90 protein-coding genes and 3 pseudogenes (1 of these 93 only partly in view) are annotated in these 100,106 nt (G+C 40.7%); 49 read left to right on the top strand and 44 right to left on the bottom strand.

Annotated elements, in window-relative coordinates; genetic code table 11:
* The first annotated feature begins 165 nt into the window (after positions 1 to 165).
* The 10 genes from RS893_RS30160 (at position 166) to dhaK (ending at position 11,986) form a co-directional block, all read left to right on the top strand.
* Positions 166 to 1,569: an HhoA/HhoB/HtrA family serine endopeptidase gene (locus tag RS893_RS30160; RefSeq protein WP_315789217.1), complete on the top strand. Its 1,404-nt coding sequence runs from the start codon at positions 166 to 168 to the stop codon at positions 1,567 to 1,569.
* A 166-nt stretch (positions 1,570 to 1,735) separates the two neighbouring features.
* Positions 1,736 to 2,266, top strand: coding sequence for a peptide deformylase (gene def / locus RS893_RS30155; RefSeq protein ID WP_315789216.1), 531 nt, complete (start codon positions 1,736 to 1,738; stop codon positions 2,264 to 2,266).
* 95 nt (positions 2,267 to 2,361) lie between these two features.
* Entirely contained in the window at positions 2,362 to 3,537 is a 1,176-nt protein-coding gene (locus tag RS893_RS30150) for an HMA2 domain-containing protein (RefSeq protein ID WP_315789215.1), read from the top strand.
* Between the two features lie 15 nt (positions 3,538 to 3,552).
* Positions 3,553 to 4,806, top strand: coding sequence for a hypothetical protein (locus tag RS893_RS30145; RefSeq protein WP_315789214.1), 1,254 nt, complete (start codon positions 3,553 to 3,555; stop codon positions 4,804 to 4,806).
* A 357-nt stretch (positions 4,807 to 5,163) separates the two neighbouring features.
* Complete coding sequence (locus RS893_RS30140; RefSeq protein ID WP_315789213.1) at positions 5,164 to 7,395, top strand: heavy metal translocating P-type ATPase; 2,232 nt, start codon at positions 5,164 to 5,166, stop codon at positions 7,393 to 7,395.
* Positions 7,396 to 7,596: 201 nt separating this feature from the next.
* Positions 7,597 to 7,893 carry a DUF5132 domain-containing protein gene (locus RS893_RS30135; RefSeq protein ID WP_026086132.1) on the top strand — a complete coding sequence of 99 codons (297 nt, stop codon included), beginning with the start codon at positions 7,597 to 7,599 and terminating at the stop codon, positions 7,891 to 7,893.
* 569 nt (positions 7,894 to 8,462) lie between these two features.
* A complete protein-coding gene (locus RS893_RS30130) occupies positions 8,463 to 9,047 on the top strand; it encodes an HMA2 domain-containing protein (protein ID WP_396336399.1) in 585 nt (194 codons plus the stop codon).
* A 673-nt stretch (positions 9,048 to 9,720) separates the two neighbouring features.
* Positions 9,721 to 9,930: a hypothetical protein gene (locus tag RS893_RS30125; RefSeq protein ID WP_315789211.1), complete on the top strand. Its 210-nt coding sequence runs from the start codon at positions 9,721 to 9,723 to the stop codon at positions 9,928 to 9,930.
* Positions 9,931 to 9,984: 54 nt separating this feature from the next.
* On the top strand, positions 9,985 to 10,758 hold the full coding sequence (locus tag RS893_RS30120) for a hypothetical protein (protein ID WP_315789210.1): 774 nt from the start codon (positions 9,985 to 9,987) through the stop codon (positions 10,756 to 10,758).
* A gap of 154 nt (positions 10,759 to 10,912) precedes the next feature.
* A complete protein-coding gene (dhaK, locus tag RS893_RS30115) occupies positions 10,913 to 11,986 on the top strand; it encodes a dihydroxyacetone kinase subunit DhaK (protein ID WP_315789209.1) in 1,074 nt (357 codons plus the stop codon).
* Between the two features lie 222 nt (positions 11,987 to 12,208).
* Here the strand turns inward: dhaK and RS893_RS30110 are convergent, their stop codons facing one another.
* Positions 12,209 to 14,230, bottom strand: coding sequence for a glycosyl hydrolase family 28-related protein (locus RS893_RS30110; RefSeq protein ID WP_315789208.1), 2,022 nt, complete (start codon positions 14,228 to 14,230; stop codon positions 12,209 to 12,211).
* 89 nt (positions 14,231 to 14,319) lie between these two features.
* On the opposite strand from RS893_RS30110, the gene dhaL reads away from it, so the two are divergent.
* The 6 genes from dhaL to RS893_RS30080 all read left to right on the top strand — a co-directional run bounded on the left by dhaL (position 14,320) and on the right by RS893_RS30080 (position 19,299).
* The gene (dhaL, locus tag RS893_RS30105) at positions 14,320 to 14,949 is read left to right on the top strand and encodes a dihydroxyacetone kinase subunit DhaL (RefSeq protein ID WP_315789207.1); all 630 of its coding nucleotides are present in this window, start codon (positions 14,320 to 14,322) and stop codon (positions 14,947 to 14,949) included.
* Positions 14,950 to 15,166: 217 nt separating this feature from the next.
* Positions 15,167 to 16,324, top strand: coding sequence for a sulfate ABC transporter substrate-binding protein (locus RS893_RS30100; protein WP_315789206.1), 1,158 nt, complete (start codon positions 15,167 to 15,169; stop codon positions 16,322 to 16,324).
* A gap of 79 nt (positions 16,325 to 16,403) precedes the next feature.
* On the top strand, positions 16,404 to 17,285 hold the full coding sequence (gene cysT, locus RS893_RS30095; RefSeq protein WP_315789205.1) for a sulfate ABC transporter permease subunit CysT: 882 nt from the start codon (positions 16,404 to 16,406) through the stop codon (positions 17,283 to 17,285).
* Positions 17,272 to 18,171 (top strand): sulfate ABC transporter permease subunit CysW, encoded by a 900-nt coding sequence (gene cysW, locus RS893_RS30090; protein WP_315789204.1) that lies wholly within the window; start codon positions 17,272 to 17,274, stop codon positions 18,169 to 18,171. The genes cysT and cysW overlap by 14 nt, the downstream gene beginning before the upstream one ends.
* Positions 18,172 to 18,302: 131 nt before the next feature.
* Entirely contained in the window at positions 18,303 to 18,569 is a 267-nt protein-coding gene (locus tag RS893_RS30085; RefSeq protein ID WP_315789203.1) for an NIL domain-containing protein, read from the top strand.
* Between the two features lie 121 nt (positions 18,570 to 18,690).
* Entirely contained in the window at positions 18,691 to 19,299 is a 609-nt protein-coding gene (locus RS893_RS30080; RefSeq protein ID WP_315789202.1) for an NIL domain-containing protein, read from the top strand.
* A 26-nt stretch (positions 19,300 to 19,325) separates the two neighbouring features.
* Here RS893_RS30080 and RS893_RS30075 read toward each other — a convergent pair whose 3' ends face one another.
* The 4 genes from RS893_RS30075 to RS893_RS30060 form a co-directional block, all read right to left on the bottom strand.
* Entirely contained in the window at positions 19,326 to 19,976 is a 651-nt protein-coding gene (locus RS893_RS30075; RefSeq protein ID WP_315789201.1) for a DUF924 family protein, read from the bottom strand.
* Positions 19,977 to 20,031: 55 nt separating this feature from the next.
* A complete protein-coding gene (locus tag RS893_RS30070; RefSeq protein ID WP_315789200.1) occupies positions 20,032 to 20,622 on the bottom strand; it encodes a Crp/Fnr family transcriptional regulator in 591 nt (196 codons plus the stop codon).
* Positions 20,623 to 20,709: 87 nt separating this feature from the next.
* Positions 20,710 to 21,408 (bottom strand): Eco57I restriction-modification methylase domain-containing protein, encoded by a 699-nt coding sequence (locus RS893_RS30065; protein WP_315789199.1) that lies wholly within the window; start codon positions 21,406 to 21,408, stop codon positions 20,710 to 20,712.
* 195 nt (positions 21,409 to 21,603) lie between these two features.
* On the bottom strand, positions 21,604 to 22,332 hold the full coding sequence (locus RS893_RS30060; RefSeq protein WP_315789198.1) for a Bax inhibitor-1 family protein: 729 nt from the start codon (positions 22,330 to 22,332) through the stop codon (positions 21,604 to 21,606).
* A 373-nt stretch (positions 22,333 to 22,705) separates the two neighbouring features.
* Between RS893_RS30060 and RS893_RS30055 the strand changes: the two genes are divergently transcribed.
* On the top strand, positions 22,706 to 23,488 hold the full coding sequence (locus RS893_RS30055; RefSeq protein ID WP_016869078.1) for an RNA polymerase sigma factor SigF: 783 nt from the start codon (positions 22,706 to 22,708) through the stop codon (positions 23,486 to 23,488).
* Here the strand turns inward: RS893_RS30055 and dusA are convergent.
* Both dusA and RS893_RS30045 read right to left on the bottom strand, forming a co-directional pair.
* On the bottom strand, positions 23,477 to 24,517 hold the full coding sequence (gene dusA / locus RS893_RS30050) for a tRNA dihydrouridine(20/20a) synthase DusA (protein ID WP_315789197.1): 1,041 nt from the start codon (positions 24,515 to 24,517) through the stop codon (positions 23,477 to 23,479). The genes RS893_RS30055 and dusA overlap by 12 nt on opposite strands.
* A 23-nt stretch (positions 24,518 to 24,540) precedes the next feature.
* Positions 24,541 to 25,752 (bottom strand): AAA family ATPase, encoded by a 1,212-nt coding sequence (locus RS893_RS30045; protein WP_315789196.1) that lies wholly within the window; start codon positions 25,750 to 25,752, stop codon positions 24,541 to 24,543.
* Between the two features lie 655 nt (positions 25,753 to 26,407).
* On the opposite strand from RS893_RS30045, the gene menB reads away from it, so the two are divergent.
* Positions 26,408 to 27,241, top strand: a complete 834-nt coding sequence (gene menB, locus RS893_RS30040) for a 1,4-dihydroxy-2-naphthoyl-CoA synthase (protein ID WP_315789195.1) — start codon at positions 26,408 to 26,410, stop codon at positions 27,239 to 27,241.
* Positions 27,242 to 27,302: 61 nt separating this feature from the next.
* Here the strand turns inward: menB and RS893_RS30035 are convergent, their stop codons facing one another.
* Entirely contained in the window at positions 27,303 to 29,393 is a 2,091-nt protein-coding gene (locus RS893_RS30035) for an ATP-binding protein (protein WP_315789194.1), read from the bottom strand.
* A 555-nt stretch (positions 29,394 to 29,948) separates the two neighbouring features.
* Here RS893_RS30035 and RS893_RS30030 point away from each other — a divergent pair.
* The 6 genes from RS893_RS30030 (at position 29,949) to bluB (ending at position 34,942) form a co-directional block, all read left to right on the top strand.
* Entirely contained in the window at positions 29,949 to 30,158 is a 210-nt protein-coding gene (locus tag RS893_RS30030; RefSeq protein WP_315789193.1) for a hypothetical protein, read from the top strand.
* A gap of 198 nt (positions 30,159 to 30,356) precedes the next feature.
* Positions 30,357 to 31,619, top strand: a complete 1,263-nt coding sequence (locus RS893_RS30025) for a GNAT family N-acetyltransferase (protein ID WP_315789192.1) — start codon at positions 30,357 to 30,359, stop codon at positions 31,617 to 31,619.
* Positions 31,600 to 32,166, top strand: coding sequence for a Holliday junction resolvase RuvX (ruvX, locus tag RS893_RS30020; RefSeq protein ID WP_315789191.1), 567 nt, complete (start codon positions 31,600 to 31,602; stop codon positions 32,164 to 32,166). The genes RS893_RS30025 and ruvX overlap by 20 nt, the downstream gene beginning before the upstream one ends.
* A gap of 222 nt (positions 32,167 to 32,388) precedes the next feature.
* Positions 32,389 to 32,958 (top strand): DUF3727 domain-containing protein, encoded by a 570-nt coding sequence (locus tag RS893_RS30015; protein ID WP_315789190.1) that lies wholly within the window; start codon positions 32,389 to 32,391, stop codon positions 32,956 to 32,958.
* A gap of 265 nt (positions 32,959 to 33,223) precedes the next feature.
* Positions 33,224 to 33,769 (top strand): YqeG family HAD IIIA-type phosphatase, encoded by a 546-nt coding sequence (locus RS893_RS30010; protein ID WP_315792141.1) that lies wholly within the window; start codon positions 33,224 to 33,226, stop codon positions 33,767 to 33,769.
* Between the two features lie 564 nt (positions 33,770 to 34,333).
* Positions 34,334 to 34,942: a 5,6-dimethylbenzimidazole synthase gene (gene bluB, locus RS893_RS30005; protein ID WP_315789189.1), complete on the top strand. Its 609-nt coding sequence runs from the start codon at positions 34,334 to 34,336 to the stop codon at positions 34,940 to 34,942.
* A gap of 207 nt (positions 34,943 to 35,149) precedes the next feature.
* Here the strand turns inward: bluB and RS893_RS30000 are convergent, their stop codons facing one another.
* From RS893_RS30000 to topA, 5 genes are all read right to left on the bottom strand, one after another.
* Positions 35,150 to 37,666, bottom strand: a complete 2,517-nt coding sequence (locus tag RS893_RS30000) for an HD family phosphohydrolase (protein WP_315789188.1) — start codon at positions 37,664 to 37,666, stop codon at positions 35,150 to 35,152.
* Between the two features lie 300 nt (positions 37,667 to 37,966).
* Entirely contained in the window at positions 37,967 to 38,893 is a 927-nt protein-coding gene (locus RS893_RS29995) for an ADP-ribosylglycohydrolase family protein (RefSeq protein WP_315789187.1), read from the bottom strand.
* Positions 38,894 to 39,002: 109 nt separating this feature from the next.
* Positions 39,003 to 39,500 carry a type II 3-dehydroquinate dehydratase gene (aroQ, locus tag RS893_RS29990; protein ID WP_396336398.1) on the bottom strand — a complete coding sequence of 166 codons (498 nt, stop codon included), beginning with the start codon at positions 39,498 to 39,500 and terminating at the stop codon, positions 39,003 to 39,005.
* The gene (locus RS893_RS29985; RefSeq protein WP_009459292.1) at positions 39,478 to 39,615 is read right to left on the bottom strand and encodes a hypothetical protein; all 138 of its coding nucleotides are present in this window, start codon (positions 39,613 to 39,615) and stop codon (positions 39,478 to 39,480) included. Before RS893_RS29985 ends, aroQ begins: the two co-directional genes overlap by 23 nt.
* Positions 39,616 to 40,555: 940 nt before the next feature.
* Positions 40,556 to 43,216, bottom strand: a complete 2,661-nt coding sequence (gene topA / locus RS893_RS29980) for a type I DNA topoisomerase (RefSeq protein WP_315789185.1) — start codon at positions 43,214 to 43,216, stop codon at positions 40,556 to 40,558.
* 798 nt (positions 43,217 to 44,014) lie between these two features.
* Between topA and RS893_RS29975 the strand changes: the two genes are divergently transcribed.
* From RS893_RS29975 to RS893_RS29960, 4 genes are all read left to right on the top strand, one after another.
* On the top strand, positions 44,015 to 44,320 hold the full coding sequence (locus tag RS893_RS29975) for a hypothetical protein (RefSeq protein WP_315792140.1): 306 nt from the start codon (positions 44,015 to 44,017) through the stop codon (positions 44,318 to 44,320).
* A gap of 1,001 nt (positions 44,321 to 45,321) precedes the next feature.
* Positions 45,322 to 45,636, top strand: a complete 315-nt coding sequence (locus RS893_RS29970) for an RNA-binding protein (RefSeq protein WP_315789184.1) — start codon at positions 45,322 to 45,324, stop codon at positions 45,634 to 45,636.
* 331 nt (positions 45,637 to 45,967) lie between these two features.
* Positions 45,968 to 47,530: an NAD(P)H-quinone oxidoreductase subunit N gene (locus RS893_RS29965; RefSeq protein ID WP_315789183.1), complete on the top strand. Its 1,563-nt coding sequence runs from the start codon at positions 45,968 to 45,970 to the stop codon at positions 47,528 to 47,530.
* 258 nt (positions 47,531 to 47,788) lie between these two features.
* Complete coding sequence (locus RS893_RS29960; RefSeq protein WP_315789182.1) at positions 47,789 to 48,439, top strand: Uma2 family endonuclease; 651 nt, start codon at positions 47,789 to 47,791, stop codon at positions 48,437 to 48,439.
* A gap of 173 nt (positions 48,440 to 48,612) precedes the next feature.
* Here the strand turns inward: RS893_RS29960 and RS893_RS29955 are convergent, their stop codons facing one another.
* Positions 48,613 to 48,819: a helix-turn-helix transcriptional regulator gene (locus RS893_RS29955; protein WP_315789181.1), complete on the bottom strand. Its 207-nt coding sequence runs from the start codon at positions 48,817 to 48,819 to the stop codon at positions 48,613 to 48,615.
* Between the two features lie 175 nt (positions 48,820 to 48,994).
* On the opposite strand from RS893_RS29955, the gene RS893_RS29950 reads away from it, so the two are divergent.
* Positions 48,995 to 49,228: a hypothetical protein gene (locus RS893_RS29950; RefSeq protein WP_315789180.1), complete on the top strand. Its 234-nt coding sequence runs from the start codon at positions 48,995 to 48,997 to the stop codon at positions 49,226 to 49,228.
* 119 nt (positions 49,229 to 49,347) lie between these two features.
* On the opposite strand, the gene RS893_RS29945 is transcribed toward RS893_RS29950, so the two are convergent.
* The 3 genes from RS893_RS29945 to RS893_RS29935 all read right to left on the bottom strand — a co-directional run bounded on the left by RS893_RS29945 (position 49,348) and on the right by RS893_RS29935 (position 52,053).
* Entirely contained in the window at positions 49,348 to 49,722 is a 375-nt protein-coding gene (locus RS893_RS29945) for a hypothetical protein (protein ID WP_315789179.1), read from the bottom strand.
* Between the two features lie 284 nt (positions 49,723 to 50,006).
* Entirely contained in the window at positions 50,007 to 51,002 is a 996-nt protein-coding gene (locus RS893_RS29940; RefSeq protein ID WP_396336397.1) for an RNA polymerase sigma factor, RpoD/SigA family, read from the bottom strand.
* 373 nt (positions 51,003 to 51,375) lie between these two features.
* Positions 51,376 to 52,053, bottom strand: a complete 678-nt coding sequence (locus RS893_RS29935; RefSeq protein WP_315789178.1) for a sugar transferase — start codon at positions 52,051 to 52,053, stop codon at positions 51,376 to 51,378.
* Positions 52,054 to 52,708: 655 nt separating this feature from the next.
* Between RS893_RS29935 and RS893_RS29930 the strand changes: the two genes are divergently transcribed.
* From RS893_RS29930 to RS893_RS29910, 5 genes are all read left to right on the top strand, one after another.
* Entirely contained in the window at positions 52,709 to 53,011 is a 303-nt protein-coding gene (locus RS893_RS29930; RefSeq protein ID WP_315789177.1) for a hypothetical protein, read from the top strand.
* Between the two features lie 993 nt (positions 53,012 to 54,004).
* The gene (locus RS893_RS29925) at positions 54,005 to 54,310 is read left to right on the top strand and encodes a YkvA family protein (RefSeq protein WP_315789176.1); all 306 of its coding nucleotides are present in this window, start codon (positions 54,005 to 54,007) and stop codon (positions 54,308 to 54,310) included.
* A 442-nt stretch (positions 54,311 to 54,752) separates the two neighbouring features.
* Entirely contained in the window at positions 54,753 to 54,890 is a 138-nt protein-coding gene (locus RS893_RS29920; protein WP_315789175.1) for a hypothetical protein, read from the top strand.
* Between the two features lie 83 nt (positions 54,891 to 54,973).
* Positions 54,974 to 55,438, top strand: a complete 465-nt coding sequence (locus RS893_RS29915) for a hypothetical protein (protein WP_315789174.1) — start codon at positions 54,974 to 54,976, stop codon at positions 55,436 to 55,438.
* Between the two features lie 160 nt (positions 55,439 to 55,598).
* A complete protein-coding gene (locus RS893_RS29910) occupies positions 55,599 to 55,901 on the top strand; it encodes an S-layer protein (protein ID WP_315789173.1) in 303 nt (100 codons plus the stop codon).
* Between the two features lie 690 nt (positions 55,902 to 56,591).
* Here the strand turns inward: RS893_RS29910 and RS893_RS29905 are convergent.
* Complete coding sequence (locus tag RS893_RS29905; protein ID WP_315789172.1) at positions 56,592 to 57,341, bottom strand: ferritin-like domain-containing protein; 750 nt, start codon at positions 57,339 to 57,341, stop codon at positions 56,592 to 56,594.
* A 129-nt stretch (positions 57,342 to 57,470) separates the two neighbouring features.
* On the opposite strand from RS893_RS29905, the gene RS893_RS29900 reads away from it, so the two are divergent.
* Positions 57,471 to 58,058, top strand: a complete 588-nt coding sequence (locus RS893_RS29900; RefSeq protein ID WP_315789171.1) for a thermonuclease family protein — start codon at positions 57,471 to 57,473, stop codon at positions 58,056 to 58,058.
* A gap of 126 nt (positions 58,059 to 58,184) precedes the next feature.
* On the opposite strand, the gene RS893_RS29895 is transcribed toward RS893_RS29900, so the two are convergent.
* Positions 58,185 to 59,690 (bottom strand): ABC transporter permease subunit, encoded by a 1,506-nt coding sequence (locus tag RS893_RS29895; RefSeq protein WP_315789170.1) that lies wholly within the window; start codon positions 59,688 to 59,690, stop codon positions 58,185 to 58,187.
* Between the two features lie 119 nt (positions 59,691 to 59,809).
* On the opposite strand from RS893_RS29895, the gene RS893_RS29890 reads away from it, so the two are divergent.
* Positions 59,810 to 60,574 carry an amino acid ABC transporter ATP-binding protein gene (locus tag RS893_RS29890; protein WP_315789169.1) on the top strand — a complete coding sequence of 255 codons (765 nt, stop codon included), beginning with the start codon at positions 59,810 to 59,812 and terminating at the stop codon, positions 60,572 to 60,574.
* A 159-nt stretch (positions 60,575 to 60,733) separates the two neighbouring features.
* Here the strand turns inward: RS893_RS29890 and RS893_RS29885 are convergent, their stop codons facing one another.
* Both RS893_RS29885 and RS893_RS29880 read right to left on the bottom strand, forming a co-directional pair.
* Positions 60,734 to 60,979: a hypothetical protein gene (locus tag RS893_RS29885; RefSeq protein WP_009453664.1), complete on the bottom strand. Its 246-nt coding sequence runs from the start codon at positions 60,977 to 60,979 to the stop codon at positions 60,734 to 60,736.
* Positions 60,980 to 61,381: 402 nt separating this feature from the next.
* Positions 61,382 to 61,660: a hypothetical protein gene (locus tag RS893_RS29880; RefSeq protein WP_315789168.1), complete on the bottom strand. Its 279-nt coding sequence runs from the start codon at positions 61,658 to 61,660 to the stop codon at positions 61,382 to 61,384.
* Positions 61,661 to 62,157: 497 nt separating this feature from the next.
* On the opposite strand from RS893_RS29880, the gene RS893_RS29875 reads away from it, so the two are divergent.
* Entirely contained in the window at positions 62,158 to 62,628 is a 471-nt protein-coding gene (locus RS893_RS29875) for a CYTH domain-containing protein (RefSeq protein WP_315789167.1), read from the top strand.
* A 102-nt stretch (positions 62,629 to 62,730) separates the two neighbouring features.
* Here RS893_RS29875 and RS893_RS29870 read toward each other — a convergent pair whose 3' ends face one another.
* Together RS893_RS29870 and RS893_RS29865 are read right to left on the bottom strand one after the other, a co-directional pair.
* Positions 62,731 to 64,023: a hypothetical protein gene (locus tag RS893_RS29870; RefSeq protein WP_315789166.1), complete on the bottom strand. Its 1,293-nt coding sequence runs from the start codon at positions 64,021 to 64,023 to the stop codon at positions 62,731 to 62,733.
* 110 nt (positions 64,024 to 64,133) lie between these two features.
* On the bottom strand, positions 64,134 to 64,688 hold the full coding sequence (locus RS893_RS29865) for a DUF2808 domain-containing protein (protein ID WP_315789165.1): 555 nt from the start codon (positions 64,686 to 64,688) through the stop codon (positions 64,134 to 64,136).
* A 417-nt stretch (positions 64,689 to 65,105) separates the two neighbouring features.
* Here RS893_RS29865 and RS893_RS29860 point away from each other — a divergent pair, with 417 nt between their 5' ends.
* On the top strand, positions 65,106 to 65,591 hold the full coding sequence (locus RS893_RS29860; protein ID WP_315789164.1) for a hypothetical protein: 486 nt from the start codon (positions 65,106 to 65,108) through the stop codon (positions 65,589 to 65,591).
* A 33-nt stretch (positions 65,592 to 65,624) separates the two neighbouring features.
* Here the strand turns inward: RS893_RS29860 and RS893_RS29855 are convergent, their stop codons facing one another.
* The 4 genes from RS893_RS29855 to RS893_RS29840 form a co-directional block, all read right to left on the bottom strand.
* On the bottom strand, positions 65,625 to 65,918 hold the full coding sequence (locus tag RS893_RS29855) for a TMEM165/GDT1 family protein (RefSeq protein ID WP_315789163.1): 294 nt from the start codon (positions 65,916 to 65,918) through the stop codon (positions 65,625 to 65,627).
* Positions 65,919 to 66,003: 85 nt separating this feature from the next.
* Positions 66,004 to 66,444 (bottom strand): TMEM165/GDT1 family protein, encoded by a 441-nt coding sequence (locus RS893_RS29850; protein ID WP_315792138.1) that lies wholly within the window; start codon positions 66,442 to 66,444, stop codon positions 66,004 to 66,006.
* A gap of 370 nt (positions 66,445 to 66,814) precedes the next feature.
* Positions 66,815 to 67,012 carry a hypothetical protein gene (locus RS893_RS29845; protein WP_315789162.1) on the bottom strand — a complete coding sequence of 66 codons (198 nt, stop codon included), beginning with the start codon at positions 67,010 to 67,012 and terminating at the stop codon, positions 66,815 to 66,817.
* 19 nt (positions 67,013 to 67,031) lie between these two features.
* The gene (locus RS893_RS29840; protein ID WP_315789161.1) at positions 67,032 to 68,522 is read right to left on the bottom strand and encodes a HAMP domain-containing sensor histidine kinase; all 1,491 of its coding nucleotides are present in this window, start codon (positions 68,520 to 68,522) and stop codon (positions 67,032 to 67,034) included.
* 472 nt (positions 68,523 to 68,994) lie between these two features.
* On the opposite strand from RS893_RS29840, the gene RS893_RS29835 reads away from it, so the two are divergent.
* A complete protein-coding gene (locus RS893_RS29835; protein WP_315789160.1) occupies positions 68,995 to 69,672 on the top strand; it encodes a general stress protein in 678 nt (225 codons plus the stop codon).
* A 130-nt stretch (positions 69,673 to 69,802) separates the two neighbouring features.
* Positions 69,803 to 70,282 carry a BON domain-containing protein gene (locus tag RS893_RS29830; RefSeq protein ID WP_315789159.1) on the top strand — a complete coding sequence of 160 codons (480 nt, stop codon included), beginning with the start codon at positions 69,803 to 69,805 and terminating at the stop codon, positions 70,280 to 70,282.
* Between the two features lie 117 nt (positions 70,283 to 70,399).
* Here RS893_RS29830 and RS893_RS29825 read toward each other — a convergent pair whose 3' ends face one another.
* Both RS893_RS29825 and RS893_RS29820 read right to left on the bottom strand, forming a co-directional pair.
* Positions 70,400 to 70,960, bottom strand: coding sequence for a DUF6174 domain-containing protein (locus RS893_RS29825; RefSeq protein WP_315789158.1), 561 nt, complete (start codon positions 70,958 to 70,960; stop codon positions 70,400 to 70,402).
* Between the two features lie 72 nt (positions 70,961 to 71,032).
* Positions 71,033 to 71,356: a DUF488 domain-containing protein gene (locus RS893_RS29820; protein ID WP_315789157.1), complete on the bottom strand. Its 324-nt coding sequence runs from the start codon at positions 71,354 to 71,356 to the stop codon at positions 71,033 to 71,035.
* Between the two features lie 279 nt (positions 71,357 to 71,635).
* On the opposite strand from RS893_RS29820, the gene RS893_RS29815 reads away from it, so the two are divergent.
* Together RS893_RS29815 and RS893_RS29810 are read left to right on the top strand one after the other, a co-directional pair.
* Positions 71,636 to 72,181 (top strand): hypothetical protein, encoded by a 546-nt coding sequence (locus RS893_RS29815; RefSeq protein ID WP_315789156.1) that lies wholly within the window; start codon positions 71,636 to 71,638, stop codon positions 72,179 to 72,181.
* 15 nt (positions 72,182 to 72,196) lie between these two features.
* On the top strand, positions 72,197 to 72,412 hold the full coding sequence (locus RS893_RS29810; protein WP_315789155.1) for a hypothetical protein: 216 nt from the start codon (positions 72,197 to 72,199) through the stop codon (positions 72,410 to 72,412).
* 132 nt (positions 72,413 to 72,544) lie between these two features.
* Here the strand turns inward: RS893_RS29810 and RS893_RS29805 are convergent, their stop codons facing one another.
* Positions 72,545 to 78,262 carry an alpha-2-macroglobulin gene (locus RS893_RS29805; RefSeq protein ID WP_315789154.1) on the bottom strand — a complete coding sequence of 1,906 codons (5,718 nt, stop codon included), beginning with the start codon at positions 78,260 to 78,262 and terminating at the stop codon, positions 72,545 to 72,547.
* Positions 78,263 to 78,676: 414 nt separating this feature from the next.
* Here RS893_RS29805 and pbpC point away from each other — a divergent pair, with 414 nt between their 5' ends.
* On the top strand, positions 78,677 to 81,001 hold the full coding sequence (gene pbpC / locus RS893_RS29800; RefSeq protein ID WP_315789153.1) for a penicillin-binding protein 1C: 2,325 nt from the start codon (positions 78,677 to 78,679) through the stop codon (positions 80,999 to 81,001).
* Positions 81,002 to 81,306: 305 nt separating this feature from the next.
* On the top strand, positions 81,307 to 81,468 hold the full coding sequence (locus RS893_RS29795; protein ID WP_315789152.1) for a hypothetical protein: 162 nt from the start codon (positions 81,307 to 81,309) through the stop codon (positions 81,466 to 81,468).
* A 358-nt stretch (positions 81,469 to 81,826) separates the two neighbouring features.
* On the opposite strand, the gene RS893_RS29790 is transcribed toward RS893_RS29795, so the two are convergent.
* The 3 genes from RS893_RS29790 to RS893_RS29780 form a co-directional block, all read right to left on the bottom strand.
* Entirely contained in the window at positions 81,827 to 82,384 is a 558-nt protein-coding gene (locus tag RS893_RS29790) for a GNAT family N-acetyltransferase (protein ID WP_425475832.1), read from the bottom strand.
* A 385-nt stretch (positions 82,385 to 82,769) separates the two neighbouring features.
* Positions 82,770 to 83,909, bottom strand: coding sequence for an HMA2 domain-containing protein (locus RS893_RS29785; protein WP_315789150.1), 1,140 nt, complete (start codon positions 83,907 to 83,909; stop codon positions 82,770 to 82,772).
* A 174-nt stretch (positions 83,910 to 84,083) separates the two neighbouring features.
* Entirely contained in the window at positions 84,084 to 85,010 is a 927-nt protein-coding gene (locus RS893_RS29780; protein WP_315789149.1) for an exopolysaccharide biosynthesis protein, read from the bottom strand.
* A gap of 485 nt (positions 85,011 to 85,495) precedes the next feature.
* On the opposite strand from RS893_RS29780, the pseudogene RS893_RS29775 reads away from it, so the two are divergent.
* A pseudogene (locus RS893_RS29775) lies at positions 85,496 to 85,799 on the top strand (transposase); the annotation flags it as partial.
* Here the strand turns inward: RS893_RS29775 and RS893_RS29770 are convergent.
* The 7 genes and pseudogenes from RS893_RS29770 to RS893_RS29750 form a co-directional block, all read right to left on the bottom strand.
* A complete protein-coding gene (locus tag RS893_RS29770) occupies positions 85,763 to 85,987 on the bottom strand; it encodes a hypothetical protein (RefSeq protein WP_315789148.1) in 225 nt (74 codons plus the stop codon). The pseudogene RS893_RS29775 and the gene RS893_RS29770 overlap by 37 nt on opposite strands.
* Positions 85,988 to 86,370: 383 nt before the next feature.
* Positions 86,371 to 86,625: pseudogene (locus RS893_RS29765) on the bottom strand (ankyrin repeat domain-containing protein); the annotation flags it as partial.
* On the bottom strand, positions 86,565 to 86,840 hold the full coding sequence (locus RS893_RS30440; RefSeq protein ID WP_396336395.1) for a hypothetical protein: 276 nt from the start codon (positions 86,838 to 86,840) through the stop codon (positions 86,565 to 86,567). The pseudogene RS893_RS29765 and the gene RS893_RS30440, both read right to left, overlap by 61 nt.
* Positions 86,803 to 86,946, bottom strand: a pseudogene (locus RS893_RS30435) (RHS repeat-associated core domain-containing protein); the annotation flags it as partial. The pseudogene RS893_RS30435 and the gene RS893_RS30440, both read right to left, overlap by 38 nt.
* 348 nt (positions 86,947 to 87,294) lie before the next feature.
* Positions 87,295 to 87,486 carry a hypothetical protein gene (locus RS893_RS29760; protein WP_315789147.1) on the bottom strand — a complete coding sequence of 64 codons (192 nt, stop codon included), beginning with the start codon at positions 87,484 to 87,486 and terminating at the stop codon, positions 87,295 to 87,297.
* A gap of 6 nt (positions 87,487 to 87,492) precedes the next feature.
* Positions 87,493 to 87,903 (bottom strand): hypothetical protein, encoded by a 411-nt coding sequence (locus RS893_RS29755; protein WP_315789146.1) that lies wholly within the window; start codon positions 87,901 to 87,903, stop codon positions 87,493 to 87,495.
* 433 nt (positions 87,904 to 88,336) lie between these two features.
* Entirely contained in the window at positions 88,337 to 89,353 is a 1,017-nt protein-coding gene (locus tag RS893_RS29750; RefSeq protein WP_315789145.1) for an Mrp/NBP35 family ATP-binding protein, read from the bottom strand.
* Between the two features lie 904 nt (positions 89,354 to 90,257).
* Between RS893_RS29750 and RS893_RS29745 the strand changes: the two genes are divergently transcribed.
* The 4 genes from RS893_RS29745 (at position 90,258) to RS893_RS29730 (ending at position 97,707) form a co-directional block, all read left to right on the top strand.
* A complete protein-coding gene (locus tag RS893_RS29745) occupies positions 90,258 to 90,632 on the top strand; it encodes a response regulator transcription factor (RefSeq protein ID WP_315789144.1) in 375 nt (124 codons plus the stop codon).
* 10 nt (positions 90,633 to 90,642) lie between these two features.
* A complete protein-coding gene (locus RS893_RS29740) occupies positions 90,643 to 91,209 on the top strand; it encodes a chemotaxis protein CheW (protein WP_315789143.1) in 567 nt (188 codons plus the stop codon).
* A 307-nt stretch (positions 91,210 to 91,516) separates the two neighbouring features.
* A complete protein-coding gene (locus RS893_RS29735) occupies positions 91,517 to 94,255 on the top strand; it encodes a methyl-accepting chemotaxis protein (protein ID WP_315789142.1) in 2,739 nt (912 codons plus the stop codon).
* Positions 94,256 to 94,446: 191 nt separating this feature from the next.
* Positions 94,447 to 97,707: a hybrid sensor histidine kinase/response regulator gene (locus tag RS893_RS29730; protein WP_315789141.1), complete on the top strand. Its 3,261-nt coding sequence runs from the start codon at positions 94,447 to 94,449 to the stop codon at positions 97,705 to 97,707.
* A 69-nt stretch (positions 97,708 to 97,776) separates the two neighbouring features.
* Here the strand turns inward: RS893_RS29730 and RS893_RS29725 are convergent, their stop codons facing one another.
* The 4 genes from RS893_RS29725 to RS893_RS29710 form a co-directional block, all read right to left on the bottom strand.
* Positions 97,777 to 97,902 (bottom strand): hypothetical protein, encoded by a 126-nt coding sequence (locus RS893_RS29725; RefSeq protein WP_315789140.1) that lies wholly within the window; start codon positions 97,900 to 97,902, stop codon positions 97,777 to 97,779.
* Positions 97,895 to 98,869: a HEAT repeat domain-containing protein gene (locus tag RS893_RS29720; RefSeq protein ID WP_315789139.1), complete on the bottom strand. Its 975-nt coding sequence runs from the start codon at positions 98,867 to 98,869 to the stop codon at positions 97,895 to 97,897. Before RS893_RS29720 ends, RS893_RS29725 begins: the two co-directional genes overlap by 8 nt.
* A 28-nt stretch (positions 98,870 to 98,897) precedes the next feature.
* Complete coding sequence (locus RS893_RS29715; RefSeq protein WP_016868862.1) at positions 98,898 to 99,125, bottom strand: 4Fe-4S dicluster domain-containing protein; 228 nt, start codon at positions 99,123 to 99,125, stop codon at positions 98,898 to 98,900.
* A 109-nt stretch (positions 99,126 to 99,234) separates the two neighbouring features.
* On the bottom strand, positions 99,235 to 100,106 hold the 3' portion of the coding sequence (locus RS893_RS29710; RefSeq protein ID WP_315789138.1) for a fumarate reductase/succinate dehydrogenase flavoprotein subunit. 850 nt of this gene lie beyond the right edge of the window; only the last 872 of its 1,722 coding nucleotides appear in the window; the start codon falls outside the window, past its right edge; its stop codon occupies positions 99,235 to 99,237.

Raw genomic sequence — 100,106 nt, 5'->3', positions numbered from 1 at the left:
TATCTACCACCTTTGCTGGTAATCGTCACAATAATATAAGCAAGCACCAATTTAACATTCAGCTACTCTAGACCAGGAACATGCTTTTAAGTTGTAATCTTTGTTTGGACTCCCTGGTAGGCAATATCCTACCACTGACACATTCACATGGAGAAGTAAGCACAGATGAAGAAACCAGACAATGACTTGCAAACAAGAAATATAAATACCAGTAGCTTAGGAAATGGGGAGATGGGGAGATTGGGAGATGGGGAACTCGGGGCCCCCACTCCCTTGGGGGAGTGGGGATTAGGGGCAATGGGGAGATGGGGAGAAAAAATTTCCCCCACCTCCCGATCACAGAAGCCCCATCACCCCACCACTTCATCACAAAACACTCCATCGCCTCAAAGATCGGCAATCTCAATTTTATCCATGCTACTGAGTAGCGTAGCAATTGTATCCCTTGGGGGCTGTTCCTTACGCGTTAATATGCCACGGAATCAAACACCCAATTCTCAAGCACAAAACCCGACAAGCGCCCCTGCTCCCGCTCCGCCTCCTATTTTGCAATCATCTGGAGATCCCAATTTTGTAGTGAATGTGGTAAAAAAGGTAGGGCCTGCGGTGGTTCGGATTGATTCTGCTAGAACGATCACTTCACCAGTACCAGATGAATTTGGCGATCCATTTTTCCGGCGGTTCTTTGGAGATGAACCACAGCCTAGACAGCGAGTCGAACGGGGTAGTGGTTCTGGTTTTATTATCAATGCCAATGGTCAAATTTTGACCAATTCTCATGTAGTCAACGGTGCTGATACGGTAACGGTAAGATTAAAAGATGGTCGTACTTTTGACGGACGAGTCATAGGGGAAGATCCAGTTACTGATGTAGCGGTGGTGACAATTAATACTAATAATTTGCCGACTATTGCTTTGGGTAATTCTGAAGCTTTACAGCCAGGAGAAGCAGTCATTGCGATTGGTAATCCTTTGGGTTTAGACAATACTGTAACTTCTGGAATTATCAGCGCTACGGGACGTTCTGGGAGTGCGATCGGTGCTAGCGACAAACGTGTTGATTATATTCAAACTGACGCTGCTATTAATCCTGGTAACTCTGGCGGGCCTTTACTAAATATTCGTGGTGAAGTAATTGGCATGAACACTGCGATTATTCGCGGCGCTCAAGGGTTAGGTTTTGCTATTCCCATCAACACGGCGAAAAAAATTGCCCAAGAATTAATTGCTAACGGGAAAGTAGATCATCCCTATTTGGGTATTCAAATGGCGACGCTCACACCCGAAATTAGAGAAAGAATCAGTAAATTAGGCATTAATCTGGCAACAGATAAAGGAGTTTTATTAATTGCTGTTATAGCGCGTTCTCCCGCAGCCAATGCTGGACTAAGAGAAGGTGATGTAATTCAGAGTATCAATAACCAGCCTGTGACTGAGGTTGAACAAGTGCAAAAATTAGTAGAAAACAGTAGAATAGGAATCCCCTTACAAATACAAGTACAACGCGATGGACAAAATTTGCAAGTAGCAGTTAGACCTGCTCCTTTGCCAGTTCAGCGTGAAAGTTAATATGAATTTTGAATGAAAAGATTTAAGAATTCATACATTTTTGATTGTTATGATTAGGAGCTTTAGATCATGGTTAATTACATTAATTTAAAAAATTATTGCGACAGATAGATTTAAAAAAACTATGCCCACATAAGTTATCCCAATCCAAAATCTAAAATCCAAAATGGCATTACTCCCAATAATTCAATTAGGTAATCCCATACTTCGTCAAAAAGCAACTGAAGTTGAAGATATCCAAGATGTAACAGTGCAGAAGCTGATTGACGATTTAATGGCTACAGTTACTGAGGCCAATGGTGTAGGCATTGCTGCTCCTCAAGTTGCCCAATCATATCGTGTGATGATTGTGGCATCACGCCCTAATCCCAGGTATCCCCATGCTCCACATATGGAACCCACTGCTATGATTAATCCCCGCATCGTAGCTCATTCGAGTACGGTGAGCAAAGACTGGGAAGGTTGCTTAAGCATTCCTGGTATCAGGGGTTTAGTACCAAGGTATGAGGCAATAGAAGTTGAATACACTGACAGAAACGGCAAGATCCAAAGGCAATTGTTAACCAATTTTGTCGCTCGTATTTTTCAACACGAATACGATCATTTTGATGGTATAGTCTTTTTAGACCGCTTGGAAAGTAATTTAGATATTGTCACGGATCACGAGTATCAAAAACTAATTGTTAATAATATTTGACAATAAATAATTCTAAAGAGCTATACAGCAGGTGGAAATTTAAGTTAGATTTATTCTGATGTTAACCTTTTGGCTTTGAGGTAGCTATTGGGTAAATGACAAAAACTATTAGTAGTCGCAAGGGGTTAAGTCAACCGCTGCAACAATCTTCTGGCTTAATCTTTGCTCATCAGCAAAGCGATGAAGTTGATAATCATAAGGGTGAAGTATCTGCACGGTTAACGGCACAACAAGGACTGAGTGGTCTGAAAATTATTCATGTCAGCCAAGGCCGCGTGCGAATTCGTGCCACTGACTTTAGTCAGAAATCGATACTGGAAAGTCTATCCCAGGAATTACGGCAGCATGATGGTGTAACACAAGTCACAACTAATCACAAAACTAGTAGTTTAGTGGTTAAATTTGATGAAAGTAGGCTGCCTTTGCCACAGATGTTGGCGACACTTCAAGAGTTTGGCATTCAGCAATATCAAGCCACTTCTGATTCACAAACTAATACCGATCCCTTTGCGGCTTGGAAATCAGCAGAATTTTGGCAAGAGCAAGGACTTTCCTTGATTCCTCTATTTGCAGGATTAGGAGTAACAGGGGCGCTTGGAATCAATGGGTTGGCAGCAATTCCGGTATACATGATTACAGCAGATGCCACTCGGCGTGTGATTGACTATATAGAACCTCAATTATTCGGAACTAAAAAGAATAAAAAATTGAATACAGCTTCTGCAACACAATCGAAAAAAAAACATCAGGTTACATCGCAAACCTCTTTAGCAAAAGTGGAGCAAATAGCACCTGGAAAACAAGAGTTATTCTCAACAGACAGTGGAGATAGTGCAAAGATTACTTGCAACATAGTCCATGTAATTCCGGGGCGTATTCGGCTGAGTGTACCAAAATTAGCTCAAGATCGAGACTATGCAAAACGCTTGGAAAGATTGCTCAAAGCTGATCCCCAAGTTACAAACGTGCGTGTTAATTGTGATGCTGCATCAGTGGCGATCGCATATCAACCAAGCAATATAGAAGCAGATCACTGGGTGGGTTTCATGCAGCTAGCCCAGCAAACAGCACCGCAAGTCATAGCCAAAGACGCTCATACGCACCCAATTGCCAAGCCAGTTACTCAGTTGAGCAAACCAGAAGAATTCCAGACAGCAACAGTGGAACCTACACCAGAAGTAACTGGTTTATGGGCTACATTCAAAGCTCCAGCTTTGTCTTATGCTCTCGCCTTTATGGCGAACTTTCCTATTAATGCAGCCCCGGACTGAGGAGGGAGGAAAGCAATGGTTGGATCAAGGTTAGGATTGGTATCTATCCCAGAAAAAAAAACCCAGGGAAGAGTTACGCAGCAAAGTGATCGCACTGAAGAGCGATCGCCCCGGGAAGTTTACAGCATCACCTATGCAATGCCAGGACAAGTCGGGTTTTGTGTACCCCGTATTTCCAGAGATCAAAGCTACCTGGAACGTCTTGTAAAATTGCTGAAAGCAGAAGCTTTAGTCACAGATGTGCAAGTCAATAGTACCGCCGCTTCTGTGGTAGTAACTTATAAGTCTGGAGAAATGTCAGATAGTGAGATGCGATCGCATCTAATTGATCTGATTCAGTCTGGAATCAAAGAGCCAGCAACGATTCAACCAGTAAATTCCTATCTCAAAACTCAAAAACCAACTGAACTTGGAATGGTAAAAGAAATTTATAGCATTACCTATGCAATGCCAGGACAAGTTGGGTTTTGCGTTCCTCGCATTTCCACAGATGAAAAATATCAAGAACGTCTTGTAAAGTTGTTGAAAGCAGAGGCATTGGTTACGAAGGTGCAAATAAATATCACTGCTGCGTCTATTGTGGTAATGTACAAATCTGGAGTCATATCAGATAGTGAGATGCGATCGCATCTAGTTAATCTGATTCAATCTAGTACAGCAGAGCCAGCAACGATACAACCAACGAATTCATACCCAACAGTCAGCCATATAGAACACAGACAACAACAAGACGAGGAGAAATTACCAGTTCTCCCTGCATCTTCCCCTACTTCAGTTAGCAGACATTTTAATGTCACTGCTGTTAAAAAAATCACAGTTGCAACCATTACAGAACATAAATTTCTACTAAGTAGGAAGTTGCCTAAAGAAATTGAAGAAGGCAGAAGGCTCGATTGGATGGGGATTCAAGTCCTACCAGTGTCTTCGTCTCGCCCGAAGTCCGTCGTACCTCCCCAGAAAACTGAACAGCAAGCAAAGCAGTCAGCTAAAGTAGCTTATAGCATTGCTCACGTCATTCCGGGAAGAATTCGGTTTCATGTGCCTCGGATCGCAAAAGATCCTAAATATGTGCAACACTTAGAGGCTTTATTAAAAGCAGATCCAACGGTCATCGGCGAACGAATTAACCGTGCCGCAGCATCAGTTGTGATCACATACAAATCTGCGGTGAAAGCTAATACCAAAGACCGCGATCGCAGTGTTTTGGAAGCTGCGATATCACATTTAGCAAATCTGTTGCAATGTGCCAGTGATGTGGCAGTTGCCTAACTTTTCTAACCAATCATTAAATCAGTGAACAGTGAACAGTTATCAGTGAACAGGCGTATAGTGGGAGACTTAAACCCAAGCAAAGACGCGCTCTTGACTGACTACTAGACCTTTTGCAAAAGTCTATTTTCAAAAAACGGACACCGATAAAATCCATATGCATCTGTGTGCATCTGTGTTCATCTGTGTTCGTAATTAAGAATCTCCTGATTTTTGCAAGATATCCACTCTTAAATAAAGACTTGAAGATTATTGTTTGTAGTCAGGACTTGAGTCCTCAATAAGCGCTTTATAGCTCACTACAAACAGTGTTCTCGTCACCAATGTTCACCAATATTTTTGTATGAGAGAGAAGCAATGGTACAAGTTAAGGTGGGTCTACCATCCTCCGCAGGTCAATCCCAACTGAATTTGACCCAAAAGAATGGGAAAGCCCATTTTATAGAACACAAGGGATATTCACGCACGCATCTTCCCCAAGTAGATTACAGGGTTATCCATACAATTCCGGGAAGAATAAGATTACGAGTACCTCGCTTGCGTCACAATCCTGACTACGCACAGCGCCTCCAAGTTCTGCTAGAAGCAGATGCGTTAGTTACATCTTTTCGACTCAAGCCTGCTGCTGCATCAGTTGCGGTTACTTATAATCCCGAAACAGTCTCAGAATTTAAGTTACGCCATCATCTAGGCCATGTATTGCAATCCGCAGCAGAAGTTGTGGTTTTGAAACCGACAAAGCACAAAACAACAAAAGCAACGGAAACATCCTGGTCTGGATTACAACTGTCAGGGGCTGCTACTGCTTTAGCCGTGCTAGGTGGGCCTTTGGGATTAGCCATTCCACCAATTTTCATGGTAGGAACCATTTCTCTTGCTACCTTGCCTGTTCTCCAACGCGCTTGGAAAGGAATTACGCTAGAACGAAAACTAAATATAGACTTTTTGGATTTGATCGCGATCGCCATTACTACGATTCAAGGTAGATTTCTCGCCCCAGCATTGATGCTGAGTTTAATTGATATTGGTGAAAAAATTCGCGATCGCACTGCTCGTTGTTCCGCACAGCAAACTTTAGATCTGCTCAGTTCCCTAGGACAATTCGCCTGGGTAGAACGAGATGGTCAAAAGCAACAAATTCCCATTCACGAAGTGCAGCGCGGTGATATCGTCATTGTCTATCCAGGAGAACAAGTCCCTGTAGACGGTAAGATATTGCGGGGAAAAGTGCTGCTGGATGAACAAAAACTGACTGGTGAGTCTGTACCTGTATTCAAAACCAAGGGACAAAACGTCTTTGCTTCTACCTTGGTACGGGAAGGACGCATGTATATTTTGACCGAAAAAGTCGGTCACGATACTCTTGCGGGTAAAAGCTTGCAGTTAATGGAGCAAGCTCCTGTGCATGATACCCGGATGGAAAACTATGCAGCGACAGTAGCACAAAAAACAGTCCTGCCAACTTTGCTACTAGGAGCAGCAGTATTTGCCCTGACTCGTAACCCGGCACGAGCAGCCAGTGTCCTCACCTTAGACTTTGCTACGGGTATTCGTGTATCAGTACCAACTACAGTTTTAGCAGCCCTCACCCATGCAGCCCAACGCGGTGTTCTCATCCGCAGTGGTAGGGCATTAGAGCAGCTGGCACAAGTAGATACGATTGTTTTTGATAAAACTGGTACTTTGACTCAAGGCGAAGCTGCTGTTGTTCGTGTAGAAAGTCTTAATCCTGCCGTCTCTTCTGTGCGGGTACTGCAACTTGCAGCAACTGCGGAACAACGCCTAACTCATCCAGTTGCAGAAGCAGTCATGCGCTATGCCGAAGTTCATAAAGTTGAAATGCTGCCACGTAGCAAGTGGAACTATCAATTAGGCTTAGGAGTGAAAGCAGAGATTGACGGCGAGACAGTTTTTGTGGGTAGTGAACGTTTCCTGAGTCTGCAAGAAGTGGATATGTCCGGTTTGGAGGAACGCCAAAAACCTGCTTCGGCAATTTATGTTGGCAGCAACGGTCAACTTTTAGGTATAATAGAATATAGTGACCTTTTGCGTCCCGAAAGCCGCGAAGTCATTAGCAGACTGTTAACGGTCGAAAATGTGGAAGTACACATGCTAACCGGAGACAACAAGCAGACTGCTAGTGCTGTAGCCGCCCAACTTGGCATTGCCCCAAATCATACCCACGCCGAAGCTTTTCCTGAGCAAAAAGCAACAGTTGTCCGTGAATTACACGAACAAGACAAAATAGTTGCATTTGTTGGTGATGGCATCAACGATTCGCCTGCTTTAGCATATGCTGATGTTTCCGTTTCCTTCGCCAACGGTTCCGATATCGCTCGTGAAACAGCAGACGTGGTTCTGATGCACAATAACTTGCATGGCTTACTAGAAGCGATCGCGATCGCTCGCCAAACCAAGCAATTAATTCAGCAAAATACGGGCATTATTGCCATTCCTAACTTAGCTGCTTTGATGGTAGCTGTTTTCTTTGGTCTAAATCCTTTAGCGGCAACAGTAGTTAATAATGGCTCCACAGTCGTTGCGGGAGTCAACGGTTTACGTCCACTTCTCAAGCCAAAAAATAGTTAGTAGTTAATGGTTAGTAGGAATGGGCAATGGGTAATAGGAATAACCAAAATATCAATTACCAATTACCAACAACTAACTACTATCCACTAACAACTAACCAGTAACAAAATCTCTATCGTCAGCAGGATGAGATATCCATCTCAACTGAATTAAGGTTAGAGGTTTTAATATAAAGTTCAATTCTCGTGAGGTTAATAAGCAATGGCACCAAAAATAACTGACTTTGTAGAAGATGCTGGCGCACCTGGAATTATTGCAGGTATTGGTGCAGTTATCCTAGCACCTGTTGTGATTCCAGTAGTAGCTGGAGTTGGTAAACCAATAGCTAAGTCCTTGATCAAAGGCGGACTGGTTCTTTATGAAAAGAGCAAAGGAGCTTTTGCAGAATTAGGCGAAACCTGGGAAGACATGGTAGCCGAAGCTAGAGCAGAACTCGCTGAATCTAAGCAACTGCCAGCCGTTGAAGCTGCTGATAATATATCTGACAATGGTGCATAACACGATTGGTGGGTAAAAGTTAAAGGGCAAAGGAAAAAGAAAACTTTATTCACCTTAGCCCTTTAGCAATTTTGGATTTTGGATTTTGCGAAAAGTTTGTAGATACGGAGTGGCTTTCCGCTAGGGTGCGGAGGTTTCACGCCACATGACGCCTCTTTCTTTATGCCGGGAGAAGAGTCCACCACACTGGCTCCTTTATGCCGGGAAACCCTTACTTTACAGAAGCCGAGTAAAGCGCGTCTACGGCAATCGCTCATGGGGGACTCACCGGCCCCCACTCCCCCAAGGGAGTGGGGATTGGGGGCTCGGGGTCCCCTTTGGGGTTGGGGGAGGAACCCCCAAGACTGCGTTGCCTCACCACCGCACTGGCTCCTCCGTACTCTACCTTGAAGCAGATGGGTGAGTCTACAAAGAAGCGTTCCGGAGGGAACTTCAAAGCTTTTCAAGACGGATTTTGGATTAATACCAAGTTTGGTATCAAAGCTTTTCCCAGAAGCTGTTCGATTCATTGCAAACTCATGACAGAACTAGTTGAATAAAATTTGTAATTGCTTAAGGAAAGTGGTTACGTGTGGAAAAATAGTAATGGCAGTCTTACTGAGATGCCAAGGTCAATGTCGGATAAAATCATTAAAACGCGGCCCAAGCCTATACTGACAAAAATTATTAGTAACACTCCAGGGCGGCTACGTTTGCGAGTTGCTCATTCCCACCGTCAAAAAGAAGAAATGCAACGTCTTGCCAAAACCTTGGAGGCAAATCCTAGTATTAATGATGTGCGGATGAATGTTCAGCAAGGGAGTATTACCATCCGGCACAATGCTGACGATGAAAGTTTCAAAAACGTTCTTGCTGCACTATATGATTTAGGCATTATTTTCGCTGATATTACAGCTGGAAAAACCGAAGCAGCAGCAGGAGTATCAAATTCTATTGTTGATTTGAACCAGCGAGTCCATGATATAACGAACGGTTTAATTGACTTGCGGATTGTTATGCCTATAGGACTTGCTAGCCTTTCTATTCGGCAATTACTCACCAAAGGTTTGCAATTAGAAACTATTCCTTGGTATGTGTTGGCATGGTATGCATTTGATAGTTTTATTAAGTTGCATGGTAATACAAGCCAACCAAAATCCACAAGTGAAGAATAAGTCACATTATGTCCACTTCAAAACTTACACTATGCATTTAGATCGGTAATGGGTAATTGATAATTGCTAGCTAGGATATTACCTATTATCTATGATCGCAGTGGGAATATAAAGTGATTATTCGGACTTGATGTTAAATAGTTTCATAAGCGGGCATGTTGCCCGCATGACGTAGAACTTATTTTACATGTAGTTACATAATTTATAAAGATATTTAATAATATGTTCGCTCTTATTACTTATACTGTCGCGTAGGCTGGTAATAGGAAAAACCAAGGACCAACAGCCAAGCATAATATCGTAAGCAATTAGCCGAACTTGGTATAAAACCTTCTTCTTTTCTTGGAACTATCGGAAGGCAAAAACCCAGTTAAGATAATAGCTTTTTTATTTATATACAAAATTTTACTTCCTTAATTTAGATGAACTGAACAAATGTGGCTGAGAATGCTCAACTTAAGTACTTTTGCGGTTAACAAGCTCGTAAAATTACACATCTATATATTAAATTCATACTTTTATTGCCAGAAATTTATATTACTTGGATATACTTTTTAGTTAAGTAAAGGTTAATAGAAAATTAGAAACTCGTTAAATACTGCTCATAGCTAGTAATTGGTATTATCTGTGACTTTAACGGGAATTTTGGTATGGAAATAAACAAGGAGGGCTAGTGATCAGCCAAGCCATAATTAAAGAATCTCAGCCAAAGCTGCTAGGAATGTACTTAGTTGAAGCTGAATTAATTACCCTAACTGAGTTAAACATCGCACTTGAAGAACAGAAGGTAAGTGGAAAACTGTTAGGAGAAATTCTAGTGAAGCTTGGTTTTATCAAGCAGACAACCATTGAATATTTCATGGAAAAAGTTGTATTGCCATAACGGCAGAAATTTGACAAAACATCTTCTGATGCAGATAAAAGTAAGAGTAAACACTTGAGTGTAGTTGAGCAAGGCTACCCTACTCTATCCAGAAAATCACATCACTTTGATATATATCTTTCTGCCAAAATTACGGTCAAATGGTTACTGGGTATAGTATTTTGTCTCACCCTCGCCAGTTTGTTCGTGAATTTTACTTACTACTATCTACCTCATTATCCTTTAAGAGACATTTTAAAATGGTTATTCAATGTTGATCAGGAGACAAATATTCCTTCACTTTACTCAGCAGCTTCTTTATTATTTTGTTCGATTCTGCTTGCAACTATCAGCAAAGTTAAGAAAATAGCTAGAAATAGTGATTACCGCTCATGGGCAGGATTATCAATAATCTTTGTTTATTTATCCTTGGACGAATTTATCAGTATTCATGAAATACTAATTTTACCTTTAAGAAATGCATTAAATACCAGAGGTTTTCTTTACTTCTCTTGGGTAATTGTGGGTGCTATTTTTGTACTTTTGTTTTTGCTGCGATTTTGGCGATTTATCTTTACTCTTCCTAAAAAGACACGACACTTATTTTTGATTGCTGGGGCAATCTATGTAGCAGGTGCAATTGGTATTGAAATGGTAGGTGGATACTATGCAAATTACTATACTGAAACCAATATGATTTATGCTTTGATAACTACTGTAGAAGAAGTGCTAGAAATGATAGGTATTGTCGTCTTTATCTATGCGCTCCTATCGTACATAAGTTCCTCTATGAATGGTATAGATGTAGGATTCCATATTATTGATAGCAAGAAGCAACACCTAATTTGAGAAATATTGTAAGAAATGAGCTTTCAGCATCTCAATAAACGGTGGGAAAAACTTCTGGTTATCTTTTGCTCGTTGCTCATAAAACTTTTAGACTAATAGAAAAGACAATTGTTTGAATAAAAATATTTGTCCAGAAATTTTCAGCGAGCAAAAGATGAAAAAACTAATCAACAATCCCCATAATTTTGTGCGTGAAAGTCTAGAAGGTATGGCGATCGCTCACCCGGATCTCATCAAAGTTAATTTTGACCCTAATTTTGTCTATCGAACTGATGCACCCGTAAAAGGTAAAGTAGCAATTATTTCTGGGGGTGGCAGTGGTCACGAGCCGATGCATGCTGGTTTTGTAGGGATGGGAATGTTAGATGCCGCTTGTCCTGGAGAGGTTTTTACTTCGCCTACTCCTGATCAAATGCTAGCAGCAGTAAAGGCTGTAGATGGTGAAGCAGGAATTTTATATATTGTCAAAAATTACTCCGGGGACGTGATGAATTTTGAAATGGCAACGGAGTTAGCTAGAAGTGAAGGTATTCAGGTACTAAACATTTTGATTGATGATGATGTTGCAGTCAAAGATAGTCTTTATACCCAGGGGCGTAGAGGTGTGGGAACTACAGTACTAGCAGAAAAAATTTGTGGTGCAGCAGCCCAGCAGGGATATGATTTACATCAACTAGCTGCTCTATGTAGACGTGTCAACCTGAATGGACGGAGTATGGGTATGGCACTGACTTCTTGTACACTACCCGTCAAAGGTACACCGACATTTGCACTTGATAACCAAGAAATAGAAATGGGTATCGGGATTCACGGTGAACCCGGCAGAGAACGCATGAGTATAAAATCAGCAGATGAGATAGCTGAGATGTTAGCGCTTTCAATTATTGAGGATGTATCCTATACTCGGACACTGCGAGAGTGGGACGAAAAAATGGGCGATTGGCAAGAAATGGAACTGACAGATGCAAATTTTGCCAAAGGCGATCGCTTATTAGCTTTTGTTAATAGTATGGGTGGCACGCCGATTTCTGAGTTGTATATCATCTACCGCAAACTTGCAGAAATTTGTCAAAAGCAGGGACTGCAAATTGTGCGAAATTTAGTAGGTGCTTATATCACTTCCTTGGATATGCAAGGCTGCTCAATCACTCTACTTAAGCTAGATGACGAGATGATTAGTTTATGGGACGCACCTGTGAAAACTCCAAGCTTACGCTGGGGAATTTAACAGTTATCAGTTATCAGTTATCAATTTCATTACTGGGTATAAGTCCCCGATCATATGCCTGATAACTGTACCCTACGGGAAGCCGCTTGCACGTCTACATTATTCACTGATTTAATATAAGTTTTATGTACTCAAACAGAACTAATTACACACCTTTTTTTCCTGTTCTCTGTTAAGAGTTCCCTACCTCCACAAATGAATTTAATTTTGCCCAAATACTTATTAACGCGGTGACTTTTCAAAACCCGTATATAACAGCAGAACCCGGCCGTTACCAGCTATCCTATTAAGAACTTTATCTCTAGTGAGCCTTTTTGTCTTGCTACCACGTGTTTCCTCTACCCATATTTGGTAGGTATCATTATCAAAATAAGCATCAGCAACACCAATGAAAGTAGCAGAACCATTGACTACGCGGAAGAGAGGCTCTTTTGGATCTTGCCTACCAGCAGCATAAATCAGCCCACCCAAAACTTCAGTAAAGCCTCCGTTGCTAGTTTCTATTTTTATCTTACCTTGCTCTGTTTTAAAGCCGAGAATCCAAAGCTTTGCCCCATTATTAACCACATTCGTTTCTGAAGATCCTTCAGGATTTAGCTGCCGTGCCCAGATATGTTGAGCACGATTGACAAATCTGAGTTTATGCGGCACAACAACATCATCAATAAATAAATCTCCAGTACCGTTACTTACCAAATCCAGGTGACTAATACTGCGGTAAACAACAGTTCTGTTGGCAATACTCTTCCATCTCAAGTTAGAACCGAATTCAACAAAGAAGTTTTCAATAATCAGTGTTGGTTTACTACCGTTATCTGCTACTATTTCTCCTTTGCCATTCAGCGCTCCTCCTGTACTAATAAATCTTTCTAATTTGTCTCGTAGTCGCAGAGAACCGTCGATTATAAACGTTCCTTTTCCACCTGGTACTACTACAGTTGTTGCACCAGAATCAATTGCCGCTTGAAAAGCAGCTGTATCATCTTTATTATCATCAGCAATTGCACCAAATTTTTCAACACTCACCCACTTTTGGGGATTATCCCATTTCAACTTGGGAAATTGTTTAATGGGAAGTTGCAGTGACTTTGATGGTGAAGGAAATTGCGAATTCATTGGGTGGGATGTATATTCATCCAAGCTGGAACCTTTAACTATTTTTTTTGCTTCTTTGGTATTGTTTAAGAGAATTTCTTTGTAGCCAGAAGAGGATATATTTCTGGCATAGATAAATCCAGCTGAAGAAATTGCTGGTAATTTTTTAGCGCGATCGCGACCAATCAATTTAGCATTTACTAGAGTTAAAGTACTACCAAAATCAACACCTTCATTAGGATCAAGACCATTGATAATTGCTGATACAGAATTAATGCTATTGAAACCCTCTAGACTCATTGCTTGTCCATTGTTCAAAATACCTGCAAAATTTTGATCGTGGACTGTAATATTCTGCATGGTAATGCTATTGATGTTGTTGTTCGTACGAACACCATAATCAAAGCCAACAATTTCTACATCCTCAATCAAAAGAGGCCCAATTTCACCATGAGTTAGAGCTAAACCAGTAGCTCCCTTTTTGTCTTCAGAGATAATCTTGACGCTTCTTACTGCTCCTTGATTATTAGCAACAAAATTCAATCCTTCTGCACCTGGGTTATTTTTGCCAACTATAATAGTGAGATTTCTTACTGAATTACCAAAACGTTGAGCCACCAAACTCGCTTTAAAATCTTCTGAGTTCGGATCTAAATCTGGATCGAATCCTGTGGAAATAACTGGCCGAGGTTTGCTAGAGTCCTGGAACAAAGGAGATTGATCTTGAAGGCGAATAATCACGCGATCGCGACTTTGACCTTGTAGCGTAGTATACTTATAGTCAGAGCGGTTACGTTCTCCAGCCGGCCAATGTAGACTATTAGAAATATCATATACACCGTTAGGTAAGTAAATAATTCTTCCTTGACCAGGAAACCGACTGAGTGCTTTTTGAATAGCTTCCGTATCATCCTTACCATCATTGGGTATAGCTCCATATTCTGGTGCAGTAACATCTATTACCCCTATATTTTTGGGAAATACAATATTTTCTGCCACGCTTGGGGTAGCTTGGGCAATTTGAATATCAGCATTTTTGGTATAGTCAGCACAAGTAGAAGTGACAAGAGCCACAAAAATCAAGCAGGGAATTTGTTTGTAAATAGAGGCTTTGGCAAAAAACACAAGCTGATGTTCTCTTAGATACATTACTACTCCCTTTTACATTTGTTCAATGCCGAAACCGTAAAAACTCGGATATTTTTCTTTGATATCTGCGTTCAGTAGGAGGTACACAGATGGCGACAAAAGAGCAAATTTTACAGTGGTTGCAAACCTTTGCAACTGTAGTCGAAGAAAACAAAGACTATTTAACAGAATTAGATGCAGCCATAGGCGATGCTGACCACGGTATAAATATGGAACGTGGTTTTAAAAAGGTAGTGACTCAGTTGCCAACTGTTGCAGATAAAGACATCGGTAGTATTCTTAAAATGGTGAGCATGACGCTCATTTCCACAGTTGGCGGTGCAAGCGGTCCGCTTTATGGCACATTGTTTTTACGAGCGAGTACGGTAGTAGCTGATAAACAAGAACTAAATGAGCAAGATATGCTAGCGATGCTGCAAGCAGGGTTAGATGGCGTCGTTGGGCGGGGAAAAGCACAACTGGGCGATAAAACAATGGTGGATGCTTTATCGCCAGCTGTCACAGCTTTTGGACAAGCTGTAGCAGCAGGTGAAAATATATTATCAGCAATGCAAAAAGCTGTAGCAGCAGCAGAGAAGGGAATGCAAGATACAACACCAATGCAGGCTAAAAAAGGCCGTGCCAGTTATTTAGGACAACGAAGTGTAGGACATCAAGATCCAGGGGCAACTTCTGTTTATTTAATGTTGCAGAGTTTGTTAGATGTAGTTAAGAAATAGGAGTGTAGGGGGAATTTGATATATTTTGCCAAGGTAAATAACCTCAGTACTCTATTTTCAGCCACAACTATCAGACTATTCTCACTTTCCCTATCAATGAAGCGTAGATATTCTCTTGATTTTTAAGCAGCACCCATGTAATATAGCTCACAAATAACTATTAAATCCTATAAACCGACCGAGTAATAGTAGTTTTTAAGCAAACGGGGTAAACTGAATGAGTTCGTGGCAGGGTATTATTACAAAATTAAGACAAACCTTATTAAAAATCACTAGTAGGGTAAGAGTTAATTCAATCAAAGGCTTTCTATCGCTTGCTTTAGTTGGAGTTAGCTTGAGTGTAGCGATCGCATCCTGCTCTGGTGGGAATGGCAACGGTAGTGCTGATAATCCTACAGCAAATCCTGTGGCAGCAGGAAACAATAAACAGGATGTCGAAGTAACCCTCGTTTCCTTTGCAGTTACTAAAGCCGCTCACGATGCTATTATTCCTAAGTTTGTCGAGAAGTGGAAACAAGAGCATAACCAAAACGTTACCTTTAGGCAAAGTTATGGGGGATCTGGTTCACAAACTCGTGCAGTCATCGATGGTTTGGAAGCAGATGTAGTTCACCTGGCGCTGGCTTTAGACACTCAAAAAATTGAGAAGGCTGGACTGATTGAACCTGGATGGGAAAAAGAAGTCCCTAATAATGCGATCGTATCGAAGACTGTTGCAGCCCTCATCACTCGTCCTGGAAACCCAAAAAATATCAAAACTTGGGCAGATTTGGAGAAAGGCGATATTAAAGTAATTACTGCTGACCCCAAAACATCAGGTATTGCTCGTTGGAACTTTCTCGCACTGTGGAACTCAGTCATTAAAACAGGGGGAGGAGAAGACAAAGCCCTGGACTTTGTGACCAAAGTTTACAGCAATGTACCAATCTTAACAAAAGATGCCCGTGAAGCCACTGACGCTTTTGCTAAACAGGGTCAGGGAGATGCTTTGATTAACTACGAAAACGAAGTGATTCTGGCACAACAGAAGGGCGAGAAAGTTGATTATGTTGTTCCAGATGTGAATATCTCCATCGACAATCCAATTTCAGTGGTGGATAAGAACGTTGATAAGCACGGTTCTCGTGAAGTAGCAGAAGCTTTTGTTCAATACCTCTTTACTCCAGAAGCACAGCAAGAGTTTGCCAAACTGGGATTTCGACCCCTAGATGAAGCAGTCGCTCAAAATAAAGAACTCAAAGCACTTGCCGATAAATATACGAAGGTCAATAATCTAGGAAACGTTCAAGACTACGGCGGATGGGCGGAAGTGCAAAAGAAATTTTTTGAAGATGGAGCAGTTTTTGACCAAATCCAAGCCAAAATCAGACGTTAGTCAATGGTCATTAGTCATTGGTCATTTGTCCTCCTTGTCCTCTTTATCCCCCTTGTCCCCCTTCCAATCCCTTATCCCCATGACCGTATCCTCTCCTTCATCACCTCAACAAAAAGCTAGAAACAAGACTCCAGACTGGAAGAAGTTTTTGGATCAATTCTTTCATCTTCCTTGGACATGGCGAATTACCTTGGGATATCTAACAGTGATGTTGATTATCCCAATCACTGCCATGTTTTTGAAAGCGGCGACTAAATCCCCGGCTGAGTTTTGGCAAATTGCTACTAGTCCGATCGCATTATCAGCATATAATGTAACTTTTTTAACAGCATTAATAACTGCTTTACTCAATGGTGTTTTTGGTACTTTGATTGCTTGGGTTCTAGTTCGTTATGACTTTCCAGGCAAAAGATTTATTGATGCCACCGTAGATTTACCATTTGCATTGCCAACAGCAGTAGCAGGTTTAACACTAGCCACTGTATACAGTGATAATGGCTGGATTGGTTCGCTGTTTGCCCCCTTGGGTATCAAGATATCTTTTACTAGTTTGGGTGTAGCTGTGGCGATGATTTTTATCTCGCTGCCTTTTGTAGTACGGACAGTGCAACCTGTACTTCAGGAAATGGAAAAAGAAATCGAAGAAGCTGCTTGGTCTTTAGGTGCATCCCAATGGCAGACTTTTTGGAATGTGATTCTACCGCCGTTATTTCCCACAATTTTGACAGGTGTAGCCTTGGGTTTCTCCCGTGCTGTTGGCGAATACGGCTCGACGGTAATTATATCTTCCAACACTCCCTTCAAAGATTTGATTGCACCTGTACTGATTTTCCAACGTCTAGAGCAGTATGACTATTCCGGTGCAACGGTAATTGGCATGGTGCTACTGGTAATTTCTTTGCTGATACTGCTGGCGATTAATTTCTTACAAAGTTGGGCAAGAAGATATGACACCAAATGAAGAAGCCTCTTTTGTGCAACCCCATTTTCATACAACACCAGCAAATCCCAACAAACAAAAACCTACCAAAACAAGGAGTTTCGTTCCTGTAATATTAATTGGGATCGCGTTGGGATATTTAGCGTTAATGCTGTATATCCCTGCTATCAACGTTTTTTACCAAGCATTCAAAAATGGAGCTGGGCCGTTTCTGTCTAACCTAACACGAGAAGATTTTCTGAGTGCAGCCAAGCTGACATTACTACTAGCTTTAATTGCTGTACCAGTAAACACTATATTTGGTTTGTGTGCAGCTTGGGCGATCGCTCGTCACAAATTTCCTGGTCGCACTTTAATTTTGAGTATCATAGACCTACCCTTTTCAATTTCGCCCGTCGTCGCCGGTTTAATGCTTGTGCTAGTCTACGGACGAAATGGATGGTTTGGGGGCTGGTTGCAAGAGCATGGTATCAAAATTATTTTTGCTTTCCCCGGGATGTTACTGGCCACAGCTTTTGTGAGTATGCCCTTTGTTGCCCGTGAAGTCATTCCGGTGTTAGAGGAGTTAGGAAGCGATCAAGAAGAAGCAGCGCAAACTTTGGGTGCAAATAGCTGGCAAACATTTTGGCGTGTGACATTACCAAATATCCGTTGGGGTTTGCTTTACGGCTTAATTTTGACCAATGCCAGAGCAATGGGTGAATTCGGTGCAGTTTCCGTAGTCTCTGGAAACATCGCTGGTAAAACTCAAAGCTTACCTCTATTCGTAGAGGATGCTTACAAACAGTACGAAACAGAGGCAGCCTACTCAGCTGCTGTGATCTTAGCACTGCTTGCAGTCGTAACTTTGGTGTTAAAGGGGATTTTAGAACGGAAAACAGGTATCAAATCAACAAAGGCTCATTAGTCATTAGTCATTAGTCATTTTGATGTTGCTTGTTGTTTGTTGTTTGAAAGTACACTCAACAATCAACTACCAACAAATAACCAATGTGACTAATGACTAATTAATCAAAATTGGAATAGGAGAATTCAAATATGGTTTCTCACAATACCCTTACCAACAAACGAATTCGCGTTAGAATTCCCAAAGATTATCGTCACGAACCAGTTATTTCTCGCTTAGTTTCTGACTATGATCTAACGGTGAATATTTCTGCTGCTATTCTTGGAGCTAATGCCATTGGTGATGGTTGGTTTGACCTAGACTTACAAGGAACGCCTGAGCAAATTAATAGTGGACTGAATTATCTCAAAGAATTGGAACTGGAAATTTGGGAAGACAACAATATAGGTAATTGGTAAATAGTTGTTTGTTGTTTGTTGGTTGTTGTTTAAAACAATCAACAACTAACAATCAATTACTGTAAGGGTGCAAAGCTTCGCGCCCCTACTATTAACATTTATGTTTTCCAGCCTATTTTGTATGACTACCTTTAAATCTAACTCTGCAAAAATACCTCCAGTCCACATCCGGATTCGAGTACCTCAGCACTACCATCGGCAACCTGTAATTTCTCGATTAATATCCCGTTACAATCTTACAGTTAATATTAAGGCAGCTTCTCTAACAGCAGACATTGATAGCTGCGGCTGGTTCGATTTAGAACTTCAGGGTAACCCAGAACAAGTTATCAATAGCCTCTCTTATTTGCAACGAATAGGTGTGGATCTTATGCAAGTAGGTATTGTCGGAAGTATTCAGCCTAGTCAAAACTCTCAGTCTTTTCCAATTTCAGAAAGTAATATAACAGGCAATGAACATACTAGTTTAGTAACTAAATGGGAAAACCAACTCTATCCGCAAATCTCTAGTAATCAAACCAATAGACTACGTTTACAACTGTGTGTATCGAAAAATCATTACCACAAACCAGTAATTTATGAATTAGTTTCTCGCTATGGGGTAACAGTTAATATTACCGGAGCTTTACTAAAGCCTGATGTCCAAAATCATGGCTGGTTTGACTTAGAAATTTGGGGAAGACAAGATCAGCTTTTTTCTAGCTTTAGTTATTTACAAAGTTTTTTATAAATGTGAGAAATCGAGGTTTAACTACCTCAAGTATTGGAGAGAAATTGCGACAGGTGTGGCGGCATTGGGCGCGTATGTACGAGCCTACCAGTCGCGAGATATTCAAGTTCATCAAAGGTTGATTGACGCCCTAGTACCTCATTGCGATGAGGATGACGGCCGAACCGTGCAATCACCTCCCGATGTCCGCGCGCTTGCGCTGCGGAGAACTCTAACAACGGGCGATACTCCTGTGGTGCCTCCTTCACTATTTCATCTGCAAGCTTGACTGCTAAATCTAGGTTCCCTATATCTTCGGAATGCCCCAATGGCAGAAGAAAAAAGGTCTTTTCCCAAGGTGTTTTAAGAGATGCATAGTGACCAACGTCAATCCCTTCAAGCGTCAGCGCGCAAGCCTTTGGGTCTTGTGCAAATGCTTGAGCAGTTAAACGATGGATTGTTCGCGAAAATTGGTCGAGGATTATGATAAGGGCGAGCCGTGACCGTGGCTCACTAGACCAGGCGTCAAGTTCACCTTGTATCGCTTGTTCCAGCAGTGGTGAAAAATGCTCGATTATATCAGCATCAGCACCCCCGCGAAACCACCATTCCCACTGACGAACCATCGCCCTTTGATCATTGCTTGGTTGCTTAGGAAACCAAAACTGAAGAACGTCTTCAGATCGTTCAGTTTTCAAGGTAAACCTTCCTTTGCTCTCCTACCTAACTTAACAAAACAGAAAAAAGCATCGTTTATATTTCATAGTGCCATATCTGCTCTTCTTTCAGCACAATTTTATGCAAAGGCAGACGATGAATCAATCCTTTTTCCTCTAAATTAGTGAGAACTCTAGTAATCGTCACGCGAGTTGAGTTTAACAGTTCTGCAATATCTTGATGAGTTAAACGTAAATCAATTAACTGACCAGTTTCTACTGCACGACCAAATTTTTTAGCTAACCAACTCAAGAGTTTAATCAGCATAATTTCAACTGTTTTATAGCTACGAATCATCATTAATGCTTCTGCTTGTTCGATCTGTGTTAGTAGTATCTCTGTGAGTTGATATGATTCATTTACAGGAAAAATAGTAACCTCTACTTTGGTCAAACATTCTATTTCATATGGTTCTATTTTTGATAAACTTCTGCCAACAACATCTCCTGGCCCCCAAACTCCCAAAGTGACGAGTGTACCGTCTTCATGCCAAGTTAAATTTCGTACTACTCCTTTTTCTATTTTCCAGAGTATATCCTGTGGAAGTGGGATAAAAGAGCGCCGTTTAAAATACCGAATGATAGTTCTATCAGAATGATTTATAACGGGGAAAAAGGGAGATATCACGGTTAACTCCTCATTAGCGATAGATAAACCGTATTTTTAAAATATCTCAATTTCGGATTAATTAATATAGATCAACTTGAGATTTTCTTAGAAAGTAGGGAAATGGAGAAGAAAAGTCACTAGCCAAAAAGATCCAGTCATGCTTTCCAGGAAAGCTTTACGAAAAGGACGAAAATAAGAACCATTACAGAAACTTCTAGGCGTAATTGCAACTATTTCTCCACCCTCGGCAAGCTGTAATATAGTAAGCCAAACAAATGCACTATATAGATTTACAGTTTCAATTCCAATCTGGGAAAGGATCTTCTTTTCGACGGATTGGCTGTGAATCTTTTTATAAGGTGGATTCAGAATCGCATGAGTAAAATTGATAGATGATGTAGTAAAAAGCGGCAAATTTATTTCGGGAAAAGCCTCTATAAAGCTTTCTTCACGTAAACAATAATGTGCTTGAATTCCTTGGCTCTTTAAAGCTGCACAACACTCTATAAGGCATTGTCTCAAAGAGGATAGGAAGGCTGATTCAACTTCATATGCTGTTATGAAGCAACTCTTAACCTCGTTAGGATTTGCCAATAACCGCTCTACAAAGGCAGCAGTTAATGACCCAACTCCGGCTCCAGGATCTAAAAGACTGATGTGACCCGATAAACTACTAAATTGTCCCGCCATAAAACGGGCAACCGGGGCAGGGGTCAAAAACTGACCCAACTCACTACGCTGCTTCAGATTCAACCTTGAAGAGAAATAAATCCTGGTAATGTCAGCGGAATCTGTAAGAAACATGTCATGCTGTCAATTAAATGTCGGATATAAAGAAATACCACAGATTTATCTCGTAGTACACCTAACTGTTTAATATAAAGTGAAACAGAAGGCGAGAAAGGACTTTCCTCAGCATGTAAGCCACAAAAAACCGTAGTTATCAAAAAGATAACCACGGCATAAAGTTTAAAACATTGGTTTTTCTACTAGATATACTTAGTCACGACCATTTAGGGCTATCAACAGCCTCAAAATGAAGATGAAAAGGTTGATGTAAGTTAAGTACATCGACAAAGCCGCAGGTAGGTATTGGTCATTGCGGTAGGTGCGTGGCAGGATGTAAAAATCGACTACAGATGCTCCAGCAAATAGGAAGACCCCTAAAGCAGAAATGCCTATTTCCAACCACCCTGGAGTATAGACGCCAAACAAAGCAAAGACAAATTGCAAGCCGACAACCACGACCAAGGCGATAATACCCAAATTGATGGTTTTTGTCAGAGCCATACCGTCAGTGTCAGAAAGATTTGAACCTATCTGACGAGCAGCGATGAAGGTGATTCCACAACTAAGGGCGGCTAAACCAACTCCTTGAATACCTACACCTTTTTGTGACAGCGCTACAAATACCAAGCCGCTAAGAGTGTAGCCAGACAGTAGGCTATAGGTGGCTAACAGAGGCAGTGCAACGCTATTTTTGCCCTTTTCAGCAACATTCTGGGCGACAAAGAACAAAATTAATTCCACAATCACTGCACCAATGAAAGTGGGAAAGAACAATCCGGGGTTAGCACGGATAACTCCCAAACCGCCATAGGTTCCCAATGCTGTTAAGATTAGACCGCCTCCGAGATAAGGCAGAGCATTGGCTATGACATTTGGTCCGACTAGGGCTTGAGTTCTGGCTTCACGGATAGCGTCACGGAAGTTGCTAGTATTGCTCATATTTTACATTTGAGAATTTTACTGACTAATTCCATTCTTACCTAGATTTTTAGCTCATAATTAGAGAAATGAATCCGTAGACATTGTGTTTGCAAGCGCTGGGCATATTTATCAAGGTCTTTGATGACCTCGCACTGCACAAGGGTTACATGCTCGCTAAAACTTAGCATCAACAAAAACATCTCTGTATCGAACGGATATGGGTACAAAAATTATGCGTGTAAATACTGACCTACGGAGTGAGAGTCTACATAAGTTCAGTGAAACAACGAATGGTTTCTCCAACCGTTCCTAAGGAAAATAATTACAGCTTAAGTGAAGTTTTACGCAACTCCGTTTTTTAGGGAATAGGAGTTACCAAAAAGGAATTTCTATGGAAACAAGTCAGTCCTCTATGCGGTCTGATGGTATGGAGTTATTGCAGTTATACCATCAGAATCCTTCTATTGAACTTCGTAATCAGCTTGTTAAATTACATACTGGCTTAGTACGGAAAATGGCTCATAAATTTAGCCATCAATGTAATGAGCCTTATGAAGACTTAGAGCAAATCGGTTACTTTGGTTTAATCAGAGCCATTGAGCGTTTTGATCCCAGTCAAGGATATGCTTTTAGTTCCTTTGCTGTCCCATATATTCGGGGTGAGATGCTGCACTTTTTGCGCGATCGCAGCACTCTGTTAAAAATTCCCCGGCGTTGGCAAGAACTCTACAATGAGGGGCAAAAAGTTCGTAAGGAATTGGCGGAAATTTTAGGTCGTCCTCCCAAAGATGCAGAAATTGCTAAACAACTCAAGGTATCTGTGCAAGAGTGGCAAGAAACCAAGTTAGCTGCTCAAAATCGTATGCCTTTGAGTTTAGACGCTACGGTAGTTAACTACATTGATTGTCAAATTACCTTGGGTGAGGCGCTTCCTTGTCCCCGTTCTGGCGCCCAACAGCTACAACACGAAGAACGGCAACAACTACAAGGGGCAATTAGCATGTTAGAAGAAAAGCCTCGTATGGCAGTAGAACTAGTATTCTTGAAAGAACTTTCTCGCAAAGATGCCGCAAAGAAAATTGGCACTAGTCCAATGACAGTCACACGGTATCTACAAAAGGGAATTCAGGATTTGATGTCGATGCTGCAAACACAAGCGTTATCAACAGGCTGAAAGCACATTTCCCAGGAATGGCGAGTCGGGAACTTGTGCTAACGCCTCTTGTACCACAGCCGAACCTGCTCCCAGACGGCAAGAGTTTTCCGTCAGATGACGCTTCCAAACTCGACTACCCGGTTGTCCAGCAAATAGTTGCAGCATGTGGCGGGTAATTTTGTTGAGTTTCAGACCTTTTGCCACCCAGTAATCAATATAAGCAAACATCGCTTCAGCAACTTCATGGCGAGACAGAGGTTGCATCGCCTCGCCGTAGATTTCACTGTCTGCTGTGGCAAATAAATAGGGATGATCGTAAGCTGCACGCCCAATCATCACCGCATCTACCGATTGTAAATGCTCTTTTACCTGCTCCATGTTAATAATTCCACCATTGATTTCGATGAATAGGTGGGGGAATTCCTGTTTCAGACGATAGACATCAGCATAACGCAGGGGTGGTATATCTCGGTTTTCTTTCGGGCTTAAACCCTGTAACCAAGCTTTGCGGGCATGGACAGTAAAACGTTGGCAGCCTGCTTGTGAGACAATGCGAACAAAATTTACCATATCTTCGTAGTGATCGCGATCGTCAATACCAATGCGGTGCTTTACACTAACTGGGATAGAAGTCGCATTGATCATCTGTACTACACAGTCTGCCACTTTTTCAGGCTGTGCCATTAAACAAGCCCCAAAATTCCCATCTTGGACACGACTACTCGGACAACCGACATTGAGATTGATTTCATCGTAGCCTATATCCTCAGCAATCCGGCTACATTGGGCTAATTCCTTGGGATTATCGCCCCCAACCTGCAAAACTAGGGGCTTTTCTTCTGGGGAAAAGCCGAGTAGGTGTTCTTTGTCACCATGCAAAATCGCGGCAGTTGTCACCATTTCGGTATAAAGCAAAGTACGGCGTGTAATCTGCCGCATAAAATACCGAAAGTGGCGGTCTGTACGATCCATCATCGGTGCAACACTGAGAGGATAAGCACCGTGAATCATGAATGGGGGCAAAGTAGCTGAATTTAAACAAGTCATGATTACGAGTGTATCCCAAAGCTTTACGAAAAAGCTTCTCCTGCTCCCAAAATGCTGTGAGTTAGTTCGCCTCCTAACTCCACAAGTTCGTATAGTGCTTCATCAAGATGGCGATCGCAAATCAATATCTCCTGACCTTCATCGGCGGCAAACAGGGCCGCTTTTCGCATTAACTCACGAATAAAAGCAGCACTCACCCCTTGCGTACGTGCAATAAAACTATCTAAATTTTCCAACGACAGCTGCAAACCTTTGCTATAAAGTTCAAACAGTCTGCGCCGACAAGATGCATCAGGTAAAGGAATTTCAATCGCAGTATCGACCCTTCCTGGTCGTGCTGCCAAAGCTGGTTCCAGGATTTCGGGTCGGTTGGTTGTCAACACAAATAGAACATCTGCATCCTCATTCAACCCGTCCATCTGATTTAGCAATTCAAATAACACTACATTACTACAACCTTTGTCGCTGCTTCTTTCTTCAGCAATTAAATCTACATCTTCCAAAATCAGAGTTGCAGGTTGTAGCAAACGTGCCATCTCACAAGACTTTTCAATTAAACCCATACCCCGACCCGTAATCAGAATGATTGTCCGGTCTGGCATTTGGGAAGCAAGATACATTGCTGTTAATGTTTTCCCGGTTCCTGGCGGGCCGTATAAAAGTATGCCTCGTTTCAGATGCCGTCCTGCCGCTTGTAGTTTGTCAGCTACTTGGGAAAAACCTATAGATTGTCGCTCGATTCTTTGTAGCAAGCCGTCTGGTAAGATAATTTGCTTACGATTTAACGATGGTAAACTATGAAAAATAACGTTTAAGCTCCTCCTATCCTCACTTTGTACTAGAGAAATTATGCGTCCTCGATAGATATTACGCCTGCGGATTGCGGTTCGCAACTGGGCGAGAAAGGCTTCGGCGCTGGAGCGATCGCTTGCCATTACCTCTACTGTAATTCCCGCACGAAAACTGTAATCACTAGCACCACGCACCATGACAGCCAAACGCAAATCGCCATTGCTAATCAGATAAAGTCCTGATTGCACGCAGGCCAAAAGTTGATCATTACTGAGGGGAAGATTGACGTACTGCACAGGGCCAGGAGTCGGTTGTACTGAACTCATAAATCCTCCATTGGTATCGATGACCAATTGAGATAAACTGACTCCCAGGTGTTCATGAGGCGTAATTACACCCAACAATTGAGCAGAACACCCCACTTGTGCTAAATATTCATCCATCGCTAGTTGCAGGTTGGGGTGGTCGATTTTTCAAATTGTTGACAGACAACAGGAAGAGTTCGGGGATCTTCTGAAAAATGAGTGTGTAACTGACTCTTAAAAAAAGGTTCCTCGGTGGGAGCAGAAGTAGTTACTTGCTCAAGAAACTTTTTAAAGGAAGCACCAAAGTCATTAACTGACAAGGACGACATATCATCGCTCATAGTTGAAAACTCCTTTGGGCTTTTATAGTTTTGGTTAAACCAAGCTAAGCATTTAGAGGAGATACAACAGGCTTTTGATTCATTCCGGAAATTTTCATGGCGACTGGCCAGAGGGGCATAGAAATATCGAACACAGATGAACACAGATAAACACAGATACATACAGATACATACAGATATGTTACGCGTATGCTGCTGAGTATAATATTTTATTAATTCATAGCGAATTCTCTATAAAAAGACTCTGCTACCTGGTGCGCTGACTCCGCGCTCCCACCGAAGCTTTGATCGCCCCAAGCCCTAGCTCAAACTTCTCTGTGCGTTTAAGTTCGCTACGATTTTACGTAAAGCTGTACTAAGTTAACTCCCTGTTTTCCCTTTTTCAAACTAATTGATAGTGTGTTACCTAGCCTGAGCTACAATTTTCAACTTGAAGTCGCATTCCACCACTCATGCAAATTAACTGGCAAAGCGTCAAAACCTACGAAGACATTCTTTATCACAAAGCCGATGGCATTGCCAAAATTACCATCAATCGCCCCCACAAGCGCAATGCTTTCCGTCCGAAAACTATTTTTGAACTATATGACGCCTTTTGTGATGCCCGTGAAGATACTACTATAGGAGTTGTATTATTTACTGGTTATGGGCCACACACTGATGGCAAATATGCCTTTTGTGCTGGCGGAGATCAAAGTGTGCGCGGACACGCGGGTTATGTAGATGATAGTGGGATTCCCCGCTTAAATGTGTTGGATTTGCAACGCCTAATCCGGTCAATGCCAAAAGTAGTAATTGCTTTGGTAGCTGGGTATGCGATCGGGGGCGGACACGTCTTACATTTAATATGTGACCTGACTATCGCCGCCGACAATGCTATTTTTGGACAGACGGGACCAAAGGTCGGTAGCTTTGACGGTGGTTTTGGTGCTAGCTATCTGGCGCGGATTGTGGGACAAAAAAAGGCGCGAGAGATTTGGTTTCTCTGTCGCCAGTACAATGCTCAACAAGCGCTGGAAATGGGCTTAGTAAATTGTGTTGTACCAGTGGAACAATTAGAAGCAGAAGGTATCCAGTGGGCTAAGGAAGTTTTAGAAAAAAGTCCCATTGCTATTCGTTGTCTCAAGGCAGCATTTAATGCTGATTGCGATGGACAAGCAGGTTTACAGGAACTCGCCGGTAATGCAACTTTACTTTACTACATGACAGAAGAAGGAGCCGAGGGTAAACAGGCGTTTTTAGAGAAACGTCCGCCTAATTTCCGACAATATCCTTGGCTACCGTGAGGGGAAGGTGGTGCGATCGCTCAATCATAGAGAATCTAAAGGCGCGATCGCACTGATACACTTATGATTTTTGTACAAGCGGGAGTGTTACCGTAACAGTAGTTCCTTCACCAAGTAAAGAATTAACTTCAATCTTACCCTGATGTTTTTGGATAATCTGATAGCAAATCCACAATCCTAATCCAGTACCTTTACCCACTTCTTTAGTTGTAAAGAAAGGGTCAAAAATCTGATCTTGGTTTTTTGGTTCAATTCCGCAACCATTATCTGTAATTCGTACGTAAATGCGATTACCTGCTGCTTTGTTTGTATGGATTAATATTTGGGGATTGACTTTATTATCTTCCGATGAAAATTTACTAAAAAATGACTCTTCCACAGCATCAATTGCATTACTTAGAAGATTCAAAAATACTTGATTTAGTTGTGCTGGATAACACTCAATTAATGGTAATGTTCCTTCATATTCTTTTATTACTTGAATTCCTTCTTTTAAGCGATGATTGAGAATCAATAAAGTACTGTCAATTCCCTCGTGAATATTCACAGCTTTCTTTTCAGACTCATCTAATCGCGAGAAATTTCGTAAAGACAAAACAATTTCCCGAATTCGCTGCGCTCCCATTTTCATTGATGATAAAATTTTGGGCAAATCTTCGCTAATATAATCTAGTTCCATCTTTTCTAGACAAGTTTGAATCGCAGCAGTTGGTTGAGGATATTCTTTTCTATATAAATGAAGTAATTCTAATAGTTGTTCGATATATTCCTTGGCATAGCTAATATTGCCATAGATAAAACTTATGGGATTATTTATTTCATGAGCGACCCCCGCTACCATATTACCCAATGAAGACATTTTTTCAGTTTGAATCAACTGTGCTTGAGTTTGTTGGAGTTCTTGAATTGCATAACTAAGTTGATCGTAAGCTAGATTTAATTCCTGATTTTTTTGTAAAAGTTGGTGAGTGCGTTCTTCAACTCGCTTTTCTAAAGTTGTCCGAGCTTGTTCTAATTCTTGAGTGTATTCTGCAACTCGCCGAATTAAGCTATTAAGAGAAGTAGCTAAAATTCCGACTTCATCATTTCTTGTTACAGGAGCTTGCAAATCAAAATTACCTTCCTGAGTAGCTTTTTGAGCAACTCTTGCTACAGTCAATAAAGGCCCAGAAATATTTAGCGCTATATTCTTACCCACCAAGGTACAAATCAAACCCCCCAGTAGGAAAAAACCCCACAATCTTAGCCATAAGTACTGTACTGTATGGTTGAGATCAGCAAGCGATTTTAGCAATACCACTGTCAGAGAAGTATTACTCAATCCTGGCAGAAAAATACTTTTGGCAATATAGTGCTTATTTGTAAGTAAGATGCGTATTGGTGGGACAGAGGTCAGTGGTAACTGCCAATTTCTATTAGTGACTGCTGTTAAGGTAGAAACAACAACTGTTTTATCTTTGTTGAATACAATCAAGTACTCATCTTTGGCTGCTATTAGACTTTTGAGGAATTCGTTATTGATGAGAATACCAATTTCAACTGCGCCAATCACTTCTTCTTCGTTAGACTTAATCGGAGCTGTACCCACCATAACTAACTGTGTTTGTCCTCGTTGTTTTGCAAGATTGACTACATCTAAAGGGTACATCCCTCCAAGTGCTTGAGAAATACTTGTTCTATCTTCTAAGTATGATTCATTTAATTTTGGCTCTCTGAGATCTAGCACTACTCCACCGTTTTGATTGACAACCTTGATCAGGTCTAATTCCAAATTAGTCTTATGTGACACTAATATTTTCAGTAGTGCTTGAGTATCTTTCTCTTGCAGTGCGCTACGCACATCATTTCGTTCTGCTATTAGCTGCACCCAAGAACCCAAGTCTTGTTTTTCTGTTTGCAACTCCTGCAAAATAACTGCTGCACCTGATGCAACAGAATTTTTTATCTGGTATTCCATTCGGCTGGTAAACCAGAAAGCAAAGCTAATTACAGCTACCACCATAATGCTAAAGAATACCAGCATAAACGGCATGATAATTCTTTGGCTTAAAGGTAGTTTTGAGTAACTAGCTTGCAACCTCACACCCCGTCCCACTATTTGCGGGTTAGATTGTTGCTCAGTATTTTGATTGAAAAAGCTGAAGAGTGGCATTTGATTATTAGTATAATTCAGCACCAGCTAAATCGGTAGCTAGAAGTTATAGAGCCGCAACTCCAACTCCCTAAATTGTTACTTGTTTATCACCTGATTGTTGCTACTGTTGTTGTACAACAAGGGTTTAATTGTAGGCTTTAGCATTTTATTTTAAGTAAATAAATTTTTGATTCCAAAATTAATTTTTATACTTAAATCAATTAAGTTTTAAATAATATTGTAAAAATGTATTTGGTGTCAAACTTACGTTTAAAAAAGTAAGTTTTCATACTTTTTAATCAACAAGTGTTGGAGGGGGAGTGGGGATTAGGGGCAATGGGGAGATGGGGGGTGTGAGGAGTGTAAGGAGTAGTGAACAGCCACTACCAATCAACAATCAACAACCAACAACCAACCACTAACTCATTTACTAAAATTTACATTTCTCCATAATCTTTGTAAAAACCGTTAAACTTCATTGCAAACCTAAGAAGCTAGGTAAAACGACATGATAAGTTTTGATAATGTGAATCAATAACTAGGGATTAACAAACAAAGGAGAATACAGTGGCAATGGAATCACAGTTCCTCAAGGGTACAAATGTAGTTGTTGAAGAAGACTTTAGTGAATATGTTGCCCACCTCCAAATGCACATGGCTCTGCAAGCTCGTAATCTGGTTCCATCCCTGAAGCAGACCCAGGAAGATAGTCGAGAGCAATTACTCCATCAAACCCAAGCAAATTTTGAAAAACTAATTTCTCGTTCTCGCCGAGCTATCTAGCTCACAATATATACAAATCTTCAATAAAATTTAAATAAAATTAAAGCAGAACTTGTTGAGCTCAGGCTAATGTAGTCATCAACTAGTCTGCTTTTTAATATTGAGTTGTGAAAATCACTCTTTTGGAGCAATAGATAAGGGGTGGAAAGCCGTTAATATTAATGCAGCAGTACCTCTGTTTCTGTTATTTAAGGCGCAATGGCGGCTCGAATGAAAATGAATTCATTACTTCAGAAAAATCTTAGCGTTGTGATCCGACCAATCCAATATCGAGATTTGGATAGTATTGGACGTCTAGCTCTAGATTCATTCGCAGCTAAAACCAGAAAAGGAGCCGATTTTGCTATGCGGCAAATGCAATGGCTGCGCCGTTGGTATGGATTGTTGAAATTTTTAAGTTGGTTTCCTAACCCGTTACAATATATTTTCTGTGGTTATGTAGCAGAACAGGGGCGATCGCTTTTAGGAATGATCCAAGTCTCGCCATTTAATCGTACCCGTAGCACTTGGCGCGTAGACCGTGTAATCCTAGAGCGTGCTGCTGATAAACAAGGAATTGGATCGCAGCTTTTGCGCTACTGCTTTGAGTCAATTTTAGAGGCTCGGACTTGGATATTAGAAGTAAACATTAACGATACAGAAGCATTGGCACTGTATCGGCAAAACGGTTTTCAGCGTCTGGCTGAAATGACCTATTGGGAAATTAAACCAGAACTGCTAGCTGAATTGGCGCAAGTTAACCCAGACTTGCCTAATTTGCTGCCTATAAGTAACGCTGATGCTCAGCTGTTATATCAACTAGATACAGCATCAATGCCGCCTTTGGTGCGGCAGGTATTTGACCGCCAAACCGATGACTTTAAAACTAACTTATTTAGTGCCTTAGTTGATGCTGTCAAACAGTGGGTGACTAAAACAGAAGTAGTAAGCGGTTACGTATTTGAACCCCAACGTAAAGCAGCGATCGGTTATTTTCAGATTATGCTAGACCGCAAAGGTGAAGAACCACATTGGGCAACGCTAACAGTCCACCCAGCATATACTTGGCTGTATCCAGAGTTGTTGACTCAACTTGCTCGTATTGCCCAGGATTTCCCCCAGCAACCATTGCAACTAGCTTCGGCAGACTATCAACCAGAAGGGGAAGAGTATTTAGAACAAATTGGAGCAGGTCGTATAGAACATACTCTAATTATGTCTCGCTCGGTGTGGCATAAAGTACGAGAATCTAAATTTGTCTCTTTGGAAGGAATTCAGTTACCTGAAGTATTACAAGGTCTACAACCAGCACGTAAACCCATACCAGGGGGAATGTCATGGTTGCCCCCACATCAGCAAACTTCTCCAGACAGGCAAACACAATCTAATCCATCAAAAGAAACTATTTCCTTTTCTTGCAAAAATTCTCACTTAGAACCATTTTGTCAGCCAGACTCAGCTGATGGACAACAGCAGGAGTAGTTGTGTGGATATTAAACAAGGACAAGGGGGACAAGGAGGACAAGGAAGTAATGTTTCTCCCCTGTCTTCCCCCTCTTGTGTGTCTTACCTTACTTCTAAATATGTTTCTGCTTTAGGATTAGATGTCGGTCGTAAACGTATTGGTGTGGCGGGGTGTGATCGCCTGGGGTTAATAGCCACTGGCATTACTACTGTAGAACGTACATCTTTTGGGCAAGATGTGGAACAAATACAAAAACTGGTCAATGAAAGAGAAGTACAAGTTTTAGTCGTCGGTTTACCCTATTCAATGGACGGTTCTTTAGGGTTTCAAGCTAAACAAGTACAAAAGTTTGCCACACGACTAGGCAAAGTTCTGAAGCTGCCTGTGGAGTATGTAGATGAGCGATTAACTTCTTTTCAAGCAGAGCAGTTGCTCATTGCTGAAAATCGCTCTCCATCACGCCATAAAGCTTTAATTGACCGTAAGGCAGCAGCTTTAATTTTGCAGCAATGGTTAGATACACGGCGAACTGGCTTACAAGCTACAGAATTATCTGCTGAGTAAGCACACCTTGTCGCATGATATTCTGAAATCTGTTAGCCAGCAAAGGTAGGAAAGAATTGAAGGTTAAAGAAAAACAGGGAACGGGAAACAGGGAACGGAGAAAGGGTAATTAGGATATCGATCATTTTTTCAATCCCCAATCCCTAATTCCTAATTCCTTATCCCTCACCCCCTTTCCCCCTCTATCAAGTAGCTGGTAGTCATACAGTTTATATCTCGGCTATGTCTTTTTCTTATTTTTCGGACGAACATGATCGCGGATCAGCTGGCACCATCACTCTGAGCGATGACAAAGGGCGATCGCTCGAATGTTACATTGAACATTCACTGGAAGTAGATGGGCAAGGATACTTTTTGCTTCTTCCTGTTGACTCACCTGTAGAAATCTTTGCTTGGCAAGGTGAGGAAGAAGAAGAGGCTGTTCTCGTAGAAGATGATGCCACTATCGAGCAAATTTTTAGCACTGCCCAAGCTGTACTATCGGAACAAAATCTAGTCCTCAAGAATACAGCTTATGCTTTAACTGTTGCAGGTGAATTACCACCAGTTGAAGAATCAGAATTGTTCACTTTAGAAATCGAAGACGAACAGTCAGATTTGGAACCAGAGCAATTACAATTGCTAGCTAGCTTTTACTATGAAGAGCAGGAGTATGCAATTTATACCCCTCTTGATCCACTACTGTTTTTTGCACGAATCTCTAAAACTGGTAAACCTGAATTACTTTCGCCAGAAGAATTCCGTCAAGTGCAACCGCTTTTAGAAGAGCATTTGTTTAATGGAGTTGAATAAAATTAAAAATTCCAAACAAAAAACGGCAATATTTAATCTCTACATGAGGAAGTTTTAATTATTATTAACTATGGGCATAAGCATTTGGCAGTCTTTTTGCCAAATGTTTTAGCTATTGCATAGATTTCTGAGAAATATGTCTATAGTCCAGTGTCCATAGTCAAGAGTCCATAGTCAAGAGTATAGAGAATCTCAAATTGACAATCGACCATTGACTATTGACCATTGACCATTGACCATTGACCATTGACTTTTGACTAAAACTATGCGCTGGAACAACCTCCTACAGCCTGATTTAATTTTGGAAGGTTCAGTGTTGAATCTTACACCTGGTATGATCCAACAATATGGGCTGAAGGGGCTGGTGTTGGATGTCGATGAAACATTAGTACCTATTAGAGTAGTATCGGCTTCAGCAGAACTACAAAAGTGGGTTCAGGAAATCCGTCAGGTAGCAACTCTGTATCTTGTAAGCAATAATTTAAGTGAAGTCCGCATAGGAAATATTGCTCAGTCTTTGGATTTACCTTACTACTTAGGCGCTGCTAAACCCTCGCGACGTAAGATCAGAGCAGCACTCAATGCCATGAATTTGCCCGCAGAACAAGTGGCAATGGTGGGCGATCGCTTATTTACCGATGTGTTAGCTGGTAATCGGTTGGGAATGTTTACGATTTTGGTTGAACCAATAGTTCATCCTGATGTTGCTTTGCGTTCCCACCCAGTCCGTAACTTTGAAGTCTGGGTATCTGAAGTTATGGGAGCCTCCATCAACCCGGCCAAACGCCGTTTTACAAAGCTTCACAAATAGTCAGGAAAGTAAATCTAAAGAAAAAATTAAAAAATCTTTGTTTACTACAAAAATAGGGGATCATTTTAAGTATAGATAACATTGGGGTCAGCAAAATAAAGACCCTAAATATAACCAAAGAAGTAACAAACTAATAAAGTGTCAGCCCCTGTTTATATGGGTTGGCACTTTATGTTATTTAGTAGTGATTAATAGATTTCTAAACATAACAATAAACGCTATTTGAGAGGGAGATCCCAAATGTTCAAAAAACTCACCTGCGATGTAAATCGCAGTCTCATAGCTTAAATCTGCTTAAGCAAACTGTTTGATTTATTTGACTCGTCTTCAGACAACTTTGGCTATGAAGCTCAGGGTTAAAACCCTTAGCAGCATATTGAAAAAATTGGGATACTCCCGTTTGAGATTCGTTGCATATCTTGAGCATGATTACAAGATTTACCGGATGATTATTTGGCTATATGCTTAGTAATATGCTCAGGTTGTTAGATTTGTAAAAGTGCAACTAGACAACTGACTCGGCTAAGCTATTGTTGATGAGTGTTTAAGGGAAAGTACAGCTTTATGGAGTTGGAACAGTGTTTGAGGCTGAGGCGTGATACACGACATTTCTTGAAAGACGATGTCCCTGATACTGTATTGAAAAAAGCCTTAACTGCCGCTCACTGCGCTCCCTCAGTTGGTTTGAGTGAGCCTTGGCGATTTGTGGTAGTCCGTAATCAACAGACTAAGGCAATACTCAAGCAATCTTTCCTGAAAATCAGGGCAAAAGCAGAAGCCGATCTGGCAAATGATCAAGACAAGCTCAAGCTTCATAAAAGTCTTAAGTTAGAAGCAATTGAAGATGCTCCCATTGGTTTAGCAGTATTTTGCGAGTACCCTAAAGAAAACTACACAATAGGCACTGTTTGGACTGATGAAACATTGAAATGGAGCTGTGTGTGCGCAATCCAAAATCTTTGGCTGTCCCTAACGGAACAAGGATACAGTGCAGGTTGGGTTTCGATTCTCGATTATGACCAACTTAAACAAGTACTTAGTGTTCCTGATGATTGGGAACCGTTAGGTTATCTTTGTATAGGAAAACCTGCTACAGACTATGATGGACAACCAATGCTGGAACAAGTTGGTTGGAAACAACGTTGTTCAGAGCCTGTGGTGATTTACAGATAAAGTTATCAGTGATCAGTGATCAGTTAATTTCAAGTCTGTTGCCTAATATCAAGTTCGGCTTCTTGCTTACAATATTATGCTTCGCTGTTGGTCATTGGGCATCGGGCATTGGGTATGGGAAAATCATCATTATCTTAATAATCCATTACCAATTACCTATTACCAGCCCACGCGACAATATAAGTATTCAAGTGAACATGATATAACTTAATTCCCGGTCTTTAACTTGGGATATGCAATACGTTTGTGATGAAATTGTTGCCAAACTTCTACAAAAATTTCGGCTATTTTGCTCATTTCTTCCCGTGTTAGTCCTGAGTCTACTAATTGGTTGTCTTGCCATCTGGCACGGAGAATATTGTTAACCATCACCAAAGCTTGTTCACAACTAGCATCTTTGAGCGATCGCAATGCTGCTTCGCAGGAATCTGCTAGCATCACAATTCCTGTTTCCCGTGATTGAGGAATTGGCCCATCGTAGCGAAAGTCTGCTTCATCTACTGTTAAACTGGAATCTTCTTTAGCCATCTGTTGAGCTTGGTGATAGAAGTAAGCAATTTGCATAGTGCCTTGATGCTCTGGAATAAAAGCTTGAATAGAAGAAGGCAAACTGTGTTTTTTTGCCATCGCCAAACCTTCGCTGACATGCTTTTTAATGATGTCAGCACTATGCCAAGGGTCTTTAATTTCTGTATCATGCTTGTTTGGCCCCCCCATTTGATTTTCAATAAAGGCTTGGGGGTCGTGCATTTTACCAATATCGTGATACAATGTGCCAGCTCTAACTAATTCAATGTTGCATCCTAATTCTTTGGCAGCAGCCTCAGCTAGAGTGGCGACAAATAGCGTATGCTGAAAAGTCCCAGGGGCAACTGTTGCCAGTTTTTTTAATAAAGAACGGTTAGGGTTTGCCAGTTCTGCCAAGCGAATCGGAGTAACTAAATCAAATAATTTTTCTAAATAAGGGCTTAACCCCAAGGCTACAATACTCCAAGCTAAACCAGATAAAGCAAAAATCCCTGCTTCTTTGAGGACAACGTAAAAATAAGGGCCAAATGCTGCACCCAAAAAGATTTGAATGAGTAGGTAAACACCACCTTCAGTTAAAGCGATCGCTACACTTAATAGTGCTAATTCCTCACGCGATCGCAACCTATGGGCTATACAACTGCCCAATATTCCCCCAGCTGCACCTGCCAATAGGGAAATTTTACTGATTTCTAGGCTCATGCCTAATAATGCTACCAGCAGCCCTACCACTGTCACACCCGCAGTCGCTCCGTAAAAGCTACCCAGCAATAAACCTACACCACTCCAAGTAGTATAAGGCGTACCCATTGTCACTACCACAGGCGTACTCAAAGTCAGCAATAATACTAATAGGCGATCGCTTTGTCGCCATCGATACTTAATACTCCGTTCAACAAAAGTAAAAATTCCTACAGAAAAGCTGACAGTCCCAGCCAAATACATTAATCCCAACCAGTTAATTTCTCGGCGTAGCAGGTGGTAGTGTTCCAATGCATCTAAATGCCAGGCTGTAATGCGATCGCCCTTGCGGACAACTATCTCACCTTGTTCCACAGCCACGATTACAGGCTTAACTTCTGCCGCTGCCATTGCTGCTTGTAATTTGGTTTGTTCTTCATCTTGCTTAAGATTCGGTTGCAAAACCTCTAACAGCAGTTTCTTCGCAAAAGATTCTGCTTGTTGTGGCACTAATTTATGAACATGCAAATTGACTGCATTTTGTAAAACACTGGGGGGTAGTCCTTGAGGAATACCTTGAGCTAAAATCCGCTCAGCACTCAGCTGCACCCCCATTTGAGTTTTTGCCCAGTCTTCATCAGAGAAGTTCAGGAAAGAAGTTGTTTCATAAGCTGTTTGGGAGTTTTCACTCAGCAGTTGTGACAACTTGATGGTGGCTTGGGTATAACCTTGGCGTGCTTGAGCAACTTTACCCAATAGTGAAACCAAGTTTTGCGTAGAAGTCTTGAGGCGATAAGCTTCTAATTCTGCCATTGCTTGGGCAAATTCTGCACTTTGGAACGAATCATTCGGTTTTACTTCTGGAGTGGAAGAAACGCTAAGTAAGGAAGTCTCTGACTTCGATGAAGAGGATAGGGGGATACCTAAACGCGATGGTACGGAAACATTCTCCGTATCTCCAACTCTCTGCTTATTTGCGTTTTGATTCTGTTCTCTGGTTTTAATGAAAATGCTTCTTAAGTTTTGAGTTAATACTCCTGATTTTTGCTGATTAGTATGTTCTAGAGCTATCAACAAGTCTTCCCATTCCGAGTCAGCACAGGAACGCAGATAACGCTGACTAGAAACTGACAAAACAAAAGTATCAAAAAAAGGAAAAGAACCGGCAGCAGCTCGAATCTCACTACCCTGAGCTAAAAATGTTTGTAAATTTTTCTTGATTTGTGTATTAATGTTTTCATCAACCATTAACACAGGCACAAATTTTTTGCTAACATTTTTGCGCTGTGCTTCTGTTTTTTTTGTATCCTCGATCAGGCTACTATAGGGCGCTCTAATTGTCTCTGGTGCGGTGGTTCCTATTTTCAATTGAGGCTGGTTGTAGAAATTTTGCCCAATTATTCCAGTAAGAGACACTACTGCAATCACGAAAACAACAGGAGAAGGTTTTCCAAGTAAACCACCACTAGTTACCTTCAGGTTTGGCGCTCTTTGTTTTTTATGTTTGCCTTTCACAGTTGGTTTCGATAAATGTAAACGGCGTAGGGCTTTGGTAAAGTTGCTTCCAGTGAATAAATCCTTTAAGTCAAAGATGAAAAAATGGCTGCGTTTTCATCGTCTATGACCGCAGTTTCTTGCTTTATTACTTTGAGTTAAAACACTTGAAGCCTGCTTACCACAATTGCTACCTACAGAACCCGATTGAATTTTAATGTTATCCCAAACTTTAGTATATTTTTTTACTAAAATTTAATTTATTGTAATAGAAAATTTCTATTTTTTATACTTTGTATCATTAGTAAAGTAGAAGTGAGATTAACGTAGCCGGATCACGCGGGGAGCTGCGATCGCCTCTAGAGGTACATCGTTGAGAGTTACGGCCCATTCTGTTCTCACGTCGCCTTGATGCAAAGTAGAATCATACACTCCTGACCAGGTAGCCACAAGTGTATCTGCTAATTTTAGCATCTCGGAGAAATCCTTTGGTTGCCATTGTGCCGCCCTATTTTTGGCAAGTAAAAACCGCCAACTTACAGGAATATCTGCTGTAGCGTTATAGGCTCCTGATAAAGCAGCAGTAATTGTGCTGATATAAATCGAGCGTGATGTAACTTTAGTAGACCGTAAAACTGAAAGGCGAAAGTCTTCTAAACTACTAACAAAGCAATAAAAAGCAATTGCTAAGGCATAATTCACGTTTTCTTCTGTACACAACTCAGCTTGCGTTATTTCTAACCCTGCCTGTTTTTCTAACAAATTGTGTAATTTCAATAAAGTCTGTGGTACAGATGTGGGTGTTTCTCCCAAAAAGCTAATTATTTGTGGAATGAGAGTAGCTCGAGTAAGTTTTTCTGTTAGAGATTGAGCGATCGCATAGCCTACTGCCAGCGTCCAATCTTCTACAACTGGGTTATTTTGCCAAATTTTAACTACATGTAGCAAGTTTTGTCGTAGTTTGACAGCATGCTCATGAAAAAACAACGCTACTGGTAGTGTGGCCAAAATTACTTGTAATGCAGCGTCTGTATTATTCTCTAAAATAATTCCTGATTGTTGCTGACGCCTACTCCAATCTCCTAAGTCAAATCTACCCACCTCGATTAAACTTTCAGCACTCAAGATCACCATTTTTTGCCAATAGCTAGATGCATTTGGCACTTGTTCGCCTTTTAATGCGAAATTTTCCCCAATTAAAGCCCCTAATATGGTTCCTCTAGTGCGGCTGACAAGAGAATAATGCATAATTTAATGGGAAATGGGGATTGATGATCGGGATCGGGGAAGTGTGAAAAGGGGGCATTCGACATTGGAAATAACTACTAACCACTAACCACTAACCACTAACTAACTGTTATATATTTTTTCTTAAATAAAACGTTAACGCTTGTAATCCTAAAATATAACTTTGTGCGCCAAAACCGCTGATTTGACCGATTGCAATGGGAGCTATGTAGGAGTGATGACGGAACTCTTCTCGCTTATAAATGTTACTTAAATGTACCTCTACTGTAGGTAGATTAACAGCAGCGATCGCATCTCGCAATGCTATACTGGTGTGAGTATAAGCTCCAGCATTAACCAAGATGCCTTGGTATTTTCCCAAGGCATCTTGAATTGCATCTACCAATACCCCTTCATAATTTGACTGCATGGTAAATACTTTCACTGCCAGTTTTTTTGCTTCCGTTTCTAACTGGCGGTTGATTTCAGTCAGACTCAGAGAGCCATAAATACCAGGTTCTCGCTGTCCTAGCAGATTCAGGTTTGGCCCATGCAGCACCAGAACGCTTAAGGGATCTAATTTCAACTCCTGCACTTTTGCTCTCTTAGCGACGGCGTGAGCGATCATCTACAGGAATTGGAATTAGCTCTGGTTCCGGCTCAGCTTCTGGCCCTAAAAGGGCTTCAATCAGCTTGCGTGCCAATTCCTTAAGCTTTTCTAGCACCTTTTCAATATAGTCCATTGGACTGACCGCTCCTGAAATACTAACTCGATTTTTCGGTTATCAGCTACGGAGAAACTAGCTTTTTTGCACTCTGGCTTTTGATCGGCTAACTTTTGTTCCCGTCTTCCGGGCTTGAGCCATTTCTTAAAATTATAGTGTTATTTTCTCCCTTATTTTTTAGATTATCACATCCCTTACCTAGACGACTCATCTTACTAAAGATAGCTTTTTGAAAAAAAGGACTAGGATTAGAGGTTGATAACGTCTCTGTGTCAGTCTGAATACGACCAGACAAGACAAGGATGAGAATTTGTATCAGGAATTGTGTCAAGTGGTATATGGGTCTGGCAGAAAAGATTTTTTATCAGTAATTATTATAAAAACAGAGTAAGAATAACAAGATAAAAACGTCTATTTTCAGTAAGAAAAACTATAATTACGTCATCATAGACTTTTTGCAAACAAATACTTGTTATATAAGTTTTTTCAATAAAATTCTGATTAGCAATAATTTCTCGCAGGAAGCCTCCAGATTTATTTGTGGAAAATCCGTCTTTAAAAGCTTTCAGTCTCGTGAGCGCTTTCGGATCTGACGCTAACAGAGGAGCCAGGGCGCTCATTGGATGAGAACTCCCCTCAGCACACCGCCTCGTCTACAAACTTTTCGCAAAACCCAAAATCGAATCACCCAAGTTTATAGAAGTTTTTTTATGTACTGATAGCAATAGTCGTTAGGGGCGAAGCATTTGATTTAAGTAATAAATATTTTCAGCCAGTTCATAAAATATTACCTAATAGCTTCGCCCATACAACAAATAGTCAATAGTAAAACTGTGGACTGTGTCCTATTAACATTTATCAGTTATCAGTTTCATTGTTTCATTGTTTCATTACTGACGAAACACCATAAGCTTGATAACTTTTTACTGTCCACTGTTCACTGATTTAACTGTTGCCTTTAGCTAGTTTTTTTGGCAGCAGTCGTTGATGATTTGGCTTTTGTTGATTTGCTACGCGAACTAGTTGTAGATTTAGTGGTTTTGCGAGTGGATTTGCCACTTGATGTTTTGCTTGCTAGCAACTCCAATGCTGTATCCAGCGCTATATTTTCTGGTGATGTACCTTCTGGAAGACTGACATTGGTTTTGCCGTGCTTGATGTAAGGCCCGTATGGCCCATCATAGATGTTTACAGGTTCGCCATCTTCTGGGTGAGTTCCTAATTCCCGTAAAGCCGCCTTAGATTTACTACTTGTACTGCGTCCTTTTTTCGGCTCAGACAATAATTCTAATGCACGTTCCAAGGAAATAGTCAATACATCGTCACCTGCTTTGAGGGAACGATAGTCTTTGCCTTCCTTGGCATTATGCACGATATAGGGGCCGAAGCGTCCCAAATTTGCTTGAATGGTTGCGCCTGTTTCTGGATGGGTTCCTAATGTTCGGGGTAGGGATAAAAGACCAACAGCCATGTCTAAGGTGACATCTTCTGGCTTAACACCCTTGGGTAGAGAAGCTTGTTTCGGTTTAGGATTTTCATCAGACTTATCACCCAATTGCACGTAAGGACCATAGGGGCCTATGAGTACGTAAATTGGTTCGCCTGTTTCAGGGTGACGTCCTACCTCGTCTGGGCCAGAGGTTTTTTGTTTGAGCAAGGTTTCTACCTTTTGGGGATCGAGATCAGCAGGAGTCAAATCTCTAGGAATTGATGCTGTAACGACACCATCACTATTTTCGACTTCAATATAGGGGCCAAATTTACCAATGCGGATTTTGGCATTTAGATTTTCTAGTTCTATTGTTCTAGCTTGGTTAGCATCAATCTGGTCTTCTTTTTGTTTGACCAGGGTTTCTAGACCATTATCTCCTAGATAAAATTTCCGCAAATATGGCAGCCACTCAGCTTCACCAGTAGCGATATCATCGAGAGTTTGCTCCATTTTGGAGGTAAAACTGGGATCAACGACATCATAGAAGTATTTTTCTAGCAGCTCAGTTACAGCAAAAGCAGTGAAACTGGGAATGAGGGCATTATTAGTCAGTTGGGCGTAACCTTTGTCAATAATCGTGCCAATAATGCTGGCATAGGTACTAGGACGTCCAATACCTTCGCTTTCTAAGGTTTTTACTAGAGTAGCTTCAGTAAATCTGGCTGGGGGTTGAGTTTCGTGCTTGACTGTTTCTAAGTCTTGGCAGTCTGGATGAGCCCCGACTTTGAGGTCAGGTAAAATGATTTCTTGGTCTTCTAGTGCTGCTTCGGGATCATCAGATCCTTCGACATACGCCCGTAGGTAGCCAGGAAAATCGATGCGTTTACCAGAAGAACGGAAACCAGCATCTTCCACTTGCAGTTGCACGGTGATTTGGGTTTGGCGAGAGTCAGCCATTTGACAGGCGACGGTACGCTTCCAAATTAAGTCGTAGAGTTTGAGTTCGCGATCGCTCAAGCCTGTTTCTTGGGGGGTACGGAAGCTGCTACCCGCCGGACGAATCGCTTCGTGAGCTTCTTGTGCGCCTTTAGATTTGGTGGTGTACTGTCGGGGTTGGGGACTAAGGTATTGCTTACCGTAAAGTTGTTCTACACAGCTACGGGCCGCTGCTATGGCCTGTTCCGACAAATGCACCGAGTCTGTACGCATATAGGTAATATATCCCTGTTCATACAAACTTTGGGCAATCCGCATTGTATCCCGTGCCGAAAGCCGCAACTTCCGGTTAGCTTCCTGTTGCAGTGTGGAAGTGGTAAACGGCGGTGCTGGTTTGCGCGTTACTGGACGTTCTTCAATATCTTTAACTTCCCAAGTTTTATCACTCAGGCGTTGTTTGAGGGTTTCTGCTTCGGCTTGATTGAGCAGCACGACTTTGCGATCAGCGACTATTTTCCCTGTAGTAGGGTCAAAATCGCTACCAGTTGCTAGTCTAGTTCCTGCTAAGGTGACAAGTACAGCAGTAAAGGACTGCTCTTTGCTCTTTCCAGTTTGCGGTGGGGTCAAAGTAGCTTTCAAATCCCAGTAGGTCGCTTGTTTGAAAGCACGGCGTTCCCGTTCTCGGTTCACCAGCAACCGCACTGCTACCGACTGTACACGACCCGCAGATAATCCCCAAGCGATTTTTTTCCACAGCAGAGGAGACAGGGTGTAACCCACAAGTCGATCCAAAATTCGCCGTGTTTCTTGGGCGCGAACTAATTGTTCATCGATTCTGCGGCAGTTTTGCAGAGCTTTTTTGATGGCTTCTTGAGTGATTTCGTGAAACACCATCCGCTTAGTTGGTACTTTGGGCTTGAGCAACTGGTACAAATGCCAACTAATGCTTTCACCTTCTCGGTCTTCGTCTGTTGCCAAAATCAGTTCGGAAGCGTCTTTGAGAGCTTCTTTTAGCTGGGTGACAACTTTCTTTTTGTCCTTGGGAACGACATACAGTGGTTCAAAGTCGGCGTCTACATTTACCCCAAGCTGCGCCCATTTTTCCCCTTTGACATTGGCGGGAATTTCGCTAGCCGACTGGGGTAGGTCACGCACATGACCCATAGATGCTTCTACCCGATAGTTTTTTGGCAGGTAGTTGCGAATGGTACGAGCTTTGGTCGGAGATTCGACGATGACAAGAGTTGACATGGAAATTTCAAAAAAAAGAATAGCTGCTAAGCTAAACAGTCACTAAACAGTCAAATTGGAATAATTGGCAGGTAAATGTCAAGATTATCAGTCACTAGAGATATGTGATTTCATCCTCACACAATCTACTCGCAAAGTAATCCCCTTAAATTCCAGCGTCAGGCATTCACCATATCCGCAGGTAGTATTTCCCAAAGGGTGGGGTAGAACTGCGAATTTCCAGTTATCTCAATCTTTAACTTATCTCAGGCATAATTGGCGACTATTATTTTAAAAATTGCACTTTTTGGGTATTGGACTGGTCGGTAGTATGGGTCTCCTTAGCTTGAAGCCGCGTAGTGTACGTCTACACGCAGTTCTCCCATTAGGGGATAGCATTTGAACGCTTATGTTGACATCAAACCGAAGTATTTTGATCACAAATACTACCCTGCGCTCAGCCGTAAGAGAGGACGTCTATACATAACAGTGATTGTTTATCCCTCATACTCCTCATACTCCTCATACTACCTCCACCTCTCCACCTCACCCATCTCCCCATTGTTCCTACTCTTTTCTTCAGGTTGTGGCAAAATTAAATCAAATTTTGTGAGAGTCCTTAAATTTCAGTGAACAGTGAACAGTGTAGACGCGCTCATAGGCTTCCCGTAGGGTACAGTTATCAGATCTATGCTGGGGATCAAAGTCCGTGCCACCAAAGCATTTTAGTTCAATTAGTGGGAGTTACATCCAGTAATGAAACTGAGAACTGACAACTATACAATGCGGCTGCGTACCATTTACTGGGAGAACAAAGACATGCAACCAATTCGTCAAGGCGATGTGATTTTGCTGCCTGTACAGCAAACAATACAGCAAATCGAGGCACAAAAGCTACCGCACTTGATTTTAGCGGAAGGTGAAGTCACCGGACACACACATCGCATAATTGAGGGACAAGCGGAATTATATGAAAAAGATGGTACTTTGTACCTGCGTGTCTTTTCAAAAGAGGCAATACTTGCTCACGAAGAGCATAAAGCTATTTCTATTCCTCAAGGTACGTGGATGGTGCGAATTCAGCGAGAGTATCAGCCTCAAGGTTGGCGGTACGTGACAGATTGAAAAGCATTGAGCGTATGGTGCGTGATAGCTGTTTGATTTTTGATTATTGCGAATCCTGCATGTGCTGTATATTGCATTGTCATGCACCGTAAACGTTTATCCTGCATGACACTGAATTCTTCATGCACTCTTATCAATCATGGTTTAAATCTAGGTAAAAATTTTTGAAATAAATTTCAATGTCATAGACTCAGGTTTTAACTAACATATCAACTTGATACCATTCCACTATAAGTAAGCCTGATAAAGTAGGTGACCAGAAAGATAAGGAGGAAGATTTGTGTCAAGAATTTTGTGAAATATTATGACAAGAGAGTCAAGGCTAAAAATGTTAACAATTACTTATATTTTCAGTGGAGTGAACAAAAACTTATTTTTAGGTCAATACTAAATAATAGGTGTTTGATTTTAGATATTTAGAAGTCTAAGTTTAAAATATAAAACTTTGATTTTAATTAAAGTTAAATAAATTAAGAAGCTCAGAAAATTAGATATTAGGTCTCTTGCACAAATATTTTTTACTCCACCCTAACCCTAAGCGTTGGCGGGGAGGAAACTAAATCTTCCCCGTGGCAACGGAGGGATTGAGGGGGTTCTTAAGGTTCATGAAAGAGGTCTATTAAGCATCTTGCCTAAGACATAATTTGAGATTTCACTTTAGTATATTAAGCTTGGCGATCGCTCTCAAACTTTCTATAAAAAATCAAACTAATAATAATTATAAAATATTATATTTCTATTTATTAAGACTTAGTATGGAGACAAATTATTGTGTCAGTTGAAGCATAAGCAACAATAATAGGATTAACCGTAAAAAATAATACATTTTGCTCAAAAATATGCCATAAAAGCGCAAATATAGCCTTGCTGGAATAGGATTTATGTTAAAATAAGGGTGGAGAATAAAGTTCGGCGGTGGTGTTCTTGTTTTTGTTGAAAACTGCAAGTGGCTCTCCGGATGAACGGCTCTGCATATGCATAACTGAATTCTGGAGAGATTAATGTCAATTTACGTAGGCAACCTATCCTACAGTGTTAGCCAAGAAGAGCTAAGCGACGTGTTTTCAGAGTATGGCACTGTGACGCGAGTTCAGCTTCCCACAGATAGGGAAACGGGTCGCTCACGAGGCTTTGGTTTTGTTGAAATGGAATCAGAAGCAGCAGAAACGGCTGCCATTAATGCTTTGGATGGCGCCGAATGGAAAGGTCGCGTAATGAAAGTTAATAAAGCAAGACCTCGGGAGGAAAAAGGCGGACGCTCCGGCGGTGGTAGCTGGGGAAAAAGTAACAGTGGTGGATACTCTCGACGTTATTAAGGCTTGAATGAACTTATAAAGCTCAACCTAAAGAGCAATTGCTAGAAGGCATAAATAATAACTATTTGCCAAGCGCAATATAATACTTGAGAATAGCAGATTCAGTAACATACTGAATCTGCTTATTGTTTTGAAATGTGTTGGTGGTTCATGGTTGATAGTTGGTAGGTAGTTTTTCCAACTAACAATCAACAACCAACTATCAACAATCAACTAATTTGATGCTATTAATCCCGTAATACAGACAGATTTAGGAAACTTTAGTTAAAAACACAATAGAATTAACACAGTTGGTTCCTTAAATGTCTAATAGCCAAAACCTATACAGCTCATGGATTTTGCTAATGTTGCATCCCAGTTGAATGCTGGAACGATATTACCAGAGGGAATTGTGGTCTTAACCCTCTTGGGGGTTTTGATAGTGGACTTGATTTTGGGGCGCAATTCTTCACGCTGGATTGGGTATCTAGCGATCGCAGGTTTGTTAGCCTCCATAGTCGCCCTCTATTTTGAATGGGATAATTCCAATCCCCTATTTTTTGCTGGTGCTTTTAACGGTGACAACCTCAGTATTGTTTTTCGCGGTATTGTGGCTTTGTCGGCAGCAGTGACAATTTTGATGTCAATTCGCTACGTTGAACAAAGTGGCACCGCCTTAGCAGAATTCATCGCGATTTTGCTGACAGCTACCTTGGGAGGAATGTTTTTATCAGGTGCTAGTGAGTTAGTGATGATTTTCGTCTCGCTAGAAACCTTGAGTATTTCCTCTTATTTGCTGACTGGTTATACCAAGCGCGATCCCCGTTCTAATGAAGCAGCACTGAAGTACCTGTTAATTGGTGCTGCAAGTACGGCGGTATTTTTGTATGGCGTTTCTCTGCTGTACGGTTTGTCTGGTGGACAAACGGAACTTAATGCGATCGCTAACGGTATTGCTAGTGCTAACCTATCTCAATCATTGGGTATAGTTATTGCCTTGGTATTTGCCATTGCAGGTGTTGGCTTCAAAATCTCCGCAGCACCTTTCCACCAGTGGACACCAGACGTTTACGAAGGCGCACCCACCCCTGTTATTGCCTTTTTGTCTGTTGGTTCCAAAGCTGCTGGTTTTGCCCTCGCTATTCGTTTGCTAACAACTGTTTTCCCACTTGTCACCGAAGAGTGGAAGTTTGTCTTCACCGCTTTAGCTGTGCTGAGTATGGTGTTGGGTAACGTTGTCGCTTTAGCACAAACCAGCATGAAACGGATGTTAGCTTATTCATCCATTGCCCAAGCGGGGTTTGTGATGATTGGCTTGATTGCTGACACCCAAGCCGGATATGCCAGCATGATATTTTATCTGTTGGTTTATTTGTTTATGAACCTCTGCGGCTTTACCTGTGTGATTCTCTTCTCTTTGCGGACGGGAACTGACCAAATTGCTGAGTACTCTGGTTTATATCAGAAAGATGCACTATTGACTTTGGGATTAAGTATTTCCCTGTTGTCGTTGGGTGGTATTCCACCTTTAGCTGGGTTCTTCGGAAAGATTTATCTATTCTGGGCTGGTTGGCAAGCAGGTCTTTACTGGTTAGTTTTGTTGGGGTTAATTACTAGTGTTGTCTCCATCTACTACTACATTCGTGTAGTAAAAATGATGGTGGTCAAAGAACCCCAAGAAATGTCCGACGCTGTGAAGAATTATCCTGAAATCAGTTGGAATTTACCTGGATTTAGACCTTTACAAGTGGGTTTGATAACTACTTTGATCGCTACTTCTATTGCCGGAATTTTGTCGAATCCATTATTTACCCTGGCTAACAATTCCGTTACCGATATCCCTACTTTGCAAGCTAAAACAGTTGATACCACACAAGTAAGTGCGATTTCTACTGAGCAAACAGAGGGGCCGTAGATTTAATTGCAAATACTTGTTCTGTTTACAATTTTGCAACAAGACGCCTGACATTTTTGTCAGGCGTTTTTGCGTATTTAGATCCTAAAGTTCTATGAGGTTTTATTGTTATGATAATTTATAGAGATTTTCAACTCCATCAGCTACAAAACCTCACCCCTTACCCCTCTCCTTAGTAAGGAGAGGGGTATTCGGTAGGAGGGGTGAGGTGTATTTTACTCAAATGCAAACACCATCAACGTCCAGTAAACTACTGACATGACATTACCTACCATCACCCAAAATACAATAGACCTGGCTCCGGGAGATGAGTTAATCCTGAGATTCAGGACGTGGGAAGATTATGAGAATTTAATTGCCCGTCGGCAGGATAAAGCGGGACTAAAAATTCGATACAGTAGCGCTACTCAAGAAATCAGAATTATGTCACCGTTGTCTGGGCATGGTAAGAATGCTGATATTTTATCGGATTTAGTGAAGGCTTTGCTGCGATATCAAAATCAAGATTGGGAGGTATTTACTCCTATTACTCTCAAGCGCACTAACAAACAGGGAGTAGAACCAGACTATTGTTTTTATATCCAAAATCGTCAGCAGATTTTAGGGAAGGAACGTATTAATTTAGAATTTGATCCACCTGCCGATTTAGTGATTGAAGTTGATTTAACTTCTAGTACTAAAGCCGAAGATTATCAAGCAATAGCCCCTCAAGAACTGTGGATTTATCGTCGTAGTGGTTTACTGATTTATTTATTTGATGGACAACAGTATCAGGAAAGTCAAACTAGTTATAATTTCCCTGATTTTGATGTGAAAAAGCTGATACCTGAATATGTTGATCGGGGTTGGCAGGTTGGCTCAAGTATTGCTGTACGAGAGTTTGAGAAGTTTTTGAGAGAAGGTTTTTAAATTTGTTGCCAATATTTCAGGGAGACTTCGATGCAGTGCAGATTTAATGTTAGGTTGCTTGCAGCTATCATCACCAACTACGGAAGAAGTTCTCAAAGAATTTTTTTACTTCTGCAACAACCTTTCCAACTTTGCTTTTATCGACTGCTTTTCCAATGAACTATAAGTAGCGCTTACTCTTCTACTACTTCCATCAAATCTTCAATTGATACACCAAACACACGCGCCAATTTGAGAACAGAAATCAAGTTAACCATTGCCATTCCAGGAGAGTTAGCATAAGTTGCTACAGTGCTGTAAGGGAGTTCTGAACGCTCAGACACTTCTTTGAGAGTCCAACCTCGTTCTGCTGCAAGTTCTTTAATTCGCAATCTAAACACGCCTCATCCTGGTATTGACAATATCGAGATTTCGATTTTTAATATTCATAATCTCAAAAATCGAGAACTCGATTTTTGAGGGTCACAATACTAAAAGCGATCGCTCGCTGAGCCTGGAAAACTTGAGAGCGATCGCTATTCAAAACATATCCCACAAATTGGGGAAGATTAACTTATGATATCAATCTCGAAGCCAAAGTCAAATACTCATCCTTGGTATGTTATTCGGCAACTACCTAATTTGCAACGGCGGGTAGTGGTTCGGTTTCATCGTCGTCATGATGCAGAAGCCTATCTACAAATTCTCCAGCAATTACTGCCTACAGCAAGTCATGTGATCGTGTTTGATCCGATACTTGGAGAAGTAACAGAAATCTCATGTAAAGCTGAAATTGCAAACAGTAGATAACACAGGTAAACTTTTAAAAACTAATTAGTTAACAGTAGAGATGCTGCATAGCAACGTCTCTACTAATTTATACATGCCTTCCTTAGTGGTGCGATTGCATTCACAAATACACTAAGATTCTAATAAACCACAGGTGCTTGACCACGCAAAGCACGTAGAGCATTCATACAGTAAGGACAATCGCAACCAAATGTAGCAAGTGCAGCATCGCTTTCCTCTTCAGTAAAGTTTAGCATGGCTACTTTATCATTTGAAAAGTTGACTGAATTGAACTTAGCTGTGGAAGCATAACGGGGATCTACATCTTTTTTTGAAGTTCGTATACATACAAAGCGGTCATAACTAACGTGAGGATGTTTTATGCACGCTTCTCCGTCTTGTAGACGAATTACTGGTGAAGCCGCATGAGCAGGATTGACTATTCCGATTACAGATAATAAAGATGTGAAAATAGTTGGACTGGCAAGCAAAGCTAGTGCTAATTTCTTGTTCATAATCTTTCCAAAAAAGAACATTGCTGAACACTAAAACCATCCAATTAAGTTTTTCAGTGTTCAGAATATAATAATCAAGAATAGCAGTAAAATATGAGTTTTGTTTGATTTATCAAACTTTGATAGGATAAAACATTTTACTGAAATTTCAAACTAATTAATAGCAAAGTAAATGATAATAATAACCAATTTGAGAATATTTGTTTTTTACACAGAAACCGACTTCTCACAGAAATCGGTGATTTTTAAAGTTTATTAAATTGAAACAATAGTTGTTATTTTTACTAACCAACTAAATAACAACTAACTTTATTCTTATGTCTTCGTAAAGTATTAAGAGCTTGTTGCTCTAACTGTCGCACTCGTTCTCTACTAATACCAATGCGTTCACCAACTGCTGCTAAGGAAAGTTCATTTCCGTCTGTTAAACCGAAGCGTAAAGTCAATATTTCCTGTTGTTGAGGAGGTAATTTAGATAATAAGTTTTGGATATCTTGATTTAGAGATTTCTGCATAGTGTAGCTTTCAGGTGATAATCCATCATCCTCTAACATATCCTGTAATTCTGTATCTAATTCACTTCCCACTCGCATTTCTAAAGAAACAGGTTGACGTGCAGAAAGCCAGTATTGTCTAATTTCATCAGGTTGTAAATCAAGTACTTGGGCAATTTCCGTTGTAGTGGGGGTACGACCTAATTTCTGAGATAATTCTCGTTGAGTAGACTTAATTTTATTTAGTCTTTCAGTGATATGAATAGGTAAGCGAATTGTACGTCCTTGTTGTGCGATCGCTCGTGTTATCGCTTGACGAATCCACCAGTAAGCATAAGTCGAAAACTTGTATCCCTTTGTTGGATCAAATTTCTCAATTCCTCGTTCTAGCCCTAAAGTCCCCTCTTGAATTAAATCTAAAAAGTCTAAATTACGCTTTTGATATTTTTTAGCGATAGAAACTACTAATCGCAAATTAGCTACTAGTATTTTCTGTTTAGCTTGTTGCCCTTGATTTAGCAAATCAAGCAGTTGCTTTTCATCCATCTTTATACTATTTGCCCACTCTTGGAGTGTAGGTTCACGCTTTAATTCCAATGCTAATTTTTCTTGAACAGCAAGTATATTTAACATCTGCTGTACTTGTTTAGATAAATAAATCTCTTGTTCATGATTAAGTAGAGGAATACGCCCAATTTCATGCAGATAAGTACGCACCATATCAAACTTATATACATAGTTTTTAGTTTGAATATGAACTTCTTTCACAGTTATTGAATGATTCATAAATTCTTGTAGAGGCTAAAAGTTAGTACTTGTAAGCAACTATCTGATGACTATTGGGTATCTCAACACTGGCTTGACGTGAATATGTCTAACTTAAAACTTGGATGTTTCACAGATGTGTCAAACAATTGAAGAATAGATGTCAACAAATTTTATACGCTTTGAACTAAAGCACATAGTCTTTCAGGATGAGGGGTTAAACCCCTCACCGATTGACCAATATTTTTGGCAGACTCAAAAGCTGCTGTAAAACAGTTTAAAGTTTATTTTTAACAAGGCAAACGTGAGCTAAAAAATTTGCCAAGTAACAAATATTGTGTTACTTGGCATTTATTTGACATCTATATTGTTTATTAACTATTGACTCGTTTAATTAGAAAGCTCCTACTCTACCCATTAGAATATAGAAAGTTTTAGCAATCAACAGCAAGTCATACAAAGGATGCCATTTCTTTTGGTATTGCAAGTCTAAATCAACAATTTGTTCAAAGTCCTTCACATGGGAGCGGCCGCTAGTTTGCCACTCACCAGTTAGACCTGGTTTAACATTTAAACGTTGCCAGTGACGTTGATTGTAATGTGCGACTTCGTCAGCAGTAGGCGGGCGTGTTCCTACTAAACTCATTTCTCCAACAAGAACATTCCAAAATTGCGGAAGTTCGTCTAAGCTGGTGCTTCGTAAAAAACGCCCTACTTTGGTTACTCGGAAGTCATTCTTATTTTTAAATATAAGCCCGTTAGCTTCATTTTTAACTAAGTATTTTAACTGTTCAGCCTCAGGAACCATTGACCGGAATTTACGAATATAAAATGGCCGTCCCTGTAATCCGTAACGTTCTTGTACGAAAAAAATAGGGCCAGGACTGTCTAGTTTGATAGCGATCGTGATCGGTATAAATACAATAGCTAATATTAATAGTCCAATGGTGCCACCCAGAATATCTAAACAACGTTTAAATTTAGATCTTACTGAGGGGTGAGAATGAAATGATAAGTCCCATGTGTTAGAAGTTGCACCTTCAACAACGGTTGTAAATGGTATTTGGTACATTGTCAAGCCGAGTGTTGAGCGAAAAACTTATTTTTACGTATCTGTATTTCGACTATAGACTTACCTTTATTATTAAGATGCAAATACAACCGTATATTCACTGAATCTTCATCAAGTTAATAGGGATCATCAATTTTTATAAATTTCACATAAAGCGTATTTAATATATCTTATGGTGGATGAAAAAACGTTTTTTATATGGATATTACAAGTAATTGTGTTAGAATTTGCTATCAACTGAGTGTTAACATTGAAACACTAAAGTCAGTTATGTTACTTAAAAATATCAGCTTGTAATTCCCCACTCAAACATTGATATCAAGGTTCGAGAAAAGCAATTTTGCTTTGTATAAAAAGCAAAATAACTGCAAAAACATACAGTAACTCTAGCATTTGTTTTCTCCCTCAAAGTCAAAAATCATATTTAGTGGTGGATAAAAATAACACTTTGCTTTTGTAGAGTGTTTTCCCGCTTAGTATAGATGATGTTTGAGTTGAAAGTTTTTGCTCTAAGAGCGTAACTTATCTTAATCGAAGTCTGGAAAAATCACAGACTAATATAAAAGTGGCAACAGCTGCTTGTATTCAACTTATTAAAAAATTCAGCAACAAAAAATTTACTGTGATGCGATCTCAAAATTGAGGAGTTGGATAAATGGTTATAGCAGGGGCGGAAATTAAAGTAGGTCGCTTAGAATCTATTGTTGAGCAAATTGGAGAAGCTGTACTGGCCACTACAGAAACTATTGAACGTTTAGCTCAAAGAGTAGATAATCTCAGCACCCAAGTAGAAGAACAAGGAAAACAGTTACAGCAGCAGGGTTATCAAATTTTAGCTTTATGTGACGCAGTTCAAACTTTGGCTCAAACACAGGATCATTCGTTGCAAAGAATATCGCAGCTGACAAAAACTTTAGATAGTCTGATGAAACTAATTGAAGCATCAGAAGAAGGATGAAGGCTAAATCAGTGAATAGTAAACAGTTATCAGTTACCAATTAGTAACTATACCTCTTGCAAAATCGTATCTTATGTATTTTAGATTATGGCTACGCAATCTGACCGTCAAAAGCGAATCATGGAGCATCTAGCTCGGAGTACGAACGACTTTATCAGGCCTACGCTTAACTCCAACTCAAATGATCGCAAACAGCGAATTCTAGAACACGTCCGTTTAACAAGAGGCTAAATACCTTCTGCTATTACTTGATGGTCGCGATTCAGATTTTATAGTACAATTGTACTGTAAATAGTGAAATCGCCAAATTTAAAACACTAATACTGGATGCTTTTTGTCTTTTTGACTGGAAGCATCTTTTTATTTAAGTGAGATGATATTTCATGAGCTATGAGAATCAGTTTTGTTACCAACAATTGCTTGCAATATATTCCCAAGTGAAAATAAAAAGGCTGCGACTAATAACACGATCATTAAATTAGCAAGAGCAGCAAAGGGAGAGATGATAAATAAGAGCAAGAACATAAAAATTAAAATTGTGAGCAGTGTTCTATTCATATTTTTTCACCTTTAATAATTGCTAGTCTTAAGCTAATCAAATGATTGACTACTTGTTCACATTCAAAAGAAGTAAATAGTCTTAATTCCCAAGTATGATTTCAAAGTTATGGATTTTGAAAATCGGGGATTAGGGATTCTCCTGGCAAAGACGCTGCGCGAACAGGGATTAACTTGACAGTAAACCTATAATCCATCAGTGTGAATCGCCTTACACAATGTACCCTAGGGAAAGCCATGCTTGAGTGTGTCTACGATTTTTCATACCCTATGGACGTAACTGAGCGATCGCAGTTAGTTTTTTGTACTCTCAATATACGGTAAATCGCCTATGCATTCGGTGGTGTATTTTCACTACAGCGCTAAGGGTGATCTACACCAGATTTTTATGGATGAATTTGTCAAGATAATCTTGTTAGTTTAAGGAGATTATCAATGAGAAAAAGATTTTTTACGCAGCTATTACAAAACAGAATTCGTAAATTTTTGCGTCATCCCAAATATCGCTGGTTCGCAATTATTGCTAGTTTATTTTACCTGATTAGCCCACTAGATATTTCACCTGATGTTTTCCCAGTTTTAGGATGGATTGATGATGGGCTGATTGCTAGCTTTATAGTTGCAGAAGTTTCTCAAATTGCTCTAGAACAACTCAAAAATCGTAAAAAAGGTACTTCTGTTGAATCAAATTCTACTCAAACAGCGACTGTGATTGATATTGATGCTGTGCCATTAAACTAAATGGTTCTGTTGGCTTAAATCTTGATTTAGATTTAAAGTACCTGGTAGAAAGTAGCTATCATCTGCTGTCTAGTAGTTTGTTTCATTAGTTCTAAAGGTTACGAGGGGATAGATCCCCGACTTTTTAAAAAGTCGGGGATTTAAACTATCAAAATCAATGGGGTGAACTACTAGCACCAATCTCAAGCAAATGAAGAGTCAGAGACTCTAGTTTTCATTACCAGGTTGAACCTGGTAATGAACTAACACTTAACTAACAACAAATATATTAAGAATGTTCACAAACTTGATTGGGCGATCGCCTTGTTATAGCAAAATAAAATACATAATCAAATAACATTGATCATTTTTTTTAGTAGAAAAAACTTAATAAAAGCAAGCATCCGTTAATTACGCATTGCGTGTGTATTGAGGTGCAATCAAAAATTGGAGGTTAGGAATTATGGCAACTCGCAATAATTCAGAAAATAGTTTATGGCAGAAAATACAACAAGATTCTGTTAGCTGGGGATCTTTATTACTTTGGGTTTGTGGTTTGGCAGTAATGTTAATTTTGGTGACAATGTTTGCTTCTGCTTAAATTCAGCAAAGCTCCAAGTTATGTGTGCGGTTACGAAGTTCCGATGAAACTATATTTTCAGTTTTGAACAGGAGAAAATTAACATGCATCGAGAACAGCTCGCCAAATGGCTACTCGGAGCTGCTGCGCTTTCGACAATTATCATTCCGATTGGTGTAGATGCGGTCTTGCTGGCAAAAGGTCACATGAATAATCCTGCATGGCTACCTCACGCAAAACTACATTGTGCCATGTCGTTTTTTGCTGCCATTTCATTGGGAAGTGCCGCATTAGCGATTTTGAAGGCTCGTCCGGTGAGCGATCGCTTTTCGATGGGTCTTGCTGCATTTCTCGGGTCTGCGTTTTGGATAGGACTGATTGCTGCTGGCTTATGGCCTGGAACTTCTTACGGTTTCCTCAATGACCCAGTTCTCGGCAATATTCGCGAGCCTGAGTTGGGTGGAATTACGATTTATCCTAATGTTGTGCTTGGTGTAATTACTATTGCGATTGCTATAGTTGGTTATTGGTTAACAAGTCAGACAAAATCAATTGATCAATATCGCTGAAAACTAGCTATCCAAACACATAGCTAGATTTTTGTTGTAGTAGGAGAACACAAACCATTCTTAGTTTGTTTCAGTATCACTGGCTGTTACTGAATTGACTCGATAAGGTCTTATCATCATCTAAAAAAGTAAAATAGAAACAGTGAACTGCCTAAAATTCATGAACAATAAACTTTTAGCAACAGTTATTGTATTAGCTTCTAGTAGCTTAGCTGTTTCTGTACAAGCTCAACAGTCTGATACTCAAGTACCAGCCAACTCATCTAATCAAGTCCTCAATGCTTGTGTTCAAAACAAAGCAGAAACTCTACCAAATCCTTTTAGCGATGTACCAAAAGACCATTGGGCTTTTAAAGCAGTAATGACAATGTATTACTGTGGTCCCTACCGTCAAGCAACACCGCCAGCTTTATTGGAACAGCCATCACCAACTAAAAATCAACAGCAATCTTTACACAAATAGCAATTTCAACAATATTTTGCTGGTAGCTAGCTGGTAGCTAGTAGTTAGTGGAAAATAACTAATTTATGCACTTCAAAAACTAGGATCGTGTTCATAATCCCAACAATGACCTTCACGCCAAACTCTACGAAGGTTGTGTTCACAATCAGCTTTATTAGTTAGCCAAGGAATAGATGTTGGGTGAAAATAATTAGATGAATGACTCAAATTAGAAGTAATTAAAGTGAATTTCAAGGAATAAATGGCATAGACACAAGTTGAGATAATAACAAAAAACACACTAACGAATACTATATTTCGAGAAAGCCAAGAAACTCTATTTGCTGAAGATTGAAAAGATTGTTTTGAACTCTTTTTTTGATCTAATGAAAACATAAAAATAACAACCCAGTTACTACTTAAGTGTTTACTTAAGCAGCTTTACTTCATATGTTGTAACAGCATATCAAACTATTGATTTGGGATCGGTATATTTAGTAATGCGTTCTTCAAAAATTTACGAGATTATGTAGTTTTCAAATGGCAATGTAAATAATACTAAATTTTATTAGATTTACCCCCTCGATCCCCCCGAAATTCGGGGGGAAACAACTCTTCCGGTTCCCTCCCCTTGTAAAGGGGAGGGTTAGGGTGGGGTAAAAATATTTGTGCTAGAGATCTAATTATTTCTCCCTAAATTCCCCTATGCAATTATGAAGCAACAATTAATTCAGAATCACTTTCTGAAGTAGCACGATCTTGTACTAAAGAACGAGTTTGTCCTTCACCTTGCAATACATTACTTGCAAACGCTAACAAAGCGTTTACTTTACGAGTACGCCACTCATCTACCAGTTTTTGCACCTTAACAGCAGCCATCCGTCGCATCATCGCTTCATAGAGATATCCAGCATGGCCAGTTTCATCTTTGGCAATACTCAACATTCCTAACTTGAGATTACGACTTTTTGGATCATCATCAGGCAACACGTTTGCCATCCGTGTAAAATCCTTACTGGCGTCTAGTTCTAGGATGTAGGTGCTACCCATAAAAACATCCCAGTCAATCACATCTGGTTTTAACTGTTCTTGAGTGTAACCATCGTAGTACGCAGCAAAAAATGGGCTACGTCTTTGTTGTGATTTGTTTTCTTCAGTTGCTGGCGGTAAACTTTTGAAATCAATCACTTGTTTATTCAGTTGCTTTAAAGCATGGGCAAAAATTTGACCATGTCTGGTTTCATCTGCTGCATGTTTTAGCAGTTTTTCTGCTAGCCATGTATCGCCTTCTGCGGCGGCGCGATCGCTAAGTTTTGTCAAAAAAGGTACAGAACCAGATTCTGCTAGCTGAAAACCTGCAAGAACATTAGGACGGGTTTTAGAGTCACGGATTTGTGCGGCGCTGTAGTATGCAACTGCACCCGAACCCACAAGATGCATGACGTAAGTCAAAAAGTTCATGAGAAACTCACACTTACTTTTGGGAGTTTACATTTCTTATACTAACGCTCAATATCTATTCAACTTCTGTCTATGTGATGATACGCCGTAATTTTGATACATTTGGCAAGCAACCAGACAAGGAGGAATATGAATTTTAGCGTTGTGAAAATAAATAAACAACCTTTACTTTGGTTTTGTGTGGCTATTCTAATTTTTGGTTTGATGGGATGCGATCGCCTCTTTGCTTCTGGTGATACAGTAGAACGAGTTAGCGATGGTGATACTCTCAGAATCAAAGATACAAAAGGTGATGAATTTACCGTCCGTTTTGCTTGTGTTGATGCACCAGAAATACCTCATTCCACCAAAGAAAGACAAAGTAAAGCCGCCAGCGATCGCAACCAATTTACTTGGGGAACAAAAGCGCAAGCAAGAGTGCAAGAACTAATCAACCAAGCAGGCGATCGCGTTAATCTCACACTGACAGATAGCGATCGCTATGGACGCAAAGTTGCAGAAGTCAGATTGCGTAATGGTACTTTTATTCAAGAATTATTAGTACGTGAAGGGTTAGCACTAGTTTATCGTCCCTATCTAAATAAATGTCCTAGTAAAGAAAGAATTCAACAAGCCGAAACCGAAGCTAAAGCAAATCAAAGAGGTGTTTGGGGTGATGCCAAATTTGTGAAACCTTGGGAATATAGGAGTTTATATAAGTTAAAGGCTAAAAGCTAAAAGGCAGAGGCTGGAGGGCAGATGGGAAGAAAATTTTAAATGATTACGAACACAGATGCACACAGATACACACAGATGGTTTATCGATGTGTATCTGTGATTTTTTCATCATTCATAATTCATCATTCATAATTTCTTCGCTGGGTTCATCCAAGTTTCCAATTTACTAAAGACTTGGGAAGAAAGCAGCGTTAAACATAAATATATTATTGCTACAGCCGCGTAAATTTCAAAAGCGCGATAATTATCTGCAACTATTAATACCCCTTTGCGGAATAATTCTTCAAAACCAATTACAGCTACTAAACTCGTATCTTTCAGCAAACTAATAAATTCATTACCCAAAGGTGGTATCATCCGCCGAAAAGCTTGGGGGAAAATGATATAGCGCATCGTTTGCACAGAACTTAAACCTAATGATTGCGCTGCTTCTGATTGTCCTATTTCTATTGATTGAATACCAGCACGGACAATTTCTGCAATGTAAGCAGCACAATTCAAACTCAACGCTATAACTGCTGCTGCAAAGCGATTAAAACTAAACGTAAAACCAAGCTCTTGCATAATTGCAGGTATGCCAAAATAAATCATGAAAATTTGCACTAATAATGGTGTCCCCCGGAAAAAATCAATGTACGCTCGTGCTATCCAGCGTATAGGTTTGATCTGAGAAAGGCGAATAATTCCAATTAAAGAACCCCCAACCAAACCCAAAATAATAGAAAATACTGTTAGTTGCAGTGTTACCAAAGCGCCTTGTAACAAAATTGGCACAGACCGCAAAATCACACCAACAGAGTTAGTTAGTCCAGATGCCCCAGAACCAGTATCATTAGTAAATGGTAATTTTGCTGGTAAATCAGGCGGCGTTGCTTTAAACCATTTTTGATAAATTTGGGCATATTCACCATTTTTCAGTACACTTGTCAAACCTTGATTTATTAACGCTAAATTTGGTGAATTTTTCGCTGTAGCAATACCATAATACTCCTGGGTTAATAACTGCTGCACCACTTTAATTCCCTGGAGATTACCAGTATTAATTGCATATAAAGTCACTGGTGCATCATTAATAACCGCATCTACATTTCCATTTGCTAACTCTTGTAATGCCAAAGGTGCAGAATCAAAACTGCGAATTTGCGCCCCCGGAATAGTTTGAGCTTTCTTCGCACCAGTAGTACCAATCTGCACAGCAATTTTTTTATTCTGCAAACTTGCAAAATTAGTAATATCTTGATTGTCAGCACGAACAGCGATCGCTAACCCCGCCTTAAAATAAGGACGGGAAAAAGAAACAGCTTTTGCCCTCTCCTCGGTGATAGTGATCGAACTAATCGCTGCATCCACTGTTTTTGCTTGTAAAGCTGGGATAATCCCATCAAACGGTATACTCTGGAAATTAACATTAAAATTAGCCGCCTTAGCGATCGCCCTCATCAAGTCATAAGAAAAACCTTGGGGTTGACCACCCTCTCCGATAAACTCAAAAGGAGGAAAAGCAGGTTCCGTCGCCACCTTCAAAGTTTTCTGTGCAACACTAACACTACTGTTAAAACTAGCAATACCAAGCAATAAAAAACAACACAACCCCACAATCAAACTAAACCGCAACCAGTTTAAAACCCTCATCTTCTGTTTCCTCTTCTCTGTTGGCGTCTTGGCGTCTTGGCGTCTTGGCGGTTCATCAAATACACCAAACCTTACGCCAAATGAATAGATAACTAATTCTCCTACACTCCTACACCCTCATGAACTCGTCCATTCCCGTCATCACATTTCATAACATTGAAAAAAACTTCGGTTCCCTCAAAGTCCTCAAAGGAATTAGCGGTGAAATTAACCGAGGAGAAGTAGTCGCTGTTATCGGTTCCTCTGGCTGCGGAAAAAGTACTCTCCTACGCTGCTTCAACCGCTTAGAAAAAATTGATAGCGGACATTTAACAGTCAATGGTATTAATTTATCCCATCCCCAATTCAATCAAAAGCAACTGCGACAATTACGTACCCAAGTTGGTATGGTTTTTCAACAATTCAACTTGTTTCCTCACCTCACAGTTTTGGAAAATTTAATACTAGCGCCTTGTAAAGTATTAAGTAAAACCCGCAAAGAAAGTACACAACAGGCAGGATTTTATCTCGAAAAAGTGGGACTATTTGACAAAGCATCAGCTTATCCCGAACAGCTTTCTGGTGGGCAAAAACAACGGGTAGCTATTGCTCGGAGTTTATGCATGAATCCCCAAATTATGCTATTCGATGAACCCACCAGCGCCCTAGATCCAGAACTGGTGGGAGAAGTTTTGCAAGTTATGCAGGAATTAGCAACCGAGGGCATGACAATGGTAGTTGTTACCCACGAAATGCAATTTGCTCGTGAAGTGGCACATCGCGTTATCTTCATGGATAAAGGCATTGTGGCAGAACAAGGCCCGGCTAGTGAAGTGATCTCAAATCCCCAAAGCGATCGCCTGCGTACTTTTCTAAGTCGCTTGAATGGGGTGATGGGGAGGTAGCGGTGTGAGGGGTGTAAGGGGTGTGAGGGGTGTGTAGACGCGTAGCGGCTTAAGGTAAGGGTGGGGTGTAAGGAGTGGAGGAGTAACGACTAACCACTAACCACTAATGTACAGACACGAGGAACATCGTGTCTCTACCCACTAACCACCAAAAAATCATTAAAGATATTCGCGCAAGAAATCAAAGGGTTCATCTTCCCAACATGGTTCTGGAACCATCAAACACAATTTACTGTTGATATCTGCTTCAATTTCATCACCATCTTTCCTGTCAAAAAGTTCTTTCAATGCCTTCCAGTCACGCTCTTTAAGGGCCGATAATGGCGGGGCGTGTACTTCTTCTTGGTGTGTTTGGGAATTGAAGTGAAGAATTTTAATTAACTCCCAGGAAAGATTGTTCTTCACGATCTATAAATAAAAATTATTCTAGCTTTAACAATGGTAGTGTAACTGCATAAGCAGTATTTAGCAGCACTTACTAGATCATTACACGTTTTACACAAATAGACCGGAAATAAGTGGGAGACCATCCCTATAAAAAATTTCACTATCAAGCATGAATCTCATACAGCAAGTACTTTACCTAGCTTGTCGTCCCTTCAACCTTTACCCTATTTTTAGTATAGGCTTCACTAAAATGAGGTAGTGATATGGTTGTAAAAAGTAAAAGCTGCTTATTTTCTATGGGAATAACAAAGCTAGTGATTTGCCTATCGTTCACGAATGATGGCTACTCATGGGTACAAACGTAAGCTGACTGGATAAATAAACAGCTTTTAATTTCTTTTAATTTCTATTCACCTAAGCTTATAAGTGTTGGTTGTGAAAGAAAATCGCATAGTAAAGCGATGGATCGATGCGATCTGTGAAGGGACGGTATAAATATCGATCTGGGGTAGAATCTGGTCTGTCTTCTTCGGATTGATTATCTTGCTGTACTTCTGCTGTGCGGCTGCGGGTAGATTGTGTTAAGGCAGACAATTTTGACCATGCAATAGAAAAAGGATTTTGTAGATATCTTTGAACTACTGATTTGTGATTAGTCTCTACAATATCTACAAATACATGCTCGGCATTCTTCGACATATAAATTCTCCTTTATAGAGTAGAGTTTATGACAAGCTTTTTCATCAACCACACTAATGCTTGGGAATACTTCAAAATTTCTCAAAAATTTCCTGATTTAACTATATGATGCAGTTAAATCAATTTATGCACTTTTAAGGCAAGACCCAAACAATTCTCAAAAAAACTTAAGCTTAGATAGAACTACTAGATAGCTAAATAAAATTCCAGAAATCAATATGATATGTAAATAAATATAAATTACGTCTGATGTGAATTAAGGTGGTGAAACAATTTCGTTTTAGAAAGCGACCACCGATACACACAGATAAACACAGATAAAACAGATAGATTATGCGTTGATGGTTGAGTGGTAATTGCTGATTGTTAATTATTTATTACTATTGAAATATTATCGCTCTTAGTAAATTGACGTTATATGTCAAAATTACATTTATCTATACAAAAAATAACTAATAACTACTACCAACAAAACACCAACTAATGAAGGGATTATTATGGCGAAAGAAATAGAGCGTAAATTTTTAGTTAAAGGAAATGATTGGAGAAAATTGGCTGAAGGCAGTGTATATCGTCAGGGATATATTGCTACACAAAAAGAAGCTACTGTGCGTGTCCGCATAGTAGGCAACCAAGGTTATTTAACGATAAAAGGCCCCAGTGTAAAATGCTCTAGGTCTGAGTTTGAATATTCTATTCCGATTGAAGATGCTCAGGAAATACTAGATAAGTTGTGCGATCGCCCTTTAATAGAAAAGACTAGATATAAGATAGACTGGGGTAGTTTAATTTGGGAAGTAGACGAGTTTGAAGGTGTTAATAAAGGGCTAATATTAGCAGAAGTGGAACTCACTCAAGAAACACAACAAATTGAACTACCACCTTGGATTGGTGAAGAAGTTTCAGAAGACCCCAGATATTTCAACAGTAATTTAGTTAAAAACCCCTTTTCACAATGGGGTGGTTAGTAGTTAGTGGTTAGTTGTTTACTCCTCACACCCCACCCTTACCTTAAGCCGCTACGCGTCTACACACTCCCCACACTCCCCATCTCCCCATCTCCCCATCTCCTATTCCCTCCTCCCTTCCTCAAGACGCTTCTGCCATTCTGCGTCAATTTGATCACTATGCTCTACTTCCTGTTCTAGCAAGTCGGTTTCAGTAGAATATACCAAATCTTCTTTACCAACAAATTTTTCGGCTGCAAACTGTCCTGCGTAGGCTATTTTTTGTTGCAATTGAGTATCTGCACTTGCTAACACTCTGGCTCGTGCTTGTCTAATACGGTTGCGTTCAGTTATTTTACGATTACGCCATTGAATCCAGAAATAACGTACTAAAGGTATTCCCAAAAAACCAATACCATAAGCTAACAGCAGCCAATAAATTCCTTGGACAAAAGCTACTAATCCGCCTAAAACTGCTGCTGCTGTACCATCTCTTAACAAGCTTCCCAGAATTAAAGCACCGACAATATTGACTACACCCAACCCAGCACTGAGGAGAATTTGTCCGGAAGAAGCTGCACTAAAACGCCAGGGTAACTCTTCTAGATAAGGTGATATTGAGCGATCGCGTTTTTTCGCAGCACTTACTTGTAAATCTGGGAAATAGTATACGATTTGCCCTTCTGGACTTACTTTTGGCTGACCATTAAATCGAGTCAAAACTGGCAGCATATAGTCTTCATACTCTTGTTGATATGTTTCACCAATATCATCAAGGTATGGAGATATTTGTTCAGCTACCACTGCGCCTTTATGATTGCGAATTATCGCTGCAATTCCTCGCCAACGACGTTTTTCTAAGTTGGCATTGGGGTTGCCATCACCAAACAAAAATGAAAATACTGCTTCCAAAAAATTCAGATCGCTTTGTCTTCGTTCCTGTTGTCTTTCTTGGTACTTGTTGTTGTAGTTGGGACTGAAATACCAAAATAAGTCAGGAAAATAGAAAAACCCCACGCCAAAATCACCACCGCGATCGCCACTATCGCGATCAGAGTTAGCAGATATAATAATCACGAGGATAGTGATGTAAATTAAGGCGATAGAAGCTATTAGTAAAATACCAAAAGAAATCCGGATTATATAAAATAGGACACTCCAGATTTTTCTCCACCACTCCTGCAACTGCAACCGCAAGTATTTGTTACGCAAAATATCTCGAAAATTGCGCGGAAACAGGTAAACAATATCGCCTGATTCTGCTACCTGCATATGTCCGCCAGCTTCAGATGCAAGTGCTAATAGTCCAACACTTGCGATCTCGACATTTAATCCTGCCTGGGATGCCACATCGCCCACTGTGACACGATAACCCAACCGTTCTACAGCTTGCATGATGGCGGGATTGGGAGCCATTGCTCTCCCCTCCTATTGAAAACTACTCTTTCTTCTTCAAGTATAAAGTTTTATTTTTCGGGGTTTGGCAGTGGGAGAGTGTAGGCGAAAAGGTAAAAGGTTTCTACCATTTAAAGGAAAGTCGGACTATAAAATTGCAAGCGTCCGTAACCAAGAAATTGCCCGTAACTTTTCTCCCCCGCAGGAAAGGCTTTGACACCAAAAAGATAAACCCCGCTAACTCCTGGATTTTGGTAAGGTTTCAGACCAATAGTGATAGTTTTACCTGGTGGTATTGGTGGATCAAAAGTCAGTGATACTGTTCTTGTTTTGCGATCGCTTGTCACATCTTGGAGTTGCAGTTTTTCTCCTTTATGGCGAGGCTGACCTTCAAAAGCGACGGTGTCTTCTAAGTCAAAGCGAACACGATCTGCTCCTTCATACTGGTTTATGGTAATTTTTTGCAGTGGTTCTCCAGCATTTTCAGGCAAATTGATTGTGAAATAATATGTTGCACCCCAGGCATATGTTGTTTTGTAGGTGGTAGTTGCTCCTTGAAGCGAAGGAGGTTGTACAAAATATACTGTACCGTCTCTGAGCTGCACTGCTTGAGTTTTAAGGACAGCATCTGGTGCGATCGCTATCACTAAAGTTAGTGCTGTACCTAATAAAAATGGAAAGCGCATTGCTTTATGTGGCTAAGTTAGCCTTAAGGTATAAAACTAATTTTTATTATTTGTCTAATATATTTTATCACGCAAAATTAACTTCCATTTTTATTACTTAATATATTTGCAAACATTCTTAATTTAGTTGTTAGTTAGCCACTTTTACAGTTATCAGTTATCAGTTATCAGTGAGCAATACCTGATTACTGATGGAAGCAGTTTACTTGCGGGCAACTCAATTGCTTGGTATGAATAATATTTATCGAAATCACAGTAAGTATGCAATATGGCTTTTCAAACAATTTTAGAATGACTGACTACGTAAGTATATATACTTTTTCCCATCTAAATGTAAAAGATAATTGAAATTAGTTGTCAAATTAACTTATTAAGTTAGAAACTAGAACTATAAATACAAGCAATTATTCATTCATTATGAATACCGTTTCTAGTTTCGGCTTCAAGCGTTCGACTTGGCAATCAATTGTAATGCTAACTTTAGGCTTCTGGCTCAGTGCTAGTTTGCTTTTAGACTGGGTGATTATGCCTAGTCTTTATGTGTCTGGTATGATCACACAAGCCAGTTTTGCTACGGCAGGTTATGTTGTTTTCTGGAATTTTAACCGTATAGAATTATTAGCAGCTAGCTTGGTATTAACTGGTGTTTTAGCTCTTAATCAAACTCAATCCAAATGGCGGTCTGGTAGTCTGGTTTTATCGATACTGCTGTTAGCCATATCACTAACTACCACATATTGGTTAACACCAGAAATGTCTGCTATCGGAATGCAACTAAACCTGTTTGAGACGACAGCAGAAGTACCAGCCAATATGAATTTATTGCATGGCGGTTATTGGCTATTGGAAGTGACCAAATTAGTAGCTGGTGGTACACTTTTAAGCTGGTGCTGGCGGCAATAGAATTTGTAGAAACGCACCACAGATAGTGCGTCTCTACAACTCATCTTGAGAAGTTTCATTATTAAACCACAGCAGGCGTACAGCAAGTATGGCAAATCCCACAGCAGCGATCGCTTTTAACAACCTTGTGGGTAAAAATTCTGCCACAGCCCCACCTGCTAATGCTCCCAATAAACTAGTTAACAGTAACGCACCGGCAGTTCCCAAGAATACAGCGCGAGGAGATTGGCTACGACCGGAAAGGGCGATCGCAGCTAGTTGACTTTTATCGCCTAACTCAGAGAGGAAAACGGTGATAAAGCTTAATCCTAAAAGATGCCAGTTCATAATTTTATTGATTAGTGGTTGTTGATTGTTAGTTGATGGTTGTTTGAAGTTTTCTAACTAACAGACAACCACCAACAAAGAACAATTAATAAATTACATCCCAAAACAGCATCAGGGAAATCAACAGTAGTATTACTCCTGCTGCTTTTTCTACAGTTTTTGGAGAAAGGCGACTAGCAATCCAACTACCTAGAAGTACACCTAATAAGCTAGTAGTAATCAGTGCTGCTGCGGAACCGACAAAAACAACCCACGGTGAATGTGATTCTGCACTCATAAGTAAAGTGGATAGCTGTGTCTTATCACCGATTTCCGCTAGAAAAATGGTTAAGAAAGTTGTGGCGAAAATAGTTATGGGTGTCTGCTTTTGAGTACAATCTACAACAGTAGGTGATGGTGAAGTAACTGTAGTAATACTCGTATTGCTATCAATATTTTCTGCTATTTTTTGCTGAGTTGTAGAATACAGAGATGCGCTAGGGCGAGTTTCTACAGAGTTGTACTGAGATGTACTAGCGGCACTCATGGGTACGGAATCAAGTTTCACAGGCAGTAGTTTGATCTAATTTTTTTCATATTTTTCTCATTTTCTCAGATTCTTGTTACAAATTGCAACCCCGCAAATAGAGAATTATTACTTCTCACCACATCTGTCTTGAGGAAGAAGGCCTAATCTATCGGGAGATAAGCTTTACAGATGATATCATGTCTGACTAATTGCTTATGATATACGGTCTGGGCATTGAGCATAGTGAAAAATAACCAATTATTACCAATTACCTATTATCAATTACCGACCCCAACGGATAATATAAGTATTTAAGCAGACATTATCTAGCAATGTGTTAACTTACCAGCACTCACAAAACGTTCCACTGTAGAAATAAATTCCTGTTCTACATAAGGTTTGGTAAGATAGGCATCGCTTCCAGGTGTTGCGCCATCTGACCGTAGATTTGCACACTTCCAGATGTCAGAATTATCACAGATCTACACCCTGCCTGCGGTTGCTGTTGCAGACGACTGAGGAATTCAAGTCCATTCATATGAGTACATAGAACTGCTACATCATTTCGATATGCGATCACAGACATTTACAAATTGCAACACCTCTTATACCTTTGAATGTTGAATTTTGAACTTAGAATTTCCTTGCTTTTCCGATCCTTCCAAAGGTAAGAAGACTGTTAGAATCTCTCCATAACGGGGACGCTCACGCACAATCAATTTTCCACCAATAGCTTGAAACAAATGCTTAGTTGCATTGAGATTCAAGCTAATTGTACCAGTTTCTGGTTGGAACATCAGTAATTGGCCAAGAGCTTTGCGAATTGGTGGCGCACAGTTTGATACAACTGCTGCGTCATTGTCTCCCACCAGAGGCAGTAATTGCAACTTTAATTGATCGCCAGCAGGAATAACCTGTACTTGAATATGGCTACCCGTAGGTAAGTTGCGAGTGAAATTTTCTATCAAACCTGTGAGAACCCGGTCGAGCATGGTAGGATTACTAACTACAGTCGGCAAATCCTGGGGTAAAACTACATCCAACTTCAAGTTACGTCGACTAGCTGCTTCTTGCCAACGGGGAATACTTGCTTGCAACACCTGCTCCAGACTCATTGCTGTCAATTGAGTACTTGTAGCTTTATCTGTAGCAGATGTTTCTAGTTCGGCTGCTCTAAACAGCAATTCCATCCTGTCAATCTGATCGGTACACTCACGATCAATAACTTTCAATCGTTTAATAACGTTGGTAGGTAAATCGCGCTGTTTTAGCAATAGTCTAGTGATAGTGCGAATAGTTGTCAAAGGAGTACGGACTTCATGAGCAAAAGCTTGCAGCATTTCCACATCATGTTTGGGTGATGCAGAGTAACAGGAATTAATCTCAGCTTTTTGATCTTGCTCAAGCGATCCTTCTATTGCTTCCCTTGCTCCTAGTCCCCAGTCCCTCGTTCCTTCTTGCTCCGGTAATTCTGCTAGCAACAATTGGCTAAACTGCATGATCGTGCGATAATCTGGTGCAGTAGGGTAATAGTTCTGTACCGTCTCCTCGAGTTCAGCAAACAAATTAGGATTATTTAACATTACCCGTGCGCTCAACGCCCGCCACGCCTGCTGCACCACCTCTGAATCAAAGGAAAAGAAGAACGCTTTTTGACCGTTTTCTTCTGCTAAAACTAGAACTAATCTAAATTTTTTCGTAAAAATCAGACAAAACTGCTCTTTTGCTAACGGATCTGTTTTTAGCAAAGGTAAAATTGACTTATTACAGATAGTTGCTTCTGCTGCGATCGCAACTTCCTGATCAGACATTTGAAATGGCATTAGTGCCAAATGATTAAAAGGTTCTGCTGTAAAAGTTATTGACTGCAACTTTTGAGTCAACTTAGGATCATCAAACACAGGTGCTGGCGCAGCTAAAACCAATCCTTGTGCTACATCCCCATCAAGCGTTGTCAAGGCATCTAACAGCAATTGTTGTGTAGCCGCCACGCATAAGCGCCACTGTTGCTGAGCCTTTGCAGATGAACCAAAACCCATATTCGATTGACTATCGACTAATACTTCGCTCAGACTAGGCAAGATCCATTTGTACACAGGTATTCACCCCTTAGTTCAACAGCGACATCCAGCGTTTAAGGCAGAATTTTCACTACTTTTTCACTGTTACTTACGAGGTTATCGATCTTTGTGCAATGGTGAAAGTCGTATAACCGAACAATAGAGGCGCAATTTCCGTTGATGTTATTAGTAGTGGTTGGTTGTTGGTTGTTAGTAGTTAGTAGTTGTTAATGATTTACTACTCCTCATACTCCCCACACTCCACCGTTACCTTAAGCCGCTACGCGTCTACACACTCCCCACACCCCACCCTACGGGAAGCCGCGCAAAGCGCGTCTACACACTCCTCACACTCCTCACACTCCTCACACTCCTCACCTCCCCACCTTGAAATAACCTCTCTGTTGATAGATAACCTGCTTACACCTGAGAACGATGGAAATAATTTCAAAACAAGGCAAAACAGTATGTAAGCATAAACAAGCTTAAGTTAATGGAGGATTACAAAATGGTTGTGGGGAAACATCAACGTGCAGTTGGAGTATTTTCTAACCGTAATGCAGCTGAACATGCGCTCACAGAACTCAGAGACGCCGGCTTTAGCATGAATAAAGTTTCTGTCATCGTTAAAGACAGCGATCGCACTGGTGATCTTGCTGGTGTTAATACCCAAGAACGTGTTGGTAATAAAGCTGATGAAGGAGCTACTGCTGGAGCAGTTACAGGTGGTATTCTAGGAGGTTTAACTGGATTACTCGTAGGTTTGGGTACTTTAGCGATTCCTGGTGTTGGCCCGATATTGCTTGCAGGCGAGTTAGCCACAACCTTAGCCACAACTGCTGCGGGTGCTGGTATTGGTGCAGCTGCTGGCGGGTTATTAGGTGCATTAATTGGTTTGGGAATCCCTGAAGAACGAGCTAGGGTTTACAATGATCGCGTTTCCCGTGGTGATTATCTAGTGATTGTAGAAGGCACAGAAGAAGAAATCCGTCGCGCTGAAAGTATTCTTAGAAATCGCGGTATCGAGGAGTTTGGTATCTATAATGCACCAGTTGCTAATGCTGATAGTGGTTATGTAAATCCTGCAACATCTGCGGTTGATACTACTCGCACTGATGTTCGTCCAAATGTTGTTGATAATGACCCCAAAGTCACTATCATTGATCGCCGCGATTCAACTCTCTAGTTAATAGTTGTTAGTTGTTGATTGTTTTCTAATTACTAACAATTGACAATTGACTAACTTAAATAAGTTTGCTCCTCAACCTTGCACACAGATCAAAATAACTGCAAAAATTTTCAGTTGAGAGACACAAATGAAAAAACTTATTCCATTCTTGCTTGGCGGTATTCTAGTTATTGGTGCAGCAGGTTGCGAACCACCTTCTAGAACCAGTACAAATGCTCCTGACAATGCAAACGAAAACGTTAGCGCGCCAACACAGCAAACAGCTCAACAAAACCAACAAGACGCTACTAGTGAAACTCGTAAAGATCAAATAGAGTCTGATATTCGCGCAAGGGAGCAACGTAACAACATTACCGACGGTGACGCAGATAGAAATGATGATGATCTAGAAAGCGAAGTTCGTGGAAAACTAGAGGCAAATTTACCAGCTAGCCAATTAACTGTTGACGCCGAAGATGGTGTTGTTAAAATAGCTGGGACAGTTCCTACTCAAGAGCAATTAAATAAAGTCCCCACTTTAGCACAAGAAATTAAAGGTGTTAAAAGTGTGGATGCAAAAAATGTCAAAGTTGCTCCAGCAACACCAGCACCAAACAACAATCAATAAATTAATTGGTAATTGGTAATTGGTTTTCCTATTACCGATTACTCATTACCACGACGGGGTAACTTTCCTCTATACCTACAAGGGGATAGAGGAAAGTTGCTTTAGTAAAAATGGATTTTAGTTAATCGCTTCTAACTTCTCAATTGTGAGATATACTTCTTCGTCGGCCATTTGCTGGTCGTAATCGATGTTAATTTGAGTAGGGTAGCCAAGTTTCGGATTATATTTTACCGTTAAGCTGGATGCATTTCTTGCGATCGCATTTTGAATCACATCAAAAAGCTTAGGAATTGAATTATATTTTTGGAAGATTTCTGAACCAACTGGCTTACCAGTATTTGCATCAGTGATGGAAACCACTTTACCATTACGAACTTCAATAACTGCTGGTTCAGTTGCTTTAGGCGCACAAAAGCAACTCCTACGAAATGTATAGCGATAGTGGGAAAGCTTTTGCTGATTCCATAATTGGCGATTCTTTTGCAATTGAGTAGAGTTATAATCACTAGGATTTGGTATTGGTTGGTTTTTAACACCAGTCCATTGCTGAGAATTGGCAACAGCATCTATTTTATTTTCTAAGGCTGTTAGTGTCTGCGGTGCATTGGGAGAACCAAGATAGTGATTGACAGATTTTTGAGTTTTACCAATCGTGATTGAGGTGATAGCAGAAGGCATATCTGTAGAACCTCCTGCATAGCTTTCTGGAAGCGAAAAATAATTGAGTTTTTTAAATTCTGCAACTAATTTTTATCTGTAATTTTCTACTCCTTTTAATAAGCACTGAATACCTTCTTTAAATTGTTGAGTGGATGCAATTTTTTCATATACCGCCTTACCTTCAACATAGCAACTTAAATCACTTGGTCTTGCTCCCAATTCACGTCCTAAAAATACGTAGTGAATACCTGCATTCAGTAAAGCCAGCTTCAATTCTGCGTAATTGAAATGAGGTAGATAACGGCTATAAGAATGCGATCGCACATCCGCCAAAGCTGTGATTTGGTGCTTTTGCAGCAGTGTAATAAATGTTTCAATGCTGTAATTAGAGTGTCCAATCGTAAAAAGTTCCATTTGAAAAAACCTATTTGGCTGCTGCAATTATGGTATTGCTATCCAGGTATAGCAATTTTTTCACCAACGTGGTAGAGAATAGTAGTACAGAAAAACTACGCAATGACCAGAATCCCTTTTGACCAATTATCTAAGCAATTTCTTGAAGAATTCCTGACTCCTCTTGGCAAAGTCGAAAGAAGTTTAGAAGTTCCTGAAGAATCACGTTTTGTTGATATTTGATTTGTTCCTTCCTCACAGCCTGCAATTAATCCCGTAGATTTAGGTTTATTGGGTAGAATGGCTGTTACTCCCTGTTTTATCGAACCGTTCCGCAACCAACCTACACCAACAGAAGTACGAAATTGCTTACTAAAATTATTTTTGGTACACGCTGACTCTCAGCACAAAACCAAACGAGAAGAAGAACGTACCATTCCTGAAACTGAACTTCCGCAATTATGGATTCTTGCATCTTCAGCCTCAGATTCCATAGTCAACGGATTTGGTGGCAAAGTACGTGATAGTTGGTTAGAAGGAGTCTATTTTTTCCCGGATTATTTGAAGACAGCGATTATTACCATCAACCAGTTACCCCGTAATCAGGAAACACTTTGGTTGAGAATTTTGGGTAAAGGTGCTGTACAAAAACAAGCAATTGATGAGGTGATTGCTTTACCTAACGACGATCCTTGGCGTTCCACAGCATTAAGGCTACTGGCAAACTGGAAGATTACCATAGAGATAAGCACAGATCAAGATGAAGAAGACCGGGAGTTGATTATGACATTGTCGCAAGCTTATTTAAAATGGGAAGAACAAACAGAACGCCGAGGAGTTGAGTAAGGACAACGCCTTGTAGTGGAAAATTTGCTGAAGGCGCGTGATGGAATCATAGGTCAATCTCAATGGAAAGACTGGCTTAGAGATCAGGAATATATTTGGGAGCATCGAGCTAATTATAAAATCTTCGATGCTTTTGATCCAAGTAGCTGGCTGCCAAATGCAATTGCAAAAACAAAAGCCAAAATACAGCAAGGTGAGGGACTTCCTGGATTTAGGTTGTCCACCAATTAAGTTAATCAAAAATAAATTTTTCTGGGTTCGTCAAACTTCTCAGATATCTCAATCACACCTTTAGCACTATCATATCTACTTGATGCATAAAGTTTCTCCTTGAAGCTGAACCTTAGTGCGATCGCTTTTTACCTATTTCTCCTCCAACACTAACGTAGACTCCGCCACCCTTCCAAATTCCTCTGGCGCATATTGCAGGTGTGCTTCTGCACCAGGATAAGTGAAAGTGCCAGGTGTGACAGAACGTACCAAGTAATGCAAATTGTAAACTCCAGGTTCTAAGTGATCTGCATAGACAACAATGCGATCGCGATAGATTGTTTTATACCCCAGTTTCCAACTGTCGGTTGGTGTTTGTAATGCAGAATTGGCTGTTTGAAAACTTTCATCTACCGCCTCAAATCCTGCTGGGAGGGGATCTGTAATCACCACATGTTCTACAGGATGATCAGCAATGAGTTCTAAGTCAATGTCAAAAACTTGACCTATTTTTAAAGCCAATGCTTTATCAAGAGCGTAAATATTAGTTTTTTGCAGGACTTTTTGCTCATCAATACCGCGAATTCCACGCGATACTCGTAAACCATTATACTTACCTGGTTGATTGCCTTGTAAGCGATAGCGATAAGCAACGAGATAATGCAAATTCCCTTGACCGGATTTTTGTAGTTGCAAATCATAACGTCCACGGGGTAGCTTATCCATAGGTACTTTAATCTCTGCACTAAGATTGCTACTGCGTGTAAATTTTACTTCTCCTAGTTTTCTCCCAGCTAATTGCACAGTAGCGACAAAATTCGGTGATGTCGGTTCTAGTTGAGCGTATTCTACCAAAGCAGTCAGCGCTTGGGCGTTATCATAACTAGTTTGCCATGTGCCATCCCGTCGCAGTGAGAGTAGACTTTGCAATAGTCTATCCACAACTTCTGGTTTCGCCTGTTGGGAAATAAACAACCGTAAAGCTTGTGCTTGCGTTGTTGTCGGTGAATTCATCCATCCCCAACTGCGGGGTAAACTCACAGTTGCGGTGCGACCAGTTTCGTATATATATTGTTGTAGCTGATTCAAAAGTTGCCCAGACTCGTCTTGCCATTCGCTAAACTGGGATAAATACCGCGCTAATTTAATCTGCGTGACTGTATCGAAAGCCTTACGCTGTTGATAGATATCTGCAAGGAAAGTATTGCGTTTGTCTCCTAATTCTTCCAAAGCGATTAAAGCGTTGAGTTGCATTTGGCTTTTACAGGGTTGCTGTTTGCAAAACTCGTATTTTCCGGGGTTCGCCAGGATTTTCTGCAAATATCCCTTCAGGTGAGACACCATTTTGGTATCGATAAGATTAGGGAAGACTTGATCTGCTGTGGCTAAAGATTCTGCTGTGTAAGCAGAAATCCAAGGATCTGATTTTTCTTGTCCTGGGAAAGCAGCAAAACCACCATCGCTAAGTTGAAGTTTTTGTAATTGTTCAATAGCTTGGCTTGCTTGTTGGGTAGAGTTAAACTCTGTAAAAGTTTGACCATATTTTTCCGAAAAAGTTTGCAGATTAGCAGCAATTAATAACTGACTCGCCGCAGGTTCTGCAAATGGTAAGTCATCATCTTGCCAAACTTCCTGCACTGGTGCTTTAATTTCCAGGATGAGGGTACTTGCTAGTTGAATATCTAAACCACCTTCTTGGGAAAGAGTATTTTTCTCGACGTTTAGAGGAATTTTGATTTGCTTTGGGGTTACGCCTGTTTCCACAACTTGTTCTTTAATCGCCAATGGCTTAATTTCCAATGGTACCTCAAAGGCATCGACGGCAATATCATTTAGCTGAGTGGTAAAGTGCAGCTGACTTTCGCCGACATGAGTTGCTACTATGGGAAAGCGGTAGGCTTGGGTAGCGGATTCTGCTTTGGTTCGCAAATTAGTTGTGTGGGGATTCTTACTAGAAAACTGCACTGTACCGCGAACTTCACCATGAATATTGAGATTACCTGTTTTACCAGTGTTGTTTGTCACTGTTAAACCTGCTTGGAAGTTATCGCCGGGACGAGCAAATTGTGGTAGAATAGCGTTAGTTAACAATGGCTTTGTCGTCACAAAAGTACTTTCGCCATTGCCAAAGCGCAGATTGCCATCGGTAGCAACAACCATGACTCGCCACGTGGTTAAGTCATCTGGTAGTTTAAATGTAATTTGTGCTTGACCATCATTATCTGTAATCACAGAACCATTGTAGTAAGCAAGCGCTTGAAAATCTTTGCGGATGCGCGTATTTGCAGCACCAGCAGATAACCCACCACCGTATCCCCAACCTTTGGGTTCAGCCAAAGATGCTTGTTCTACGACTACTTGGGGACGATTATCACTGAAACGAGTCGCGATCGCTTGTTCGGCATATACTGTATTTACCAAATCCGGTGGACGATAACCAGAAAGTTGCAGGACTGCTTCATTCACAGCCATGACTGTCAATTGTCCTTTGACGAGGTTTCCTTGGTTGTCTTGGAGTTGGAGTTTTAGGGTTTGTTCTGTACCTGGTGCGAGGGTTGTTAGTTGTGGCGTAACTTGCACTTTCAAATATTTGTCTTGTAAGTTGACTTTAAAAGGTGCAAAGCCAATTTTTACCAGTTTATCTAAGCTACCTGGTTCGACTTGACCCAAAGGCTTACCCTGTCTCACCAACACAGCTTCGACGGCTGCATTTGGTAACATATCTGGAGTAACGGGAAACTGAATTTGCGGTGCGCCGCCTTTGACTTTGATAATTTGTTGATAGAGGGGTTTGTCTTTAATGACAGCAAAGTATAACTCACCTTCGGGATAGGGAGATTGAATCAAAGCAGTAGCAGTTTCACCAGGTTGAAATTCTTGTTTATTGAGTTTAACTTCGATGCGATCACGTTCTTGTGAACCCCAGTATACCGGGTTTTCTCCCGTTGCCCAAATTTGTAAATCAGTAGCGGTAGATTCATCTTTAGTATCGCTAAAATTAGCTTGAATCCGGTATGAACCAGATTCGGTTGGAGTCAAACTTACAGACTGAGGATTGTCCCTAGATGTAACTTCTGTTTGTCCGACTGTTTTATATTCAACTTGATTTTTTGGTGTGCGACTACCTTCCACTACTTGAGTAACGCTATTGTATTTCATTTGTTGCAGTTCCAGACGTACCCGTTGACCTGATAGAGGTTTACCTGTGGGGTCAGTTACAATCACTTCTATGGGTAAAGCTTTAAGCGCTTCCGCGACAAAATTACTTTTTAATCCAATTAAGCGATCGCTCGGCAAAGCCGTAAACGTTTTAGAATTAGCGACAGCCATATTAGAAATATCTGTAACTTCCACATCCACTCGGTAAGTCATGGGGTAAGGTAAATCTTTCGCCACCGTTACCGTTTGACTGGTTTTACCATTCGCGTCAAGTTGAGTATTAGTTTGCAAAACATCGCTTGGTACTGACGGAGGTTCCTCCGGCCAAAACCATTGTCTCCCAAAACTAAATTCTTCCCAACCTTTAGGAATAAAATTCGCTTGTTGGCGAGTCACAAAATATTTGGCTTTACCTCCTTCTGTCGGTGAACCAAATAAATAATTACTCGTAGCGTTAGCTTCTACCTTTTCATTAATTAAAGCAAATTCTCGATCCAGATTGAGTTCGACTTTAAAATTTGGTGGCTTAAACTCAGCCACACGTAACTCTCCTGTTATTTCTTTCCCATTCTGACCCTTAGCCTCAATTGTATAGTATCCCAAAGGCTGAGTTTTGTTGATGGGTAATTCCACAGAGAAAGTCCCAAATTCGTTCGTTGTTTTCTTACCTAAATCTGTTTTTTGTCCATTCGGATTTACTAGATTTAATTGGTAAGTAGAATTCTTATTCTGTTGGATAACGCCATTTTGCAAATAATCAGCAAAACCAGTCAACCAAGCTTTTTCTCCTGGCTGATATAATTGTCGATCAGAAAATATCACCCCGCGTGATACTGGTTTGCCATTATTCCAATCTGCATCAATTCCATAACCATAAGCACCACTATATTCTTCCGTACGCGCAAACGCCCAATCTTGATTTTCTCGCGCAATCACCAACAACTGTGGTGGAGTGACAAAATTTTGCTGACTATCAAAACATTGCTGTAAATCTTCTTTTTTTAACCTCAGCGTACCATTTTCATCAGTTTTTCCCGAAGCACAAGATACAGGTTGGGGACGAGATTTTGCTTCTAACTTTGATGGATAAATTTGAATATCAGCAGCTTTTACAGGTGAACCATCAGCAAGATGATTTACCCTAATCAAACCCGAATCAGGAAACCATTGACTAAATACACCTAAATTCGTTAACTGTACCAAACCATAAGTAGTGGGTTCTCGCCACACATCCTTACCATTTTCCTGATATTTATTAGTCCGCGCTTGCACTCCATAAGCTAACATTCCCGTGGCAGAATTTAGCTTTTCTCGCAAAGGTACATTGATATCAAGGGACTGATTTTTATTAGCAGCTATCTTGAAACTCTGCCATTCAGATACTTTCGGTAATACATCATTACCAGAATTAAAATAAACTAAATCTGTCGGTTCCACTACCCGATAAGCAGCCTTATACTTAGCTTCCGGTAGATTCACCGTCGCAATATTTAGTTGTAAATCTTTACCCGCAGGGAAAATATTTAAACCATCAGGAACCCAAATATCTCCTGCTAAATCTCCAGTATTATACCTAACCGTAACTGGTTTACCTAAAGTTTGTCCAAATTGATCTTTAAGATTACCGCCAATTGTAATTGTATAGTTAGTAGTTGGTTCTAAAGCATAAGGATTGATACTAATAATCTTGTCCTGATCATTAGCTTGAATCAAGCGCGGAATTGATTTTGGTGCAGGATTAATTTGAATATTTGCAATTGCTGTATCTGCAACCAAGCCATTGTTAAACTCTAGCTGCGGACTACCTTTGACAAATCTACCGTAAGCACCTCCCGCATCTGGCTGTCCATAAAATTTCATCCCCCTAAACGCTAAAGGCGCATAGGTACTTACCTTACTCACAAACGCTTGATCGCTAGCTAAATTCCCATAAGCTGGACGTATCCCCTGAGAAAACTCTAAACGATAATTAGTTGCCTTATCTAATCTTTGCTGTGGTACAAAATTATAAATCCAATTTTTTGCTGAGGGATCGAATTTTTCAAACGGATCTTGACTCTCTGTTGGTTTATCCTCTTTGGCTAAATCTACTTTAAAATGTACACCTTTGTTTTTACCATCGGGAATTAGCTGTAAATGCTCTTGTAGTGAAGCTAAATCCAATTCCACATTAGAAGTAACTTGTAACTTCGGCTGTAAATCAATTGGTTCAGCCTCCGAATTTTCCACCGGATTTTTTCCAGGTAAATTAGTTAGTTTAATCGGTTCCGTATTAAAAGTCCAAGCCAAATCCTTCTCTAACCGATGATTTTTTAAATCAGTTAAACCAGCTTTGATAGTAACTTGAAATCTTGTCGCCTTTGGCAAAGCCTGATCAGCTTGAAATCCTACCATACGCGGCGTTAAAAAACGAAACTTGCCCGGTAAAGGTGGCTCAAGCACAAACTTTTGTAATAAATTCTGCTGTTGAGGACTATCCAAACTCTCAACCGGAATTAAAGCTTCCTTAAATCGAATCCGAACTTGATTCAAAGGTGCAGCTTCTTTTATGGGACTAATTTGTTCAATCCAGTCTGGTAACTGCGGTAAAGGTAACGCCGCAATCTCTGGTAATCTTTCTTTACCAGAATTAATCCCAAATATATTACATCCTGCTATTCCGATAATTAACGTGAGGAATAGCAAGAATTTTATAAAAATTTTTATAACCATGTCATAGCAAAAACTTAATGGACAATGCCCATTGTAAAAGTACATAATAATGATTTATCTTGATACCCTAAGATAACTGTTTGTTCCAGGAAAGTCCTACAAATTTTAAAAAATTAATAAACTTTAACAGATAATAAAGAGTATCCCGGTTTATAAAATTTAGGCGATATACTGAGATAACTAACAAACAAACCGTGAAGAAAGCAAAGAGCGCAAAGGTAAGAGAAGTCTAAAGGGCTTTTGCATCGTTCCGTAAATTTTTGAAAAATTAGGATTTTCTCTCTTTCTTTGTGTACTTTGCGTCCTTCGCGGTTTAATCAAAAAATATTTACTACAACTTAGAAATGTTTCCTGAACAAACTATAATCTCCACGCAACAATTAATATAATTTTTTCCAGATAGAGGATTGGCTGATGAAAAAAGCAAAGAGATTGCTAATCCCAATTAAGCAGAAAATTTTGCATCAACTCAACCGCAAAACAAGCAAAATTATCCTAACTTTACTATTAATCTGTTTTCTGATCCGCTCAACACCCTATTTAGCCCCAATCCGTGCCAATGATATTTTACAAACACAACTGGCATTAGAATTTAGCGATCGCAATGGATTACCATTAGGAACAATCCTCACCCGTGACCAAGAACATACAGCAGTAGTAGCACTTGATCAAGTTTCTCCCCAATTTATCCAAGCAATCTTAGCTGCTGAAGATAGTCAATTTTATCATCACGGAGCGCTAGATTTAAAAGCTGTTGCCCGCGCTGTTAAAGATGCAATTCAAACTAAAAAAATTGTTTCCGGTGCTTCTACAATTACTATGCAACTAGCACGGATGCTAGATAACTCTCCGCGTAATCTGTCAGGTAAAATTCAGGAAGTTTGGTTAGCTTGGCGATTAGCAGCAGGAATAAGTAAAGATGAAATTCTCGCTGCTTATATCAATCGTCTACCAATGGGCGGTAATGTTTATGGTGTGGAGGCTGCTGCTCGTACCTATTTTTCCATACCTGCGAGCGATTTGAACCTGGCTCAAGCAAGTCTTTTAGCTGCTATTCCTAACAATCCCACTTATTTTGATCCACTGCAACATCGAGAACGCCTCAAACAACGCCAAAAATACGTTCTTAATCGGATGGTACAGGATAGGTATGTTAGTAATGCGATCGCACAACGTGCATATGCAGAAGAAGTTACCTTTCACTCACGCCAACGAGGAATTATCGCCGCACCACATTTTTTGTTTTGGTTAGCAACTCAGCAAAACACCCCATCACCCAATCACAGCAACTCTATCCGCACAACAATAAATAAGCCTTTACAACAATTTGTGGAAGCACAGGTACAGCAAGTACTTTCCTCCCTCGCTGCGAATAACGTTCACCACGCAGCTGCTTTAGTAGTAGACAACCACACAGGCGAAGTTCTAGCCTACGTCGGTTCACCGAATTATTTTGATGAAGCAAAATTGGGGCGTAATGATGGAGTACAGGCGCTACGTCAACCAGGCTCTACCCTCAAACCTTTTTTATATGAATTAGCTTTAGAAAAAGGTGTGATTCGCCCAAATACTATCTTGGCAGATGTACCTACATACTACGCCATTCCTGGCGCAAAAGTTTACAATCCCACAGATTACAATAAAAGTTTTCTCGGTCCTGTGCGGGTACGAATAGCGTTAGCGAATTCTCTCAATATCCCAGCAGTCAGGGTGTTGGAAAAAGTAGGTGTCGAGAATTTTTTAAGTCGTTTACATGAATTGGGATTCGCACACCTCAATCAAACCCCAGAATACTATGGACTTGGTTTAACTTTGGGTAGTGGCGAGGTGAATTTATGGGAACTAGCCCAAGCTTACCTCACAATGGCACGAATGGGAGAAAGTACGCCATTATTAACTACATTTTCCGATTCCTCAATCCAAAATCTAAAATCTAAAATCCAAAATCCGACGACATGGCAATTAATTACTGATATGTTGAGTGACAACTATGCCCGTGCCACAGCTTTTGGTGTAGACTCAGTACTAAATTTACCCTTAAAAGCAGCTGTTAAAACAGGCACTTCCTCTAATTTTCGCGACACCTGGACAGTTGGCTTTACCACAGATTACACCGTTGCTACCTGGGTAGGTAATTTCGATGGCGACCCGATGCGTCAGGTATCAGGTGTTACCGGAGCAGCACCTCTATGGAATCGAATTATGTTGCACATGCACGAACATCATCAACCTGCTAATTTTCCAGTTCCAGAAGGATTAGTGCAATTACCGATTTGTGCAATTTCTGGGTTAAAACCAACACCAGATTGCACATCTGTAGTTCAGGAATATTTTTATCCAGAAGATATTAACGCTTACGAACATCAAGATACTTTCAATTTATCCAATGAGTATGATGATTGGTTAGCTAAACAACCACAGTCTAACTTTGGTTCTGGCAAGCTGAAAATATTGTCTCCTCGCAATGACGATTTATTTTTACTGTCTCCTGGTGAAGAAGGACAACAAAAATTAGAGTTCAAGTTAGCAGGAACCTCATCTGAGTCTGTAGAGTGGTGGTTGAATGGTGAAAAACTGACTACAAATTCAGCAAAGTCTTTGTTTTGGTATTTGTATCCCGGTAACTGGACTTTGGAAGTTAAAAATGGTGATATGACTGACAAGGTAACTTTTCAGGTGGAGTTAGCTAAGACAACACCTATGCGTAGAGGCTTTTCTGTCGTTAATTCTCAAAGGTAGAGCGATCGCTAGTATATAATAGCTTGAAAATCCAGAAAAACGTTATTTTCCTAACAAACTCAAATTTATTTCATCGTTTTTCCGGAAACAGACATTCAGTCAGGGAGGATATACATTAAGGCTGAAGATTTTCAATTCATCCACATCTGTAGGCATAAACCTGTTGCTAGACAGAGTGATATCATAATCCGCCTTGATATTCATAGCTAAGGCAGATGCAGTAACCTAAGCAGAGCATTTACTATTGATTTTAAGATTTATTTATTTAAAATTACTGTTTTATCTAAAAAACTAAGGTGAGTACAATGACAACTACACAAACTCAACTAAACACAAAAGCACCCAAATCCACAAAGAGAAAACAGTCTTTTCGGAACATGGATATTGGCACTCCTTTAAAACCAGTACGCCAACGCCAGAAAAAGCAGGAATATGAAGCACTCAGCGACTGGTCACATGCTAGTTAAGATGTTGGTAATTGGTGGTTGGAACGAACAACAAACAACAAATACCCAACTAATATGCTGGTGTTGCAGTGGTAGCTAACCAAAGACTTAACACCAAAATAAGTAGACTTATTTTGACAATTAAGTAAATGATGTTATCAGGTATGGGAATATCGTACATCAGTTTCACCCCCTTTCCTGCACAAAACTTTGAAGGGTCTGTAGTGAGGACTTTAGTCCTCCTATGAATTCTTGAAAGCTTGTATATTTATATTCTCTCTTAAAATTGAATTGAGCAAGATATTAAGTAAAGCTTCAGTAAAAACTTTTAACATATTTGCACATAATCAAGCAAACTGATAGTTACTAGCTATTTAAGTTAATCAATATTTTTATCCATACGATAATTAATCAATTCTATACCCCGTCGTTCAACTGTTTGTTGATTGATGACTTGAAATCCTTTACGCTCGAAAAAACCCTTAGCGGTGATACTTACTTCTGCAAATAGTCTTGTAATTCCTAATTTTTCCGCCTGTGTTTGTAGAGTATCTAAAAGTTGACTGCCTACCCCAATACCTTGAAAATCTTTATGGCAATAAAAACAATCTATATGTCCGTCGGGTTCTAGTTGAGCAAATCCAACAATCTTACCATCTAATTCTGCAACATAAGTCATCTTGGAATGTAAATGTGCATTCCATCTGTGATCATCCATATCTTGAGGCGCCCATGCATCTACTTGCTCTGGGGTATAATCTCGAATATTAATATTGTGGACGGTATCATAGAATAACTGCATAATTTCTTGCGTATCTTGAGGATGCAATTTTCTGATATTCATAAAATTCATTAACCAAGCCAACGTCATAATAGAACTAAAAGCTCCACCATCAGGAATGCTTGCCGATGTATCAAACCGATCCGCCACCTTCACCAAAAGATGTGCTACCTACCATGTACGATCTCAAGAGTGAAGACCCTAGGGGAAACGCATCTTATTTCCTAATAAAAAATAATAAGAGTTTTTAAAGAGTTTCTAAATGAGCTACTGAAGTGCAAAATTTGATGAAAAGATAAACACAATAAAACAATTTTATCGCCAATCATGAATTAGCTTATCCATGATAAAATAACTCTGGTCAAGGCTAAAATAGCTGACTATTCAGGCATAAGTAAGTAAGCTTATCCCTGAAAGCGCGAGGGGCTTAGAAGTGACATCAACCAGAAGGCAATCCCTTTGCTCCAACTCCTGAACCTAACCAGTCATACAAGTTAGTTAACCCCACAAAGCACAAAAAGCACTGATGCTGCGTTGCGAGTTAAAGCTGAACATATAGCCACAAATAGTCGGGAGAAACTCTAGCGTTGACCGAGACTAACTCCAACAACTCATCTAGCCTCGCCTGAGACAAACCTAGCTCCTGAGCACGTTTGCGTAACTTTTCATCTCCTTTGATCTCAAAGAAAAGTTGCTGGATCTTTACACCATTAATTTGAGATAAAGCATCGTTAATTTTGGCTACGAGTTTGGTTTTGAAGAAGAACTCAAATGCATATAAGACTAATTTTTTGTACCACTGGTCCTCAACAGCAGAGATATTCAATTTGCTGAGGTTAACACAGATTGTTTCATCAACAACACTGGCATCAAGTTCTGCTAACCCCACAGCAGTAATCGAAACCCAGGGGGTGTAATGTTTTTTGCGACTTATAGGATTTAAAACAAAAGATTGTCTCAATTGAGCATAAGCTTTGCCGTAGACCAGAAAACCTCCTGACTTGAGAAAGGCTTCAAGTTTAAGTCTGATGCGCTGCAACTGTGTGTTTTTCTCATTTTCAGCTTCAAACAATTCAAGTTCAGCATTCAGAGGTTTTAGTACGTAGGCGGCGGGAATACCAACCTCAAACACTTTCCTAGCCAGATCGACGTTAATGGGGAATTGATCGCTAGATAAATAGGAATCAGGGATTTGGATTTGGATGGATTTGTTTAAGACCTTGGAAACATTATTTTCAGGTTGCTTTGCCGCCGAAACCACTGAGGTGTTTGCATTCTGTTTGTTGTTTGTTTGTGCTAAATACTCACTTAATGGTTGCTCAAAAGCCGGAGAAACCGCCTCGGTGGAAGCATCATGTTTGTTGGTTGTTTCTGGTACATGTTGATCACAAGATTGGCTACGAACTGACACAGCTGTTCCAATGCCACCAGCTTGCTGAATGCAGTTTGCTAGTTCTTTTTGTATTGCTTTGTTCTCAATGCCATTCGTATTATACTCAACTACAATCGAAGCACTAGCATAATTAATATGCACATCTGTTACCGCACCCAAAGACTTCACCAATCGCTGTAACGCCTCGGCATAGTCGGGATCTATTTGCAGACGAGGAATTTTAATGCGAATCCGTCCAGCGATCGCATGAACAACTTGATAATCTATTCTCTGTGATTGAACTGTCATAATTACAAACGCTTTTCCACTTTCGGATTAATCAGTTTTTCACTGAGTGAACAGTCGTTGTTGTCCTCTTTTGCATCTGCGGGAACTCCCTCCCCCTTCTTGAAATCGGGGAGAAGTCAAGCTTTCACCTGTAGTTGTGTTGATTTGCCATCGCTGTTAATCCCACGACTAACATCACAGGACTAACAATAGAAGTGCTACAGTAATGCCGGTAATTAGACTACTGATTGCAATTATCAACCCGTCTTTGTCAATCAAGCCAAGACAGATGACAACGATAGCGATCGCTGGCAGCATATTACCAAAAGGAATTGGCAGGGCAATGATGAACCCCAGAAGTAACAAAATCACGCCCACACACCGTTGTGCTTCAGGACTTGTAAAAAACGACCACCGGGGTTCAAAAAAGCATTCCAGCTTTTCTAGAACAGGGATAGCCCCGGAAATAACCTGCTGACAAAGTTCCCCTTTGAAGGGCTGATCCAAAAGCCAGTCGGGCAGCCAGGGTTGACTGAATCCGAGTACTAATTGCCCGGAAACCAGCAGTAAGGGCATAGCAACGAGGGCGGAAATTCCAGCGATTGGCAGAGGTAAGGCTTCCGGTAAGGCGCAGATCAGTAGGGTTGGGCCAAACGACCGAGATCCCATGAAGTTAAACAGATCCCGCAGGCGCACTTCATCACCTTGATGGTGATCGAGAAATCGCCGCAAAAGTTCACTGACTCGCACAGTGTTACTATCCGTTTGAGGATCACGAACCAAGGGAATTAGCACTGTATTTGCAGCAGCTTGAATCAGATTTACCAAATCAGAGCGCATTTGCTGATCACAAATCAATTCTGAAGTATAATTGATGACAATGGATGCAGCTAATGGATTAATACGAACATCTGTAATCCTATAATCAGATTCCATTACCATCTTGAGTTGATCGGCATACTCAGAATCTGTTGCTAGTCGAGGAATACAAAACCGGATACGCCCAACAATTGCATGGGCAACGCGATACAATATTTCCTGGGGTGGTGATGTAGCATTTGCCGAGGTTGAGGTTGTCTGTGCCCACTGGTGGTGTGAATCAAACGGCTTTTTAAAAGTCATGGTAGTAAATGGATATTAATAAGTTGACTCGACAAAGCACAAAAAGCACTGACGAGGTGACTTTTGAAAGGTTCAAGAGTACTGGTTTTTAACTAGAAAGTAGTCAAGTAGAAATTCATTTTTCTACTTGAGCATGACTAAGACTGTAAAGTGATGTGAATAATACAAAGGATCTTTACCATCGGCGGTACTGCTGGTCAGCAGGATCTCCATTTGTTTTTTTTTATTGCATTCTATCTAAAGAATTACTATTTACCGATCTTGGTTGTTGTACTTAGGTTTCCATAATTCACCCTGTTGAAAGCAATGGTAATTACATAGAAGCATAGCCAAGGATGGGCTATCAAACTACATCCCTTGGAATAGTTTTAGTAGTTAGTGATTCGTTAGGTTCTTGTTAGTCTTAGCGGGACTTAAACAAAAAATTTAATAAAAATAAGGTATAATGCTTAGCCAAAGTAGCTTTCACGTTCAAGTAACACCCGATGAAAGAGACAACCCCCGCAGCCATGCCACCATGTTTTGAAGGATAGTGTCAACGGTTTGATGAAGCGTTTACGCGTAAAGCCCAAAAAAAAGGTTTAGGCATTATTTAGGGGAATTATTGGGGAAAAGTGAGCGAAAAATCTTATATCAAATCGCAGAGAACGCCATAGGGGTAGAATATCATCAATTACACCAGTTTTTAACTTTAGCGCCCTGTCAGATGCTGAGGTCAATGAACGCCGCTTAGCGATAATGAACCAGTGTAGTCAGACGAGAATTAGTAGGGGATTTAGCTTAATAATTACTGCTTGACCCAACCAATCAGCTATTTTCAACAAGACGGGCTTTGCTTTCTCCCAAACTGCCTTAGCTTTTGCTTCGTTTTGGCAGGCATTTAGTAAGGTTTCAGCCATACCTCCAAGGTTGGTTGCAACTAGTGTTTTGTTCGGTTGTGCTTTGAGTGTGGCAAAAATTGCAACACTCAGATACATAATTGCTTATTCTTTTATGTCTGCTGGCAGTTCTGCACTGCTGATACTCCTCAAGAAAAAGTTTATTCTTAATTGAGGTTACGCTTTCGAGAAGTTGACATACTCTAGTCAAATAAATTTCGCCTTTTATTCCACCCAGAAAATTTCCTCCGGGCCAAATTTGGCAATAACCAAGAGGTCGAGATGGATCGACCATTAATATCGAATATTCAATGGCAAATGTTCTTTGATCACCAATTACATTTTCGTTCATTAGAATTAGGGGATTGATGGCGGCAGATGGAGTGTTGGTTAGATGGAATGAGTAAAAGTTACTTGGTTAATAATTAAAAAATATTATAATCATAATTTTCCATTTTACCCGCTTTACTAACAGTATCTAACTAATAGCCAGCAGAGTAATTGAAAGTGCGATCGCGCTTGAATATTTTATTTGAATCTTCTTTTGCTCCTGCTTTTTGGAGAAGTTGAACAATATCCGTATGTCCTGCTTGTTTTGCAAGACTTAAAGCTGTATCTTCCCTATTATCCTTGATATCAATATTTGCACCATGTTCAATTAATAATTGAACGGCGTTTATACTACCAGCATTAGCAGCTGCCATGAGTGCATTTCTACCTTCATTTGTTTTTGCATTAACATCTGCACCCCCTCAAGTAAAAGTTTAATTACAGCAATCTGATTTTCATCTGTTGTAACTGAGGTAAATTTTGCATACTTTGTAAGGCTCGTTCCTTCCGTTGCTGCAATTAATGGGGTTTTCTGCTCATCTTCTGTTTTGCAGTTTATATTAGCTCCATGCTTCAACAATAACTTAACTATAGGTATTAAAACTCTCCGGTGCAGTTGCAATAATATCTACCGGGTCACGACTGATGAACAACCCCGTTGCAGGATCATAATTCCTAGCTCTAAAATGATACAATCCACTTTCCGACTCCAACCACTGTCCTTGGAACCTAAAGTCACTACCTGCACCCTAATATCTCGACTTGTCATCAGCACTCCCGTAAACACTCGATGGTAAAATTGGTTTTTTATTTACTAAACCAAAAAATGTATCAACTAAATGACATAAAAGTTGACGAAAAACCACTCATCGAGTTGTTGCTTAATGGTTGTAAAGTCAAGAAATACTTACCAAAATAGCCTCAGATTGAGCGCGAAATTAAGCGTTTATTAAAAGTGATAAATAAACCAACAATGCTTTTCCCTGCCGAATTTTTTAAGTCAATTGTAAGGGGTACAGTAGCGCGGGTGCAGGCAGTTGAATCATTGTTGATATTGTTAAATTTTCTTCTCAGAATTAGTTCAAAACGTTTAATATAAATTGCCAAGATAGAGAGAGCTTCATTTCCATTTGAATGTAGTTGGAGATATAAAGCGGTTGGTCAGCAAATTGAGTTTCAAAATACTGCTTATAAGCTTGCGTACCAAGTAGTAGAGAACGTAGAACTGAGGTTTCTAAAAAGTGTTCTTGTCCGGACTGCTCCTCCATTTTGTGTCATTCCTCGTCTGAATCTCTATCGAGGCTATCGTCAATTTTTACCCCAAACGGTAGAGTCTCAAAGCCTAAATTTTCTAGAGTTAAAATTGAGTCTTCAACTTCCGAATTGCTGATTGTTTCCTGATTCACTAGGGATGTAAGTAAGTCACAAATTCCCTGATATTGACTGGCATTATAGTCAATCCAACGGTTAGAGTATGCAAGTGCATCATGCAGTGCCATTAATACTTCTGTATAAGGGTCAAAAGATAATTGATCGCGCAGCAAGCGCATTTTTCGCAGCAAGTCATCAGCATAGACAGCCGCCATTGGTTCTCCAGAGTATTGTTGGAGTTTTTGTAAATCCACCAAGATAGCCTTGGTGATTTCTACTCCTGAAACTTCTAAAACAGTCTGCTCAACATTCATTGTTTTTCTCCAAGGATAATCCCCATTTGTCAGTTCGGATGATGGGTGGTTTCGTCTTTCGGGTTAGCATAAAGTATACGCCTGGTTTGTGCGCGCTACAAGGCTTGTGTGGATTCAGCCTGGAGCGTTGGACCCAAACTAAGGGCAGCAAAACAGTAATTATTCCAAGTCTTCTATCAAAACCATGCTGTGGTTCTTGGCAAGGTTTGTAGTTAGTTTATAAGTAATCTTTACGGATGTTAGCCCCTCTACTCATCCGCAAGAAGAAGCTTAAACTGGGTTTTTTCGTGGTATCAAAGACCAATCTCAAACCTATCACACTGATACCAAATGCACTCTTGCTGATAATTTAGCGCATCTTCATACAGAATTGGTATAAGAAACATTTCGCTATCAGTATCAAAATGGCGCGAGAACCTGAAATTTTTCGCTCTCAACTGCACCTGCTAAAAGTAGCATTTAGCGCAACAGCAATTTGTACAAAAACTTTACTTGCTAGCGAAGTGCGATCAGTTATTGCTATTGGGTATCCAGTATCACCACCGCTACAAATGCGGGAATCAATGGGAATTTGCCCTAGTAGAGGCGCTTGTAATTCTGCTGCAAGTAGTTCACCGCCACCACTACCAAAAATTGGTGTATGTGAACCACAGTCACCACATATTAAATAGCTCATATTTTCAATAATACCCAGGATAGGAACACCCACCTGGCGAAACATATAAATATTCCGTCGCACATCTGCGATCACAACTTGTTGGGGAGTCGTCACTAAAATTACCCCACAAATAGGACTTTCTTGAATGATTGTAATTTGAGCATCACCTGTTCCTGGCGGTAAATCAATCAACAAATAATCTAATTCGCCCCATTCTACATCTTGCAAAAATTGAGTAATAATTTTGTGCAACACTGGTCCGCGCCATGCCAAAGGACGATTTGCTTCTGTCAGTAAACCCACTGACATGAGTTTAATTCCTTGAACTTCTAGCGGCAAAAACTTCTCGCCTGTGGGAGTTTGAATAACTTGAATATCAGCTTGTCCCAAACCCAACATTTGCGGTACATTCGGACCGTAAACATCAGCATCAAGTAAACCAACTTTAGCACCTTGTAACTTTAAAGCTGCAGCTATATTCACGGCTGTTGTAGATTTGCCTACACCACCTTTACCGCTAGAAATTGCTAGAGTTGTTTTGACACCGGGAATTGTGCAGATTTGAATGTAATTTTTTTTACACCAAGATATAGATGATAGTACAGATTGAATTTCTGCTTGTAATTGATGCTGATGGCAACCAATATATAAGCGTAGATAAATATAGTCATCGACTATACGTAGGTTTCTCACCATTCCCAAATTCACTATGTCATTTTTGAGAGTAGGTTCGATGACTTGTTTGAGGAGTTGGATTACTTCTTGTTGACGGGAATCGGAATTTGGTTGCATTTTGTTTTCTATCAGTTATGCAGGAATGGTTTGAAACAGCTAAAGCAGATAATTTTTCAGAGATTGATTTCAGTTATGACAAACGCATTGGGAAAGGACATCATTGCACGGAAATTCGCAAAATTTAGACTGTACCAGTTTTGCTATTCCCTAGCTTTATCAACTCAAACGCCAGTAAGAGCGTTAAAGCTATGCTAATCTACTTCTTCAACAAGTTTTTGCAACGGCAACCTATATATTCATATAGGTTTACCTTTGTCAACATGAAAATTCTAAATAAGTTGAATAATTTTTTTATTTTTATATAAAGCTAATCTAAAGATTTAGCTAAACATGAAAACTTCCTGTGCTCAAAAGAGACTTGACGCATAATGATCATATAGAGGTTGTCGGTCTTCCGCACGATGAAAACATTACTATTATTGCTGGGTATTAATTCATAGGTGTGGATGACCCATATGGTTAATTGGGGTGCTACCAACACGAAAGCCAAATTTAGTCTTCCTAGACTTGGTAATACCTAAAGCAGTCAATTATACCCACTAAGACTTATGAGTTATGGTAGCGGGTTTAAACTGTCGTGTTGAACAACTTTAGTTCGTAAAGGAACTACTTTATTTGGGTCATCATACGTTTGAGTGCGTGTCAGCTTAAAGCTCTGTTGCTCAAATTTAAACAAGTTATTGCATGTTTTCATAATGTTTTAATCTTTATTTTGATAGGCAACAGTGGTTCCGCGTATATCACCACTTTAATTTATGTTGGAGTCTCAGATTTTCTCAGTAGGCCTTAGATGCTGATGCTGTACTTAACATGCCCCAAAAGCATTTAGAGCAGTATACGGCTTCTCTAGTGCTAGTAACCATTCAGCAATTGACCTTATATATTTATTCTGTGTAAAGCTATGGGAACCGTGCTAATTGTTGAGGATTCATTAACGGATATGCAAATATTAATTGGCTGTCTTCAAAAAGGGGGAATCGACGTCATAATTGCCCAAACAGGAGAAGAAGCCATTGCCACTATTAGCCGCTACAAGCCAGATGTCATCCTTCTGGATGTTGTTCTACCTGGCTGTAGTGGATTTGAGGTTTGTCGTGAAGTCAAGGGGAACGCTGATACGAATAATATTCCAATCGTCTTATGTTCCACTAAAGGAGGCGAAATGGATAAATTTTGGGGCATGAAGCAAGGAGCATCTGCTTACTTAACGAAACCAATCGATCAAGAAGAACTGGTACGCACAATTAAACAGTTGATCAAAAGTAGTGATGCCTGAAGCAACTTCCATGACTAACTCTTCATTTCTGGGAAACTCTAGCCCATACCCTGAAAATAAGCAAGAAACTGCACTAGTATCAGTGTCAGCTCAGAGTGAGCAATTTTTGCGGCTACATGTTGTGCAAGACATGACGGCTCTGTTACCCATTCAACAGGTAGCAGAGGCGCTGACAATTGCGATGGGTACAATTGTGCCGATTCCTCATATGCCGCCTTGGGTAATAGGAGTTTATAACTGGCGGGGTGAAGTTCTGTGGATGGTCGACCTTGGGCACTTGTGCGGGCTTACTCCTTGGTATGAGCAGGTCACTAGTTCTTCAGTGTATGAGGCGATCGTGTTACAAGTGGCAGATGATCCGTCCACACAGACTCAGCCTAAAAATCAAACGCTAGGACTAGTCGTTGATCGAGTCGAAGATATTGAATGGTGTGACTGGCAAGCCATTCAATGCCCGCCAAACTTCACGCTAAATCCTAAGCTAAAACAATTTTTGCGCGGATATTGGTGGAAATCGAATGATGTGATGTTAGCAGTTTTAGATGGTTCTGCCATTTTGCAAGCCATGCCCAGATAGTAAATAGGTACTCACACAGAATTAATTACACACATTGTTTTCTTGTTTACTATTGCGTGTTCCCTATTTCCACTAACAAGTTTAATTTTTTCCAACTAATTAACAATGTGTAATTATGGTTCAACAGCCATTCAAGTCCGATCCTGAAAAACACCAACCTTCCAAAGTTACAGATCAGCAGAGTACTGATTTGATCTATATAACTTCCCCTGATGCTCTTCCACATCACAAACAGCTCCTGCAATCACGCAAAACTTCTAAACTGCCCCTGTTAAACCGACACAATTTGAGCAGCGAGAACTTACAGATGCCTCTGCGAGATCGGCTAGTTCGCTGGTGGCAAAACGTTAATGTCAGAGCAAAAGCCACCTATGTTGCGATCGCAATGAGTACAATTCCAGTGTTAGCGATTGGGGGAACTGCCTATTATTTTGCCAATCAGTCAATTACCCAGCAAGTAGAAGCTTTTGGGAAAGCGAAGGTAATTGACTTGCAACAGAAAGCAAACCTGTTTATGCGTCAACGCTTTAATGATATTCAAGCAATGGCAAGTCTAGATGTTTTTACTGATCCTCAGTTGCGATCGCGAATGACAGCCGAAGATCAAGTAGCAGCTCTTACGCGCCTCATGAATAGCTATGGCATCTATGACAGTATTGCAGTTTTTGATTTACAGGGAAATGTAATTGCTCAAACAGCAGGCTCCCTGCTTGGAAACCAGCTTAACCAAGATTATATTCAAGCAGCATTAAAAAACAACGGAGCAAGCATCAGCCAACCAAGAATTTCGGAAAGCTCAAAGGTTTTTTGTCTTTATGCAGCTTCCATTATTAAAGATAAAGCTACAGACCGACCCATTGGGTTCATCCGGGCCCGTGTGCCGATGGAATTTCTGGATGAAGTACTGCGAAATTATGGAACTCAAGGAACACAGTATTACCTGATTAATGCTTCTAACGAGGTTTTTCTAGGTCCTGAAGGCTCTACTGAAGGCACAAGAGTAGTAACATTTGATCCTTCAAATACAGGCACAACGGAGCGCCAAGAGGAATACAAGAAAATTGTTCCTCAAGAAATTTATCCTTTATTTAATCGCCTCCAGGCAGCCAATGAGGTCAGCACTACTATCTCCTACAATTCCAAAACTAAGACTGAGCAACTGATCAGCTATAGTCCTCCTGTAAAACTTCGAGGGTTGCCAAATCTGAATTGGCGAGCGATTGTTTCTGTTGATACAGATACTGCGTTCGCCGCACAACGACAATTCCTGCTGACGCTGTCAATTGGAACTAGTATCACCGCTTTATTAGTGGCTGCGATCGCAGCGATTGTAGCGAACCGAGCAATTCGTCCGATTTTAGTAGCGGCAACGGCAGTCGAAAAAATTGGTCAAGGAGCGTTGGGAACTCGCCTGCATTTTCAGGGGACAGATGAAATTGCTTCATTGGCAAACAACATCAACCAGATGGCACAACAGTTGCAGGAGACTTCAGGGGCACAAGCGTTGGAAGCAGCACAGGAGCGGTTACTGATGACAGCACAAGGGTCTGGAGCATTACGAACACCGGATCTGCAAAATATTTTTGATCAGACCCTTGAGGGAACACGAAATCTCCTGCAACTAGATCGGCTGGTGATTTATCGCTTTGATGCTGGCTCAAGCGGAGGCATTATCTCAGAATCTGTGGCAGCAAAATGGTCAAGCGCTCTTGAGCTTAATGTCAATGATTCCTGCATTCCCCAAGTAGTCCGTGATGCCTACTATCAAGGCCGAGTTTTGGTCGAAAATGACATCTCCCAAGCAGGGTTTCATCTCGAACATCTCAAGTTACTAAAACAGTTACAAGTCAAAGCAAGTTTAGTAATTCCCATTCTCAGTGGTGATGAAATTTTCGGGTTATTGATTGCTCATAACTGCTCAAGTTCTCGCCATTGGCACGAGTTTGAAATCAATTTCCTCAAACGCTTAAGCAATGAACTTGGGCTTTCGATCAACCGAGTCGAATTGTTAGAGCGAACAATCCGCTTAGCAGAAGAACAGCGTCAGCTCAAAGAAAGGCTGCAAAAACGGGCAATAGAACTGCTTACGGAAGTAGACCCAATCAGTCGAGGGAATTTAATGGTTCGGGCGAAGGTAACAGATGATGAGATTGGTACAATTGCAGATGTTTACAATGCTACTGTGGCTAGCTTACGGAAAATAGTACTTCAGGTGCAAAAAGCAACTAATCAAGTAGTTGTGACAACAAACACCAATGATCTCTCCGTGCAATCTTTGTCAGTAGAAGCATTACGGCAAGCAGAGGAAGTGAGCGCCGCCTTAGAATTGGTGACAGCAATGGCGAACGCTGCCCGAGAAGTTGCTGCCAATGCAGCACAGGCAGAAGAGGCTGTGAAACTCGCAGATCAGACTGTGGCAGAAGGAGATGCTGTCATGAACCAAACGGTGGACGGAATGCAGGCAATCCGGACAACGGTTGCAGAGGCTGCTAAGAAGGTAAAATATCTGGGAGAGTCTTCCCAAAGAATTTCTAAAGCCGTTGAACTCATTAGTGCTTTTGCTGCTCGAACCAATATTCTGGCAATCAATGCTTCGGTGGAGGCATCTCGTGCTGGTTCAGAAGGCAGAGGTTTTTCCATGATTGCTGAGGAGATACGAACCTTGGCACGACAATCCGCAGAAGCGACAGAAGAAATTAGACAATTAGTTCTCACCATTCAGGCAGAAACGAGGGAAGTGATTACAGCGATGGAATTGGGAACAGAACAGGTTGTAACAGGAACCAAGCTCATAGACGACACTCGCCAAAGCTTAAATCAAATTACAGCAGTCAGTTCTGAAATTAGCCAACGCGTTACCACGATCTCTCAGGCAACGATTTCTCAATCTCAAACCTCCGAAGCTGTTACCCGAACTATGCAAGATGTTGCCTTAATCGCCAATCAAACCTCAACACAAGCTAATCAGGTCTTATCATCGTTTGAACAATTGCGTCAAGTAGCACAATTGTTACAGGAGAGTATTGGGCAATTTAAAGTCAAGTAGTAAATGGTCAATTGTCATTTGTCATTGGTTAGTAGTTAGTAGTTAGTAGTTAGTGGTTAGTGGTTAGTAGTTACTTATTCTTTAAACTACTTACTCCCCACACTCCCCACACTCCCTTGTCCTCCCTGTCTTCTCCACCTTCCCTACCCTTCACACTTCCGCCAATTCCCGATCCCTGTTGACAGACTACTATGGCAATCCCCCCCGAAATTCGTGACCAAGCCTACCAATTCTTCATAGAAGAAGCATCTGAGTTACTGCAAGTACTCGAAGTTGGACTATTGTCCCTCAACCAAGAGCGGAGTATTGCCAAAGTCCATGACTTAATGCGTACTGCTCACACCCTCAAAGGAGGAGCCGCTAGTGTTGGATTAAATGCGATCGCAATACTAGCGCATCGTCTAGAAAACATTCTCAAAGCTTTGTATGACGAAACATTAGAAATTGATACAGAGCTAGAAACTTACCTATTACAAGCTTACGACTGTCTGCGTTTACCTTTAATAGAGCAAATCACAACAGGACGTTTTGACCCAGAGGCAGCATTGGCGATCGCTGAGCCGATTTTTACCCAACTGGAAGCACGTTGTGGAGACGCGCTATTCCACACGGATCGATATATTCCGAGTTCACCCGATTTAGGTATCAATCTGGTGACTGACATTTTTACTGTAGATGTTGCTCAAGGGTTGGAACGACTAGCGAAGGTTTTGGCCGCTCCTCATCAGTATCAAGTCGCAGGAGAGTTACGAGCGCAGGCAGAAGTCTTTGCTGGATTTGCTGAACTCCTGAACCTGCCAGAATTTGGGGCAATTGCCAACACGGCCCTCCAAGCTCTCAATACTCATCCACATCGAGCCTTGGAAATTACACTACTGACATTAACTGATTTTGAGCGCTATCGAAATGCAATGCTGTCAGGTGATCGCACACAACAAACAGGTGCTTCAGCTGCCTTAATGGCATTGGCAGACGCCACAACAACAACTCTACCAATCTCCGAGCCGCTAACTACGGCGGAGTCAATTTCGCAAACCGAGGCAGTGATCACTGACACCATCAACGTCATGCCTCAGCTTGAGGACGCTAACCCAACCGCTAGTTTAGAAAGTTCCATCTCTGTAAGTAACGATTTATTGCACCTGCCAACAGAAGATACTGAATCGACAACGGCAGTCGAATTTTCAGGCATTCCTCAAGTTGAAGAAAATGGAGATGAGCCAGTCAGTGCGGAAGTTGTGACAACATCCCAAAAGCAGGAGTTCCTGAACCTTCACAACCAATTACACCTCATTCCTCAACATCAGCTAGACCTCTGTGCCAAAACTGTTCGCTCCGAGCTTGGTAGTGCCTTGCAAGTGAGCCAATCAACCGAGCAATACCAGACAATTCCTCCGTTCTACGTTCATCAGGCTGAATTGCCGACTAATCCAAGTCTCAGCGTACGAGTAGACTCAGAGCGCCTAGAAAGCATGAACAACCTTGTGGGTGAACTGGTCATTAGCCGTGAAGGGATTTTCCTCCAAAATGAGCAGCTTTTGGCAGCGTTGCGAAATCTACGGCAACGCTTTGCTCGCTTACAGAAGCAAATGAACCAGTTGCGGCAAATTTGTGACCAAACACTCGTGACCCCAGAGTGCGATCGCCCTCAAGGAAAACAGCGAAGTAACTTTCCTCCCAATAAAGTTCCACAACAAAGCAACCTCTCACAGATTAGCGAAAAAGACACTGCTACGAGTGGGGATCGTATTACTACCCCTGATTTTGATTCCCTAGAGATAGATAGGTACGGAGCTTTGCACTCCCATGTCCAAGAGATTCTTGAGGAGATGGTGCAGCTAGAAGAAGTTACTGACGACATGGATCTGTTTGCTAAGCAATCAGAGCAAATCCTGGTTCAACAGCGACATATGCTGACAAACCTACGGGATGACCTACTCCAGGCACGCATGTTACCCTTGGGCGAAATTTTGAATAGTTTTCCTCGTGTATTGCGGGATCTATCTACAACTTATCGCAAGCCTGTGATTTTAAAGCTTACTGGTGCAGATGTATTGGTGGAAAAAGCAATCCTAGAAAAACTTTACGATCCACTATTACATTTGCTTCGCAACGCCTTCGATCACGGTATTGAGCCACCAGAGGTCAGGCGACAGCACTCTAAACCAGAACAGGGACAGATTGAAATTTGTGCCTATCATAAAGGCAATCAAACAATTATTGAAGTGAAGGATGATGGTCAGGGACTAAATTTAGAACGGATTCGGAGTCGAGCCTTAGAACTAGGCTACTTGTCAATACAACAACTCGCGGTTGCCTGTGCAACTGAGCTTTACGAGTTCATTTTTGAGCCAGGATTCTCCACAGTCTCTCAGGTGAATCAGCTCTCAGGGCGAGGCATTGGTCTGGATGTCGTGCGATCGCAATTACAATCAATCAAAGGAAGAATTACCGTTAAATCTGTTCCTAAACAGGGAACAAGCTTTACGCTATATCTGCCGTTGACTCTCACAATGGCAAGATTAATGATTTGTAGCAGTGGCTCGACCAGTATTGCCCTACGCACGGACAATGTAGTTGAAATCTTAGCACCTGAAGCCGCACAAATCAGACAATCTGGAACCCAACGTTTTCTCCTTTGGGAAGAAAAAATTATTCCACTTTATCAACTGGCTGACCTTTTAGACTATAGCTGTCCACTACCAGAAACTCCTCCTAATCGGCTATGGACTTCTATTTTTGCATCTGAATCTTGGGAATTGCCAGTACTGCTCCTCAGACACGAGCAGCAGATCGTTGCTTTGCAGGTTGCTCAATTGCTAACCGAGCAAGAGTTAGTCATTAAACCGTTTGGTAGTGCGATCGCGCCTCCTGGCTATACTTACGGCTGTACCATCCTGGGCGATGGCAGTCTAATTCCTGTGATTGATGCTAATAGCCTCTTGAGTTTTGTTCAAACCCAAAACCGGGATGCAATTAGCGATACATCTAGTTTGCAAATCACTGCTGAAACTGAAAGTGCATCATTTCGTCCCTCCTTACCTACCAGCAAACAGATTTCAGCACCAGTAGTTCTAGTTGTTGATGATGCAGTTACTCTGCGCCGAAGCTTAGCTCTTTCCCTAAAAAGATCTGGTTTTCGAGTCCTACATGCACAAAATGGACAAGAAGCGATCGAGAAATTACAACAAAATTCTTCAGTGCAACTTGTGATTTGTGACATCGAAATGCCTCGAATGAATGGCTTTGAGTTTCTCAGCTACCGTCGTCGAAATCCTCAACTTTCACAGATTCCAGTTGTGATGCTTACATCTCGTGGCAATGAGAAACATTACCAATTAGCAATGCAATTAGGTGCCACAGCTTACTTCACCAAACCCTATCTGGAACAAGAGTTTATCATGACAGTGAATAATATCCTTGCGGACACTGCTCATAAAAGTCAAAGATGACTTCTGTGCAATCTCTTGAAAATAGGGAGCACAGATCAAGGGCAACGGGGAATAGGGATCGGCAATTAACTAAGCAGCCAACCCATAATCCATCTGTATGCATCGGTGTGCATCTGTGTTCGTTAATATCTCCTCATTGTAGGCAATTACCCATAATAACCTAGCTTGTCCAAAAGGAGAATCGTCTTTAGGCATGAGTACCTCCCCCTTGCGATTCTTGAATACTTTGAATGGCTCGTTGTGCGTAAATACACACGTCTCGATCCGGATCGTCTAACGCTTGCTGGAGCGCATTCAGCGCTGCGGGGTTTTTGAGAATACCAAGCGCGATCGCAGCATCTCGACGGACATCCGAAGATTCATCAGTCAACGCTTTCACTAATCTAGGTAAAAACCGCTCATCCGGCGTTTTTTGTATTACTTGAATAGCAAATTTGCGGACTTGCCAATGTTCATCCTCCAGAGCAGTCGCAAGGGCTGGCAATGCATCACTCGATGCATGAAGGGCAAGAGATTGGGCTGCATTACGGCGCACCTGCCAATCAGCATCCGATGTCAAAGCTTGACATAGCAAACTAACCACCTGTTCGTCTGCCAAATGCCCTAGAGTGAGAGCAGCAGCACGGCGTACCGTTGCATCCGAGTCTGTCATCAGCGCCAGAATTGGCTGACACCGCTCCACTTGGTTGAGATACCGGAGTGTAGTCACTGCTGCTTCTCGTAAAGCTGCCTGTTTTGCTTCCAACAAGGGTAACACATAAGGTAGAAACTGAGCATCATGAATTTTTCTTAGCAGAGTCAGCACACTGATCTGGACATGGAAATTGTCCTTTTGCAGAACATCCAAAAGCAACAGCAGATGATCCGGTGTAACTAACTCCCCCAAAGCTGACAGCGCCTCTTGGCGAATCTCTGCATCAGGTGATTCTAAGCACCTCAATAAAGCTGGAACAGCATTTTCGTTTGCCAACTCCCAAAGTGCTGTTACTGCTAACTTTTGCACCGCCAAACTCTCATCCTGTAGTGCCGTCATCAACGGCTGTAGCGCTGCCTCATCACCTAAATGTTGCAGGGCTTTGACTGCAACCAAGCGATCGCTTATCTCAGGCGATCCCAGCATATCTAACCATTGCTTCAGTTCAGAATCCGTATCAGCAAACATGTTTTTTATTTACATCTTCTCTAATTAATTACCGTAACAAAAATGGAATTTGCACAGTAATAGCGTTGGTGGGACACTCCTTCTCACACGGCAAACAGAACCAGCACTCATCGTACTTCATATATGCCTTGCCTGTTTCTGGATTCTTCACCAGCACATCTAACGGACAAACCTCAATGCAAGCTGTACATTTTTCCAGACACTTCGACTCATCGACAATCACAGGAACATCCACTCTTTGGATTGCTAAAGCCATAAAATTTTATACCCCTTGCTTTGATAACCTACTACAACATTACACAAATTCACAAAAACTCTGCGTTCCTCTGCGAAAACCTCCGCGCTCCTCTGCGTTAAAAAAGCACTTATCTCTTACGAACCGCAACATCATAGACTTCTTTCTCTAAATCCACTTCTACCACGTATGGCTCAACCTGGCGCTTAAAGAGAATCATTTCTCCCGACTCATGCTTTTTCAAGTTAATGTGACAGAACCATTCCTCATTATTTTTCTCTGGGTAATCTAATCGGTAGTGGTATAATCCCCAACGACTTTCCCGCCGATAAAGCGATGACCGTGCTGCCATTTCTGCGCAATCCCGAATAAAGTGAACTTCCATACACCGCATGAGTTCGTGGGGATCACGCGCACCCATCATGTCCAAAGTTTCGTTGTAGCGGGTAAAGTAGTTTAACCCAATTTCCATCTTGTGACCCACCTTCGGTGGTTGTAGATAATCGTTAACCAGTCGGCGCAATTTATACTCCACTTGCGTATGGGGGATACCATTCGGGCGAGTGAGCGGAGCATAAATCCGTGCTTTCTCTGCTTTTAAAAAGTCTAAATCAGGCTCGATATGCTCCAATTCTTGGATATAGTCTACAGCATGGATACCTGCTAATCGTCCAAATACAAATGCCCCAATCATGTAATTATGGGGAACACTTGCCATATCCCCTGCTGCATACAATCCTGGTATTGTCGTTTCGGCTTTCTCATTTACCCAAACGCCAGATGCGCTGTGACCACTGCACAAACCAATCTCTGAAATGTGCATTTCTACGCCATGAGTGCGGTAATTTTCTCCTCGCCCTTCATGGAATCGCCCACGACTAGGGCGCTCGTTTGACCAAAGAATAGATTCAATCTCTGCGATCGTATCTTCATCAAGGTGGGTCATTTTGAGTTGGATCGGTCCTTTACCAGAGTTAAGTTCCTTCCAAATCTCCAGCATCA

This window comes from Fischerella sp. JS2, assembly GCF_032393985.1.
In the GTDB taxonomy this organism is placed as follows: Bacteria; Cyanobacteriota; Cyanobacteriia; order Cyanobacteriales; family Nostocaceae; genus Fischerella.
This window is presented reverse-complemented; position numbering and strand designations above follow the sequence as displayed.

What these genes read in the sequence shown, in the direction of transcription:
- dusA (WP_315789197.1), bottom strand. Translation starts at nt 24,517, where the DNA reads ATGACTTGTTTAAATTCAGCTACTTTGCCCCCATTCATGATTCACGGT.
- dhaL (WP_315789207.1), top strand. Translation starts at nt 14,320, where the DNA reads ATGGCGACAAAAGAGCAAATTTTACAGTGGTTGCAAACCTTTGCAACT.
- RS893_RS29815 (WP_315789156.1), top strand. Translation starts at nt 71,636, where the DNA reads ATGGCTGTTACTCCCTGTTTTATCGAACCGTTCCGCAACCAACCTACA.
- RS893_RS29945 (WP_315789179.1), bottom strand. Translation starts at nt 49,722, where the DNA reads ATGAACAAGAAATTAGCACTAGCTTTGCTTGCCAGTCCAACTATTTTC.
- RS893_RS29855 (WP_315789163.1), bottom strand. Translation starts at nt 65,918, where the DNA reads ATGAACTGGCATCTTTTAGGATTAAGCTTTATCACCGTTTTCCTCTCT.
- RS893_RS29785 (WP_315789150.1), bottom strand. Translation starts at nt 83,909, where the DNA reads ATGACAGTTCAATCACAGAGAATAGATTATCAAGTTGTTCATGCGATC.
- RS893_RS30110 (WP_315789208.1), bottom strand. Translation starts at nt 14,230, where the DNA reads ATGTATCTAAGAGAACATCAGCTTGTGTTTTTTGCCAAAGCCTCTATT.
- RS893_RS29780 (WP_315789149.1), bottom strand. Translation starts at nt 85,010, where the DNA reads ATGACTTTTAAAAAGCCGTTTGATTCACACCACCAGTGGGCACAGACA.
- RS893_RS30100 (WP_315789206.1), top strand. Translation starts at nt 15,167, where the DNA reads ATGAGTTCGTGGCAGGGTATTATTACAAAATTAAGACAAACCTTATTA.
- ruvX (WP_315789191.1), top strand. Translation starts at nt 31,600, where the DNA reads ATGGACAACAGCAGGAGTAGTTGTGTGGATATTAAACAAGGACAAGGG.
- def (WP_315789216.1), top strand. Translation starts at nt 1,736, where the DNA reads ATGGCATTACTCCCAATAATTCAATTAGGTAATCCCATACTTCGTCAA.
- RS893_RS29730 (WP_315789141.1), top strand. Translation starts at nt 94,447, where the DNA reads ATGGCAATCCCCCCCGAAATTCGTGACCAAGCCTACCAATTCTTCATA.
- menB (WP_315789195.1), top strand. Translation starts at nt 26,408, where the DNA reads ATGCAAATTAACTGGCAAAGCGTCAAAACCTACGAAGACATTCTTTAT.
- aroQ (WP_396336398.1), bottom strand. Translation starts at nt 39,500, where the DNA reads ATGATCGCTCACGCCGTCGCTAAGAGAGCAAAAGTGCAGGAGTTGAAA.
- RS893_RS29820 (WP_315789157.1), bottom strand. Translation starts at nt 71,356, where the DNA reads ATGGAACTTTTTACGATTGGACACTCTAATTACAGCATTGAAACATTT.
- RS893_RS30015 (WP_315789190.1), top strand. Translation starts at nt 32,389, where the DNA reads ATGTCTTTTTCTTATTTTTCGGACGAACATGATCGCGGATCAGCTGGC.
- RS893_RS29725 (WP_315789140.1), bottom strand. Translation starts at nt 97,902, where the DNA reads ATGCCTAAAGACGATTCTCCTTTTGGACAAGCTAGGTTATTATGGGTA.
- RS893_RS29935 (WP_315789178.1), bottom strand. Translation starts at nt 52,053, where the DNA reads ATGTACCAAATACCATTTACAACCGTTGTTGAAGGTGCAACTTCTAAC.
- RS893_RS29770 (WP_315789148.1), bottom strand. Translation starts at nt 85,987, where the DNA reads ATGTATCTGAGTGTTGCAATTTTTGCCACACTCAAAGCACAACCGAAC.
- RS893_RS29905 (WP_315789172.1), bottom strand. Translation starts at nt 57,341, where the DNA reads ATGAACTTTTTGACTTACGTCATGCATCTTGTGGGTTCGGGTGCAGTT.
- RS893_RS30010 (WP_315792141.1), top strand. Translation starts at nt 33,224, where the DNA reads ATGCGCTGGAACAACCTCCTACAGCCTGATTTAATTTTGGAAGGTTCA.
- pbpC (WP_315789153.1), top strand. Translation starts at nt 78,677, where the DNA reads ATGAAAAAAGCAAAGAGATTGCTAATCCCAATTAAGCAGAAAATTTTG.
- RS893_RS30055 (WP_016869078.1), top strand. Translation starts at nt 22,706, where the DNA reads ATGGAAACAAGTCAGTCCTCTATGCGGTCTGATGGTATGGAGTTATTG.
- RS893_RS29965 (WP_315789183.1), top strand. Translation starts at nt 45,968, where the DNA reads ATGGATTTTGCTAATGTTGCATCCCAGTTGAATGCTGGAACGATATTA.
- RS893_RS30135 (WP_026086132.1), top strand. Translation starts at nt 7,597, where the DNA reads ATGGCACCAAAAATAACTGACTTTGTAGAAGATGCTGGCGCACCTGGA.
- RS893_RS30045 (WP_315789196.1), bottom strand. Translation starts at nt 25,752, where the DNA reads ATGGATGAATATTTAGCACAAGTGGGGTGTTCTGCTCAATTGTTGGGT.
- RS893_RS29975 (WP_315792140.1), top strand. Translation starts at nt 44,015, where the DNA reads ATGCAACCAATTCGTCAAGGCGATGTGATTTTGCTGCCTGTACAGCAA.
- RS893_RS29835 (WP_315789160.1), top strand. Translation starts at nt 68,995, where the DNA reads ATGGTTGTGGGGAAACATCAACGTGCAGTTGGAGTATTTTCTAACCGT.
- RS893_RS29995 (WP_315789187.1), bottom strand. Translation starts at nt 38,893, where the DNA reads ATGCATTATTCTCTTGTCAGCCGCACTAGAGGAACCATATTAGGGGCT.
- RS893_RS29960 (WP_315789182.1), top strand. Translation starts at nt 47,789, where the DNA reads ATGACATTACCTACCATCACCCAAAATACAATAGACCTGGCTCCGGGA.
- RS893_RS29740 (WP_315789143.1), top strand. Translation starts at nt 90,643, where the DNA reads ATGACTAACTCTTCATTTCTGGGAAACTCTAGCCCATACCCTGAAAAT.
- RS893_RS29845 (WP_315789162.1), bottom strand. Translation starts at nt 67,012, where the DNA reads ATGTCTGTGATCGCATATCGAAATGATGTAGCAGTTCTATGTACTCAT.
- RS893_RS30085 (WP_315789203.1), top strand. Translation starts at nt 18,303, where the DNA reads ATGGTTTCTCACAATACCCTTACCAACAAACGAATTCGCGTTAGAATT.
- RS893_RS29930 (WP_315789177.1), top strand. Translation starts at nt 52,709, where the DNA reads ATGGTTATAGCAGGGGCGGAAATTAAAGTAGGTCGCTTAGAATCTATT.
- RS893_RS29795 (WP_315789152.1), top strand. Translation starts at nt 81,307, where the DNA reads ATGACAACTACACAAACTCAACTAAACACAAAAGCACCCAAATCCACA.
- RS893_RS29870 (WP_315789166.1), bottom strand. Translation starts at nt 64,023, where the DNA reads ATGGCTCCCAATCCCGCCATCATGCAAGCTGTAGAACGGTTGGGTTAT.
- RS893_RS29865 (WP_315789165.1), bottom strand. Translation starts at nt 64,688, where the DNA reads ATGCGCTTTCCATTTTTATTAGGTACAGCACTAACTTTAGTGATAGCG.
- RS893_RS29985 (WP_009459292.1), bottom strand. Translation starts at nt 39,615, where the DNA reads ATGGACTATATTGAAAAGGTGCTAGAAAAGCTTAAGGAATTGGCACGC.
- RS893_RS29755 (WP_315789146.1), bottom strand. Translation starts at nt 87,903, where the DNA reads ATGAATGTTGAGCAGACTGTTTTAGAAGTTTCAGGAGTAGAAATCACC.
- RS893_RS30080 (WP_315789202.1), top strand. Translation starts at nt 18,691, where the DNA reads ATGACTACCTTTAAATCTAACTCTGCAAAAATACCTCCAGTCCACATC.
- RS893_RS29850 (WP_315792138.1), bottom strand. Translation starts at nt 66,444, where the DNA reads ATGAGTGCCGCTAGTACATCTCAGTACAACTCTGTAGAAACTCGCCCT.
- cysW (WP_315789204.1), top strand. Translation starts at nt 17,272, where the DNA reads ATGACACCAAATGAAGAAGCCTCTTTTGTGCAACCCCATTTTCATACA.
- RS893_RS29910 (WP_315789173.1), top strand. Translation starts at nt 55,599, where the DNA reads ATGAACAATAAACTTTTAGCAACAGTTATTGTATTAGCTTCTAGTAGC.
- RS893_RS30160 (WP_315789217.1), top strand. Translation starts at nt 166, where the DNA reads ATGAAGAAACCAGACAATGACTTGCAAACAAGAAATATAAATACCAGT.
- RS893_RS29890 (WP_315789169.1), top strand. Translation starts at nt 59,810, where the DNA reads ATGAACTCGTCCATTCCCGTCATCACATTTCATAACATTGAAAAAAAC.
- RS893_RS29920 (WP_315789175.1), top strand. Translation starts at nt 54,753, where the DNA reads ATGGCAACTCGCAATAATTCAGAAAATAGTTTATGGCAGAAAATACAA.
- RS893_RS30025 (WP_315789192.1), top strand. Translation starts at nt 30,357, where the DNA reads ATGGCGGCTCGAATGAAAATGAATTCATTACTTCAGAAAAATCTTAGC.
- dhaK (WP_315789209.1), top strand. Translation starts at nt 10,913, where the DNA reads ATGAAAAAACTAATCAACAATCCCCATAATTTTGTGCGTGAAAGTCTA.
- RS893_RS29745 (WP_315789144.1), top strand. Translation starts at nt 90,258, where the DNA reads ATGGGAACCGTGCTAATTGTTGAGGATTCATTAACGGATATGCAAATA.
- RS893_RS30030 (WP_315789193.1), top strand. Translation starts at nt 29,949, where the DNA reads ATGGAATCACAGTTCCTCAAGGGTACAAATGTAGTTGTTGAAGAAGAC.
- RS893_RS30060 (WP_315789198.1), bottom strand. Translation starts at nt 22,332, where the DNA reads ATGAGCAATACTAGCAACTTCCGTGACGCTATCCGTGAAGCCAGAACT.
- RS893_RS29895 (WP_315789170.1), bottom strand. Translation starts at nt 59,690, where the DNA reads ATGAGGGTTTTAAACTGGTTGCGGTTTAGTTTGATTGTGGGGTTGTGT.
- RS893_RS30150 (WP_315789215.1), top strand. Translation starts at nt 2,362, where the DNA reads ATGACAAAAACTATTAGTAGTCGCAAGGGGTTAAGTCAACCGCTGCAA.
- RS893_RS29860 (WP_315789164.1), top strand. Translation starts at nt 65,106, where the DNA reads ATGAATACCGTTTCTAGTTTCGGCTTCAAGCGTTCGACTTGGCAATCA.
- RS893_RS29950 (WP_315789180.1), top strand. Translation starts at nt 48,995, where the DNA reads ATGATATCAATCTCGAAGCCAAAGTCAAATACTCATCCTTGGTATGTT.
- RS893_RS29880 (WP_315789168.1), bottom strand. Translation starts at nt 61,660, where the DNA reads ATGTCGAAGAATGCCGAGCATGTATTTGTAGATATTGTAGAGACTAAT.
- RS893_RS29925 (WP_315789176.1), top strand. Translation starts at nt 54,005, where the DNA reads ATGAGAAAAAGATTTTTTACGCAGCTATTACAAAACAGAATTCGTAAA.
- RS893_RS29875 (WP_315789167.1), top strand. Translation starts at nt 62,158, where the DNA reads ATGGCGAAAGAAATAGAGCGTAAATTTTTAGTTAAAGGAAATGATTGG.
- RS893_RS30035 (WP_315789194.1), bottom strand. Translation starts at nt 29,393, where the DNA reads ATGCCACTCTTCAGCTTTTTCAATCAAAATACTGAGCAACAATCTAAC.
- topA (WP_315789185.1), bottom strand. Translation starts at nt 43,216, where the DNA reads ATGTCAACTCTTGTCATCGTCGAATCTCCGACCAAAGCTCGTACCATT.
- RS893_RS29750 (WP_315789145.1), bottom strand. Translation starts at nt 89,353, where the DNA reads ATGCAACCAAATTCCGATTCCCGTCAACAAGAAGTAATCCAACTCCTC.
- RS893_RS30065 (WP_315789199.1), bottom strand. Translation starts at nt 21,408, where the DNA reads ATGTTTCTTACAGATTCCGCTGACATTACCAGGATTTATTTCTCTTCA.
- cysT (WP_315789205.1), top strand. Translation starts at nt 16,404, where the DNA reads ATGACCGTATCCTCTCCTTCATCACCTCAACAAAAAGCTAGAAACAAG.
- RS893_RS29900 (WP_315789171.1), top strand. Translation starts at nt 57,471, where the DNA reads ATGAATTTTAGCGTTGTGAAAATAAATAAACAACCTTTACTTTGGTTT.
- RS893_RS29915 (WP_315789174.1), top strand. Translation starts at nt 54,974, where the DNA reads ATGCATCGAGAACAGCTCGCCAAATGGCTACTCGGAGCTGCTGCGCTT.
- RS893_RS29720 (WP_315789139.1), bottom strand. Translation starts at nt 98,869, where the DNA reads ATGTTTGCTGATACGGATTCTGAACTGAAGCAATGGTTAGATATGCTG.
- RS893_RS29940 (WP_396336397.1), bottom strand. Translation starts at nt 51,002, where the DNA reads ATGAATCATTCAATAACTGTGAAAGAAGTTCATATTCAAACTAAAAAC.
- RS893_RS29760 (WP_315789147.1), bottom strand. Translation starts at nt 87,486, where the DNA reads ATGGAGGAGCAGTCCGGACAAGAACACTTTTTAGAAACCTCAGTTCTA.
- RS893_RS30145 (WP_315789214.1), top strand. Translation starts at nt 3,553, where the DNA reads ATGGTTGGATCAAGGTTAGGATTGGTATCTATCCCAGAAAAAAAAACC.
- RS893_RS29805 (WP_315789154.1), bottom strand. Translation starts at nt 78,262, where the DNA reads ATGGTTATAAAAATTTTTATAAAATTCTTGCTATTCCTCACGTTAATT.
- bluB (WP_315789189.1), top strand. Translation starts at nt 34,334, where the DNA reads ATGGAGTTGGAACAGTGTTTGAGGCTGAGGCGTGATACACGACATTTC.
- RS893_RS29735 (WP_315789142.1), top strand. Translation starts at nt 91,517, where the DNA reads ATGCCTCTGCGAGATCGGCTAGTTCGCTGGTGGCAAAACGTTAATGTC.
- RS893_RS29830 (WP_315789159.1), top strand. Translation starts at nt 69,803, where the DNA reads ATGAAAAAACTTATTCCATTCTTGCTTGGCGGTATTCTAGTTATTGGT.
- RS893_RS29825 (WP_315789158.1), bottom strand. Translation starts at nt 70,960, where the DNA reads ATGCCTTCTGCTATCACCTCAATCACGATTGGTAAAACTCAAAAATCT.
- RS893_RS29970 (WP_315789184.1), top strand. Translation starts at nt 45,322, where the DNA reads ATGTCAATTTACGTAGGCAACCTATCCTACAGTGTTAGCCAAGAAGAG.
- RS893_RS30140 (WP_315789213.1), top strand. Translation starts at nt 5,164, where the DNA reads ATGGTACAAGTTAAGGTGGGTCTACCATCCTCCGCAGGTCAATCCCAA.
- RS893_RS29715 (WP_016868862.1), bottom strand. Translation starts at nt 99,125, where the DNA reads ATGGCTTTAGCAATCCAAAGAGTGGATGTTCCTGTGATTGTCGATGAG.